Source organism: Streptomyces sp. NPDC090106 (assembly GCF_044747265.1).
Taxonomy (GTDB): domain Bacteria; phylum Actinomycetota; class Actinomycetes; order Streptomycetales; family Streptomycetaceae; genus Streptomyces.
The window spans coordinates 1-115343 of record NZ_JBIVDS010000018.1; the positions used below are offsets into that span (position 1 = coordinate 1).

The 115343-nt window shown below is 71.0% G+C and carries 96 protein-coding genes, 1 pseudogene and 1 riboswitch (1 of these 98 running past the window's edge); of the genes and pseudogenes, 33 read left to right on the forward strand and 64 right to left on the reverse strand.

The window, feature by feature from the left end:
* The 3 genes from ACIPSE_RS40855 to ACIPSE_RS40865 all read left to right on the forward strand — a co-directional run.
* The coding region (locus tag ACIPSE_RS40855; protein WP_401673600.1) for a methylmalonyl-CoA mutase family protein at positions 1-864 on the forward strand (864 nt) is incomplete at its 5' end.
* Positions 861-1856: a methylmalonyl Co-A mutase-associated GTPase MeaB gene (meaB, locus tag ACIPSE_RS40860; protein ID WP_401673603.1), complete on the forward strand. Its 996-nt coding sequence runs from the start codon at positions 861-863 to the stop codon at positions 1854-1856. The genes ACIPSE_RS40855 and meaB, both read left to right, overlap by 4 nt.
* Before the next feature lie 73 nt (positions 1857-1929).
* The gene (locus ACIPSE_RS40865; RefSeq protein WP_401673606.1) at positions 1930-2133 is read left to right on the forward strand and encodes a hypothetical protein; all 204 of its coding nucleotides are present in this window, start codon (positions 1930-1932) and stop codon (positions 2131-2133) included.
* Between the two features lie 66 nt (positions 2134-2199).
* On the opposite strand, the gene ACIPSE_RS40870 is transcribed toward ACIPSE_RS40865, so the two are convergent.
* Positions 2200-2859, reverse strand: coding sequence for a GntR family transcriptional regulator (locus ACIPSE_RS40870; RefSeq protein WP_401673608.1), 660 nt, complete (start codon positions 2857-2859; stop codon positions 2200-2202).
* Positions 2860-2948: 89 nt separating this feature from the next.
* Between ACIPSE_RS40870 and ACIPSE_RS40875 the strand changes: the two genes are divergently transcribed.
* The 5 genes from ACIPSE_RS40875 to purU are packed head-to-tail and all read left to right on the forward strand — an operon-like array spanning position 2949 to position 8812.
* Entirely contained in the window at positions 2949-4184 is a 1236-nt protein-coding gene (locus tag ACIPSE_RS40875; RefSeq protein ID WP_401673611.1) for a sarcosine oxidase subunit beta family protein, read from the forward strand.
* A gap of 33 nt (positions 4185-4217) precedes the next feature.
* Entirely contained in the window at positions 4218-4502 is a 285-nt protein-coding gene (locus ACIPSE_RS40880; protein WP_401673613.1) for a sarcosine oxidase subunit delta, read from the forward strand.
* On the forward strand, positions 4499-7378 hold the full coding sequence (locus ACIPSE_RS40885; protein ID WP_401673616.1) for a 2Fe-2S iron-sulfur cluster-binding protein: 2880 nt from the start codon (positions 4499-4501) through the stop codon (positions 7376-7378). Before ACIPSE_RS40880 ends, ACIPSE_RS40885 begins: the two co-directional genes overlap by 4 nt.
* Positions 7368-7964: a sarcosine oxidase subunit gamma gene (locus ACIPSE_RS40890; protein WP_401673618.1), complete on the forward strand. Its 597-nt coding sequence runs from the start codon at positions 7368-7370 to the stop codon at positions 7962-7964. Before ACIPSE_RS40885 ends, ACIPSE_RS40890 begins: the two co-directional genes overlap by 11 nt.
* Positions 7961-8812: a formyltetrahydrofolate deformylase gene (gene purU, locus ACIPSE_RS40895; RefSeq protein ID WP_401673620.1), complete on the forward strand. Its 852-nt coding sequence runs from the start codon at positions 7961-7963 to the stop codon at positions 8810-8812. The genes ACIPSE_RS40890 and purU overlap by 4 nt, the downstream gene beginning before the upstream one ends.
* Positions 8813-8866: 54 nt before the next feature.
* Here purU and ACIPSE_RS40900 read toward each other — a convergent pair whose 3' ends face one another.
* The 4 genes from ACIPSE_RS40900 to ACIPSE_RS40915 form a co-directional block, all read right to left on the reverse strand.
* Entirely contained in the window at positions 8867-9145 is a 279-nt protein-coding gene (locus tag ACIPSE_RS40900; protein WP_401673623.1) for a toxin, read from the reverse strand.
* Positions 9142-9336 (reverse strand): hypothetical protein, encoded by a 195-nt coding sequence (locus ACIPSE_RS40905; protein ID WP_401673624.1) that lies wholly within the window; start codon positions 9334-9336, stop codon positions 9142-9144. The genes ACIPSE_RS40900 and ACIPSE_RS40905 overlap by 4 nt, the downstream gene beginning before the upstream one ends.
* A gap of 76 nt (positions 9337-9412) precedes the next feature.
* A complete protein-coding gene (locus ACIPSE_RS40910; RefSeq protein ID WP_401673626.1) occupies positions 9413-10741 on the reverse strand; it encodes a class I SAM-dependent RNA methyltransferase in 1329 nt (442 codons plus the stop codon).
* Positions 10742-10898: 157 nt separating this feature from the next.
* Entirely contained in the window at positions 10899-12941 is a 2043-nt protein-coding gene (locus ACIPSE_RS40915) for an APC family permease (protein WP_401673629.1), read from the reverse strand.
* 404 nt (positions 12942-13345) lie between these two features.
* Between ACIPSE_RS40915 and ACIPSE_RS40920 the strand changes: the two genes are divergently transcribed.
* Both ACIPSE_RS40920 and ACIPSE_RS40925 read left to right on the forward strand, forming a co-directional pair.
* A complete protein-coding gene (locus ACIPSE_RS40920; RefSeq protein ID WP_401673631.1) occupies positions 13346-14017 on the forward strand; it encodes a potassium channel family protein in 672 nt (223 codons plus the stop codon).
* Complete coding sequence (locus ACIPSE_RS40925) at positions 14017-14691, forward strand: potassium channel family protein (RefSeq protein ID WP_401673633.1); 675 nt, start codon at positions 14017-14019, stop codon at positions 14689-14691. Before ACIPSE_RS40920 ends, ACIPSE_RS40925 begins: the two co-directional genes overlap by 1 nt.
* 73 nt (positions 14692-14764) lie before the next feature.
* On the opposite strand, the gene ACIPSE_RS40930 is transcribed toward ACIPSE_RS40925, so the two are convergent.
* The 9 genes and pseudogenes from ACIPSE_RS40930 to ACIPSE_RS40970 all read right to left on the reverse strand — a co-directional run bounded on the left by ACIPSE_RS40930 (position 14765) and on the right by ACIPSE_RS40970 (position 23170).
* Positions 14765-15544 (reverse strand): DUF3159 domain-containing protein, encoded by a 780-nt coding sequence (locus ACIPSE_RS40930; protein ID WP_401673636.1) that lies wholly within the window; start codon positions 15542-15544, stop codon positions 14765-14767.
* 3 nt (positions 15545-15547) lie between these two features.
* The gene (locus tag ACIPSE_RS40935) at positions 15548-15946 is read right to left on the reverse strand and encodes an OB-fold nucleic acid binding domain-containing protein (protein ID WP_401673639.1); all 399 of its coding nucleotides are present in this window, start codon (positions 15944-15946) and stop codon (positions 15548-15550) included.
* 45 nt (positions 15947-15991) lie between these two features.
* A complete protein-coding gene (locus ACIPSE_RS40940) occupies positions 15992-16711 on the reverse strand; it encodes a response regulator (protein WP_401673641.1) in 720 nt (239 codons plus the stop codon).
* Positions 16705-19245 (reverse strand): ATP-binding protein, encoded by a 2541-nt coding sequence (locus ACIPSE_RS40945; RefSeq protein ID WP_401673643.1) that lies wholly within the window; start codon positions 19243-19245, stop codon positions 16705-16707. The genes ACIPSE_RS40940 and ACIPSE_RS40945 overlap by 7 nt, the downstream gene beginning before the upstream one ends.
* A 181-nt stretch (positions 19246-19426) precedes the next feature.
* Positions 19427-19786 (reverse strand): annotated as a pseudogene (locus ACIPSE_RS40950) (ATP-binding cassette domain-containing protein); the annotation flags it as partial.
* A gap of 127 nt (positions 19787-19913) precedes the next feature.
* Positions 19914-21092, reverse strand: a complete 1179-nt coding sequence (locus ACIPSE_RS40955) for an alginate lyase family protein (protein ID WP_401673645.1) — start codon at positions 21090-21092, stop codon at positions 19914-19916.
* A gap of 185 nt (positions 21093-21277) precedes the next feature.
* Positions 21278-22036, reverse strand: a complete 759-nt coding sequence (locus ACIPSE_RS40960) for a DUF3710 domain-containing protein (protein ID WP_401673647.1) — start codon at positions 22034-22036, stop codon at positions 21278-21280.
* 1 nt (position 22037) lies between these two features.
* Positions 22038-22589 (reverse strand): dUTP diphosphatase, encoded by a 552-nt coding sequence (dut, locus tag ACIPSE_RS40965; RefSeq protein WP_401673649.1) that lies wholly within the window; start codon positions 22587-22589, stop codon positions 22038-22040.
* The gene (locus ACIPSE_RS40970; protein ID WP_401673652.1) at positions 22586-23170 is read right to left on the reverse strand and encodes a PaaI family thioesterase; all 585 of its coding nucleotides are present in this window, start codon (positions 23168-23170) and stop codon (positions 22586-22588) included. Before ACIPSE_RS40970 ends, dut begins: the two co-directional genes overlap by 4 nt.
* Positions 23171-23228: 58 nt before the next feature.
* On the opposite strand from ACIPSE_RS40970, the gene ACIPSE_RS40975 reads away from it, so the two are divergent.
* Entirely contained in the window at positions 23229-23702 is a 474-nt protein-coding gene (locus tag ACIPSE_RS40975; protein WP_401673655.1) for a DUF3093 domain-containing protein, read from the forward strand.
* A gap of 72 nt (positions 23703-23774) precedes the next feature.
* On the opposite strand, the gene ACIPSE_RS40980 is transcribed toward ACIPSE_RS40975, so the two are convergent.
* From ACIPSE_RS40980 to ACIPSE_RS40995, 4 genes are all read right to left on the reverse strand, one after another.
* The gene (locus ACIPSE_RS40980; protein WP_401673657.1) at positions 23775-24740 is read right to left on the reverse strand and encodes a hypothetical protein; all 966 of its coding nucleotides are present in this window, start codon (positions 24738-24740) and stop codon (positions 23775-23777) included.
* Between the two features lie 13 nt (positions 24741-24753).
* Positions 24754-25050, reverse strand: coding sequence for a DUF4193 domain-containing protein (locus ACIPSE_RS40985; RefSeq protein ID WP_401673659.1), 297 nt, complete (start codon positions 25048-25050; stop codon positions 24754-24756).
* 404 nt (positions 25051-25454) lie between these two features.
* Positions 25455-26690 (reverse strand): sensor histidine kinase, encoded by a 1236-nt coding sequence (locus ACIPSE_RS40990; protein ID WP_401673661.1) that lies wholly within the window; start codon positions 26688-26690, stop codon positions 25455-25457.
* Positions 26691-26698: 8 nt separating this feature from the next.
* A complete protein-coding gene (locus ACIPSE_RS40995) occupies positions 26699-27352 on the reverse strand; it encodes a response regulator transcription factor (protein ID WP_401673664.1) in 654 nt (217 codons plus the stop codon).
* A gap of 414 nt (positions 27353-27766) precedes the next feature.
* On the opposite strand from ACIPSE_RS40995, the gene ACIPSE_RS41000 reads away from it, so the two are divergent.
* Positions 27767-27931, forward strand: coding sequence for a hypothetical protein (locus tag ACIPSE_RS41000; RefSeq protein WP_235454975.1), 165 nt, complete (start codon positions 27767-27769; stop codon positions 27929-27931).
* Between the two features lie 103 nt (positions 27932-28034).
* Here ACIPSE_RS41000 and ACIPSE_RS41005 read toward each other — a convergent pair whose 3' ends face one another.
* On the reverse strand, positions 28035-28850 hold the full coding sequence (locus tag ACIPSE_RS41005) for an inositol monophosphatase family protein (RefSeq protein WP_401673666.1): 816 nt from the start codon (positions 28848-28850) through the stop codon (positions 28035-28037).
* Between the two features lie 8 nt (positions 28851-28858).
* A complete protein-coding gene (locus ACIPSE_RS41010) occupies positions 28859-29986 on the reverse strand; it encodes a ferrochelatase (protein ID WP_401673668.1) in 1128 nt (375 codons plus the stop codon).
* A 167-nt stretch (positions 29987-30153) separates the two neighbouring features.
* Between ACIPSE_RS41010 and ACIPSE_RS41015 the strand changes: the two genes are divergently transcribed.
* Positions 30154-31392: an MFS transporter gene (locus ACIPSE_RS41015; protein WP_401673671.1), complete on the forward strand. Its 1239-nt coding sequence runs from the start codon at positions 30154-30156 to the stop codon at positions 31390-31392.
* A complete protein-coding gene (locus tag ACIPSE_RS41020) occupies positions 31352-32671 on the forward strand; it encodes a D-arabinono-1,4-lactone oxidase (RefSeq protein WP_401673673.1) in 1320 nt (439 codons plus the stop codon). The genes ACIPSE_RS41015 and ACIPSE_RS41020 overlap by 41 nt, the downstream gene beginning before the upstream one ends.
* Here the strand turns inward: ACIPSE_RS41020 and ACIPSE_RS41025 are convergent.
* Positions 32604-33380, reverse strand: coding sequence for a hypothetical protein (locus ACIPSE_RS41025; protein ID WP_401673676.1), 777 nt, complete (start codon positions 33378-33380; stop codon positions 32604-32606). The genes ACIPSE_RS41020 and ACIPSE_RS41025 overlap by 68 nt on opposite strands.
* 472 nt (positions 33381-33852) lie before the next feature.
* Between ACIPSE_RS41025 and sepH the strand changes: the two genes are divergently transcribed.
* Positions 33853-34881, forward strand: coding sequence for a septation protein SepH (gene sepH / locus ACIPSE_RS41030; protein WP_401673677.1), 1029 nt, complete (start codon positions 33853-33855; stop codon positions 34879-34881).
* 106 nt (positions 34882-34987) lie between these two features.
* Here sepH and ACIPSE_RS41035 read toward each other — a convergent pair whose 3' ends face one another.
* Entirely contained in the window at positions 34988-35854 is an 867-nt protein-coding gene (locus tag ACIPSE_RS41035) for a sulfurtransferase (RefSeq protein WP_401673680.1), read from the reverse strand.
* A gap of 287 nt (positions 35855-36141) precedes the next feature.
* Here ACIPSE_RS41035 and ACIPSE_RS41040 point away from each other — a divergent pair, with 287 nt between their 5' ends.
* Positions 36142-36957 carry a VOC family protein gene (locus tag ACIPSE_RS41040; protein WP_401673682.1) on the forward strand — a complete coding sequence of 272 codons (816 nt, stop codon included), beginning with the start codon at positions 36142-36144 and terminating at the stop codon, positions 36955-36957.
* Here ACIPSE_RS41040 and ACIPSE_RS41045 read toward each other — a convergent pair.
* From ACIPSE_RS41045 to ACIPSE_RS41060, 4 genes are read right to left on the reverse strand one after another with little or no spacing between them, the layout of a single operon-like run.
* Positions 36944-37591, reverse strand: coding sequence for a thymidine kinase (locus ACIPSE_RS41045; protein ID WP_401673685.1), 648 nt, complete (start codon positions 37589-37591; stop codon positions 36944-36946). The genes ACIPSE_RS41040 and ACIPSE_RS41045 overlap by 14 nt on opposite strands.
* 45 nt (positions 37592-37636) lie before the next feature.
* Entirely contained in the window at positions 37637-38830 is a 1194-nt protein-coding gene (locus tag ACIPSE_RS41050) for an alkaline phosphatase family protein (protein ID WP_401673687.1), read from the reverse strand.
* Positions 38830-39417, reverse strand: coding sequence for a DUF5998 family protein (locus ACIPSE_RS41055; protein WP_401673690.1), 588 nt, complete (start codon positions 39415-39417; stop codon positions 38830-38832). Before ACIPSE_RS41055 ends, ACIPSE_RS41050 begins: the two co-directional genes overlap by 1 nt.
* 52 nt (positions 39418-39469) lie before the next feature.
* A complete protein-coding gene (locus tag ACIPSE_RS41060) occupies positions 39470-42283 on the reverse strand; it encodes a GNAT family N-acetyltransferase (RefSeq protein ID WP_401673693.1) in 2814 nt (937 codons plus the stop codon).
* Positions 42284-42480: 197 nt separating this feature from the next.
* Here ACIPSE_RS41060 and ACIPSE_RS41065 point away from each other — a divergent pair, with 197 nt between their 5' ends.
* Complete coding sequence (locus ACIPSE_RS41065; RefSeq protein ID WP_266685326.1) at positions 42481-42762, forward strand: HPr family phosphocarrier protein; 282 nt, start codon at positions 42481-42483, stop codon at positions 42760-42762.
* A gap of 136 nt (positions 42763-42898) precedes the next feature.
* On the opposite strand, the gene ACIPSE_RS41070 is transcribed toward ACIPSE_RS41065, so the two are convergent.
* From ACIPSE_RS41070 to ACIPSE_RS41085, 4 genes are all read right to left on the reverse strand, one after another.
* Positions 42899-43585, reverse strand: a complete 687-nt coding sequence (locus tag ACIPSE_RS41070; protein WP_401673696.1) for a GntR family transcriptional regulator — start codon at positions 43583-43585, stop codon at positions 42899-42901.
* 188 nt (positions 43586-43773) lie between these two features.
* On the reverse strand, positions 43774-44547 hold the full coding sequence (locus ACIPSE_RS41075; RefSeq protein ID WP_401673699.1) for a M23 family metallopeptidase: 774 nt from the start codon (positions 44545-44547) through the stop codon (positions 43774-43776).
* 12 nt (positions 44548-44559) lie between these two features.
* A riboswitch (cyclic di-AMP (ydaO/yuaA leader) is annotated at positions 44560-44723 on the reverse strand.
* Positions 44724-44943: 220 nt separating this feature from the next.
* On the reverse strand, positions 44944-46332 hold the full coding sequence (locus ACIPSE_RS41080) for a M16 family metallopeptidase (protein ID WP_401673701.1): 1389 nt from the start codon (positions 46330-46332) through the stop codon (positions 44944-44946).
* Positions 46329-47723: a M16 family metallopeptidase gene (locus ACIPSE_RS41085; protein WP_401673703.1), complete on the reverse strand. Its 1395-nt coding sequence runs from the start codon at positions 47721-47723 to the stop codon at positions 46329-46331. The genes ACIPSE_RS41080 and ACIPSE_RS41085 overlap by 4 nt, the downstream gene beginning before the upstream one ends.
* A 313-nt stretch (positions 47724-48036) precedes the next feature.
* Here ACIPSE_RS41085 and ACIPSE_RS41090 point away from each other — a divergent pair, with 313 nt between their 5' ends.
* A complete protein-coding gene (locus tag ACIPSE_RS41090; RefSeq protein WP_401673706.1) occupies positions 48037-50487 on the forward strand; it encodes a DNA topoisomerase (ATP-hydrolyzing) subunit A in 2451 nt (816 codons plus the stop codon).
* A gap of 6 nt (positions 50488-50493) precedes the next feature.
* On the opposite strand, the gene ACIPSE_RS41095 is transcribed toward ACIPSE_RS41090, so the two are convergent.
* Complete coding sequence (locus ACIPSE_RS41095; protein ID WP_401673708.1) at positions 50494-51579, reverse strand: CobW family GTP-binding protein; 1086 nt, start codon at positions 51577-51579, stop codon at positions 50494-50496.
* Between the two features lie 320 nt (positions 51580-51899).
* Between ACIPSE_RS41095 and ACIPSE_RS41100 the strand changes: the two genes are divergently transcribed.
* Together ACIPSE_RS41100 and ACIPSE_RS41105 are read left to right on the forward strand one after the other, a co-directional pair.
* Complete coding sequence (locus ACIPSE_RS41100; RefSeq protein WP_401673711.1) at positions 51900-52454, forward strand: DUF6082 family protein; 555 nt, start codon at positions 51900-51902, stop codon at positions 52452-52454.
* Positions 52455-52760: 306 nt separating this feature from the next.
* Positions 52761-53000 (forward strand): hypothetical protein, encoded by a 240-nt coding sequence (locus tag ACIPSE_RS41105; RefSeq protein ID WP_401673714.1) that lies wholly within the window; start codon positions 52761-52763, stop codon positions 52998-53000.
* 103 nt (positions 53001-53103) lie between these two features.
* On the opposite strand, the gene ACIPSE_RS41110 is transcribed toward ACIPSE_RS41105, so the two are convergent.
* Positions 53104-54267 (reverse strand): citrate synthase/methylcitrate synthase, encoded by a 1164-nt coding sequence (locus ACIPSE_RS41110; RefSeq protein WP_401673717.1) that lies wholly within the window; start codon positions 54265-54267, stop codon positions 53104-53106.
* A gap of 97 nt (positions 54268-54364) precedes the next feature.
* On the opposite strand from ACIPSE_RS41110, the gene ACIPSE_RS41115 reads away from it, so the two are divergent.
* From ACIPSE_RS41115 to ACIPSE_RS41130, 4 genes are all read left to right on the forward strand, one after another.
* Entirely contained in the window at positions 54365-55675 is a 1311-nt protein-coding gene (locus ACIPSE_RS41115; RefSeq protein ID WP_401673718.1) for a citrate synthase, read from the forward strand.
* Between the two features lie 108 nt (positions 55676-55783).
* Complete coding sequence (locus tag ACIPSE_RS41120; protein WP_401673720.1) at positions 55784-56728, forward strand: sucrase ferredoxin; 945 nt, start codon at positions 55784-55786, stop codon at positions 56726-56728.
* 125 nt (positions 56729-56853) lie between these two features.
* A complete protein-coding gene (locus tag ACIPSE_RS41125) occupies positions 56854-58575 on the forward strand; it encodes an ATP-binding protein (RefSeq protein ID WP_401673723.1) in 1722 nt (573 codons plus the stop codon).
* On the forward strand, positions 58575-59255 hold the full coding sequence (locus tag ACIPSE_RS41130) for a response regulator (RefSeq protein WP_401673934.1): 681 nt from the start codon (positions 58575-58577) through the stop codon (positions 59253-59255). Before ACIPSE_RS41125 ends, ACIPSE_RS41130 begins: the two co-directional genes overlap by 1 nt.
* 57 nt (positions 59256-59312) lie before the next feature.
* Here the strand turns inward: ACIPSE_RS41130 and ACIPSE_RS41135 are convergent, their stop codons facing one another.
* The 3 genes from ACIPSE_RS41135 to ACIPSE_RS41145 form a co-directional block, all read right to left on the reverse strand.
* Entirely contained in the window at positions 59313-60368 is a 1056-nt protein-coding gene (locus ACIPSE_RS41135) for an ABC transporter substrate-binding protein (RefSeq protein ID WP_401673724.1), read from the reverse strand.
* A 74-nt stretch (positions 60369-60442) separates the two neighbouring features.
* Positions 60443-61306, reverse strand: coding sequence for an ABC transporter permease (locus ACIPSE_RS41140; RefSeq protein WP_401673726.1), 864 nt, complete (start codon positions 61304-61306; stop codon positions 60443-60445).
* Positions 61296-62111: an ABC transporter ATP-binding protein gene (locus ACIPSE_RS41145; RefSeq protein ID WP_401673728.1), complete on the reverse strand. Its 816-nt coding sequence runs from the start codon at positions 62109-62111 to the stop codon at positions 61296-61298. Before ACIPSE_RS41145 ends, ACIPSE_RS41140 begins: the two co-directional genes overlap by 11 nt.
* A 161-nt stretch (positions 62112-62272) precedes the next feature.
* On the opposite strand from ACIPSE_RS41145, the gene ACIPSE_RS41150 reads away from it, so the two are divergent.
* Positions 62273-62965, forward strand: coding sequence for a response regulator (locus tag ACIPSE_RS41150; RefSeq protein ID WP_401673730.1), 693 nt, complete (start codon positions 62273-62275; stop codon positions 62963-62965).
* A gap of 19 nt (positions 62966-62984) precedes the next feature.
* Here ACIPSE_RS41150 and ACIPSE_RS41155 read toward each other — a convergent pair whose 3' ends face one another.
* The 6 genes from ACIPSE_RS41155 to ACIPSE_RS41180 form a co-directional block, all read right to left on the reverse strand.
* Positions 62985-64577 (reverse strand): cation acetate symporter, encoded by a 1593-nt coding sequence (locus ACIPSE_RS41155; RefSeq protein ID WP_401673733.1) that lies wholly within the window; start codon positions 64575-64577, stop codon positions 62985-62987.
* Positions 64574-65134 (reverse strand): DUF485 domain-containing protein, encoded by a 561-nt coding sequence (locus ACIPSE_RS41160; RefSeq protein ID WP_401673735.1) that lies wholly within the window; start codon positions 65132-65134, stop codon positions 64574-64576. Before ACIPSE_RS41160 ends, ACIPSE_RS41155 begins: the two co-directional genes overlap by 4 nt.
* 69 nt (positions 65135-65203) lie before the next feature.
* Positions 65204-65887, reverse strand: coding sequence for a response regulator (locus ACIPSE_RS41165; protein ID WP_401673738.1), 684 nt, complete (start codon positions 65885-65887; stop codon positions 65204-65206).
* Complete coding sequence (locus tag ACIPSE_RS41170; protein WP_401673740.1) at positions 65884-67035, reverse strand: sensor histidine kinase; 1152 nt, start codon at positions 67033-67035, stop codon at positions 65884-65886. The genes ACIPSE_RS41165 and ACIPSE_RS41170 overlap by 4 nt, the downstream gene beginning before the upstream one ends.
* A complete protein-coding gene (locus ACIPSE_RS41175; RefSeq protein WP_401673742.1) occupies positions 67032-67556 on the reverse strand; it encodes a DUF1453 domain-containing protein in 525 nt (174 codons plus the stop codon). Before ACIPSE_RS41175 ends, ACIPSE_RS41170 begins: the two co-directional genes overlap by 4 nt.
* Before the next feature lie 432 nt (positions 67557-67988).
* A complete protein-coding gene (locus tag ACIPSE_RS41180) occupies positions 67989-70112 on the reverse strand; it encodes a type IIA DNA topoisomerase subunit B (protein ID WP_401673744.1) in 2124 nt (707 codons plus the stop codon).
* Between the two features lie 444 nt (positions 70113-70556).
* Here ACIPSE_RS41180 and ACIPSE_RS41185 point away from each other — a divergent pair, with 444 nt between their 5' ends.
* Positions 70557-70787: a hypothetical protein gene (locus tag ACIPSE_RS41185; protein WP_401673746.1), complete on the forward strand. Its 231-nt coding sequence runs from the start codon at positions 70557-70559 to the stop codon at positions 70785-70787.
* A gap of 187 nt (positions 70788-70974) precedes the next feature.
* On the opposite strand, the gene ACIPSE_RS41190 is transcribed toward ACIPSE_RS41185, so the two are convergent.
* The 7 genes from ACIPSE_RS41190 to ACIPSE_RS41220 all read right to left on the reverse strand — a co-directional run bounded on the left by ACIPSE_RS41190 (position 70975) and on the right by ACIPSE_RS41220 (position 82491).
* Positions 70975-71832: a S1 family peptidase gene (locus tag ACIPSE_RS41190; RefSeq protein ID WP_401673748.1), complete on the reverse strand. Its 858-nt coding sequence runs from the start codon at positions 71830-71832 to the stop codon at positions 70975-70977.
* A 261-nt stretch (positions 71833-72093) separates the two neighbouring features.
* Entirely contained in the window at positions 72094-73626 is a 1533-nt protein-coding gene (locus ACIPSE_RS41195; RefSeq protein WP_401673750.1) for an RNA polymerase sigma factor, read from the reverse strand.
* A gap of 423 nt (positions 73627-74049) precedes the next feature.
* Entirely contained in the window at positions 74050-74937 is an 888-nt protein-coding gene (locus ACIPSE_RS41200; RefSeq protein WP_401673753.1) for a FadR/GntR family transcriptional regulator, read from the reverse strand.
* Positions 74938-75086: 149 nt separating this feature from the next.
* Complete coding sequence (locus ACIPSE_RS41205) at positions 75087-77321, reverse strand: ATP-binding cassette domain-containing protein (protein ID WP_401673755.1); 2235 nt, start codon at positions 77319-77321, stop codon at positions 75087-75089.
* Between the two features lie 129 nt (positions 77322-77450).
* Complete coding sequence (locus ACIPSE_RS41210; RefSeq protein ID WP_401673757.1) at positions 77451-78209, reverse strand: NUDIX domain-containing protein; 759 nt, start codon at positions 78207-78209, stop codon at positions 77451-77453.
* Between the two features lie 84 nt (positions 78210-78293).
* On the reverse strand, positions 78294-80204 hold the full coding sequence (locus tag ACIPSE_RS41215; RefSeq protein ID WP_401673759.1) for a glycogen debranching N-terminal domain-containing protein: 1911 nt from the start codon (positions 80202-80204) through the stop codon (positions 78294-78296).
* A 520-nt stretch (positions 80205-80724) separates the two neighbouring features.
* The gene (locus ACIPSE_RS41220) at positions 80725-82491 is read right to left on the reverse strand and encodes a DUF4192 domain-containing protein (RefSeq protein WP_401673762.1); all 1767 of its coding nucleotides are present in this window, start codon (positions 82489-82491) and stop codon (positions 80725-80727) included.
* A 160-nt stretch (positions 82492-82651) separates the two neighbouring features.
* Here ACIPSE_RS41220 and ACIPSE_RS41225 point away from each other — a divergent pair, with 160 nt between their 5' ends.
* Entirely contained in the window at positions 82652-84817 is a 2166-nt protein-coding gene (locus ACIPSE_RS41225; RefSeq protein WP_401673764.1) for a RecQ family ATP-dependent DNA helicase, read from the forward strand.
* 247 nt (positions 84818-85064) lie between these two features.
* Positions 85065-85691, forward strand: coding sequence for a hypothetical protein (locus ACIPSE_RS41230; protein ID WP_401673767.1), 627 nt, complete (start codon positions 85065-85067; stop codon positions 85689-85691).
* Positions 85692-86026: 335 nt separating this feature from the next.
* Here ACIPSE_RS41230 and ACIPSE_RS41235 read toward each other — a convergent pair whose 3' ends face one another.
* From ACIPSE_RS41235 to ACIPSE_RS41245, 3 genes are all read right to left on the reverse strand, one after another.
* Positions 86027-86656: a hypothetical protein gene (locus ACIPSE_RS41235; RefSeq protein ID WP_401673769.1), complete on the reverse strand. Its 630-nt coding sequence runs from the start codon at positions 86654-86656 to the stop codon at positions 86027-86029.
* A 69-nt stretch (positions 86657-86725) separates the two neighbouring features.
* Positions 86726-87427, reverse strand: coding sequence for a ribonuclease HII (locus tag ACIPSE_RS41240; protein WP_401673772.1), 702 nt, complete (start codon positions 87425-87427; stop codon positions 86726-86728).
* Positions 87428-87508: 81 nt separating this feature from the next.
* Entirely contained in the window at positions 87509-88132 is a 624-nt protein-coding gene (locus ACIPSE_RS41245; protein WP_401673775.1) for a TetR/AcrR family transcriptional regulator, read from the reverse strand.
* Between the two features lie 199 nt (positions 88133-88331).
* Here ACIPSE_RS41245 and ACIPSE_RS41250 point away from each other — a divergent pair, with 199 nt between their 5' ends.
* A complete protein-coding gene (locus ACIPSE_RS41250; protein WP_401673936.1) occupies positions 88332-89879 on the forward strand; it encodes an MFS transporter in 1548 nt (515 codons plus the stop codon).
* A gap of 374 nt (positions 89880-90253) precedes the next feature.
* Here ACIPSE_RS41250 and ACIPSE_RS41255 read toward each other — a convergent pair whose 3' ends face one another.
* From ACIPSE_RS41255 to ACIPSE_RS41265, 3 genes are all read right to left on the reverse strand, one after another.
* Positions 90254-91189 carry an ADP-ribosylglycohydrolase family protein gene (locus ACIPSE_RS41255; protein ID WP_401673777.1) on the reverse strand — a complete coding sequence of 312 codons (936 nt, stop codon included), beginning with the start codon at positions 91187-91189 and terminating at the stop codon, positions 90254-90256.
* A gap of 11 nt (positions 91190-91200) precedes the next feature.
* A complete protein-coding gene (locus tag ACIPSE_RS41260) occupies positions 91201-91860 on the reverse strand; it encodes a histidine phosphatase family protein (protein ID WP_401673779.1) in 660 nt (219 codons plus the stop codon).
* Between the two features lie 230 nt (positions 91861-92090).
* Positions 92091-92696 carry a YdbC family protein gene (locus ACIPSE_RS41265; protein WP_401673781.1) on the reverse strand — a complete coding sequence of 202 codons (606 nt, stop codon included), beginning with the start codon at positions 92694-92696 and terminating at the stop codon, positions 92091-92093.
* 147 nt (positions 92697-92843) lie between these two features.
* On the opposite strand from ACIPSE_RS41265, the gene ACIPSE_RS41270 reads away from it, so the two are divergent.
* Complete coding sequence (locus ACIPSE_RS41270) at positions 92844-93377, forward strand: TerD family protein (RefSeq protein ID WP_401673783.1); 534 nt, start codon at positions 92844-92846, stop codon at positions 93375-93377.
* 74 nt (positions 93378-93451) lie between these two features.
* Here the strand turns inward: ACIPSE_RS41270 and ACIPSE_RS41275 are convergent, their stop codons facing one another.
* Together ACIPSE_RS41275 and nrdR are read right to left on the reverse strand one after the other, a co-directional pair.
* A complete protein-coding gene (locus ACIPSE_RS41275; protein ID WP_401673786.1) occupies positions 93452-96352 on the reverse strand; it encodes a vitamin B12-dependent ribonucleotide reductase in 2901 nt (966 codons plus the stop codon).
* 162 nt (positions 96353-96514) lie between these two features.
* Positions 96515-97075, reverse strand: a complete 561-nt coding sequence (gene nrdR, locus ACIPSE_RS41280; protein WP_401673788.1) for a transcriptional regulator NrdR — start codon at positions 97073-97075, stop codon at positions 96515-96517.
* 519 nt (positions 97076-97594) lie between these two features.
* On the opposite strand from nrdR, the gene lexA reads away from it, so the two are divergent.
* Positions 97595-98371 carry a transcriptional repressor LexA gene (gene lexA / locus ACIPSE_RS41285; RefSeq protein WP_401673791.1) on the forward strand — a complete coding sequence of 259 codons (777 nt, stop codon included), beginning with the start codon at positions 97595-97597 and terminating at the stop codon, positions 98369-98371.
* A 183-nt stretch (positions 98372-98554) separates the two neighbouring features.
* Here lexA and ACIPSE_RS41290 read toward each other — a convergent pair whose 3' ends face one another.
* From ACIPSE_RS41290 to ACIPSE_RS41305, 4 genes are all read right to left on the reverse strand, one after another.
* Positions 98555-100528: an ATP-dependent DNA helicase gene (locus ACIPSE_RS41290; RefSeq protein ID WP_401673794.1), complete on the reverse strand. Its 1974-nt coding sequence runs from the start codon at positions 100526-100528 to the stop codon at positions 98555-98557.
* A gap of 309 nt (positions 100529-100837) precedes the next feature.
* A complete protein-coding gene (locus tag ACIPSE_RS41295; RefSeq protein WP_401673797.1) occupies positions 100838-101722 on the reverse strand; it encodes a GNAT family N-acetyltransferase in 885 nt (294 codons plus the stop codon).
* Between the two features lie 144 nt (positions 101723-101866).
* Positions 101867-103960, reverse strand: coding sequence for an IucA/IucC family protein (locus ACIPSE_RS41300; protein ID WP_401673939.1), 2094 nt, complete (start codon positions 103958-103960; stop codon positions 101867-101869).
* Positions 103961-104043: 83 nt separating this feature from the next.
* Complete coding sequence (locus tag ACIPSE_RS41305) at positions 104044-105615, reverse strand: aminotransferase class III-fold pyridoxal phosphate-dependent enzyme (protein ID WP_401673800.1); 1572 nt, start codon at positions 105613-105615, stop codon at positions 104044-104046.
* Between the two features lie 437 nt (positions 105616-106052).
* Between ACIPSE_RS41305 and ACIPSE_RS41310 the strand changes: the two genes are divergently transcribed.
* Together ACIPSE_RS41310 and ACIPSE_RS41315 are read left to right on the forward strand one after the other, a co-directional pair.
* Positions 106053-107276, forward strand: coding sequence for a trypsin-like serine peptidase (locus ACIPSE_RS41310; protein ID WP_401673802.1), 1224 nt, complete (start codon positions 106053-106055; stop codon positions 107274-107276).
* Between the two features lie 404 nt (positions 107277-107680).
* Positions 107681-108835, forward strand: coding sequence for a trypsin-like serine peptidase (locus ACIPSE_RS41315; RefSeq protein WP_401673805.1), 1155 nt, complete (start codon positions 107681-107683; stop codon positions 108833-108835).
* Between the two features lie 149 nt (positions 108836-108984).
* On the opposite strand, the gene hflX is transcribed toward ACIPSE_RS41315, so the two are convergent.
* From hflX to dapF, 4 genes are all read right to left on the reverse strand, one after another.
* The gene (gene hflX / locus ACIPSE_RS41320; RefSeq protein WP_401673807.1) at positions 108985-110478 is read right to left on the reverse strand and encodes a GTPase HflX; all 1494 of its coding nucleotides are present in this window, start codon (positions 110476-110478) and stop codon (positions 108985-108987) included.
* 200 nt (positions 110479-110678) lie between these two features.
* On the reverse strand, positions 110679-112166 hold the full coding sequence (locus tag ACIPSE_RS41325) for a M1 family metallopeptidase (RefSeq protein ID WP_401673809.1): 1488 nt from the start codon (positions 112164-112166) through the stop codon (positions 110679-110681).
* A gap of 144 nt (positions 112167-112310) precedes the next feature.
* The gene (locus ACIPSE_RS41330) at positions 112311-114425 is read right to left on the reverse strand and encodes a RelA/SpoT family protein (protein WP_401673811.1); all 2115 of its coding nucleotides are present in this window, start codon (positions 114423-114425) and stop codon (positions 112311-112313) included.
* Positions 114426-114713: 288 nt separating this feature from the next.
* A protein-coding gene (dapF, locus tag ACIPSE_RS41335) for a diaminopimelate epimerase (RefSeq protein ID WP_401673814.1) crosses the window boundary here: on the reverse strand, positions 114714-115343 show its 3' portion. It continues 240 nt past the right edge of the window; 630 of the gene's 870 nt are visible here — the last part of the coding sequence; its start codon lies off the right edge, out of view; it ends in the stop codon at positions 114714-114716.

The following is a 115343-nucleotide window of genomic DNA, read 5'->3' on the forward strand; positions in this document are numbered from 1 at the left end:
GACGCCGGTATCCCCAAACTGCGGGTGGAGGAGGCCGCCGCCCGCACCCAGGCCCGGATCGACTCCGGCCGCCAGCCCGTCATCGGCGTCAACAAGTACCGCGTCGAGAACGACGAGGCCATCGAGGTCCTCAAGGTCGACAACTCCTCGGTGCGCGCCCAGCAGATCGAGAAGCTGCGCCGGCTGCGCGCCGAACGCGACGAGGGCGCCTGCCAGGACGCCCTGGACGCGCTGACCCGGGCCGCCGGCGGCGAGGGCAACCTGCTGGAGCTGGCCGTGCGCGCGGCGCGCGCGAAGGCGACCGTGGGAGAGATCTCCTACGCGCTGGAGAAGGTGTACGGGCGGCACGCGAGCCAGATCCGTACGATCTCCGGCGTGTACCGCAACGAAGCAGGCGAGTCCCCCACCGTCGACCGCACCCGGGCGGTGGTGGAGGCGTTCGCGGAGGCGGAGGGGCGTCGGCCGAGGATCCTGGTGGCGAAGATGGGCCAGGACGGGCACGACCGCGGCCAGAAGGTCATCGCGACCGCCTTCGCCGACCTCGGTTTCGACGTCGACGTCGGCCCCCTGTTCCAGACCCCCGCCGAGGTCGCCCGCCAGGCCGTCGAGGCCGACGTCCACATCGTCGGGGTGTCCTCACTGGCCGCCGGACATCTGTCCCTGGTGCCCGCACTGCGCGAGGAACTCGCCGCCGAGGGCCGCGAGGACATCATGATCGTCGTCGGCGGGGTCATCCCGCCCCAGGACGTCCCCACCCTCCTGGAGATGGGCGCCGCCGCCGTCTTCCCGCCCGGCACCGTCATCCCCGACGCCGCCCACGACCTGCTCACCCGGCTCGCGGCCGACCTCGGGCACGACCTGTGACCGATGTCGACGCCTATGTGAAGGGTGTCCTCGACGGCAAGCGGGCGATCATCGCCCGCGCCATCACCCTGGTGGAATCCACCCGCCCCCAGCACCGGATCCTGGCCCAGGACCTGCTCACCCGCCTGCTCCCGCACAGCGGCCGGGCCCGCAGGATCGGGATCAGCGGGGTCCCCGGCGTCGGCAAGTCCACCTTCATCGACGCCTTCGGCACCCTGCTCACCGGCCGCGGCCACCGGGTCGCCGTCCTCGCCGTCGACCCCTCCTCCACCCGCACCGGCGGCTCCATCCTCGGCGACAAGACCCGCATGGAACGCCTCGCCGTCGACCCCAACGCCTACATCCGCCCCTCCCCCTCCGCCGGCACCCTGGGCGGCGTCACCAAAGCCACCCGCGAGTCGATGATCGTCATGGAAGCCGCCGGACACGACGTGATCCTCGTCGAGACCGTCGGCGTGGGACAGTCCGAGACCGCCGTCGCCGGCATGGTCGACACCTTCCTCTTCCTCACCCTCGCCCGCACCGGCGACCAGCTCCAGGGCATCAAGAAAGGCATCCTCGAACTCGCCGACGTCATCGCCGTCAACAAAGCCGACGGCCCCCACGAACGCGACGCCCGTTCCACCGCACGGGAGTTGGCGGGCGCCATCCGCCTGATGCACGGCAAGGACCCCTTCTGGCTGCCGCCCGTGCTCAGTTGCAGCGCCCGCGAGGCCACCGGACTCGACACCGTCTGGGACCGCCTCGAACAACACCGCACCCTCCTCGACACCACCGGACGCCTCCAAGCCAGACGCCGCGACCAACAAGTCGACTGGACCTGGACCATGGTCCACGACACACTCCTCACCCGCCTCCACGCCGACCCCGAGGTACGCGCCCTCACCCCTGGCCTCGAACAGCAGGTCAGAGCAGGCGAGTTGACGGCCACCCTCGCGGCAGAACGCATCCTGAATGCCTTCGGCGGCCAGGGGCACGGCGGGTCGCGCTGACGGGACGGCGGGAGTGCCGTACGCGTTGAGTGGACGCGGTCGGTCGCGCGTATCTATCGGCATGGTCCAGGACTTGGGTACCCGAGCACTGCCGCTGCCCCGCCGCGTCCCGCGGAAGCCCGAGGGCCACACGCTCTTCGACGCGGTCGAGACGGACATCGCGCCCGGGGGCGGCCCGTGGGCGGTGAACGACTGTCCGACGCAGGTCGACGTCGACCACGCGGTGTACGACGCAAGGGAGTCGGCCATCCGCAGACGGCTGAACATGCTGGACTGACCTGTCCGCCGTCGGTCGGGGGGTGCGGCTCAGACGACCGTCCGGGCGCCGGTCGGGGGGTGCGGCTCAGATGACCCCGCGGATGGCCGCCTCGAATCCCTCCACGTGCGCGGCGGCGAGCGCCTCGGCCTTCTCCGCGTCGGCGTCGATGACGGCGCGCAGCAGCGGCCCGTGCTCGTGCACATGGCCCGCGAGGCCGGGCAGCCGGTCGAGGAACAGGCACCAGATGCGGGTGGCCAGGTTGTCGTACCTGATCAGGGTGTCTTCGAGGTAGGGGTTGCGGGTCGCCGCGTAGAGGGCGCGGTGGACGGCCATGTCGAGGCGGATGAGGTCCGTCGTCCCGCTGTCGGAGACGTCCGCGAGGCGGGCCAGCAGCCGGTCCAGGGCGGCCCGGTCGTCCTTGCCGGCGCGCTGGGCGGCGATCCGTGCGGCGAGCGGCTCCAGTTCCTTGCGGACCTCCGAGATGTGCCCGAGGTCGGCGATCTGGACCTCGGTGGCGAAGGTGCCGCGCCGGGGGTAGGAGACGATGAGCCGCTCGTGCTCCAGCCGCTTGAGGGCCTCGCGGACCGGCGTGCGGCCGAAGCCGAGTTCGGCGGCGATCCGCTCGTCGTTGAGGGGCTCGCCGGGGCGGATCCGGAGGGTCACGAGGCGGTCCGAGACGGCGCGATAGGCCTGGTCGGCCAGTGTCCCACCGCTCTGACCAGTGTCGACGGGCGACGCGGTCACTCCATGTCCTCCCTTGACGCGAGCCGATCGGGGCTCTTAGCGTAGCGCAGCAGCAGGTTGATATATCAGTCGGCTTCCAGGGAGTTCCGATGACCGCCCCCACCCCCGATCCCGACGTCCTCCCCGACCACCCCGACTTCCTGTGGCGCAATCCCGCGCCGAAACGGTCGTACGACGTGGTGATCGTCGGCGGTGGCGGGCACGGTCTGGCCACCGCCTACTACCTGGCCAGGAACCACGGGATCACGAACATCGCCGTCCTGGAGAAGGGCTGGCTCGCGGGCGGCAACATGGCCCGCAACACCACGATCATCCGGTCCAACTACCTCTGGGACGAGAGCTCCGGGATCTACGAGCACTCCCTCAAGCTGTGGGAGACCCTCGAAGAGGACCTCGACTACCCGATCCTGTTCAGCCAGCGCGGGGTGCTCAACCTCGCCCACAGCCTCCAGGACGTCCGCGACAGCAAGCGCCGTGTCTACGCCAACCAGCTCAACGGCATCGACGCGGAGTGGCTGGAGCCGGACGAGGTCGCCAAGGTCTGCCCCATCGTCAACGTCTCGCCGGACGTGCGGTATCCGGTGCTCGGCGCCACCTACCAGCCGCGCGCGGGCATCGCCAAGCACGACTACGTGGCCTGGGGCTTCGCCCGCAGGGCGGACGCGTACGGCATCGACCTCATCCAGGACTGCGAGGTCACCGGGCTGGACGTGGAGCACGGGCGGGTGACGGGCGTGCGCACCACCCGCGGCCGGATCGCCGCCGGGAAGGTCGCCCTCGCGGCGGCCGGGCACTCCTCCGTGCTGGCCGCCATGGCCGGACTGCGGCTGCCGCTCCAGAGCCACCCTCTCCAGGCCCTGGTGTCCGAGCTGCTGGAGCCCGTGCACCCGACCGTGGTGATGTCGAACGCCGTCCATGTCTACGTGTCGCAGGCGCACAAGGGCGAGTTGGTGATGGGCGCGGGCATCGACAGCTACAACGGCTACGGCCAGCGCGGGTCGTTCCACATCCTGGAGCGGCAGATGGCCGCCGCGCTGGAGCTGTTCCCCGTCTTCGCCCGCGCCCACGTGCTGCGCACCTGGGCCGGCATCGTCGACACCACGCCGGACGCCTCCCCCGTCGTCGGCCTGACCCCGGTGGAGAACCTGTACCTCAACTGCGGCTGGGGAACGGGCGGTTTCAAGGCCACCCCGGGTGTCGGCTGGTGCTTCGCGCACACCGTCGCCACCGGTGAACCCCACCCGTACAACGCGCCGTTCACCCTGGACCGCTTCACCAGCGGCGCCCTCGTCGACGAGCACGGCGCCGCCGCCGTCGCGCACTGACCCCCCTCACCGACCCCCCTCTGGGAGCCCCGGATGCAACTCATCACCTGTCCCTGGTGCGGTGAGCGCGAGGAGATCGAGTTCCACTACGGCGGTCAGGCGCACGTCGCCCACCCCGCCGACCCGTACGCGCTCGACGACGAGCAGTGGGCCCGGTACGTCTTCTTCCGCGACAACCCCGAGGGTCCCTTCGCCGAGCGCTGGGTGCACTCGGCGGGCTGCCGCCGCTGGTTCGACGCGCTGCGCGACACCGCCACCCACGAGTTCCTCGGCACCCCCGACGCCGGTGCCGACCGCCCCCAGGAGGCCGGCCGATGACCGCCCCGTCCCGCGCCGCCGGTCACGGTCACGTCGACCGCGCGTCCACCCTGACCTTCACCTTCGACGGCGCCACACTCACCGGCCACCCCGGCGACACCCTCGCCTCCGCGCTGCTGGCGAACGGGGTGCACCACGTGGCCGACAGCGCCCAGCACGGCCGCCCGCGCGGCATCCTGTCCGCCGGCGCCGAGGAACCCAACGCCCTCGTCCAGATCGAGGCGCCTTTCCCGGAGCCCATGCTCACGGCCACCACCGTCGAGCTGTACGACGGTCTCGTCGCCCGGGGCCTGTCCGGCCGGGGCAGGCTGGGCACCGAGCCCGACACCGCCCGCTACGACACCGTGCACGCCCACTGCGACGTCCTCGTCGTGGGCGCGGGCCCGGCGGGCCTGGCCGCCGCCCTGACCGCGGGCCGGAACGGCGCCCGGGTCGTCCTCGTCGACGAACTCCCGCGCGCGGGCGGCTCGTTGCTCGGCACGGGGGAACTCCTCGACGGCCGCCCGGCGACCGAGTGGGTCGACGCGACGGTGGCGGAGCTCGACGCCCTGCCCGACGTACGGATCCTCCGGCGCACCACCGCCTTCGGCCACTACGACGACGGGCTCGTCCTGGCCCTGGAGAAGCGCACCGACCATCTCGGCGCCGCCGCTCCCGCCCATGTCTCCCGGCAGCGGATCTGGCGGGTGCGCGCCCGGCAGGTCGTGTACGCGACCGGCGCGTACGAGCGTCCCGTCGCCTTCGACGACAACGACCGCCCCGGGATCATGCTGGCCGGATCGGCCCGCGCCTACCTCAACCGCTTCGGCGTCCTGCCCGGCCGGCGCGCGGTCGTGTTCACCACGAACGACAGCGCCTACCCGGCCGCGCTCGAACTGGCCGACGCGGGCGTGGAGATCGCCGCGGTGGCCGACGTCCGCGAGGAGGTGCCGGAGCACTGGCGGGCCGCCTGCGCCGAGCGCGGCATCGCCCTGCGCGCGGGCCATGTCGTCACCGGGACCAGCGGCATCGGCCATGTCACCCGCGCCCATGTCGCGTCCTTCGGCGGCGGGCTGCTCGGCGAACGGCACGGCGTGGACTGCGATCTGCTGCTCGTCTCCGGCGGCTGGAACCCGGCGGTGGCCCTGTTCAGCCAGGCCCGCGGCACCCTGCGCTACGCCCCCGCGATCGGCGCGTTCGTCCCGGCGGGCGCGCTGCGCACGGTGCGGACGGCGGGTGCGGTGAGCGGCGAGTTCACCCTCGCCGGGTGTCTCGCCGGGGGTGTGGAGGCGGCCCGGCAGGCGTTGTCCGAGCTCGGCGGGACGGGCCCGGGGGCGGGTGAGGTCACCCTGCCGACGCCGCCGACTCCGTCCCCCCTCCCGGACGGGGCGCCGACCCGGGTGCTGTGGCGGGTACCGAGCCCCCAGGAGGACCAGGACGGCACCGTCCAGTTCGTCGACCTCCAGCGGGACGCGACCGTCTCCGACGTGCTGCGGGCGACCGGGGCGGGCCTGCGCTCGGTGGAGCACGTCAAGCGGTACACGACGATCGGCACCGCCCACGACCAGGGCCGCACCTCGGGCGTGATGACCTCCGGCATCGTCGCGGAGGCGCTCGGCGTGGACATCGCCGACCTGGGCACCATGCGGCTGCGCCCGCCCGCCGTACCGGTGTCCTTCGCCGCCCTCGCGGGCCGCAACCGAGGTGCCCTGTTCGACCCGGTGAGGGTGACCGCGCTGCACCCCTGGCATGTGGAACAGGGCGCCCGGTTCGAGAACGTGGGCCAGTGGAAGCGGCCCTGGTACTACCCGAGGCCGGGCGAGACGATGGAGGAGTCCGTGCTGCGCGAATGCCGGGCGGCCCGTACCGGCGTCGCGATGATGGACGGCTCCACGCTCGGCAAGATCGATGTGCGGGGCCCGGACGCCGGGGTGCTCCTGGACCGGCTCTACACGAACCTGATGAGCACGCTGAAGGTCGGCCGGGTCCGCTACGGTGTGATGTGCGGCGTGGACGGCATGGCCCTCGACGACGGCACCGTGATCCGGGTGGCCGAGCAGGAGTACCTGCTCACCACGACCACCGGCAACGCGGCCAAGGTCTTCGAGTGGATGGAGGAGTGGCTCCAGACGGAGTGGCCCGACCTGCGCGTCCATCTCACCTCCGTCACCGAGCACTGGGTGACGATCCCCCTGGTCGGCCCGCGCTCCCGGGACGTACTGGCCCTGGTGGCACCGGAGTCGGACGTCGACAACGACGCCTTCCCCTTCATGTCGTGGCAGGACGCGACCGTCGCCGGGGTGGCGGCCCGTGTGTGCCGGATCAGCTTCTCCGGTGAACTCGCCTACGAGATCAACGTGCCCGCCTGGTACGGCATCACCGTGTGGAAGGCCCTGTACGAGGCGGGCCGGCCCTTCGGCCTGACGCCGTACGGCACCGAGACCATGCACGTGCTGCGCGCCGAGAAGGCGTATCCGATCATCGGGCAGGACACGGACGGCACCGTCACCCCGCAGGACCTGGGCATGGCGTGGGTGGTGTCGAAGAAGAAGCCGGACTTCGTGGGCAAGCGGTCCTTCGCCCGGAGCGAGAACCGACGGGAGGACCGCAAACAGCTGGTGGGACTCCTGCCCGTCGACGAGGGGTTCCTGCTCCCCGAGGGCGCACAGCTCATCGCCACGCCCGACGTCCCCGCCCCACCGGTCCCGATGCTCGGCCATGTCACCTCCAGCTACCGCAGCGACGCCCTCGGCCGCACCTTCGCCCTGGCTCTCGTGCGCTCCGGGACACGGCGCGTCGGCGAGACGCTGTACGTGCCGCTGGACGGCCGGACGATCCCGGTGACCGTGACCGAACCCGTGCTCTTCGACAAGGAGGGAGCTCGCCGTGACGGTTGAGACGCCGACCAGGTTCAGCCCGCTGTCCGAGTGGCAGGCGGCCTTCACCGCACTGCCGACCGGCATCACCATCGAGGAAGTCCCCTACCTCACCCAGCTCACCCTGCGGATGCCCCCCGGCGGCACCGCCGCACGCGCCGTGGAGTCCGTCCTGGGGATCGCCGCCCTGCCCGGCCCGCTGCGCGCCGAACGCGCCGGTGACGTCGAGGTGTTGTGGCTGGGCCCGGACGAATGGCTCCTGGTGGCACCCGACGGCCACCGGGACGACCTGCTCCCCCGGCTCCGCTCCGCCATCGGCGACGAGTTCGCCACGGTCACGGACGTCTCCGCCCAGCGCACGGCCCTGTCCCTGGCCGGCCCCCTGGTCCGCGAGGTCCTGGCGCAGGGCTGCGCGATCGACCTGGACGCCCGGGTGACGCCCGTCGGCGCCTGCCTCACGACCCTGCTGGCCCAGGCCCCGGTCACGCTCGTGGTGCACGGCGAGGGGGCGACGGCCGTACGCCTCCTGGTCCGCGCGTCGTTCTCCGCCTACCTGGCCACGTGGCTGGTGGACGCGTGCACGGAGTACGGGGGCGGCACCACGTGACCGACTTCGTCCTGACCCTCAGCTGCCCCGGACGCCCCGGCATCCTGCACGCCGTGACGTCCTTCCTCCTCGGCCACGGCTGCGACATCACCGAGCACCAGCAGTTCGACGACACCGACCAGGGCACCGTGTTCCTGCGCACGGGCTTCACCACGGCGGCCCCGGAATCGACGGTGGACAGCCTGCGCGAGGCGTTCACGCCGGTCGCGGCGTCGTTCGCGATGGACTGGCGGCTGCGGAACACGGCGGTCCGCCCCCGGATCCTGGTGATGGTGTCGAAGTTCGACCACTGCCTGGCCGAACTGCTCTACCAGTGGCGCAGCGCCGCCCTGGACGCCGAGATCGTCCTCGTCGTCTCCAACCACCCCGACCTCCGGCCCCTGGCGACGGCGGAGGGCGTGCCCTACGTACACATCCCGGTGACCGCCGGCACCAAGCCGCAGGCGGAGTCCCGGCTCCTGTCCCTGGTGGACGAACACCGCATCGACCTCGTCGTCCTCGCCCGCTACATGCAGGTCCTCTCCGACGACCTGTGCAAGCGGCTCGAAGGCCGGGCGATCAACATCCACCACTCCTTCCTCCCGAGCTTCGCCGGCGCCAAGCCCTACCACCAGGCCCACCGGCGCGGCGTGAAACTGGTCGGCGCGACCGCCCACTACGTCACGGCCGACCTCGACGAGGGCCCGATCATCGAGCAGGAGATCATCCGCGTCGACCACCGCGCCGCCCCCACCCGCCTCGTCACCGTAGGCCGCGACGCCGAACGCCTCGCCCTGACCCGAGCGGTCAACTGGCACTGCCAGGACCGCGTACTTCTGGACGGGAACCGGACGGTGGTGTTCGACTAGCCCACGTCCGGGACTGCGGGCCGGGAGTCAGCACCTAGAGCGGAACTCCGAACGTCAGGAAACGGGGAACCAGGCCGACAGTCGCTTGGCGATGACGGGCACGTCGACATGGTCCTGCGCGACGTCCTCCACGAACGGACCGGCGACGGAGTGCAGCAGTGCCGCCGCCTTCTCGTGCAGGGTGGGATACAGCTCGGCCCCGAACACATGGGTCCGGGGCCGTTCGACGGCTGACACGAGCAGCCCCATGTCACGCACGCTGTGCTCGGTGCCGTTGACCGCGCGGGCGATGGCCAGGATCTCGTCGATCTGGACACAGCGGACGTCGGTCACTTCAGGTGGTCCAGGATCTCCGCGTCACTGTCCATGAACTCCGCCAAGACGTCGTCGACCTTCAGCTCGGCCCGGTCCTGGGCGTCACGGATGGCCTCGATGGCGAGCTCCTGCTTGCTGCGACCCTCCCGACGAGCGCGCTCGGTGAGCTTCACGTCGAGGTCGTCGGGGAGTCGAGGTGTCATGGCCATACAGCGATGATGCCTGACTGGTATCTGTCGGGCGAGGGGATACCCGCCCCGACTGCCCGAGGCACGAAGCCGCAGCTCAGCTCCCCTTCCCCACCGGCTCCAGCACCGCCACGCACTCCACATGATGCGTCATCGGGAACAGATCGAACACCCGCAGCATCCGCACCCGGTACCCCCCGTCCCGGAAGTACCCGAGGTCCCGAGCCAGCGCGGCCGGATCGCAGGCCACGTAGGCGATCCGCCGCGCGCCCAGGCCCGCGAGGTGCTGGACCGTCTTGCGGCCGGCGCCCGCGCGGGGCGGGTCGAGGACGATGAGGTCGACCTCGGTGATCCCCGTGCGCGGGAGCACCGTCTCGACCTTGCCCTGTTCGATGCGGACCCGGTCGAAGGAGGCGAGGTTGTGCCGGGCGTCCTCGACGGCCCGCTTGCCGGACTCGATGCCGAGCACCGCGCCCTTCTCGCCGAGCCGGTCGGCGAGGGCGCCCGCGAAGAGGCCCACCCCGCAGTACAGGTCGAGCGCCATCTCGCCCTTGCGCGGCAGCAGGCCCTGCATGACCGCCTTGACGAGGGTGTCGGCGGCCATCGGGTGGACCTGCCAGAAGCCGCCGCTGCCCACCCGGTGGGTCCGGCCGTCCGCGCGCTCCCGCACGAAGCCGCGGCCGTGGACGCGGTGGATGCCGCCGTCGTTCTCGTCGACACGCATCACGGAGACGGGCCTGTCGAGTTCGACGAGCGGGAGGCGGGCGCCCGGCCGGGGTTCCAGGATGACCATGCGGTCCTGCGAGCCCGTCGCCGCGATGGCCTCCACGGACGCCATCCCGGCCCAGTCGCGGTCCTCGACGCCCAGTTCGCTGACACCCGGCGCGGCGATCATGCAGTGGTCGATCGGCTCGACCTCGTGGGAGCGGTGGCGGCGCAGACCGGCGTTGCCGTCGGCGTCGACCGCGTACTGCACGCGCGTGCGCCACTGCGGGACCTGGCCGGGGGGCAGCTTGTCGCCCTCGGCCGGCATGACCGTGCCGTCCCAGCCGGCCTCCTCGGGCGTGAGCCCGGCGAGCCGCTGCAACTGCTCGGCGACGACCTCGCCCTTGAGCCGCCGCTGGGCCCCCGGCTTGGCGTGCTGCCAGTCGCAGCCGCCGCAGCGGCCGGGCCCGGCGAAGGGACAGGGCGCCTCCACCCGGTCCTTGGACGCGTCGAGGATCTCCACGGCGTCCGCGCGCAGGAACCGGGCCCCCTCCTCACCGTCCGTGACCCGCGCGACGACCCGCTCGCCGGGCAGCGCGTGCCGGACGAACAGGACCTGGCCGTCGACCGTGCGGGCGATGCAGTGCCCGCCATGGGCGACGGGCCCGACCTCGACCTCGAAGTCCGTCCCCACCAGCGATTTCTTCGGTTCTGCCTGCATGGCGGGATGACTCCACAACGTCAAGGGGAAAGGGGGATGGGGATGGAGAACGGACGGGAAGGCCCGGGACAAGGAACAGCAGCCCACCAGTCTACTTCGGCGGCACCGCCCGATTCGCCGCGTACTTCACCGCGTACTTCGCCGCCCGATTCGCCGCCTACTTCGCCGTCTCCTTCGTCCGGTCCTCGGCCGGTCCACGCCGCACCGCGCCCGGCGCGCTCCAGTCCTGCCGCTTGCGGGCCCGGTTGCGGGCCGCCTCGGAGGACTCCAGCTGGTACGGCACCGAGGTGACCATGACACCCGGTGTGAACAGCAGCCGTCCCTTGAGCCGCAGCGCGCTCTGGTTGTGCAGCAGGTGCTCGTACCAGTGTCCGACCACGTACTCGGGGATGATCACGGAGACGACGTCCCGCGGCGACTCCTTGCGCAGCCCCTTCACGTACTCGATGACCGGCCGGGTGATCTCCCGGTACGGCGAGTCGAGCACCTTCAGCGGGACGCTGATCCCGCGCCGCTCCCACTCGTCGCGCAGCGCCTTCGTCTCCGCCGGGTCGACGTTGACGCTCAGCGCCTCCAGGGTGTCCGAGCGCAGCAGCTTGGCGTAGGCCAGGGCCCGCAGCGTCGGACGGTGGATGCGGGAGATGAGGACGACGGAGTGGACCCGGGAGGGGCGGACGCTGTCGTCGCTGGGGCCCTCGGGCGCCGCGATCTCCTCGGCGACCCGGTCGTAGTGCTTACGGATCGCGGTCATCGTCGCGTAGAAGATGCACATGCCGAGGAGGGCGACCCACGCGCCGTGCGTGAACTTCGTGACGAGGACGACGACCAGCACCAGGCCGGTGAAGAACGCGCCGAACGCGTTGATCGCGCGCGAGCGGACCATGTGGCGGCGCTTGGCCTGGTCCCGTTCCGTGGCCAGGTGGCGGTTCCAGTGCCGGACCATGCCGGTCTGGCTGAGCGTGAAGGACACGAACACGCCGACGATGTAGAGCTGGATGAGGCGGGTCGAGTCGGCGCCGTAGATCCACACCAGCAGTCCGGCGGCGCTCGCGAGGAGCACGATGCCGTTGGAGAAGGCCAGCCGGTCGCCGCGGGTGTGCAGCTGACGGGGCAGGTAGCGGTCCTGGGCGAGGATCGCGCCGAGCAGCGGGAAGCCGTTGTAGGCGGTGTTGGCCGCCAGGAACAGCACGAGTGCCGTCGCCGCCGCCAGCACGATGAACAGGAGGCTGCCCTTGCCGAAGACGGCCTCGGCGACCTGCGAGATCACCGGGTTCTGGACGTAGCCCGAACCGACCGCGGCACCGTCCTTGATCAGGTCCTCCGCCGGGTTCTCGGCCATCCGGACCTTGGTGACCATGGCGAGGGCGATGATGCCGCAGAACATGGTGACGGCCAGCAGGCCCATCATCGCGAGCGTGGTCGCCGCGTTCTTCGACTTGGGCTTGCGGAACGCCGGGACACCGTTGGAGATGGCCTCGACGCCGGTCAGCGCGGCACAGCCGGAGGAGAAGGCCCGCAGCAGCAGGAAGACCAGCGCGAATCCGGCCAGCCCCTGGTGCTCGGCCTTGATCTCGTACGACGCGGTCGGCGCCAGCATGGTGTCGTCGAGGACCAGTCCGCGGAACGCGCCCCACGCGATCATGATGAAGACGCCGGCGACGAAGACGTACGTCGGGATCGCGAACAGCGAGCCGGACTCCTTCACGCCGCGCAGGTTCATCAGGGTGAGCAGCACGATCACCGCGATGGCGCAGAGCACCTTGTGCTCCACGACGAAGGGCACCGCGGAGCCGAGGTTCTCGATGCCGGAGGCGATCGACACGGCGACGGTCAGGACGTAGTCGACGAGCAGGGCGCTGGCGACGGTCAGGCCCGCCTTGGGGCCGAGGTTGGTGTTGGCGACCTCGTAGTCGCCGCCGCCGCTCGGATACGCGTGCACGTTCTGCCGGTAGGAGGCGACCACCGTGAACATCAGCACGACGACCGCGACCGCGATCCAGGGGCTGAAGTGGTAGGCCGACACGCCCGCGATGGACAGGACCAGCAGCACCTCGCCGGGCGCGTACGCGACGGAGGAGAGCGGGTCGGAGGCGAAGACTGGGAGGGCGATGCGCTTCGGCAGGAGCGTTTCCCCGAGCCGGTCACTGCGCAGTGCGCGCCCGATCAGGATCCGTTTGGGCACGTCGGTCAGTTTGGACACAACAGAGAATCGTAGGCGTTCGAACGGGTGCCCAACCACCCTCCCCCACTCTCGACACGCGCCGGCCGCGCCACCCCCGTCCCGACGTCGGCCGTTCGTCTGCCCTACGGGTGAAATCGGCGGGCTCCCGGCACCGGCTTGCCCGGTCGCCCCGGTCCCCATGCCTATATGACAAGACACCCACCCCCGGAGGTCCCATGGAGTTCGTCGGCGCCGTCGTCACCCTGCTCGGCCTCGCGGTCCTCGCGGCCGCCAGCCTGCGCAGCATCAGCCGCCGCTGATCGCACCGGGCCCTGCACGGGGGTGCCCGGCGCGGACCGCGCGTGTGTAGCTTGGTGGCCGGTCTGAGACCCTGGTGGAGCCAAGTCAACGACTCTTGACATTCGTCATTCGGAAGGACGGTCGTGCACATCGTCATCATGGGCTGCGGGCGAGTGGGTTCCGCTCTCGCCCAGACCCTGGAGCAACAGGGGCACACGGTCGCCGTGATCGACCAGGACCCCACCGCCTTCCGTCGACTGGGCTCCGGATTCGGGGGCCGCCGGGTCACCGGGGTCGGCTTCGACCAGGACACCCTGCGTGAAGCGGGCATCGAGGAGGCCGGCGCGTTCGCCGCCGTCTCCAGCGGCGACAACTCCAACATCATCGCCGCCCGGGTGGCCCGCGAGATGTTCGGCATCGAGAACGTCGCGGCCCGGATCTACGACCCCCGGCGTGCCGAGGTCTACCAGCGCCTCGGCATCCCGACGGTGGCCACGGTCCGCTGGACCGCCGACCAGATGCTGCGCCGGCTGCTGCCCTCCGGTGCCGAGCCGCTGTGGCGCGATCCCACCGGTGGCGTCCAGCTCGCCGAGGTGCACACCTCGCCGTCCTGGGTGGGCCAGCGCATCAGCAGGCTCCAGGAGGAGACGGGCGTCAGGGTGGCGTTCCTCACCCGGCTCGGCGAGGCGATCCTGCCCACGTCGCAGACGGTGCTCCAGGAGGGCGACCTGGTGCACGTGATGATGCGCACCGACGAGGTCGACAAGGTCGAGGCGTCCTTCGCCAAGGGCCCCGAGGACGAGGGTGGTCACTGATGAGGGTCGCCATTGCCGGTGCCGGCGCGGTGGGCCGCTCGATCGCGGGCGAACTGCTGGAGAACGGCCACGAGGTCCTTCTCGTCGACAAGGCGCCGACCGCCATCTCGGTCGAGCGCGTCCCGCAGGCGGAGTGGCTGCTCGCCGACGCCTGTGAGATCACCTCCCTGGACGAGGCGGCGCTCCAGCGCTGCAACGTGGTGATCGCCGCGACCGGCGACGACAAGGTGAATCTCGTCGTCTCCCTGCTCGCGAAGACGGAGTACGGCGTTCCGCGTGTCGTCGCCCGGGTGAACAACCCGAAGAACGAGTGGCTGTTCAACGAGTCGTGGGGCGTGGACGTCGCCGTCTCGACGCCGCGCCTGATGTCCGCCCTGGTCGAGGAGGCGGTGAGCGTCGGCGACCTGGTCCGGCTGCTGCGCTTCAGCCACGGCGACGCCAACCTCGTCGAGCTGACCCTGCCCGAGGAGTCGGCCCTGGCCGGCACCCAGGTCGGCGACGTGGAGTGGCCCGAGGACACCTCCCTGGTGACGATCATCCGCGGCACCCGCGTCCTGACCCCCACCCGGGAGGACTCCCTGGAGGCCGGTGACGAGCTCCTCTTCGTGGCCGCCCAGGCCCGCGAGGAGCAGCTGGAGGACCTGCTGTCGGTGCGCCGCGAGGACGCGAGCTGACGCCGCCGGACGGTACGACGACGAGGGGCGCCCCGGATGTCCGGGGCGCCCCTCGTCGTCGTACGGGTGGGAGCTACGACTCGCGGCGGTGGCGGGCGCCCGCGGTCTCGCCGTGCTCCGCGGCGGTCTCCCCGCGTTCGGCGGCGCGGGCGGCCTTGCGCTCCTCCTCCGCCTTCTCGGCGGCCTCCATCTCGGCGAACACGTCGATGGGGGCGGGCGCCTTGGCGAGGAAGACCCAGGTCAGCCAGACGGCGAGCAGGAACGGCGGGATCTTCAGGGCGACCAGGACCCAGCCGAACTGGGTGGTGTCGGCCCACCAGTAGAGCGGGAAGAGGATCGCGCACTTGGCGAGCAGGATCAGGCCCCAGGCCCAGCTGGCCTTCGCGTACGCCTTCTTCCGGCCGGGGTTGCGGGTGCGCCAGGAGAGGTTCTCCTTGAACACCGGGCCGAGCATCAGGCCGATCAGCGGGACACCGCACAGCGTGGTGACGATGTAGGCGATGGCCAGGCCCAGCGTGTAGAGCATGCCGGGCAGGTAGAAGTCCTTGGCGTTGCCGGTCATCATCGCGAAGACGACGCCGAAGGCGACACCGAAGACACCGCTGAAGGCGTGCTTGACGGTGTCCTTCGTCACGAGCCGGACCACGACCAGGACGATCGACACCGCGAGGGCGGCGATCGCGGACATGTGGAGGTCCTTGTTGATCGTGAAGATCGTGACGAAGAGGAGGCCGGGCAGCACCGTCTCGATCATGCCCCGCAGGCCTCCGAAGGCCTCGAACAGCGCGGCCTCGGTCACCGCCCGGGCGTCCTGCTGATCGGTCTCTTCGGTCGGCTTGTCGAGCGACGTCACCGGCTACTCCCTACCGAGGGGTCTCAGTTCGTACTTCGGGTTGAACAGCACCCGGCGGCCCCGGCTCATCGAGATCCGGCCCGATGCGATCAGCCTGCGCCCCGGTTCGATTCCCACGATGGAGCGTCTGCCGAGCCACACCACGTCGAGTGCGGCGGAGCCGTCGAACAGCTCGGCCTCCAGCGCCGGGACACCGGCTCTGGGGCGCAGCGTGACCGTGCGCAAGGTACCAGTAACGGTCACGATCTGTCGGTCGTGGCAGTCACCGATCCTGGTGCATCCGGCGGTCTCGGCGTCCTCCCGCAGCTCCTCCGACTCCAGGTCCTCCTGGGACGAGGAGAGCCGGTCGAGCATGCGCCGGAAGCGGCCCGCCGGCTTCTCGGAACGCGGAACAGCACTCATATGTGAAGCGTACCGGGGTGCGCTGACACCTTCGTACCCGCCGCCCTACCGCTCGAACCGGTATCCCATGCCGGGCTCGGTGATGAAGTGCCGCGGATGCGAGGGGTCCGTCTCCAGCTTCCGTCTGAGCTGGGCCATGTACACCCGCAGGTAGTTCGTCTCGGTGCCGTACGAGGGTCCCCAGACCTCCTGGAGGAGCTGGCGCTGGCTGACCAGACGGCCGGTGTTGCGCACCAGCACCTCCAGCAGGTGCCACTCGGTGGGGGTGAGCCGTACGTCCCGGCCGTCGCGGTGGACCTTCTTGGCGGCGAGGTCGACGGTGAACCCCTCGGTCTCGACGGTCGTGACGTCGTCGTCGCCGGGGCCGACCGGTTCGGCGCGGCGCACGGCGGCCCGCAGCCGGGCGAGGAGTTCGTCCATGCCGAAGGGCTTGGTGACGTAGTCGTCGGCGCCCGCGTCGAGCGCCTCGACCTTCTCGTCGGAGGAGTGCCGGGCGGACAGCACCAGGATCGGCACCCGGGTCCAGCCGCGCAGCCCCCGGATGACCTCGACGCCGTCCATGTCGGGCAGGCCCAGGTCCAGCACGACGACGTCCGGGTGGCGGGCGGCGGCGAGCTGGAGGGCGGTGGCACCGTCGTGGGCCGCGTCGACCTCGTACTTGCGGGCCTTGAGGTTGATCACGAGGGCACGCACGATCTGCGGCTCGTCGTCGACCACCAGCACCCTGGTGGGGGTCTGGGGGGTGCCCGCGGTCGGGCTCAGCATGGGGCCTGCCTTTCGGTGGTGCGTCGTTCCGCGGAGCCCGGCGGGGCCGCTCGCAGGGTGAGGACCATGGTGAGCCCTCCCCCGGGTGTGTCCTCGGCGTTCAGGGTGCCGCCCATCGACTCGACGAAGCCGCGTGCGACGGCGAGGCCGAGCCCGACGCCCGCCCCGCGCGGGGCGTCGCCGTAGCGCTGGAAGGGCTCGAAGATGCGTTCCTTGGCGTCGTCGGGGACGCCGGGCCCCCGGTCGGCCACCCGGACCTCCACGCGGTCGGCGAGGGCGCTGGCGGCCACCAGGACGCGCCGGCCGTCGGGGCTGTACTTGACGGCGTTCTCGACGAGGTTGGCCACGGCCCGCTCCAGCAGCCCGGCGTCGACGGCGACCATGGGCAGCGTCTCCGGGATGTCGAGGTCGGCGCTGTCCTCCGGGACGCCGCCGAGCGCCATCGGGACGACCTCGTCCAGGTCGATCTCCCGGATGAGCGGGGTGACGGTGCCGGTCTGGAGGCGGGACATGTCGAGGAGGTTGCCCACGAGGTGGTCGAGGCGGTCCGCGCCCTCCTCGATGCCCGCGAGCAGCTCGGCCCGGTCCTCCTCGGACCAGGCCACGTCGTCGGAGCGGAGGGAGGAGACGGACGCCTTGATCCCGGCGAGGGGGGTGCGCAGGTCGTGGCTGACGGCGGCCAGCAGGGCGGTGCGGATGCGGTTGCCCTCGGCGAGGGCGCGGGACCGGTCGGCCTCCTCCTGGAGGCGGCGCCGGTCCAGGACGACCGCGGCCTGGGCGGCGAAGGCGGCCAGCACGCGCCGGTCCTCGGCGGGCAGCACCCGGCCGGTCAGGGCGAGCGCCATGTGGTCGCCGACGGGGACGTCCACGTCGGCGTCCTCGGGCCGTTCCAGCGGGCGGTCCGCCCCGGCGCGGCCCGCGCAGGTCCAGGGCGCGACGTCGCTCTCCCGCTCCAGCAGGGCCGCCGTCTCCATCCCGAAGGTCTCGCGGACGCGTTCGAGGAGTTCCTCCAGGCCGGTCTCGCCGCGCAGCACGTTGCCGGCGAGGAAGGACAGGATCTCCGACTCGGCCCGCAGCCGGGCGGCCTGGTGGGTGCGGCGGGCGGCGAGGTCGACGACGGAGGCCACGGACACCCCGACCCCGACGAAGATCAGGATGGCGACGATGTTCTTCGGGTCGGCGATGGTCCAGTGGTGCAGGGGCGGTGTGTAGAAGTAGTTCAGCAGCAGCGAGCCGACCGCCGCCGAGGCCAGCGCGGGCAGCAGTCCGCCGAGCAGGGCGGCGGCGACGGTCGCGGCCAGGAACAGCAGCATGTCGTTGGCGAGGCCGAGGTCCACGATGTTCAGCAGCAGGGCCATGAGGACGGGGCCGACGACGCCGACGAGCCAGCCCCACACGATCCGGCCCCGCCCGAGCCGGGCCCCGCGCGCGACGGGCAGTCCGCGGCCCTTGGCGACCTCGTCGTGGGTGACGATGTGGACGTCGAGGTCGGATCCCGACTCCCGGGCGACGGTGGCTCCGACGCCGGGCCCGAAGACGTACTGCCAGGCCTTGCGACGGGAGGAGCCGAGGACGATCTGGGTGGCGTTGGCTCCGCGCGCGAAGTCCAGGAGGGCGGCGGGGATGTCATCGCCGACGACGTGGTGGAAGGTGCCGCCGAGGTCCTCGACGAGGGTGCGCTGGTCGGCGAGTTCCTTCGGGGAGGCGGAGGTCAGGCCGTCGCTGCGGGCGATGTACACGGCGAGCACCTCGCCGCCGGCGCCCTTCTCGGCGAGCCGTGACGCGCGGCGGATCAGGGTCCGCCCCTCGGGGCCGCCGGTGAGTCCGACGACGATCCGCTCGCGCGATCCCCAGATCCGGGAGACCCGGTGGTCGCTGCGGTACTGCTTCAGGTACTCGTCGACCCGGTCGGCGACCCAGAGCAGGGCCAGCTCGCGCAGGGCGGTGAGGTTCCCGGGCCGGAAGTAGTTGGACAGGGCCGCGTCGACCTTGTCGGGCTGGTAGACGTTGCCGTGGGCCATGCGGCGGCGCAGCGCCTGCGGCGACATGTCGACGAGTTCGATCTGGTCGGCGCGGCGGACGATCTCGTCGGGCACGGTCTCGCGCTGGCGCACCCCCGTGATGGACTCGACGACGTCGCCGAGGGACTCCAGGTGCTGGATGTTGACGGTCGACACGACGTCGATCCCGGCGGCGAGCAGTTCCTCGACGTCCTGCCAGCGCTTGGCGTTGCGGGAGCCGGGGACGTTGGTGTGGGCGAGTTCGTCGACGAGCGCGACGGCGGGGGCGCGGCGCAGCACGGCGTCCACGTCCATCTCCTCGAAGGTGCCGCCCCGGTACTCCAGCTCGCGGCGCGGCACCTGCTCCAGGCCGTGCAGCATCACCTCGGTGCGGGGCCTGCCGTGGTGCTCCACGAAGGCCACCGCGCAGTCGGTGCCGCGTTCGACGCGCCGGTGCGCCTCGGCGAGCATGGCGTACGTCTTGCCGACGCCCGGTGCCGCACCGAGGTAGATCCGAAGCTTGCCGCGTCCCATGGCCTCATTGTCTTCCAGGTCACCGCTGTGTACGCAGCGTCGACCCTACGTCCAGCAATCTCGACAATTGGGGCGGAGTCGGGGGCGGGGCACGTCTTTGACACAACCCTGACGGCCCGGCGCCCGACCCGGCACCCGGCGCCCTGCCTGATACCGGCTCGGCGCCGGCCCCGTGCGCGCCTCAAGGCTCGACGATCTCCGCGTCGCCGAGTTCCAGCACCCGGTCGGCCAGGTCCGGCAGGGTCGTGCCGTGGGTGGCGACGAGCGCGGATGGGGGTCCCCCCGGTCGAGCGAAGCCGAGAGCCGGGCTGTTGGCGAGGGTGCGGGCGATGGCCACGCGCTGCTGCCGACCGCCGGAGAGTTCCCCGGGCCCCTGTCCCGCGCGGTCGGCGAGCCCCACCAGGGACGGCAGCGGCTCGACGCGCTCCTCACGCGCGCGTGCCTCGACGCGGCGCAGCCGCAGGGGGACGCCGACGTTCTCGGCGGCGGTGAGGATCGGGATCAGCCCGAAGGACTGGAACACGAACCCGACCCGGTCCCGGCCAGGACTCGTGGACGTTCTCCACCCCCACCATGGCCGCGCCGACCACCTGGTTCATCCGCCGATCCCCCGTACGACCGCCGGCCGGGCGCCGGTCCCTCATCCGGCGCCCGGCCCTTCGACGGTGTCAGCTGAGGTTGTCCCCGTGGGTGAGGGTCTCCCAGGCGACGAAGAGGTTGTTGCTGCCCGCCGGGCGGTTGTTCTGGGTGAGGGTCTGGGTGTTGGTCATGGCGATGCCCAGCCGGTTGTGGAGGGCGTTGTAGCCGACCTCGGTGACCGGTCCGAGCCCCAGGTTCAGCGAGCCGCCGCACAGCCAGCTGGGTACGGCGGTGCCGAGCTGGTACTTGGACTGGAACCCGAGGGCCTGCCGGAGCCGTTCGCCGACGTCGGTGCCGTAGAGATCCTGGCCCTGGATGCGGCTGGTCTCGGCGACGTGCGAGATGGCGGAGATGCCGTAGCCGGTGTGCGTGAGGTCGCGGCAGGTCTCCTGGGTGAGGCCGGTGACGAAGGTGGACTGGCCCTGCCAGTAGGAGACGATCTTGGCGGTGGTGTTCAGGTTCTGGCTCGGCACGGTCTTCGGCACGTCGCCGTCGGAGGCGAGGTAGACGTAGGCGGCGGTGCGGGTGCGGAACCTGGCCATGGCCGAGTCCCAGACGCCCTTGTCCTCCAGGAAGACGGAGATGCCGATGGCGGCCTCCGTCATCGACAGCTCCCAGTTCCCGTTGGAGTTGGAGCCGTTGACGATCTCCGGCAGATAGACGTTGCGGAGCATGGTCCCGAAGCGCCCGGAGTTGGACCAGCCGCCGGTGTACGTGTACTTGATGATCTCGGCGGCCCTGGGCCAGGTGGAGCCCGCCCAGCCGGTCTGGAGCGGCGCGTTGCTGTTGGTGTGGTCCGTGATGACGGCGGACCAGGCGTCCATGAGCTGGATGGACTTCTGCGCGTACCGGGCGTCGCGCGTGATGTACCAGGCGAGGGCGTTGGTGTACGCGGCTATGGCGTCCTCGCGCTCGTCGGTGCAGCCGTAGTTGGGGTTGGAGTAGGAGCCGCACTCGACGACCGAGCGGGGCGCCGGGGTGCGGTTCTGGTCGGCGTACTTGCTCGCCATCATCTGGTCGAAGGCGCCCTTCCAGGGCTGGGCGCCGGCGTTGACCTTGGTCCGGGCGAAGTCCAACTGCGCCTGGGAGACGGTGACTCCGGGGTGCACGAAGGTGGTGGGGGCGGCCTCGGCGGAGGGCGGCGCGGCGACGACGACTCCGGCGACGAGCGCCGCGACGGCGACGAGGAGTCCGGTTGTTCTGCGCATACGTGGGGGGCCTTCCGTTCTCGTATGTGAACGTGAAGCGCCTTTATGAACAGACGCGTTGGCCCGAGAAGATAGGTACAGACCATTTCCGCGTCAAGGGTCCGGGCACGGAAAAGGGCCGCACCCGCGATGGGGTACGGCCCTCTTCGTGAACCTGGTGGACCCGGTGGAGCTCCGGCAGGTCTCTAGCGGACCTCGGTGATCTCCGGGCCGCGCTGGAGCTGGCCCATGCCGCCGGAGAAGCGGGAGCCCTCCTCCTGCTGCTGGACGCCCTCGGGGACCATCTGCGCGTCGTTCGGCAGCTTGAGGACGATCGGGTCGCGAGGCGCCATCGGGCCCTCGCCGCGGACCACGACCGTGTCCCGGAAGATCTGCTCCAGGAGCCCGGCGGCCTGCGGCTGCACCGCGCCCTGGCCCGAGATCACCCCGCGCAGGAACCAGCGGGGACCGTCCACACCGACGAACCGCACGACCTGGAAGCCGCCCGTGCCGTCCGGCAGCTGCACCGGCACCTGGGCGCGCAGCTCCCAGCCGAGGGAACCCTCGACCTCGTCGACGATGCCGCCCTGCTGGGTGATGCCGGAGCCGATCTCCTCGCGCACCTCGCCCCAGATGCCCTCGCGCTTGGGGGCGGCGAAGGCCTGGAGCTGGACCGCGCTGTCGCGCAGCACGACGGTCGCCGCGACGATCGCGTCACCCGCGACCTCGACCCGCAGCTCCATCCCGTCGACACCCGGGACGAACAGTCCTCCGAGGTCCACACGGCCCTCGGAGGGGTCGCTCACCTCGGTGCTGTCCCAGGGGCCCTCGGGACGCGGCGCGGGCTCCAGCCGTACGCGCTCGCGCTCTTCGTCGTCCGCCTCAGCGCCGACACTGTCGACGACCTGCTCGGCCTCGCCGGCCGCGCCCTCGGCGGCATCCTTCTTCTTGCGACGTCCGAACACGTCACTGTCCTTCCCGGTCGGATACGACCGAAGCGTATCGATTCCCACCCGCCCGGCCGCCGACGGCGGCCTGACCGCTTGTGCTGTTCGCCCCGGTCACCGCGGCATGGCCTCCGGTGGACCCGAAGCCCCCTTCGGCCCGCGCCGAGTCGGGCAGCTCCGCGACCTCCCGGAAGCTCACCCGCTCGACCTGCTGGACGACCAGTTGGGCGATCCGGTCGAAGCGCTCGAACCGTACGCTGTCGTGCGGGTCGAGATTCACCACGATCACCTTGATCTCCCCACGGTACCCGGCATCAACCGTCCCCGGGGCATTCACGAGAGCGACACCGCAGCGGGCGGCGAGACCGGATCGCGGGTGCACGAAGGCCGCGTACCCCTCCGGGAGCGCCACGGACACCCCCGTGGGCAGCACGGCCCGCTCCCCGGGCTTCAGTTCGCGGCCCTCGGTGGTGCGCAGATCGGCCCCCGCGTCACCGGGGTGCTCGTACGACGGAAGCGGTACGTCGGGGTCGACGCGCCGGATCAGCACGTCCAGGGGCTCACGGCTCACGGGTTCACCTCGAAGGCACGGGCACGCCGGATCCGGTCCGGGTCGCTCATGGCGGCCTGGATCTCCTCCGGACGGCCGTTGTCGATGAAGTGGTCGACCTTCACCTCGACGAAGAGCGCGTCCGCGCGGACCGCGACGGGCCCTTCGGGACCACCGATCCGCCCGGTGGCGGTCGAGTAGATCTTGCGTCCGGCGACGGCCGTGACCCGGGCCTCCAGGTGCAGCACCGTGTCCACGGGCACCGGCCGCACGAAGTCCGTCTCCAGCCGTCCGGTCACCGCGATCGTGCGCAGCAGCCAGTTCAGCGAGCCGAGCGTCTCGTCGAGGGCGGTCGCGAGGACGCCGCCGTGCGCGAGGCCGGGGGCTCCCTGGTGGGCGGGGCGCACGGTGAACTCGGCGGTCACCGAGACCCCCTCGCCCGCGCGCGCCTCCAGGTGCAGTCCGTGGGCCTGTTCGCCGCCGCAGCCGAAGCACTGGCCGTAGTGCGCGCCGAGCGGCTCGCCGGGCGCGGGCGCGTCGGGGTGACGTACCGGCGGTGCGGCGTCGGCGGGAGGCTCGAGAGCTGCGGAAGTACCACTCACAGGCGCAGACCTTACCCGCGAGTCCCCCCACTTCTAACACCGTGCCAAGCTTGGGTTCATGCAGCTCTCCGCGACCCCGTACGAAGAACGCCTCACCGCCCCCCGTTCCTGGTGGCTGATCTCGTTCCTGGTCGGGGTCTCCTTCGCCCTGATCCTGCTGCCGTTCGGCACCCTGCCGCTGCTCGGCGGGCTGGTCGGCGGCACCGCGGCGGCGGCCGTGGTCGCCAGCTCCTACGGCTCCCAGCGCATCCGGGTCGTGGGCGGCTCGCTGATCGCAGGGGAGGCGAAGATCCCGGTCACGGCCCTGGGCGAGGCGGAGATCCTGGACCCGGAGGAGGCGCGCGCCTGGCGCACGTACAAGGCCGACACCCGCGCCTTCCTGCTGCTGCGCGCCTACATCCCGAGGGCGCTGAAGGTGACGGTCACCGACCCCGAGGACCCGACGCCGTACCTGTACCTGTCGACGCGTGAGCCGGAGCGGCTGGCCGAGGCGCTGCGGGAGGCCCGTGAGGCGGCGCGGGAAGCCGCGTAGAACATTCGCGCGAGGGGTCGCCCGGGAGGGCTTCGGCGCCGCTCGGCGGCCCCCGGGAATCTCACCGAACTCTTACCGGTCGTGGTCGCCGCGGCCCAGTTCCCTCGCGATGTCGCCGATCTCCAGCGGATCGGCCGGGGCCTCCAGGGGCGGAAGCGCGTCGAGGGCGTCCCACGGCACCTGTGTCCTGCGGAGGTCCGCGCGGATGCGGGAGGCGAGCTTCCTGGTGTCACGGCGGTTCATGACCGCGCCCACGGCCGCGCCGATCATGAACGGCAGCAGATTGGGCAGGTCCCTGATCATGCGTTTCATGATCTGCTGGCGCAGCTGCTGTCTCATCTGGCCACCGAGGGCCGAGTTGAACGACGACGGTTTCCTCACGTCGATGCCGCGCTCCCCCGACCAGGAGTTCAGGTAGGCGGTGCTGCGTTCCTTGAGGTTGCCGGACGGACGTACGCCGTAGACCTCGTGGAGCTCGGCGATGAGCTTCAGCTCGATCGCGGCGACTCCGGTGATCTCCGCCGCGAGCTCCGTGGGCATCGCGGGCGGGACGGGCAGCATGGCCGCCGCGCCGACGCCGGCTCCCACGGTCGCGGAGGCCGCCGAGGCGCCCGCCACGAGCTTGTCGGCGAGCTCTTCGGGCCCCAGGCCCGGGAACTGCCTGCGCAGCGTCCCGAGGTCGCGTACGGGGATCCGCGGGGCGTTGTCGATGATGCGGTCGGCGAGGTACGCGAGGCCCGCGCGAGCGCGGCTGCCGCCCTTGCGGACGCCTTCGTTGACCTTGTCGCGGATGACCGCCGCCCGCCGCCTCGCGACGGGCGCGGGATTTCCTGCTGCGGTCGCCGGGAGGTCACCCCGGTCGGCCACCGGTTCGAGCGAGGCCGATCCCGTACCGGACGCTTCCGTGCCGGATGCGTCCGTACCGGATGAGCCTCGCCCGTCTTCACGTCCACGCGCGCCGTGAGGGCCGTCGGGCAGCCCTTGGTCCGCTCCCGGCAGGGGGGAGCGGCGCTTCCAGGGAGGGGTCGAGCCAGTCATGCCCGACCCGTCCTCAGTCGCAGTCGCGGCAGATCGGCTGACCGTTCTTCTCCCGGGCCAGCTGGCTGCGGTGGTGCACCAGGAAGCAGCTCATGCAGGTGAACTCGTCCGCCTGCTTGGGCATGACCCTGACGGCCAGCTCTTCGTTCGAAAGGTCGGCGCCGGGCAGTTCGAGGCCTTCGGCGGCCTCGAACTCGTCGACGTCCACGGCGGAGGTCGACTTGTCGTTCCTCCGGGCCTTCAGTTCTTCAAGGCTGTCCGAGTCGACGTCGTCGTCGGTCTTGCGTGGGGTGTCGTAATCCGTTGCCATGTCGCTCTCCCCCTCTGGGTGTCTGCGGTGTCTCCAGCGCACGTAACGCGTGAGAGGCCGGACTTGTGCCCGACCTGAGGCGGAGATTTTGCCTCACATCAAGGTCTGTTACTCAATCGACACCCAACCGGACTCCTCACGAGTGATCGGTTGGGATGGCGAGGAGGACCGTACACGGTCCGATTACCGCACTTCAAAGGCGTCTCACCGTGTACTTCCCGTGATCTGGACCCCCGAAAACCCGGATTTTCCCGACTTTCCGACGCCTTTCTTGATCACTGAGAGTAGATGGCCGGAAATTCGCCCATGTGATCGATCACACACGGTACCTCGGGAGAGGTGTCCCGAAAATTCCGCGCAAAGCGAACAAGCCAAGGAATGGTGATCGCCGAAATGCCCGGCGATCAGACCGGAAGTATCACCCGCATCACGAGTCCTCCCCCCTCGCGCGGCTGCGCGTAGATGTGCCCGCCGTGCGCCCGGGCGACCGAGCGGACGATCGACAGACCGAGCCCGACGCCCTTGTCGCTGCCGGTGCGATCGGCGCCCCGCAGCCGCTTGAACGGCTCGAAGAGGTTGTCCACCTCGTACGCCGGGACGACGGGGCCGGTGTTCGTGACGACCAGGACGGCCTGGCCGTGCTGGATCTCGGTGGTGACCTCGACCCAGCCGTCCTCCGGAACGTTGTACCGCACGGCGTTCTGGACGAGGTTCAGCGCGATGCGCTCCAGCAGCACGCCGTTGCCCTGCACGACAGCGGGTTGACGCTCGCCGCGGATCACGACCCCCTTGGCGTCCGCCTCCGCGTGCACCTGGTCGACGGCCTGCTCGGCGACCTCGGCGAGGTCTACCGGCTTGCGCTCGACGATCTGGTTGTCGCTGCGGGCGAGCAGCAGCAGGCCCTCCACGAGCTGCTCGCTGCGCTCGTTGGTGGCCAGCAGCGTCTTGCCGAGCTGCTGGAGCTCGACCGGCGCGTTCGGGTCGGAGAGGTGCACTTCGAGGAGCGTGCGGTTGATCGCGAGGGGTGTTCTCAGTTCGTGGGAGGCGTTGCCGACGAAGCGCTGCTGGGCCGTGAAGGCCCGCTGGAGGCGCTCCAGCATGTCGTCGAAGGTGTCCGCCAGTTCCTTCAGCTCGTCGTCCGGCCCGTCCAGCTCGATCCGCCGCGAGAGGTCCGACCCGGCCACCGCGCGGGCGGTACGGGTGATCCGGCCCAGCGGCGACAGGACCCGGCCGGCCATCGCGTACCCGAAGGCGAAGGCGATGATCGCGAGGCCGAGAAGGGCGAGGAGGGAACGGCTGAGGAGGTTGTCGAGGGCGTGCTGCCGCTGCTCGTTGACGCACTCGTTGAGCGCGTGGTTCAGCTCGGAGGCGGGCAGCTGGGTGGAGCCGATGTTGCAGCTCTCGCTGGAGACCGTGCCGGTGACGACCTTGAAGGGCAGGTCGCTGCCGACGTTCAGGGCGTTGGCGGCGAGCAGGTAGATGATTGACAGCAGCATGATGCCGGCGATCAGGAACATGCCGCCGTACAGCAGCGTCAGCCGTATGCGGATGGTCGGGCGCAGCCAGGGGAACGGCTCCGTCCGGCGGGGGTCCCAGGTGGGCTTCGGGGGCGCCTGGGGAGGCGCGGGAGCGGCGGCCACGACCGGCCTCAGATCCGGTAGCCGGAGCCGGGCACGGTGACGATGACGGGCGGCTCGCCCAGCTTGCGGCGCAGGGTCATGACCGTGACGCGGACGACGTTGGTGAACGGGTCCGTGTTCTCGTCCCAGGCCTTCTCCAGGAGCTGCTCGGCGGAGACGACGGCGCCCTCGGAGCGCATCAGCACCTCCAGGACGGCGAACTCCTTGGGCGCGAGCTGCACCTCCTTGCCGTCGCGGAAGATCTCGCGGCGGTTCGGGTCCAGCTTGATGCCGGCGCGCTCCAGGACGGGCGGCAGCGGCACGCTGGTGCGCCGGCCGAGGGCACGCACGCGTGCGGTGAGCTCGCTGAACGCGAAGGGCTTGGGCAGGTAGTCGTCGGCGCCGATCTCCAGGCCCTCGACACGGTCGCTGACGTCGCCGGACGCCGTGAGCATCAGCACGCGGGTGGGCATGCCGAGTTCGACGATCTTGCGGCAGACGTCGTCGCCGTGGACCAGCGGGAGGTCACGGTCGAGGACGACCACGTCGTAGTCGTTGACGCCGATGCGCTCCAGGGCCGCCGCACCGTCGTACACGACGTCGACGGCCATGGCCTCCCGGCGCAGTCCGGTGGCCACCGCATCGGCGAGCAGTTGCTCGTCCTCGACGACGAGTACGCGCACGTCGCTTGTCCTTCCTGTGTCCACCCGCGTAGCGCCGCAGGGGCGCGCGGGCAGGGGGTTCATGAGTGTGTTGACCTCCATCCTGCCCTTTTCGGCCATAAGTCGGCTGTAAGGCGGGTGAGCGCCGTCTGAATGCCGGGTGTGAGGCGCGGGAATGCCAGATTTTCTCGTCGGGTTGAGGTTTCCGTGGAAGAGAGCAGGGGGAGGACGGCTTTACACCCCGCGATCACGCTCTGCATGTGCCGCACCACCATGCGGTACACCGCAATCCGCTTTCCGCAGAGCGGGCGTGGGTGTCCGGCGCCGTTGCCGCCCAGCAGGGCAGCGCTGGACATCTGCTTCCAGCGTGATCGCCCCTTCCGAACGGCACACCCCCGTGCCATCGACCCACGACCCAGGACGAGGGGGCGCAGCATGGACGCTTTCACCGCAGGACTTCTGCAGCGCATAAGGGCAACCGAGTCCGACCTGACGCGAGCCCGTGACGAGGGCGACGACTTCCTCGTCGAGGTGGAACAGGCCGAACTCGACGACCTGCGCCGCCTCGCCGCCGAGCACGGCGTAGAGGTCAGCGCGTAATCCCTGATCGGTTGTCATGACGGAGGGCCCCGGCGAATCCAGCGCCGGGGCCCTCCGTCATGTCGGCTGCCCGCCCAGTCGTGCAGTCATGTCGGCTGCCCGCTCAGTCGTGCCAGGCGCCGAAGTCCTCCAGGAGGCCCTGGAGGGGCTCGAAGACGCCCGGGGTGGCCGCGATGGCCAGGGCGTGCGCGGGGCGTTCTCCGGGGCGTCCGCCGGTCAGGGCGCCCGCTTCCCGGGCGATCAGGTCGCCCGCGGCGAGGTCCCACGGGTGCAGGCCGCGCTCGTAGTAGCCGTCGAGGCGGCCGGCCGCCAGGTCGCACAGGTCCACGGCCGCCGAACCGCCGCGGCGGATGTCCCGCAGCAGGGGGATCAGCCGGTGGGCCACCTCCGCCTGGTGCGAACGGGTCGCCAGGACGTAGTTGAAGCCCGTGGAGACCAACGCCTCGGACAGCGGCGGCGCCGGGCGGCAGGCCAGTTCCCGCTCTCCCTCCCAGGCGCCGGTGGCGCGGGCGCCCCCGCCGCGGACCGCGTGGAACGTCTCGCCGCGCATCGGGATCGCGACGACGCCCACGACCGTCTCGCCGTCCTGTTCGGCGGCGATGGACACGGACCAAGTGGGCAGCCCGTAGAGGTAGTTGACCGTGCCGTCCAGAGGGTCGATCACCCAGCGGACACCGGTGGTGCCCTCGGTGGAGGCGCCCTCCTCGCCGAGGAAGCCGTCGTCGGGACGCTCGCCGGCGATGAGGTCGGTGATCAGCTTCTCGGCGGCGATGTCCATCTCGGTGACCACGTCGATCGGGCTCGACTTCGTCCTGGCCACCGCGAGGTCGGCCGGACGGCCGTCGCGGAGCAGCTCGCCGGCGCGGCGGGCGGCCTCCAGGGCCAGTGCGAGCAGGTCGGTGTGCAGCGGGTCGATCACGTGGCTCCTCACGCGTAGGGGCTGTCGGCACCCGCGGCGGCGGGGCGGGGTGCGCGGGCCGGGCAGCAGCCCGCCGGGCAGAGGTGGTGGCTCGCTCCCAGCGCGCCGAGGGCGCAGGGGGTGACGGACTCGCCGCGCTCGACGGCCGCGCGCTCCAGGACCAGGTCGCGGACGGCGGCGGCGAACCGCGGGTCGGCGCCGACCGTGGCCGAGCGGCGCATGGGCAGGCCCAGCTCCTCGGCCTTGGCCCTGGCCTCCGTGTCGAGGTCGTAGAGGACCTCCATGTGGTCGGAGACGAAGCCGATGGGGGCGATCACGACCGCCGGGACCCCGGCCTCGTGGCGCTCCTCCAGGTGGTCGCAGATGTCGGGCTCCAGCCAGGGGATGTGCGGGGCGCCGGAGCGGGACTGGTAGACCAGCCGCCAGGGGTGGTCGACGCCGGTGCGCTCGCGGACCGCGTCGGCGATCAGGCGGGCCACCTCCAGGTGCTGGCGGACGTACGCGCCGCCCTCGCCGTGGCCCTCCACCGGGCCCGAGGTGTCCGCCGAGGCGTCGGGGATCGAGTGGGTCGAGAAGGCGATGTGCGCGCCGTCCCGGACGTCGTCGGGGAGGTCGGCGAGGGCGTTCAGGACGCCCTCGGTCATCGGCTCGACGAAGCCCTCGTGGTTGAAGTAGTGCCGCAGCTTGTCGATCCTCGGCGGCTCCAGGCCCTCGGCCTCCAGGGCGGCCAGCGAGTCGGCGAGGTTCTCGCGGTACTGGCGGCAGCCCGAGTACGAGGCGTACGCGCTCGTCGCGAGGACCAGGATGCGGCGGCGGCCGTCGGCGGTCATCTCGCGCAGGGTGTCCGTCAGGTACGGCGCCCAGTTGCGGTTGCCCCAGTAGACCGGCAGGTCCAGGCCGTGGCCGGCGAAGTCCTTGCGCAGCGCGTCGAGCAGCGCGCGGTTCTGCTCGTTGATGGGGCTGACGCCGCCGAAGCCGAAGTAGTGCTGCCCGACCTCCTTCAGGCGTTCCCTGGGGATGCCGCGCCCGCGCGTCACGTTCTCCAGGAACGGAACCACGTCGTCCGGGCCCTCTGGGCCGCCGAAGGAGAGCAGGAGAAGGGCGTCGTAGGGAGTGGAAGCGCGCACGTCTGGCATGGCTCCGATCCTGCCACCCTGCACTGACACCCGGGAAACGGCGGGGTGGCCACCCGGGGGCCCGGCTGCTCCGGGCGGGTGCGTTAGGGTCGCCTTACTCGTAAGCTGTATCAGCCACGTTCACGCCTTACGCGCCCCGTACCGCACCGTCCCGACCGGAGCTCTTCGTGCCCAGCCCCTACCGCGCTCTGTTCGCCGCTCCCGGCACCAAGAGCTTCTCCGCCGCGGGGTTCCTCGGCCGGATGCCGCTGTCCATGATGGGCATCGGCGTGGTCACGATGATTTCCCAGATCACGGGCCGGTACGGCCTCGCCGGGAGCCTGTCAGCCACCCTGGCGCTCGCCGCCGCCGCGATCGGTCCGCAGATCTCGCGCCTGGTCGACCGGCACGGGCAGCGGCGGGTGCTGCGCCCGGCGACGCTGGTGGCCCTGGTGGCGGCGGCCGGGCTGCTGCTCGCCGCGCACTACGGCTGGCCCGACTGGGTGCTGTTCGTGTGCGCGGTCGGCATCGGCGCGGTGCCGAGCCTCGGGGCGATGATCCGCGCGCGGTGGGCCGCCCTGTACCGCGACACCCCTCGGCTGCACACCGCGTACTCCTTCGAGTCGGTGGTCGACGAGGTCTGCTTCATCTTCGGGCCGATCCTGTCCATCGGGCTGTCCACGGCCTGGTTCCCGGAGGCCGGGCCGCTGCTCGCCGCCTGCTTCCTGGCGGCCGGTGTCTTCTGGCTGACCGCGCAGCGGGCCACCGAACCGGCCCCGCACCCGCGCGCGCAGCGCGGCGGCGGGTCGGCGCTGCGCGCGCCCGGACTCCAGGTCCTGGTCAGTACGTTCGTGGCGACCGGCGCGATCTTCGGTGCGGTCGACGTGGTCACCGTGGCCTTCGCCGACGAGCAGGGGCACAAGGGTGCCGCGAGCGTCGTCCTGGCCGTGTACGCGGCCGGGTCGTGCGCCGCGGGGCTCGTCTTCGGGCTGCTGCACTTCAAGGGAGCGCCCGAACCTCGCTGGCTGCTGGGCATATGCGCGATGGCCGTGAGTATGATCCCCCTCCTACTGGTCGGAAACTTGCCGTTCCTGGCCGTGGCGCTGTTCGTTGCGGGTCTGTCCATCGCGCCGACGATGATCACGACGATGTCCCTCATCGAGCAGCACGTACCTCGTGCGCAACTGACCGAGGGCATGACCTGGATCAGCACCGGGCTCGCCGTCGGCGTCGCGCTCGGTTCGTCCGTCGCCGGGTGGGTCATCGACGCGGCCGGGGCGCGGGCGGGGTACGGGGTTCCGGCGGTGTCCGGGGCCGTCGCGGTCGCGGTCGGTTTCCTGGGGTACCGCCGGCTCAAGCGGCCGGTTCCGCGTCGGGAGGGCACCGTTGAGCAGCACAGCGAGCGGCAAGAACGGCACGTGGCGTAACTGGGGCGGCACCGTCGCGGCACGCCCCGCGCGAGAGGTCACACCTGCCTCCGTGGAGGAGCTCGCGGACGCCGTGCGCCGGGCCGCCGAGGACGGTTTGAAAGTCAAACCCGTCGGTACGGGCCACTCCTTCACGTCCATCGCGGCCACCGATGGTGTGTTGATCCGCCCTCAACTGTTGAGCGGCATCCGCACCATCGACCGCGACGCCATGACCGTCACGGTCGGGGCGGGCACCCAGCTCAAGAGGCTCAACCTGGCGCTCGCGCGTGAAGGGCTCTCGCTCAGGAACATGGGCGACATCATGGAGCAGACCGTCTCGGGCGCCACGAGCACCGGCACCCACGGCACCGGCCGCGAGTCCGGCTCGATCGCCGCCCAGATCCGGGGCCTCGAACTGGTCACCGCCGACGGCTCGGTGCTCACCTGCTCCGAGAAGGAGAACCCCGACGTCTTCGCCGCGGCCCGCATAGGTCTCGGCGCGCTGGGCGTCGTCACCGCGATCACCTTCGCCGTGGAGCCGCTCTTCCTGCTCACCGCGCGCGAGGAGCCGATGCCCTTCGACCGGGTGCTCGCGGAGTTCGACGAACTGTGGGCCGAGAACGAGCACTTCGAGTTCTACTGGTTCCCGCACACCGGCAACACCAACACCAAGCGCAACAACCGCAGCGCCGGCCCCGAGAAGCCGGTGCCCCGGCTCCAGAGCCTGTTCGAGGACGAGTTCCTCTCCAACGGCGTCTTCCAGGTCGCCCAGTGGGTCGGCCGCGCGGCCCCCGCGACCATCCCCGCCATCGCCCAGGTGTCCAGCAAGGCCCTGTCCGCGCGGACGTACACCGACATCCCCTACAAGGTCTTCACCTCGCCCCGCCGGGTGCGCTTCGTGGAGATGGAGTACGCCGTTCCGCGGGCTGCCGTGGCGGACGTGCTGCGCGAGCTGCGGACGGCGGTCGACCGCTCCGGGATGCGGATCAGCTTCCCGGTCGAGGTGCGCACCGCGCCCTCCGACGACATCGCGCTGTCCACCGCGTCCGGCCGGGACAGCGCGTACATCGCCGTCCACATGGTCAAGGGCACGCCGTACCAGGCGTACTTCACCACCGCCGAGCGCATCTTCACCGCGCACGAGGGCCGGCCGCACTGGGGCAAGGTGCACACGCGCGACGCCGAGTACTTCGCCGGGGTCTACCCCCGCTTCGGTGAGTTCACCGCGCTCAGGGACCGGCTCGATCCTGACCGGCTGTTCCAGAACGACTACTTGCGGCGGGTGCTGGGGAAGTAGCGGACGCGTCGGGGACGGCGGTCTCCGACGGGGTCGCGCCGGCCGTCGTACCGCTGTCGCCGCCCGTCCCCTGCTCCTCCGTCGCGGTGGAGGCGCTCGTGGACGGTGAGGGTGCGGCGGCGGACGCGGAGGGGGTCGGTTCGCCGCCTGGATCGGCCGATTCCGTCGCCCCGCCCGTCCCGGTCGTCGTGTCGGCCCCGTCCGTGCCGTCCGTCCCGGCCGTCTCCGTGGTCCCGGTCGTTCCGGTCTTCGAGGACGAACCGCCCCCGGAGAGCGCGTCGCTGACCGATGTGCCCCGGTTCCCGTCGAGGGTCCGGCCTGACGCCAGTTCGTACGCGGTGACGCCGGTCATGGTGATCCCGAAGACGAGCGCGGCGGCGACCAAGGGGCGCTTCCAGCTCTTCACCCGCGCGCGGTAGACCGTCCCTTCGGTGAACTCCCCCGGCGCGACGGCCTCCTGAGCCGGCCGGCCCGCGGTGACCGTCACGGTCGCGTCGCGGAACTGTTCGCCGGTGCGCCGGAAGAAGTGCTGGAACAGCGAGCCGCCGCAGGTCGCGACGACGCTGACGACCCCGGCACCGAGGATCGTGCCGTAGACCCCGAACTCGGAGGCCAGTTTGGCCGCCGCCACGGCCGCCACCGCACTGCCCGCGACTTGAGGGACGCTCAGATCGATCCGCTTCTGCCTGCCCTCGTCCCGCTCACTCATCCCGGGGTCCTGCCTGCCTCTCCCGCACTTGACCGACCATCTGCACGAGAAAGGGACGTTTGGCCGAAATCCAATAGTTCCGTTTTCGGTGATTCCGTGAAGTACGCCACGTCGAAGATCCACGAATCCGCGCGACGGGCGGCCAAGTCCCGCTTCTTGAACGAAGTTGGGTGGCGCGCCAATCCACGCACGTGGTCCAAATGGAGTACTGTTGCGAGCCCTGGGTCAGGTCTCCCGCCTGGGCGTCCGCGACCTTCAAGGACCGCCGAGAAGGGGCTAGTTGCACAGGGTGACGGAGTTGGTCACTTAGCGTTGCGAATAGGTAACCGTGCCATAACGGCGATCCAGGGCCCGTGCCCGACACGCCGGGCAACTCGGCAAGGTTGTGGCAGGCTGCACCCGGGCAGGCCACACTCGACTAGCGGAAGCAGCGACGCACGTGACGTCGGCAGGCACCACCCGGGAGGTCCCCATGCCCGAACTGCGTGTCGTGGCCGTCTCGAATGACGGCACACGGCTGGTGCTGAAGGCTGCGGACAGCACGGAGTACACGCTTCCGATTGACGAGCGTCTGCGCGCCGCTGTACGCGGCGACCGTCCCCGCCTCGGCCAGATCGAGATCGAGGTGGAGAGTCATCTCCGCCCCCGCGACATTCAGGCCCGTATACGTGCCGGTGCGACGGCCGAAGAGGTCGCGCAGATGGCCGGCATCCCCGTCGACCGTGTCCGCCGCTTCGAGGGCCCCGTGCTCGCGGAGCGCGCCTTCATGGCCGAGCGGGCTCGCAAGACCCCGGTCCGCAGACCCGGCGAGAACGCCGGGCCCCAGCTCGGCGAGGCCGTCCAGGAGCGACTGCTGCTGCGCGGCGCCGACAAGGACACCGTCCAGTGGGACTCCTGGCGCCGCGACGACGGCACCTGGGAAGTCATGCTGGTCTACTTGGTCGCGGGCGAACCCCACTCGGCGAGCTGGACGTACGACCCGCCGCGGCGGCTCGTCCAGGCCGTCGACGACGAGGCGCGCTCGCTCATCGGCGAGTCCGACGACCTCGCCGCGCCGGAGCCCAGCTTTCCGTTCGTGCCGCGTATCGCCCGGCTGCCGCGCGACCGGCCGCTGGACCGCGCCCTCGACCGCCCGAGCCTGCCGGCGGCGCCCGAACCGGTCGCCGAGGAGAGCGAACGCGACTCGCTGACCAGCCTGTTGGAGGCGGTTCCGAGCTTCCGGGGTGACCTGGTCGTCCCGGAGCGTCCCGCCGAGACACCCGTCCCGGTGGAGGAGCCGACCGACGAACCCGAGGCGGAGGAGCCTCCGGCGCCCGCGGCCTCGGCCGGTTCGGCGTACGCGGACGTCCTCATGCCGCGTTCCGTCACCGCTCACCGTGACCGTCTCATCGGCGCGACCGACCGTCAGGCCGAGGCCGACGGCGTCCGGCCGGGCCGCCGCGCGGCGGTCCCGAGCTGGGACGAGATCGTGTTCGGGACCCGGCGCAAGAAGCAGGAGTGACCTGACCGACGGGCCCGCTCCGCCGTACGCGGGACCCGTCGGCCGTACGAGGGTGAGGGCCACGCCGTTCGAGGCGTGGCCCTTTTTCCGTGCAGCGCCTGCGCGGCTACTGCGGGTCCGGGCCCGTCGCGACCGGGCGGGACGGGTCCGAGGACCACTCCGACCACGAGCCGACGTACAGCGCGGCCGGGATGCCCGCGACCGCGAGCGCCAGCACCTCGTGCGCGCCCGAGACACCCGAGCCGCAGTACACGCCGACCTCGGAGCCGTCGGCCGCGCCCAGCGTCTTGAACCGCGCGTTCAGCTCGTCGGCGGGCAGGAACCGGCCGTCCGCCCCGACGTTGTCGTTCGTCGGCGCGGAGACGGCCCCCGGGATGTGCCCGCCGACCCGGTCGATCGGCTCCACCTCGCCGCGGTACCGCTCCCCCGCGCGCGCGTCGAGCAGGACGCCGGTGCGGGCGAGGGACGCGGCCCCGTCGGCGTCGAGGAGACCCACGGCGCCCGGGGCCGGTTCGAAGTCGCCCTCGGCGGGGGCCGGGGCGGGCGACGAGGAGCGGAGGGGACCCTTCCAGGTCGGCAACCCGCCGTCGAGGACCCGCACGTCCGGGTGACCTGTCCAGCGCAGCAGCCACCACGCGCGGGCGGCTGCCCAGCCCTGTCCGCCGTCGTAGACGACGACGGGCCGGGTGGCCGACACACCGGCACGGCGCATCGCCGCGCCGAACGCGGCGACGTCCGGGAGAGGATGCCGACCGCGGTCACCGGCGGCGCCGGCGAGTTCCCTGTCCAGGTCGACGAAGGCGGCACCGGGGAGATGCCCGGCCGCGTACGCGGCGCGGCCGTCGAAGGGGGGCTCCCCCGCCGCCTTCGACACGCTCAGCTGCCAGCGGACGTCGAGCAGGACCGGCGGGTTCTTTCCGGCCAGTTCGCTCGCCAGTTCGGATGCGGAGATGATGGCGTTCATGGCCACCATCCTCGCGCACGGGGTGGCCGTGACGGCCGTGTCCGGCTACTCTGCTCGGCCGGACAGCCTCGATCACCAGGAGTACGGGATCGGGCACATGCTGTACAGCCGATCGACATCCGTCGGCAATCATGCAGAAACGGACGAGAAACCGCAGACCGGGCATTCTGCGAACGCGGCCCCAAGGCGGCGGCGCGCCCGGAGAGCGGCGCACCGCAGGTGGTGCGAGCATCGGCACGGGGTTCCGGAGAGCGGCGGCGACACGGCTGGCGCAAGGGGTCGAGGAGAGAACGACGATGACCGAGGCACGGGGGTCGACCGGCCCGAACGGCGAGACGCACGCCCGGCACACGCCCGGCACGCCCTGCTGGGTGAGTCTGATGGTGCACGGCCTGACCACGACCCAGGAGTTCTACGGCGAATTGTTCGGTTGGGAATTCCAACCCGGTCCCCACCAGCTCGGCCCCTACGTCCGAGCCATGCTCAAGGGTCAGGAGGTGGCGGGAATCGGTCAGCTCCCGCCCGACCGCCACCTTCCCGTCGCCTGGACGCCCTATCTGGCCTCCGACGACGTGGACCTGACCGCCGAGACGGTACGGCTGTGCGGCGGCACGATCGGCGTCGGCCCCCTCGACGCGGGCGACGCGGGGCGCCTCGCGCTCGGCTCGGACCCCTCGGGCGCGGTCTTCGGCATCTGGCAGGCGGGCGACCACAGCGGCACGAACCTGTCCGGCGTCCCCGGCACCCCCACCTGGCACGAACTGATCACCTTCGAGACGGCGAGCGTCGTCAAGTTCTACGAGACGGTCTTCTCCTACGACGAGGAACCGGCCCCCGCCCCCGACCTCGACCAGATCGCCCTCCGGGTCGACGGCCACCCCGTCGCCGGCATCCACGGCGTCGGCACCGCCCTGCCGCGCGACCGGGGCCCGCACTGGATGACCTACTTCGAGGTGGCGGACACGGACAGCACCCTCGCCCTCCTCACCACCCTCGGCGGCCACATCCTCACCCCACCCCACACCTCCCCCCACGGCCACGTCACCACGGTGACGGACCCGGAGGGGGCGCGGTTCGCGTTGGTGCAGAGGACCTCGGCTACGCCGACGTGACCGGCAGTACGTCCGGGGACAGGGCTGCCGCTCGGGAGGTCGCCGCCGTCATTCTGCGGCGGTGGTGGCGGCGGCACAGGACCTCGTAGCCGATGTCGTCGGCCTGGTCGACGTCGCCGACGACGACCTGGGCGCCCTCGACGACCATCTCGCCGTTTATGGTCCGGGCGTTGTGGGTGGCGCGGGCTCCGCACCAGCACAGGGCCTCGACCTGGAGGACCTCGACCCGGTCGGCGAGTTCGACCAGGCGCTGGGAGCCGGGGAAGAGCTTGGAGCGGAAGTCGGTCGTGATGCCGAAGGCGTAGACGTCGAGGCCGAGGTCGTCGACCACGCGGGCGAGCTGGTCGATCTGGACCGGCGCGAGGAACTGGGCCTCGTCGGCGATGACGTAGTCCGCGCGGCCACCCCGGGAGAGATGGTCGACGAGATAGGCGTACAGGTCCTGTGCGTCCTCGACCTCCACGGCGTCCGTGACCAGGCCGAGGCGGGAGGAGAGCTTGCCCTCGCCGGCCCGGTCGTCACGGGTGAAGATCATGCCCGCCAGGCCTCGGGCCGAGCGGTTGTGCTCGATCTGGAGAGCCAGCGTCGACTTCCCGCAGTCCATCGTTCCGGAGAAGAACACCAGCTCGGACATGGAGGGTTGAGCACCTTTCGGCAAGGGAGGGAAGGCGGTTCGGCTTCAGGAGCGTACTTGCAGCAGGGGGACGAACTGCTCCGCGGGGGTCATGGAACCGTGGTTGCCGACCATCGCCGACTCCTTCGGTTCCCGCTCGGAGGCGATGATCAGGACGTCGTCGCGCGCGGCGGCGATCACGTCACCCAGCCGGCCGTGCACCCGGTCGTCGACCTGGGGGCCGAACCAGCCCGCCTCGATCGCCTCGTCGCGAGAGGCGACCCAGAACTGCTCGCCGAGCACCTCGCGCCAGCAGGTCAGGACGTCGGCGGCGGCACCGGGGACGGCGTAGACATGGCGGGCGCGGCCCTCGCCGCCCAGCAGCGCGACGCCCGCGCGCAGCTCCCAGTCCTCGTCGAAGTCGACGCGGTGCTGCTCGTCGAAGGGGATGTCGACCATGCCGTGGTCGGCGGTGACGTACAGCGCGCTGTGCGGCGGGAGCTGCTCGGCGAGGCGCTGGACCAGGCGGTCCACGTGCATGAGCTGGCCGCGCCAGTTGTCGGAGTCGACGCCGAAGCGGTGTCCGGCGCCGTCGAGTTCGGCGTAGTACGTGTAGACGAGCGCGCGGTCGGCGGCGGCGAGCTGGCGGGCCGCGAGGTCCATGCGCTCCTCGCTGGCGAGACGTCCGTGGAAGGTGCCGCCGCTCAGCGCGACCTTGGTCAGGGGCGTGTTCTCGAAGGCGGGCGAGGAGACCTGCGCCGCGTGCACCCCCGCCGCGTGGGCGAGCTGGAAGACCGTCGGGTACGGCTGCCACACGCGCGGCGAGGTCCACGGCTGCCAGCGCAGCTGGTTCATCAGCGCGCCGGTGGCGGGGTCGCGGACGGTGTAGCCGGGCAGGCCGTGCGCGCCGGGCGGGAGTCCCGTGCCGACGGAGGCGAGGGAGGTCGCGGTGGTCGCCGGGTAGCCGGTGGTGAGCGGGCGTCCGGTGCCGCCGCGGGAGCTGCCGAGCAGGGAGGTCAGGAAGGGCGCCTCGTCGGGGTGCGCCCTGAGCTGCTCCCAGCCGAGCCCGTCGATGAGGAACACGCAGTTGCGGTCGGCGGGGGTGAGCTCGGTGATCGCGGCGGTCGTGCCGGGGACGCCCATGCCCGCGGCCAGCGTGGGCAGCAGGTCGGCGAGGGAGCCGCTGCCGTACTCGGGCAGCGGGGCGGACGACACGGCGAGGGGTTCCGGGTGGGGCTCCCAGGTGGTGGGCTGGGACATCAGGGCGCGATGTCCGCGGTCGCCTCGGAGAGGGCCTGCGCGAAGGTCAGCGCCTGGCGCACCGTCTCGGGTCCGTCGCCGGCCTCGCTGACGCGCAGGCTGAGGTCGTCGGCGGTGGAGTTGCCCGTGTAGCCGTGGTCCGCCTCGCAGTTGGGGTCGCCGCAGGCCGCGGGCTCCAGGTCGATGCGGGAGACGGCGCCCCAGCCGATCGTCAGCACGATCTCGCGGGGCAGCGTGCCCGGCTGGTACTGCTCCGGGTTGGCGACGACGCGGCTGACCACGACGGACGAGATCCGGCCGAGCTTCACGGACTCGGTGGACGTCGTCGCGTACGGCGTCGGGGACGTGCTGTCGGCGGCCTGCTCGTCGGTGTGGCTGACGATGAAACGGTTGCCCGTGAGGACGAGGACGGTCACATGGCGCCGCACCTCGTTCTGGTCGAACGTCGTCTCCTGATGGACCAGGTACGACCGGATGGGCTCGCCGCCCACGGCGGACTCCACCGCCTCGGCCACGAGGGCCGGGTAGTAGCCGCTGCGCTCGATCGCCGCTCGCAGCCCCTGGGTCGTCGTACTGGTCTTGGCCATGAACCCCATCCTACGGGGGTGCACTGACTGCGAGGCACCGCTCACGGCCGACTCAGTACGCGGGCAGCGTCCTCGGGCCGAGGTCGTCGCGGGCGGGCGGGGGCGCGAGGCGCACGGAGGCGCCGAGGACGCTCAGACCGTGCGGGGCGACGACGACCGGCTCCAGGGTCACCGCGACGACCTCGGGGTGGTCGTCGACGAGACGCGACACCCTCAGCAGCAGTTCCTCCAGGGCCGCCGTGTCGACCGGGGCCGAGCCGCGCCAGCCGAACAGGAGGGGCGCCGTGCGGATGGACCGGACCAGGGAGGCCGCCTCCCGGTCGGTGACCGGGATCAGGCGGTGCGCGGTGTCCCCGAGCAGCTGGGACGCGGCCCCGGCGAGCCCGAAGGACAGCACCGCTCCGGCGGCCGGGTCGATGACGGCCCGTACGACGGTGTCCACCCCGCGCGGTGCCATGCGCTGCACGACGGGGCGCAGCTCCTCGGGCGTGCCGAACAGCTCGGTCAGCTCGGCGTACGCGCGGCGCAGTTGCTCCTCGTCGGCGAGGTCGAGGCGTACGCCGCCGAGGTCGGCGCGGTGGCGCAGATGCGGGGCGGTGGCCTTCAGCGCGACGGGGTAGGCGAGGACCTCGGCCGCCGCCGCCGCGTCGTCCGCGCTGGGGGCGGGCAGGGAACGGTGGACCTCGATGCCGTACCGGCCGAGCAGCCCGAAGGTCTCCTCGGTGCCGAGCGTGAGGCCCTGCCCGCGCGTGAGGAGGCCGTCGATGAGCCGGGCGGCGCCCTTCTCGTCGATGTCCTCGTACTCGGGGACCTTGCCCGGGTCGGCGGCGTCGCGCCGCCACTGGGCGTACTTCACGGCCTCGCCCAGCGCGCGGACGGCCCGTTCGGCGGCGGGGTAGGCGGGGATGAGGCGGGAGTCGGAGCGGGGCACCGACTCGGGTTCCCGGACGGCGAGGCGGTCCAGGGCTCGGAAGGGGTGCTCGGCGCCGGGGCCGGACGGCTGGGGTGCCGTGCTGGTGGCGGCCGACAGGGCGCCGGCGAGTCCGCCCAGCTCGACGTGGACGACGAGCACGGGCTTGCCCGGCACACGCGCGGCGGCCGAGCGCAGCGCCTGGGCGAGGGCGGCGTCCCCGGCGCTGCCCTCGCCCACGGTCGGGATCGCGGTGACGACGACGGCGTCGCAGGTGTCGTCGGCGAGGGCGCGCGCGAGCGCCCTGTGGAAGTCCTCCGGGGTCGCGGCGGTGGTCAGGTCGAGCGGCGGCAGCGGCCTGAGTCCTTCGGACAGGCAGGCGTCGTAGCTGAGCAGGCCGAGCGACTCGGAGTTGCCGAGGATCGCCACGCGCGGTCCGGTGGGCAGCGGCTGGCGGGCGAGGAGCAGTCCGGTGTCGACGAGTTCGGTGATGGTGTCCACGCGGATCACGCCGGCCTGCCTCAGCAGCGCGGACACCGTGGCGTGCGGCAGCCGGGTGGCCCGTACGGCGTGCCCCTGGGGGGCCTTGCCCACGCCCTGGACGACGACGAGGGGCTTGGCCGCGGCCGTGCGGCGGGCGAGGCGGGTGAACTTGCGCGGGTTGCCGATGGATTCGAGGTACATGAGGGCGACGTCGGTGTCCGGGTCGTCGTACCAGTACTGGAGGACGTCGTTGCCGGAGACGTCCGCGCGGTTGCCGGAGGAGACGAACGTCGAGACGCCGGTGACTCCGGTGACGCCGCCGCCGCGCCGGTGCAGACGGGAGAGCAGGGCGATGCCGATGGCGCCGGACTGGGCGAACAGGCCCATGCGGCCGGGGCGGGGCGTCTCGTTGGCGAGGGAGGCGTTGAGGCGGACGTCCGGGGAGGTGTTGATGATCCCGAAGGCGTTGGGGCCGATGATCCGCATGCCGTACGCGCGCGCGTGCCGGACGAGTTCGCGCTGTCGTTCGCGCCCTTCGGGGCCGCTCTCGGCGTATCCGGCGGAGATCACGACGAGTCCCTGGACGCCGTGCTCGCCGCACTCGGTGACGACCTCGGGGACGTGCGCGGCGGGTACGGCGACGACCGCGAGGTCGACGGGGCCCTCGATGTCGCGCACGGAGCGGTGGGCGGGGACGCCGTCGATCTCGCCGGTGTCCTCGGCGAAGGCCTTGTTCACGGCGTGCAGGCGGCCGGTGAAGCCGGCGTCGCGGATGTTGTCGAGGATGCTGCGGCCCACTCCTCCGGGGGAGCGGCCGACGCCGACGACGGCGACCGAGCCGGGCTTGAGGAGCCGCTGCACGGACCGCCCCTCGGCGCGCTGTTCGCGCGCGTACTGGACCGCGAGGGAACGGTCGGTGGGTTCGAGGCCGAACTCCAGGCGGACCACGCCGTCCTCGAAGCTGCGCTTCTGGGTGTACCCGGCGTCCGTGAAGACCTTGATCATCTTGCTGTTGGCGGGCAGCACCTCGGCGGCGAAACGGCGGATGCCGCGCTCGCGCGCGACGGCACCGATGTGTTCGAGGAGGGCGGAGGCGACACCGCGCCCTTGGTGCGCGTCCTGGACGAGGAAGGCCACCTCGGCCTCGTCGGACCCGGACGCGGGCAGGCCGTCCTTGCCGATGCGGTCGTAGCGTACGGTGGCGATGAACTCGCCGCCGATGGTGGCGGCGAGCCCCACCCGGTCCACGAAGTCGTGGTGCGTGAAGCGGTGGACGTCCTTGGCGGACAGACGCGGGTAGGGCGCGAAGAAGCGGTAGTACTTCGACTCGTCCGAGACCTGCTCGTAGAAGCTGACCAGGCGATCGGCGTCATCGACGGTGATGGGGCGGATCCGCGCGGTGCCGCCGTCGCGCAGCACCACGTCGGCTTCCCAGTGGGCGGGGTACTCGTGCCGGTCCGACGCGGTCTGCATGCGCCCCAGCGTACGGCTCGCGTACGACAGTGGCGCGAGGCAGTCTGTGGAGAAACACAGCGCAGCACCGAGGACGGAAGCCGGACCGAGGCCGCGGTCCGGCGACTCACCCCGGAGGGACGTACGTCGCCCTCCGGAGACACTTCACGTGTGGGAAACTGGTCTAGACAACCCTGAACACCGAAGGGCAGCATCACATGGCTGAGCGCCGCGTCAACGTCGGCTGGGCCGAGGGCCTCCACGCCCGCCCCGCTTCCATCTTCGTCCGGGCCACCACGGCCACCGGTATCCCCGTGACGATCGCCAAGGCCGACGGCAACCCCGTCAACGCGGCCTCCATGCTGGCGGTCCTGGGCCTGGGCGCCCAGGGCGGCGAGGAGATCGTCCTCGCGTCGGACGCCGAGGGCGCGGACGCCGCTCTCGACCGTCTGGCGAAGCTGGTCTCCGAAGGGCTCGAGGAGCTTCCCGAGACCGTCTGAGTACCGCTCGGATAAATCAGCGGAATCAACACCGAGAGGCTCGCCCGAATTATCGGGCGAGCCTCTCGCTTTTCAGCTCCAGGGCAGCAGAAATAATCCCCCGCGAATTATCTCCTCTTTGTATACGGTGCCTGTGTTAATGCCGCAGGCTCGACATGTTTACGGGATGTTGCGAGTTCCTCACACGCTCGCCTCCCGGCGGGAAACGGAGTCGGTGCGTCCCTGCCGAGCGCTCGTTGTGCAGGGCCGTGACCGACCGGGCCCGCTCACTGTCGCCGCGCGCCACGGCGTCGACGATCGCGCCGTGCTCGGCCCAGGACTCCACCGGGTCGGCGGGGGCGTCCACGGCGTACATCCAGGAGATCTTGTGCCGCAGCTGGGTCAGCATCGAGGTCAGGGCGGGGCTGCCGGAGGCCTGGGCGAGCGTCTCGTGGAACCAGCCGCCCAGCGAGCGCAGATCGTCGCTGTTGCCCCTCCTGGCCCGCTCCTGACCCAGTCTGACCAGGCCGCGCAGGACCTTCAGATGGGCTTCGGTGCGGCGCTGGGCGGCCCGCGCGGCACCCAGCGGTTCGAGGAGCTGGCGCATCTCCAGGAGGTCGGCGGCCTCCAGCTCGGTCGGTTCGGCGACGCACGCGCCCGCGTGCCTGCGCGTCACGACGAACCCCTCGGCCTCCAGGGTCCGCAGGGCCTCCCGCACGGGGACACGGGAGACGCCGTAGCGGCGGGCGAGGAGTTCCTCGGTGAGCCGGCTGCCGCGCTCGTGGACCCCGGCGACGATGTCGTCCCGGATCGCGGTGCATACCGAGTGCGCCGGAATACGCATGACCGACCTCCGCCTTAATCCCCGTGAAACGTCGATGATTGACGTGTGTTCAGTGACTCTATGGCAATGAGCGGGAATTTCCGACGGGGGGCCGGAATCCATGGATATTTTTTGGACACCGGGGTGACGAAAACGACGAAACCCCGGCTCGGTGGAGCCGGGGTTCCGTGCGGTCGGGCAGCGCTTTCTCAGACGTTCACGCCGTGCGAGCGCAGGTAGGAGACGGGGTCGATGTCCGAGCCGTACTCGGCGGTCGTCCGGGCCTCGAAGTGCAGGTGCGGTCCGGTGACGTTGCCGGTCGCGCCGGACAGGCCGATCTGCTGGCCAGGAGTGACCGTCTGGCCGACCGAGACACCGATGGACGACAGATGCCCGTACTGGGTGTACGTGCCGTCGTTCATCCTGATCACGATGTTGTTGCCGTACGACCCGCCCCAGCCGGCCTCGACGACCGTGCCGGAGCCGACCGCGCGCACGGAGGTGCCGCTGGCCGCGTGGAAGTCGACGCCGGTGTGGCTGCCGGAGGACCAGACGGCGCCGCCCGCCTTGTAGCCGGTCGAGATGTACGAGCCGGCGATCGGGGCGACGAAGGAGTTCAGGCGCTTGCGCTCGGCCGCGCGCGCGGCGCGCTCCTTGGCCTCGCGCTCCTTCTTGGCCGCGGCGGCGGCCTTCTTCCGCGCCTCGGCGGCGGCCTGGGCGCGGGCGGCCTGCTCGGCCTTCTCCTCGGCGGCCTGCTTCTGGGCGGCGGCCTGGGCGCCTATCTGGTCGGCGACGTCGTCGCCGATGCTGACGACCGGGATGATGCCGGTCTGCTCGACCGCGGGCTCCGCGGCGAGGGCCGGGGCGGCGAGGGTGCCGATGACGCCGGTGGTGGCGAGAGCCGCGACACCCGCCGCGCGAACGGTGGTGCGCTGCATCCGGCTCGGGGCACGGTGCTTCCCGGTGGGGCGCGTGAACGCCATGTAAGGGCTGGTCCTTTCCTTCCCTCTCGCCTACCGGGTTAGCTGACGGGTTCGGAGCAGGAAGGTCTCCTACGGACCCCCTCGCGGCTCGCGCGGGCGTCCGATTCACCCCAGGGACTGCGTGGGTCCCCGGCTCCCCTGGCTCGCGCCGTACGGGGACTCGGCGATGACTGTCCGGTGCCGCGGGCGCGGCGCACTGCTCTGACGGACAGCCCGGAAGACGCTAAGCGGGGCGACTTTCGATCCTCAAACGGATCAGGCCGTTTGTCATTCATCCCACAGGGCAAACAGGCGACGGACGTTCAATTCGGACATTTCCAAGGACGGCAAGGAGAGAGGGGCCCTGGTGACCGTCGCGTCACCAGAGCCCCTCCACGCGCGCGTGCCGGTGCGGTGCTACTCCGCCGGCACGACCTTGACCGCGCCGATGCCGAGGGCTTCGACGGGCTCCTTGATGGCCGCCGCGTCGCCGACGAGGATCGTCACGAGACGGTCCACCGGGAACGCGTTGACGGCCGCCGCGGTGGCCTCCACGGTGCCGGTCGCGGCGAGCTGGCGGTACAGGGTGGCCTGGTAGTCGTCGGGCAGGTACTGCTCGACCTGGTCGGCCAGGGTGCTCGCCACGGCCGCCGCCGTCTCGTACTTCAGCGGGGCCACGCCGACGAGGTTCTGCACGGCGACGTCCCGCTCGGCGTCGGTCAGCCCCTCGGCGGCCAGCGTGCGCAGGACCTTCCACAGGTCGTCCAGGGCCGGACCCGTGTTCGGGGTGTCGACGGAGCCGCTGATGGCGAGCATCGCGGCGCCGCTGCCGTCGGGCGCGGAGCGCAGCACCTGGCCGAACGACCGCACGCCGTAGGTGTAGCCCTTCTCCTCGCGCAGGACGCGGTCCAGACGGGAGGTGAGGGTGCCGCCGAGGCAGTACGTGCCGAGGACCTGCGCGGCCCACACGCGATCGTGCCGGTCGGCGCCGATACGGCCGATCAGCACCTGCGTCTGGACGGCGCCGGGCCGGTCCACGATCACGACGCGGCCGGTGTCGTCGGCGGTGACCGGCGGGACCGGGCGGAGCTCGGCGCTGGAGCCCGTCCAGGCGCCCAGGGTGTCGCCGAGCAGCGCGTCGAGGTCGATGCCGGTGAGGTCGCCGACGACCACGGCGGTCGCCGTCGCGGGGCGTACGTGGCGCTCGTAGAAGGCGCGGACCGCGGCGGCGTCGATCTTCTCGACGGTGTCCTCGGTGCCCTGGCGGGGGCGGGACATGCGCGCGGTCGCCGGGAACAGCTCCCGGGAGAGCTCCTTGGCGGCCCGCCGGGACGGGTTCGCCGTCTCGTGCGGGATCTCGTCGAGGCGGTTGCGGACCAGCCGCTCGATCTCGCCGTCGGCGAACGCGGGCGCGCGCAGGGCGTCGGCGAGCAGACCGAGCGCCTTGGCTAGGCGGGAGGCGGGGACCTCCAGACTGAGGCGGACGCCGGAGTGGTCGGCGTGCGCGTCGAGCGTGGCGCCGCAGCGCTCCAGCTCGGCGGCGAACTCCTCGGCGGAGTGCTTGTCGGTGCCCTCGGAGAAGGCCCGCGCCATGATCGTGGCGACACCGTCGAAGCCGGCCGGTTCGGCGTCCAGGGGCGCGTCGAGGAGCACCTCGACGGCGACGACCTGCTGGCCGGGGCGGTGGCAGCGCAGCAGGGTCAGGCCGTTGCCGAGCGCGCCGCGCTCGGGCGCCGGGAACGCCCACACCTTGGGCTCGCCCGCCTGGGGCCGGGGGTGGAACTCCATCGCGGCGAGCTCGGTCACTTGGCCGCCTCCTCGTTGTCGTCGCCGGCTTCGACCGTGGCCTCGGCCGCGGGGTCTTCGGGGGGATCGGCGTCCTCGGAGGTCTGTCCGGGGACCGGCTCGTAGACGAGCACCGCGCGGTTGTCGGGACGCAGGCGGGCCGCCGCGACCTCCTGGACCTCCTGCGCGGTGACGTCCAGGACGCGGTTCACGGCCGTCAGGGCGAGCTGCGGGTCGCCGAACAGGACGGCGTAGCGGCACAGTTCGTCGGCGCGGCCCGCCACGGTGCCGAGCCGGTCCAGCCACTCGCGCTCCAACTGGGCCTGGGCGCGCTCCATTTCCTCGGCCGTGGGGCCCTGCTCGGCGAACCGGGCGAGCTCCTCGTCGATGGCGGCCTCGATGACCGGCACCTCGACGTCACCGGACGTCTTGACGTCCAGCCAGCCCAGCGACGGCGCCCCGGCGAGCCGCAGCAGGCCGAAGCCGGCCGCCACCGCCGTACGGTCGCGCCGCACCAGCCGGTTGTAGAGCCGCGAGGACTCGCCGCCGCCGAGGACGGTGAGCGCCAGGTCGGTGGCGTCGGCCTCGCGCGTGCCGTCGTGCGGGAGCCGGTAGGCGGCCATCAACGCGCGCGCGGGGACCTCCTCTTCGACGACCTCCCGCAGCTGCGCGCCCATCACGTCGGGCAGCGAGCCGTCGCGCGGGGCGGGCTTGCCGTCGTGCGACGGGATGGAGCCGAAGTACTTCTCGACCCAGGCGAGCGTCTGCTCGGGGTCGATGTCGCCGACCACGGACAGCACCGCGTTGTTGGGCGCGTAGTAGGTGCGGAAGAACGCGCGCGCGTCCTCCAGCGTCGCCGCGTCCAGGTCGGCCATGGAGCCGATCGGCGTGTGGTGGTAGGGGTGGCCCTCCGGGTAGGCGAGGGCGGTCAGCTTCTCGAAGGCGGTGCCGTACGGGACGTTGTCGTACCGCTGGCGGCGCTCGTTCTTGACGACGTCGCGCTGGTTTTCCATCGACTCGTCGTCCAGGGCGGCGAGCAGGGAGCCCATGCGGTCCGCCTCCAGCCAGAGCGCGAGCTCCAACTGGTGGGTGGGCATGGTCTCGAAGTAGTTGGTGCGCTCGAAGCTGGTGGTGCCGTTGAGCGAGCCGCCCGCGCCCTGCACGAGTTCGAAGTGACCGTTGCCCTTGACCTGCGCGGAGCCCTGGAACATCAGATGCTCGAAGAGGTGAGCCAGGCCGGTGCGCCCCTTGACTTCGTGGCGCGAGCCGACGTCGTACCAGAGGCACACCGCGGCGACCGGGGTCAGATGGTCCTCGGAGAGCACCACGCGCAGCCCGTTGGCCAGGCGGTGCTCGGTCGCTGTCAGGCCCCCGGAGCCTGCCTGGTCTGTGGCCGTGTGACCCATGGGCATGTACGTCCCTTCGATCGCGGTGCGGTTGTTCAGCCGCGTTTTTTGTGCCGGTCCTGCCACTGTATGCAAGCGTGCGGAGCACCGGTGGAGTTCCCGGTGGTCGTACGCCGACAGCGAGATCCCGTAGATTGCGACGCACCGCCGTGGACATCAGCGGACACCTGTCGGGACGGCTGACGCCGGGTCGTCGTCCGCGTTGTCAGTGCCACGGTCCACAATGGTGCGCGTCAGATCTCCCGTTCACGCTTCAGCAAGAGTGAGCCGAAGGGGCGCGACCCGAAGGCGAGCGACCAGAAAAGAGGAGCCGGCAGCGATGGCCCGCCGCACCACGAAGACCCCGCCGCCCGACGACTCGTACGAGGAGAAGATCCTCGACATCGACGTCGTGGACGAGATGCAGGGCTCCTTCCTCGAGTACGCGTACTCGGTCATCTACTCCCGTGCCCTGCCGGACGCCCGCGACGGCCTCAAGCCGGTGCACCGCAGGATCGTCTACCAGATGAACGAGATGGGCCTGCGCCCCGACCGGGGCTACGTGAAGTGCGCCCGCGTGGTGGGCGAGGTCATGGGCAAGCTGCACCCGCACGGCGACGCGTCGATCTACGACGCGCTGGTGCGCATGGCGCAGCCGTTCTCCATGCGCGTGCCGCTCGTCGACGGCCACGGCAACTTCGGTTCCCTGGGCAACGACGACCCGCCGGCCGCCATGCGGTACACCGAGTGCCGGCAGGCCGAGGCGACGAGCCTGATGACCGAGTCGATCGACGAGGACACGGTCGACTTCGCCCCGAACTACGACGGCCAGGAGCAGGAGCCGGTGGCCCTGCCCGCCGCGTTCCCGAACCTGCTGGTGAACGGCGCGTCGGGCATCGCGGTCGGCATGGCCACGAACATGGCGCCGCACAACCTCTCCGAGGTCATCGCGGCGGCCCGTCATCTGATCCGCTACCCGAACGCGGATCTGGACGCCCTGATGAAGTTCGTCCCGGGCCCCGACCTGCCCACCGGCGGCCGGATCGTCGGCCTCTCGGGCATCCGGGACGCCTACGAGACGGGCCGCGGCACCTTCAAGATCCGTGCCACGGTGGCGGTGGAGACCGTCACGGCCCGCCGCAAGGGCCTGGTCATCACCGAGCTGCCCTTCACGGTCGGCCCGGAGAAGGTCATCGCCAAGATCAAGGACCTGGTCGGCGCCAAGAAGATCCAGGGCATCGCCGACGTCAAGGACCTCACCGACCGCGCGCACGGTCTGCGTCTGGTCATTGAGATCAAGAACGGCTTCGTGCCCGAGGCGGTCCTGGAACAGCTCTACAAGCTGACGCCGATGGAGGAGTCCTTCGGCATCAACAACGTCGCCCTGGTCGACGGCCAGCCGCTGACGCTCGGCCTCAAGGAGCTCCTGGAGGTCTACCTCGACCACCGGTTCGAGGTCGTCCGGCGCCGCAGCGAGTTCCGCCGCACCAAGCGCCGCGACCGGCTGCACCTGGTGGAGGGCCTGCTGACCGCCCTCGTCGACATCGACGAGGTCATCCGCCTCATCCGCTCCAGCGACAACAGCGCGCAGGCCAAGCAGCGGCTGATGGAGCGCTTCTCGCTGAGCGAGATCCAGACGCAGTACATCCTCGACACCCCGCTGCGCCGGCTGACGAAGTTCGACCGGATCGAGCTGGAGTCGGAGAAGGAGAAGCTCAACGCGGAGATCGCGGAGCTGACCCGGATCCTCGACTCGGACACCGAGCTGCGCAAGCTCGTCTCCACCGAACTGGCCGCGGTCGCCAAGAAGTTCGGTACCGACCGGCGCACGGTCCTGCTGGAGGCGGGCGCGGTCGTCCCGGCCGCCGCCGTTCCGCTCCAGGTGGCGGACGACCCGTGCCGGGTGCTGCTGTCCTCGACGGGGCTGCTGGCCCGTACGGCGAACGGCGAGGCGCTGCCCGAGGGCGGCGGCAAGCGCGCCGTGCACGACGTGATCATCTCGGCGGTGCCCGCCACCGCGCGCGGGGAGATCGGCGCGGTGACGTCCGAGGGGCGCCTGCTGCGGGTCAACGTCATCGACCTGCCCCAGTTGCCGGAAGGCGCGTCGAACCTCGCCGGGGGCGCGCCCCTGACGGAGTTCGTGCCGCTGACGGACGGCGAGACACTGGTCTGCCTGATCACCCTGGACGAGTCCTCGCCCGGTCTGGCGCTCGGCACCGAACAGGGTGTCGTGAAGCGTGTGGTGCCCGACTACCCCACCAACAAGGAGGAGTTGGAGGTCATCACCCTCAAGGACGGTGACCGGATCGTCGGCGCGGTCGAACTGCGTACCGGCGAGGAGGACCTGGTCTTCATCACGGACGACGCGCAACTGCTGCGCTACCAGGCCTCGCAGGTCCGTCCCCAGGGCCGTCCGGCGGGCGGTATGGCGGGCATCAAGCTCGCGGACGGGGCGAAGGTCATCTCCTTCACGGCCGTGGACCCTGCGGCCGACGCGGTCGTCCTCACGGTCGCCGGCTCGCGCGGCACGCTGGACGACTCCGTCCAGACGACCGCCAAGCTGACCCCGTTCGACCAGTACCCGCGCAAGGGCCGCGCGACCGGCGGAGTCCGCTGCCAGCGCTTCCTGCGCGGGGAAGATTGCCTGTCCCTGGCCTGGGCGGGTGTGTCCCCCGCGCGGGCCGCGCAGAAGAACGGCACACCGGCGGACCTGCCGGAGATCGACCCGCGACGCGACGGCTCGGGCGTGTCGCTGCCGAAGACGGTCTCGGTGGTGGCGGGGCCCGTGTAGGACGCCTCAGAACTCCGGGTCGGGTTCCTGGCTGTCGTCGGGGCCCTGTACGTAGCGCAGGACGCCCCACATGCCGTGCTCGTCGGCGGTGTGTGGGGCGTCGTCGTTCCCGCACGCCTCCAGTTCCTTGCGGAGGGCGGGGGTGTCGATGCCGGAGCCGATGAGGACGAGCTGGGTGAGGCGCGGCGCGCCCTGGCCGGGCCAGGGTTCCGGATAGAAGCGCAGGAACCGTCCGACGGCGTGTACGGCGTACCGGTTGCGGGTGTCGTACGCGCCGAAATCGACGTACCCCTTGATGCGGTAGAGCCCCTCGGGCCGGCTGTCGAGGAAGGCCATCAGACGACGGGGGTCGAGCGGCACCTCGGAGACGAAGGAGAGGCTTTCGTAAGAGGTGTGCAGATGACCGGCGTGCACGTCGTCGTTCTCGTCGCGATCGTGTTCGTGCAGGTCGTCGAAGGACAGCTGGCCGATGCGCTCCTCGCTGGGACGGCAGTCGAAGAGGAACTCGGGGTCGATACGGCCGTAGGTGGCGGGGACGACGGCCGCGCGGTCGACGAGCGACTGGACGAGCGCGCGGACGCGGCCTGGGTCGGCGGCCCGGTCGAGCTTGTTGACGACGACGAGGTCGGCGAGGCCGAGATGCCGGTCGATCTCGGGGTGCTTGCCGCGGGTGTCGTCGAACTCGGCGGCGTCGACGACCTCGACGAGCCCGCCGTAGACGATTCCCGGATGCTCGCTGGCGAGGAGCATACGGACGATTTCCTCGGGTTCGGCGAGCCCGCTGGCCTCGATGACGATGACGTCGATGCCGGCGTCGGGTCGGGCGAGGCGTTCCAGGTAGGTGTCCAGTTCGCCGGCGTCGACGGCACAGCACAGGCAGCCGTTGCCGAGCGAGACGGTGGAGTCACCGAGGGCGCCGGCCACGGCCATGGCGTCGATCTCGATGGCGCCGAAGTCGTTGACGATGGCCCCGATACGGCTGCCTCCGCTGCGGTGGAGGAGGTGGTTGAGAAGCGTGGTCTTGCCGGAACCGAGGAATCCGGCGAGGACGACGACCGGAATCTGCCGGTGGCCGGGGCTCGGTTCGCTCAACGTGCGACCTCTCTGACACCGACGCGCGCCGGATCGCGGGCCGGGCGCACGTACGCGGATGGACTCTCCGACCAGGATACGAGCCGGAACAATCACCGCGAAGTGAACGATTGTTAGCTGCACTTGTGGGGCAGACGTCTGGCATGGCGCCGGATCGTGCGACCCTCGCTTCCTTCCGTGCGCCTCCTCTCCGCCTCCCCCGCCGATCAGAGCCGCTCGGCACCCTGGGAGACGGCAAGCGCCGCCCATCGCTCGCCGGTCCCCCGCAGTCGACCCGCACCCCGACGACCGGCGGACGGCCGCCTGATCCGGGGGTTGACATGGCCACACAGAACTTTGGGAAACGCGGACTGAGCTACGCCATGACCGCCGGTCTCGGCGCGGTCGCCGGGGCTCTCGCCACCCTGGCCGTCCAGCGGCACGCGCTCGAATCATTACGGATACGTCTGGAATACCTGGAACAGCACGCCCACAGCCAGCAGCACACCGACCTGGCGAACCAGCAGCGGCAGCACTGGGAGTTGCTGAGCAAGGCGATCGACGATCCCGACCTCGCCGAAGTGCTGGACCTCTACGAGGAGTCCGTCTCCCCCAAACGACGCCGGCAGTATCTGTTCGCCAACGTGCTCTACACGAATCTTCTCTTCTATTACCGCATCGGGAACATAAGCCGCGAAGAATTCTTCGGGCTGGCTCGCGGCATGTTCCAGAACCCGATCGTGCGCGAGTACTGGTATGCCACTCAGCCGCACCGGGCGAGCATCGCCGACTCCGAGGAAGCGGAAATCGGACTGATGGTCGACGATCTGCTGCGCCAACTCGAAGAGGCCGACACGGAGCAGTGGTGGGTGGTCGGAGAACCGCCGGACCAGTAGCCGACCGCGGACCGCGACGGGAAATGTGCACCCTCAGCCCTTTTCTCCGCTCCTGGGAGGGCGCGCACCGACCCGCTCCGACATACATCACGCCAACGGGCGATAACGGATCAATAAAACGGCGCGTTCTTCGGAGGGAATGAGGTTGACTACTGCGCGACCGCGCAAGGAGTCCGCCACCACAAGCATTAGTCGCTCCACGCCGCCCGGTGGTCGAGACCCAGCCCTACAGGGATGCAATCACGCCGCGTGCTGCAACCGTGCGCAGGCACCTTTGCTGCCTTTGAGACCAGTAGGGAAACAACAGTGAGTCAGATCGTCCGCCGCCTCGGCGCGTCCCCGCGAGAACGAGGAAGCGCGACCGGCGCAACTTGCCCGGATATCTTCGAATTGGCGGACGGGAATTTCGCCATCATTGGCACGGACGTGACCAACTCGCTCGATTCCCAGCTTCCGCCGGACGCCGCCCGTGCCGACTATGAACGCATCGTCGTGATCACACGCGAAACTCTCGTCAGAGCCAAAGCTGACATTCCTGACGCATAACGCCGGACAACCGCACCACGGTCCGGTCATGAGTTCCTGATTCCGGCCCGGATGCGAGACCGAGGGCTCGGCGCCGCTCCTGGCGCCGGGCCCTCGCCCGTGTTCACGCGGCCGGTACCGGAACCGGCGCCCCCGGTCCCACATACCGCGCCACCGGTCGGATGATCTTCGAATCCTCCGCCTGTTCCAGGATGTTGGCGCTCCAGCCGATCACGCGGCCCGCCGCGAAGGTCGGAGTGAACATCTCACGGGGCAGACCGCAGAGTTCCATGACGACCCCGGCGTAGAACTCGACGTTGGTGTGGAGTTCCCGGCCGGGCTTCAGCTCGGCGAGGATGGCCTCGACCTGGCGTTCGACCTCGACGGCGAAGGCGACGCGAGGGCCGCCGAAGCCTTCGGCGATCTCGCGCAGCATGCGCGAACGAGGGTCCTCGGTGCGGTAGATCGCGTGGCCGAAGCCCATGATCCGCTCACCGGCGAGAACACGTGCACGGATCCACGGGTCGATGCGGTCGGGCGTACCGATGGCGTCGAGCGTGTCTAGCGCCCGGCTCGGCGCACCCCCGTGCAGCGGCCCCGACAGCGCACCCACGGCACCCACGAGACAGGCGGCTACGTCCGCGCCGGTCGACGTGATGACCCGTGCCGTGAAGGTTGACGCGTTGAATCCGTGGTCAATGGTCGAGATCAAGTATTGCTCGACCGCCCTCGCCTGCCGCGGATCGGGTTCCGAACCCGTCAGCATGTAGAGGTAGTTGGCCGCGTAGGACAGATCCGCCCGGGGCTCCACGGGCTCCAGGCCCCGCCCCAGCCGGTGCAGCGCGGCGAGCAGCGTCGGCACCGCGGCGGACGCCGCGATCGTGTCCCGGCGCCGCCTCTCCGCGTCGATGTCGTACACGGGCCGGAATCCGCGCGCCGCGCCCAGCAGCGACAGCGCCGTACGCATGCCGGCGAGCGGCCCGGAGTCCGCGCCCGCCGCGGCGATGGCGGGCAGCGCCGCCCGGACCCCGTCGGGCAGGGCGCGCAGGGCGGCGGCCTCGGCGGCGAAGGCGGCCCCGCGCTCGGCGTCCGGCAGCTCGCCGTGGACCAGGAGATGCCAGACGTCCTCGAACCCGCGGGTCCGCGCGAGTTCGACGGCCGAGTACTGGCGGTAGTGGTAGAAGCCCTCGATCCCTCGGACGTCACCGATCTCGGTGTCGGTGACGACGACGCCCGCGAGCCCTCGCGGCACGTCGACAAGGGTGGCTGCGGCCCTGTTGACGGACATGTTTCCTCCCTGGACTTGATTTGACTGTCCATGGTTGACTCAATGCCTGTCAATATTGATTGAATCAATACAACCTCCCCGCGGATACGGTGAGCCCATGCGCGATCACGAACCCGTCCACGACCACGAGGGCCGGCGCCTGACCACGAAAGAGGCCGCCGAACTCCTGGGGGTGAAGCCCGAGACCGTCTACGCCTACGTGAGCCGTGGCCAGCTCGGCAGCCGCCGGGTGCCCGGCGGCCGGGGCAGCACCTTCGACGCCACGGAGGTGGAGGCCCTCGCCCGGCGCAACCGGCGCGAGAGCGGCGGGAGTCCGGCGTCCGGCGGCGAGCTGTCGGTACGGACCCGCATCACGCTCATCGAGTCCGACCGGTACTACTTCCGGGGCGTCGACGCGACCGCGCTGGCCGCGCGCCACTCCTACGAGGAGATCGCCGAATGGCTGTGGACCGGGCGGATGCGGCCCGGGATGACGTTCACGGCGCCGGAGACCTCCGCGGCCGTCGCCCGGCGCGCGGTCGACTCACTGCCCGAACACACCTCCCCCACCGACCGGTTGAGGGTCGCCGCGATCGCCGCCGCGGCGGCCGACCCGCTGCGCTTCGACCTGTCCGAGGACGCCGTGCTGGGCACCGCGCGCATCCTGATCCCCACACTGGTCGCCGCCCTGCCGCGCACCCGGCTCAACCAGCCGGACGAGGGCCCGCTGGCCAGGCGCCTGTGGACACGGCTCAGCGCCCGTACCCCGGACGAGGCGTCCCTGCGTGCCCTGGACACCGCCCTGGGCCTGCTCGTCGACCATGACCTCGCCGCCTCCACCCTCGCGGTGCGGGTCGCCGCCTCGGCGCGCGCCAACGCCTACGCGTCCGTCTCGGCCGGCCTGGGCGTGCTCGAAGGGCCCCTGCACGGCGCGGCCAGCGGGCTCGCCCACCGGCTGCTCCAGGACGTCCTCGAACTGGGCGACGCCGGCCCCGTCATCGCGAACGAACTGCGGGCCGGACGCCGCATCCCCGGACTCGGGCACCGGCTCTACCGCGGGGAGGATCCCCGCGCGCGAGCCCTGTTCGACCTGCTGGAGCGGATCCCGCGCGCGGAAACGGCCCTGGCCGCGGCCCGGGACGTCGTGGCCACCACCGCCCGGCACACCCCGCTGCACGCCAACGTCGACCTCGCGCTCGCCGTGCTCACGGCGTCCTCCGGCATGCTCCCCACGGCAGGCGAGACGATCTTCGCCGTCGCCCGTACGGCGGGCTGGGTCGCCCACGCCCTGGAGGAGTACGGCGAGCGCCCCCTGCGCATGCGCCCGAGCGGGCTCTACGTGGGCGCGAAGCCTCCGCAGTCGCTGCCGCTGCCGCTGCCGCTGCCGCTGCCGGAAGAGACGGCTGCGGAAGCCTTGCCCGAGGTGTAAAGAACGCCAGGTGTCCCCAAGGGCGTCAAATTCTCTCAAGTGAGGCCACACCAGGACACCAGCGCGCCTGGAAGTCGCCACACGGCAAGTCAGGTTAGGCTCACCTCTGTGAGTACGTGCGCATCCGTCTCCAGCGACCTCGGCGAGCCCATCGCGGGGACCGCGGCCACCGCGAAGACCTGGCTGCTCGTCGAACAGCCCGGCCCCTGGGGCGCCCACGCGCTCACGTCGAGCCACCTGGACCCGGCGCTCGGCCGCGGCCTGGAGAGGCTCGCGAAGGGCACCGGCGTGCGCATCGCCCTCATCCGCCGCCCCGGACGCCACGCCGACTGCGGCACGGCCACCGCGCGCCGCGTGTACGTCGCGCACACCTCGCCCGGAAACGCGTGGCTGCACACCACCACGCTCCACGACCCGCGACGGCTGCTCGACCTCGACTTCGCCGCGCTCGGCAGAGGCGACCACCGCAGCTTCGGGGCGGCGCTCGACGGACGCCCCCACACCGGGGCCCCGCTCGCGCTCGTCTGCACCAACGGCAAGCGGGACCGCTGCTGCGCCCTCCTGGGCCGCCCCCTCGCCGCCGAGCTGGCCGCGTCGGGCGCCGAGGGCGTCTGGGAGGTCACCCATCTGGGTGGACATCGCTTCTCGCCGACACTCCTCGTCCTGCCGTACGGCTACGCGTACGGCCGGGTCGACGCCCCCGCCGTCGAGGAGATCCTGCGCGCCGTCCAGCACGGGCGCGTGGTCGTCGACGGCTGCCGCGGCGGCTCGGCCTGGGAGCGGCCCGGGCAGGCGGCGGAACTGGCGGTGCGCTCGGCGGCGCACGAGGACGCGGCGGACGTCCTGAGCGTCGTCCGCACGACCGGGGCGGCTCCCCACTGGGAGGTGACCGTCGCGCACGTCGACGGGCGGCACTGGCGGGTCACCGTCGCCCAGAGCGCCTCCCTGCCGCCGCGCGCGGAGAGCTGCGGGACCTCGGTGCTCGGGGCGCCCGCGCGAATGGACGTCGTGGCGGTCCGCGAACTGCAACCGGCGTCGGCGCTGGCGAGCTGAACCGGCCGTTCAACCAGGTCAGCCCCTCTTCCCAGCGACGGCCGTCCACCTCGTCCATGCATTGATCAAGAGATCCATGCCACACCCCTACGGCACGTCCCACCCCTCCGCGTACCGTCATGGGTATGAGCCCCACTCCCCCCGCACGACGCCTCCGCCTCGGCCTGCCGCGGCGGATGTTCTCGCAGGTGCTGCTGATGCAGCTCGCGATCGCCGCGGGAGTCACGGTGCTCGCGACGGGCCTGTTCCTCGCACCGCTCAGTGCCCAACTGGACGACCAGGCGATGCGCCGGGCCCTCGCGATCGCGCAGACGACCGCGCAGGAGCCCCAGCTCGCCCAGGACCTCCGGACGACGCCCCACTCCGTCGACGGGCCGGTCCAGAAGGAGGCCGAGCGGATCCGGAAGGCCACGCAGGCCGAGTACGTCGTGGTGATGGACACCGAGGGCGTCCGCTGGTCGCACACCGACCCCGCGGAGATCGGCGGGAAGGTGTCGACGGACCCCACGCGGGCGCTGTCCGGCGAGGAGGTCATGGAGATCGACGAGGGCACCCTGGGGCGCTCCGCGCGCGGCAAGGTGCCTCTGCACGACAGTGACGGCGACATCATCGGGGCGGTCTCGGTCGGCATCGCGTACGACAGTGTCCGGGCGCGGCTGATCCACGCGATCCCGGGGCTGCTCGCGTACGCGGGCGGCGCGCTGGCCGTGGGCGCCCTGGCCGCCTGGCTGATCTCCCGCAGAGTCCAGCGGCAGACCCGTGACCTGGCCTTCTCCGACATCTCGGCGCTGCTCTCGGAGCGCGAGGCGATGCTGCACGGCATCCGGGAGGGTGTCGTCGCCCTGGACCGCAGCGGCCGGGTGCGTCTGCTGAACGACGAGGCGCAGCGGCTCCTCGGCATCGGCGACGAGGCGGTGGGGCACTCCCCCGACGAGGCGCTCGGGGAAGGCCGTACGGCCGATGTGCTGGCGGGCCGGGTCACCGGCACCGATCTGCTGACCGTGCGCGGCCAGCGCGTGCTGGTCGCCAACCGGATGCCGACGGACGACGGCGGTGCGGTCGCCACCCTGCGCGACCGGACCGAGCTGGAGCAGCTCGGCCGCGAGCTGGACTCCACGCGCGGGCTCATCGACGCCCTGCGCGCCCAGGACCACGAGCACGCCAACCGGATGCACACACTGCTGGGGCTGCTCGAACTGGAGATGTACGACGACGCCGTGGAGTTCGTCGGGGAGGTGGTCGGTGATCACCGGGCCACCGCGGAGCAGGTCACCGAGAAGATCGAGGACCCGCTGCTGGCGGCCCTGTTGGTCGGCAAGGCGACCGTGGCGGCGGAGCGCGGCGTCGCCCTGTGGATCTCCGACCGGACCCGGCTCCCCGACCGGCTGATCGACCCGCGGGGCATCGTCACGGTGGTCGGGAACCTCGTGGACAACGCCCTGGACGCGGTCGCCGGCAAGCCGCACGCGCGCGTGGAGGTCGAGCTGCGCGCGCAGGGGCGCACGGTCGTGCTCCGGGTGCGGGACACGGGCCCCGGGGTCCCGGCGGACCACCGGGAGCTGGTCTTCACCGAGGGCTGGTCCACGAAGAAGCCGCCCGCGCACGGCAAGCGGGGCATCGGGCTCTCCCTGGTGCGGCGGCTCGCCGAGCGCCAGGGCGGCAGCGCGACCGTCACCGAGGCCGACGGCGGGGGCGCCGCGTTCACGGTCGTCCTGCCCGAGGCACTGTCCGGGAGCGGCCTGGAACCAGGCGGCCCGAAACCGGACGGCGTGGAGCCGGACGGTCTGGAGCCCGACGGCTGGAAACCGGCGCTCACCGTGCCGTCGACGACCGAGGAGGAGTCGTGATGATCGAGGTCCTGGTCGTGGACGACGACACGCGCGTCGCCCGGGTCAACGCCGCGTACGTCGAGAAGGTGCCCGGCTTCCATGTGGCGGGCGAGGCGCACAGCGCGGCGGAGGCGCTGCGTCAGGTGGAGTCGCTGCCCCGGCTCGACCTGGTCCTCATGGACCACTACCTGCCCGACGAGACGGGTCTGTCGGTCGTCCGCGAGATGCGGCGCCGCGGCCACCAGACCGACGTGATCATGGTGACGGCCGCGCGGGACATCACGACCGTGCAGGCGGCGATGCGACACGGCGCGCTCCAGTACCTGGTCAAGCCGTTCGCCTTCGCGGGCCTGCGCGCCAAGCTGGAGGCGTACGCGGACCTGCGCCGCACGCTGGACGGGGGCGGCGAGGCCGAACAGGCGGAGGTGGACCGCATCTTCGGCGCGCTGTCCGCGTCCTCGGAGCCCGATCTGCCCAAGGGGCACTCCCCCACGACGGCGGAGCTGGTGCGCCAGTCCCTGATCAGCGCCGAAGGCCCTCTGTCGGCCCAGGAGATCGCCGAGCGGACGGGGGTGAGCCGGCAGACGGCCCAGCGCTATCTGAAGCTCCTGGAGCGCACGGGACGGGCCCGGCTCACGCTCAAGTACGGCGACGCGGGCCGCCCGGAACACCGCTACGTGTGGGCGACCCGCGCCTGAGGGCACGGCCCGTGGTGGGGGCGGGGGGAAGGGACCGTGCCCTCCTTGCCTACGGATTCAGCGCGCCGCCTTCTCCACGAACTCGGTCGTGTACGTCTTGGCGAGGTCGACGTCGGCGTTCTGGATCGTCGGGTTGAACGCCTTGAGCACCTTCTCGACGGTCTCCGGGCCGTTCTGCGGCATCACTCCGTCGTCCGTGAACATCGGCAGGGTGCTGTCGATGGCGGAGGCGTAGAGGATCTTGTTGCCCTGGGAGTAGTCGGCGGGCATCTTCTGGGCGATCTCGTGGGCGCTGTGGGTGGACATCCACTTGAGTGTCTTGACGAATGCATTGACCAGCTTCTGGACGGTGTCCTTGTGTCCGTTCACCCAGTCCGTCTGCATGTACAGACTTGACGACGGGTACGGCCCGCCGAGCGCCTCCTGGGAGCCCTCGGGGGTGCGCATGTCGAGGAGGATCCTGCCCGCCTTCTTGTCCAGGATCGTGGCCACGGTCGGGTCGGTCGTCATCCCGCCGTCGATGGCTCCCTGTTCCAGCGCCGAGATGAATGTCGGTCCCGCGCCCACGGCGACCGGTGTGAACTCACTGACCTTCACCCCGTTCTTGACGGCCAGGTACTTGGTGAGGAAGTCGGTGGACGAGCCGAGCCCGGTGACGCCGAGCTTCTTGCCCTTGAAGTCCTTGGGCGAGGTGATGTCCCCCTCGGCCTTCGTGGAGACGATCTCGACTTCGCCGGGAGCGTGCGAGAACTGCACGACGGACTCGACGTCCTTGCCCTTCACCTGGAGGTCGAGCGTGTGGTCGTAGAAGCCGACGGCCCCCTGGACCTGCCCGGACACGAGCGCGGTCTCGGCCTGCACACCGGCCGGTTCGCTCAGCAGTTCCACGTCGAGGCCCTCGGCGTCGAAGTAGCCGAGCCGCTGGGTGAGCATCGCGGGCAGATAGATGACCTTGTCCAGGCCGCCGACCATGATCTTGACCTTCGTGCCCTTGCCGTCGCCCTGGCTGCCGGAAGAAGCGGTGGTGGCGGCGTCGTTGGCGCAGGCGGTGAGCGAGGAGAGGGCGAGGAGGCCGACGGCGGCCAGGGCGAGGTGTCTGGCGGTACTGCGCATGCGGGTTCACGTCCTTGTGAGAGGCAGTGCGGTGAGGTGGTGCGAGCGGGTGGCGGAGGGAGCCGAGGGCGCGCTCAGGCGTCCGGACCCGACGGCTTCCAGCGGAAGATGCGGCGCTCCGCGAAGGTGAGCAGCCCCTCGGCGACGAGTGCGACGACGGCGAGGATGACCATCGCGGCGTACACACCGGCGGCGTTGAACGTCCCCTGCGACTGGGCGACGAGCAGCCCGATGCCCTTGGTCGCGCCGATGTACTCGCCAACGATGGCGCCGATGAGGGCGAAGCCGAAGCTCACATGGAGGCTGGTGAAGATCCATGAGGTGGCCGACGGGATGACCACCTGAAGGGTGACCCTGCGGTCGCTCGCCCCGAGGATGCGGGCGTTGGCGACCAGATTGCGGTCGACCTCGCGGGCGCCCTGGAAGGCGTTGAAGAACACGGGGAAGAAGACGAGGACGACGGCCGAGGCGACCTTGGAGGCGGGCCCGAGCCCGAACCAGATCACGAAGATGGGCGCGAGGACGATCCTGGGGATCGAATTGAGCACCTTGATGTAGGGACCAAGGATGTCGGCGAGGAAGGTGATCCGCCCCAGAGCGATACCGAACACGACACCCGCGACGACACCGATGACCCAGCCGAGCAGCGCCTCATGGAGCGTGTACCAGATCTGCTCACCCAGCGAACCGAGCGCTGTCCCGTGCGTGATCCAGGTCCATATCTGGTCCCAGACCTTGGAGGGCATCGAGAAGTTGAACGGATCGATGACCTCCGCGCGGGCCAGGACCTCCCACAGCCCGAGCCCGGCGATCAGGAGCACCACACGCGAGACCCCGACGATGGCCTTGCGCCGGCGGGCGGCACGCGCGCGTGAATGGGCGCGGTCCGGCGTCTTGACCGTGTTGACCACAGGTTGACTGAGCACCTCAGGCGGCATCGGCGGCACCTCTTTCCCGGGTGATGCGGACCTCTTCGCCCAGGGACTCCCAGATCTCGCGGTAGATCTCGATGAACCGCGCCTCCAGACGCACCGATTCGACCTTGCGCGGACGCGGCAGATCGATGTCGAAGATGTGCTTGACGGTGGCGGGCCCGGCCGTCATGACGACGACCTTGTCCGCCAGCGCGATGGACTCCTCCAGGTCGTGGGTGACGAACACGACGGACGCCCCCGTGCCCTCCCACAGCTCCAGCAGTTCGTCGGACATGAGGGCACGGGTCTGGACGTCGAGTGCGGAGAACGGCTCGTCCATGAGGAGGATCTCGGGGTCGTTGACGAAGGTCGCGGCGAGCGCGACGCGCTTGCGCTGCCCGCCGGACAGCTGGTGCGGATAGCGGTCCTCGAACGCCGACAGCCCCACTCGGGCCAGCCATTCGCGGGCCTTGCGCTTCGCCTCGGCCTTGGGGACCCCGCGGAAGCGCGGGCCCGCCATCACGTTGGACAGGACGGTGCGCCAGGGGAAGGTGGCGTCCTGCTGGAAGACGAACCCGACCTTGTCCCCGACCCCGCGGACCGGCTGCCCCGCGACCACGACCTCGCCCTCACTGGGCTCCTCAAGGCCGCTGACCAGCGTCAGGGTCGTCGACTTGCCGCACCCGGTGGGGCCGACGACCGCCACGAACTCACCCCGCCCGACGGTGAGATCGAGCCCGCTGACGGCGGTGTGCAGACCTCCCGAGGGGGTCCTGAACGTCTTGCTCGCGCCCCGCAGCTCGATGGCGGGGCTGGTGTCTGCGCTCATGGCCGGGGACGGTAGGCGCGCCCCGCGCCCGCACATCAGCCTTCTCCGCACATGCGGTTCTTTTGCTTGCAACAGCCTGTTGTGCTCGTTTTGCTCGCGCTACAACAACGGAGCCGAAACACTGGTGCAACACACGCCCGGCCTCCACGGAGAGAGACCCGATGATTGACGTCCTGGTCGTGGACGACGACTTCCGTGTCGCCGAGATCAACGCCAAGTACGTGGGAAAGGTTCCCGGTTTCCGGGTCGCCGCCCGCGCCCACACCGCCGCCCAGGCGCTGGCCGCCGTGCAGCGCGGGCCCATCGACCTGGTCCTGCTCGACCACTACCTGCCCGACCAGACGGGTCTCGAACTCGTCCACCGGATGCGGGAGCAGGGCCACGGCACCGACGTCATCATGATCACGGCCGCCGGTGACGTGACCACCGTCCAGACCGCGATGCGGCTCGGCGCGCTGCACTACCTGGTCAAGCCGTTCACCTTCGCGGCGCTGCGCACCCGGCTCGACTCCTACGCCGCCCTGCGCCGCACCGTCGACCGTGTCGGGGGCCGCGGCGTCGCCGGTCAGGAGCAGGTCGACCGGATCTTCGGCGCCCTGCGCACGACGCCGCTGCCCTCGTCACCGGGCCTGCCCTCGGGCCACTCCGAGCCGACGACCGACCTCATCTGCAGCGTCCTGCACGAGGCCGACCACCCGCTCTCCGCGCACGAGGTCGCCGCCGAGACCGGCCTGAGCCGCTCCACCGCCCAGCGCTACCTGCGCCACCTGGAACAGGCCGGCCGCCTGCGCCTGACCCTGCGCTACGGCGACACGGGCCGCCCTGAACACCGCTACGCCTGGGTCGCGCCGTGACGTCATGACCGTACGACGGTCAGGCGGCCCCCGCTCCCGTGAGTGACCGCACCTCGGTCTCCGCGTGCTTGGCCTCGTCGGCGACCTCGGCCGAGGTGACCGTGCCGAGCCAGCCGGCGACGAAGCCGAGCGGGATCGAGACCAGGCCGGGGTTCTGCAGCGGGAAGAACTGGAAGTCGACGCCCGGGAACAGGGATTCGGGGCTGCCGGAGACGACCGGCGACAGCAGTACGAGGAGCACGGCCGGGATGAGCCCGCCGTACACCGACCAGACCGCGCCGCGGGTGGTGAAGGCGCGCCAGAAGAGCGAGTAGAGCAGCACCGGAAGGTTTGCGGACGCGGCGACCGCGAAGGCGAGCCCCACCAGGAACGCGACGTTGAGGTCGCGGGCCAGCAACCCGAGTCCGATCGCGACCACGCCGATACCGACGGCGGCGACGCGCGCCACGGCGACCTCGCTGTGCGGCTTGGAACGCTTGCGCCGCAGGGACGCGTACAGGTCGTGGGCGACGGAGGCGGAGGAGGCGAGCGTGATGCCGGCGACCACCGCGAGGATCGTTGCGAACGCGATGGCCGCGACGACGGCGAACAGGACCGTTCCGCCCGCGGAGTTCACGCCGCCGCCGAGGTCGAGGGCGAGCAGCGGGACCGCCGTGTTGCCCGCCGCGTTGGAGCCGCGCACGGCGTCCGGCCCGACGATCGCCGCCGCGCCGAAGCCCAGCACGATCGTCATCAGGTAGAAGCCGCCGATCAGCCCGATCGACCAGACGACCGACCGGCGGGCGGCCCGCGCGGTCGGCACGGTGTAGAAGCGCGAAAGGATGTGCGGCAGCCCGGCCGTGCCGAGGACCAGGGCGAGTCCCAGGCTGATGAAGTCGAAGCGCGCGGTCCAGTCCGCCCCGTAGCGCAGGCCGGGGGCCAGGAACTTGTCGCCGTGACCGCTGCGTTCGGCCGCGGTGAGCAGCAACTGGTCGAAGTTTCCGTGGAAACGCACGAGGACGAGCACGGTCAGCACGATCGTCCCGCCGAGGAGCAGGACCGCCTTCACGATCTGGATCCAGGTGGTGGCCCGCATCCCTCCCAGCGACACGTAGATCACCATGAGCGCGCCGACGCCGATGACCGTCCAGGTCTGTGCCGCCTGGCCGGTCCCGCCGAGCAGCAGCGCCACCAGGCTTCCCGCGCCCACCATCTGCGCCACCAGGTACAGAACGGACACGGTGACCGAGGAGGTTCCCGCCGCGATCCGCACGGGCCGCTCGCTCATCCGCGCCGCGACCACGTCGGCCAGGGTGAACCGACCGCAGTTGCGCACCAGTTCGGCGACCAGGAACAACACGACCAGCCAGGCCACCAGGAAGCCGACCGAGTACAGCATCCCGTCGTAGCCGTACAGCGCGATGAGCCCGGAGATCCCGAGGAACGACGCGGCCGACATGTAGTCGCCCGCGATGGCAAAACCATTCTCCATCGGCGAGAACAACCGGCCGCCCGCGTAGAACTCCTCCGCCGAGCCGTGCCGGTTGCGGCTCACCCAGGTCGTGATCCCCAGGGTGACCGCGACGAACGCGCTGAACAGCAGCAGCGCCAGCGTCTGGTGATTGTCCGTCACAGAGCACCGCCCCGGACGCCCCGTGTCAGCTCCTGGGTGTCCCAGCGCAGTTCCAGCGCCGCGCGGTCCCTGCGCAGGCGCGCGTGCCGTGCGTAGGCCCAGGTCAGCACGAACGTGGTGAGGAACTGCCCCAGTCCCGCGATCATCGCCACGTTCACCGCGCCCGCCACCGGCCGGGCCATCAGCCCCGGCGCGGTCGTCGCGGCCACCACGTACCCGACGTACCAGGCGAAGAACGCCACGCACGCCGGCACGACGAACCTCCGGTACCGGCTGCGCACCTCCTGGAAGGCCGCGCTGCGCTGCACTTGGAGGTACACATCGGCCGTCGCGGCGTCGGTGTCTTTGCGTCGGTCGCGCCCGGTCCCGTCCGTGGGCAGCGGCACGGGCGCGCCGGCCGACTCGCCCCAGCCGGAGGCCAGCGCGTCGTACCAGGGGTCGTCGTACCGTACGGCCGCGGGGGCGTCGGTGAGATCGGGGTCGTGCCCGTCGTGGTGTTCGGCCGGGCTTTCGGGACCGCCCCCGCCGCCGCTGGGACGACCGTTGCTTGACTGCATGCCCAAGGATGGACAGAACGGGAAGATCCCCGACTCTTCTTCCCCTGGGTCTTCACCCCATCAGGTGACTCAACCCGCCGGAGGCCGTGCGAGTCCCTTGGCATAGGCGTAACGGACCGCCTGCGCGCGATCCTTGAGGCCGGTCTTGGCGAACATGTTGTTGATGTGGGTCTTCACGGTGGCCGTCGAGACATGCAGCTTGCGGGCGATCTCCGTGTTGCTGAGCCCGTCGGCGATCAGCACCAGCACCTCGGTCTCCCGCCCGGTCAGTCCGTCCGGCGGCTCGACGGGCGGCGCCGGTTCGGCCTCCGGTTCCGACAGCCTCTCCAGCAGCCGTCGTTGGACGCTCGGCGACAGACCCGCGTCGCCGTCCAGGACGCTGAGCACGGCCCGGCCGATCTCCTCGCCTCCCGCGTCCTTGGTCAGATACCCGCGCGCTCCCGCTCTCAGCGCCGGGAACAGCGAGTCGTCGTCCGCGAACGTCGTGAGCACCACGACCTGGGTCCCGGGATGCTCGGCCCTGATCCGCCGGGTGGCCTCCACGCCGTCGCAGCGGGGCATCCGCAGGTCCATCAGCACGACGTCCGGGGCGAGTTCGGCGACCTGCCGCACGGCCTCGTCGCCGTCCCTGGCGGTGCCGACGACCTCGATCCCGGGCAGCAGCCCGAGCAGCAGCACGATCCCCTCACGGATCATCGCCTGGTCGTCCGCGACCACCACCCGCGCGGTCCGCTCCCCGGTCCCCTCGGTCATACCGGCACCTGCAGCGTCACCACGAACCCCTCCTCGTCCGGTCCTGCCCGCAGCGAACCGCCGAGCAACTCGGCACGCTCGCGCATGCCCAGCAGACCGTACCCGCCGCCCGTGGCGGTCAGTTCACCCGGCGATCCGCCCGAGTCACGCACGTCCAGGGTCACTTGCTGCTCGCCGTAGTCCAGCCGCAGCCGCACCTTCGCGCCCGGGGCGTGCTTGCGGACGTTGGTCAGGGCTTCCTGGGCGACCCTGCGCACGGCCTGCGAGGCTTCCGCCGGCAGGGGTCTGCGCTCACCCGTAATGGTGACCTCGGCCCCGGCGCTCCCCCGCACGAGCTGGGCCAGGAAGTCCTCCAAGGGCGTCAGTTCACCGCGCAGCGCCGAGAGAGCCTGCCGGGTCTCGGAGAGTCCGTCCCGGGCCATCCCGCGCGCGGCCACCACCCGCTCCAGGATCTGTTCCCGGTCTGCGCCCCGCTCGATCAACAGGCGGGCGGCCTCCAGGTGCACGAGCTGCGCCGAGAGGCTGTGCGCGAGCACGTCGTGGATCTCGCGTGCGATCCGGGACCGCTCGGCGAGCGCAGACGTCTCCGCCTCCGCCGCGCGGGCGGCCCGCTCCTGGACCAGCAGCCGCTGGGTGTTGCCGCGGGCCTCCGCGTCCAGCCGCAGGGTGTACCCGGCGAGGGCCAGCCCGAGGCAGGTGACCACGGTCGTCAGCGGGTCGTCGTTGTTGAGCGCCCCGTACGCACTGAGCGCCGCCACCATGGCGGGGACCGCGGCGGCCAGGGGAAGCCGCTCCAGCGCCGCGACGGCCGACGCGCACCAGATCACGAGGGCGGGCACCTGGAACCCGGAGAGCTGGGCCGCGACGGCGACGCCCTGCATGGCGGCCCAGGAGAGCGACGCCGGCCGGAGCCGGTGCTGGAGTGTGGCGCGGTAGAACGTCCAGGCAAGGAGCCCGGTCAGGAGGAACCCGGCGGCGCCCGCGACGATCCACCAGCCGTGAACGGAGTCCGCCGTCAGAGCCCCCCACACCAGCAGGGAGAGCAGGAGCGCCCGCACCGCCCAGGCGAGCAGACGCCGGGGACGTGAGATCCCCTCGCGCCCGAGCGCCTCCCGCGAGGGCCAGCGTGTCCAGACCTGGTCCGTCACACGTGCTCCTTCCGGGCCGACAGGGGCATGCCCGCACCGTACGCCGCGTCCGGTCCGGGAGCAGGGCGAAGGGCCTGGGCCCGCCAGGTGAGGATGCCGGCGCGCAGCAGCAGGGTGGCCGCAAGGGCCAGGAGCAGGGCCGAGGACCCCTGGTTGACGCCGAAGACGGCACCGAGCCCGTACAGACCGGCGCGCAGGGCTATGCCGGTCAGCCACACCGCTCCGCTCGCCTTGGTGCTCTTGCTCCAGACCGAGCCATCGGACTCCACCCAGGTGCGGGAGGTCCAGGCCCAGGCGGCGCCCATGGCGATCCCTATCAGCAGTTCCGCCGCGAGCAGCGTGATCGCCATGGTGGGGTGCCGGTCGTCGACGAGTCCGGGTTCACGCAGGGCGACGACGGCGAGGACGACCGGCAACAGCCACCAGCGCCGTCCCGTGTCGACGCGCTGCGCGCGGAACTGGCGCGCGATCACCACCACGACGACCACCACGATCAGGAAAGCGTCGAGCAGCCCGGACATCAGAGCCTCCGTGAGCGAAGAGGGGCGATGCCGGCAGCGAGCGCTGCCGACGCCTTCGACGCTACGGAAATGCGCAGGTCAGTGGATCGGCGCAGGGGTGGAAAGCGGGTGGAACCGCGCACCGCCCACCGTCCACCCGAGGGTGGAGAACCGGCCTGCGGAGAACCAGCCCGAGTGGAACCGGGCTGTGAAGAACCGGGTTAGGGAGAACCGGGCCGAGGAACACCAGGCCGAGCAGCACCGGGCCGCGGAAGCCCACCTGTGGAAAACCGGGCCGCGAGGAGCTGGATCGCTGAGGGCCGGACCGCAAGAAGCCGGACCATCGGCCCGGCTCCCGCCACCGTCCGGCCCGGTCACCCGTCCGGCCCTGTCATCCGTCCGACCCCGCCGCCCACTCGATCCCGCGAGCACCCACCCGAGCCCGGCGCCGGGTCAGGCGTCGATGCGCGACCGGTCCAGCGTCGCCGCCGAGCTGGAGATGAACTCCTTGCGCGGGGCCACGTCATTGCCCATGAGGAGGTCGAAGACCTGCTCGGCGGCCTCCAGGTCGGAGAGGTTGACCCGGCGCAGGGTGCGGTGGCGCGGGTCCATCGTCGTCTCGGCCAGCTGGTCGGCGTCCATCTCGCCGAGACCCTTGTAGCGCTGGATGGAGTCCTTGTAGCGCACGCCCTTGCTCTGGAACTCCACGAGCTTGTCGCGCAGCTCCCGGTCCGAGTACGTGTAGACGTACTTGTCCTGGCCCTTCTTGGGCTGGACCAGCTCGATGCGGTGCAGTGGCGGCACCGCCGCGAACACGCGCCCGGCCTCGATCATCGGCCGCATGTAGCGCTGGAACAGGGTCAGCAGCAGGGTGCGGATGTGGGAGCCGTCGACATCGGCGTCCGTCATCATGATGATCTTGCCGTAGCGGGCAGCGTCCAGGTCGAAGGTCCGGCCCGAGCCGGCTCCTATGACCTGGATGATCGCACCGCACTCGGCGTTCTTGAGCATGTCGGTGACGGACGACTTCTGGACGTTGAGGATCTTGCCGCGGATCGGCAGCAGCGCCTGGAACTCGGAGTTCCGGGCGAGCTTGGCGGTGCCGAGCGCGGAGTCTCCCTCGACGATGAACAGCTCGCTGCGGTCGACGTCGTCGCTGCGGCAGTCGGCGAGCTTCGCGGGCAGCGAGGAGGACTCCAGGGCCGTCTTGCGACGCTGGGCGTCCTTGTGCTGACGGGCCGCGATCCGCGTGCGGGCCGCGGCGACGGCCTTCTCCATGACGACCCGGGCCTGGGCCGCTGCGTCGCGCTTGGTGGAGGTCAGGAACGCCTTCAGCTCCTTGGCGATCACCGTGTTCACGATGCGCCGGGCCGCCGAGGTGCCGAGCACCTCTTTGGTCTGACCTTCGAACTGAGGTTCGGCCAGTCGTACGGTGACGACGGCGGTGAGGCCCTCCAGGGCGTCGTCCTTGACGACGTCGTCCTCGGCGACACGCAGCATCTTCTTGGCGCGCAGCACCTCGTTCATCGTGGCGGCCACGGCCGTCTCGAAGCCCGCCACGTGGGTGCCGCCCTTGGGCGTGGCGATGATGTTCACGAACGACTTCAGGTTCGTGTCGTACCCGGTGCCCCAGCGCATGGCGACGTCGACGCCGAGTTCCCGGGTGACCTGGGTCGGGGTCATCTGGCCGTGCTCGTCGAGGACGGGGACGGTCTCCTTGAAGGTGCCCTGACCGGTGAAGCGGAGGACGTCGCAGACCGGCCTGTCGCTGGCCAGGTACTCGCAGAACTCGCTGATGCCGCCGTCGAAGCGGAAGGACTCCTCGCCCTTGCTGCCGCCCTCGCCGAGGCCGATCTCGTCACGGACGACGATGGTCAGGCCGGGCACCAGGAAGGCCGTCTGGCGAGCCCGCTGGTGCAGGTTCTCCAGGGAGAGCTTGGCGTCTTTGAGGAAGATCTGCCGGTCGGCCCAGTAGCGCACGCGCGTGCCGGAGCGGGTCTTGGGGATCCGCTTGGTCTTGCGCAGTCCGCTGTCGGCGTCGAACTTGGCACTCTCGCCGTTCCCGGCGAACGCGCCCGGGACACCACGACGGAAGCTGATCGCGTGCGTGTTCCCGTCGCGGTCGACCTCGACGTCGAGCCGCGCGGACAGGGCGTTCACCACGGAGGCACCGACACCGTGCAGACCGCCGGAGGCGGCGTAGGAGCCGCCGCCGAACTTGCCGCCGGCGTGCAGCTTGGTCATGACGACCTCGACGCCGGACAGGCCGGTCTTGGGCTCGACGTCGACCGGGATGCCCCGGCCGTTGTCGCGGACCTCGACCGAACCGTCGTCATGGAGGATGACGTCGATGTGGTCGCAGTAGCCCCCGAGAGCCTCGTCGACGGAGTTGTCGATGATCTCCCACAGGCAGTGCATCAGGCCTCGACTGTCCGTCGAGCCGATGTACATGCCGGGGCGCTTGCGCACGGCCTCGAGTCCTTCGAGGACGAGCAGGTGCCGCGCGGTGTAGTTGGAACCGTCCCGGTCTGCTCCTGCCAGCAGCGCTGTGGACGGCACGGACGTATCGGCGGTCACGCGGTTCGCTCCTCGCTGAATTTCAGGTGGGGCCCTTTTGGGTAAGGGCGCGGCTTGGTTCGCCGCCAAGAGGGTACCGAGGCCTGGTAGAGCCGTTGTAACGCCACCCTCGTCTGAGCGCAGACTAGTCCAGCGTCGCATGCGTGTTCGATCCCTCGTTGGAGTGAAGCACACATCACGTTCCCTTCGAGGCATGAACCATTTAGGCTCCGGGCACGTCCTCAAGAACAAACACCGGCAAGCCAGCCGGGAGGACGGACATTGACAGCAAGAGCGAACCCGTAAGACACGAAGACACGCAATACGGCACATTCGCCGCCAACCGGCAGCAGTCAGCCGGCCTCGAAAGATTTTTTTCGAGGGAAAGCCCCGAGCGGGAACGTTTTCGGGCTGGTTGGATGTTGACCCTGGTACGACAGCTCGTCGAGCTAGAGAAGAGGCGACGTGACTACTGTTCTGACCCCCGCGAGCCCGCTGACGGCCGCTGATCGCTGCGACCGGTGCGGCGCCCAGGCATACGTACGCGTTGTCCTGCTCAGCGGCGGTGAACTGCTCTTCTGCGCCCACCACGGACGCAAGTTCGAGCCGGAACTCAAGAAGATCGCCGCTGAGATACAGGACGAGACGGAGCGGCTGACGACCATTCCGGCATCCGCTTCAGACGAAGAGCGCTGACACCTCGCATCCACGACGAGCCGAGATCGGCACAGGCCGACACACGGGCGGCCGCTCCTGGAGACAGGAGCGGCCGCCCGCGCTCGTAAGCGATGCGATCCCGAACCAAGGGCCCTTCAAGGCTCCCCACGGCTCCCCACCCCACGGGAAGCCCCCGGAAACCGCCCTCAGGGCCCGTCAGCGCCTCTCAGAGGACCGCTGGCGCCATTCCCCTCCCGACGTCCCATCCGAGCTTCCGCAGGACGTCGGAGACGCGCGTGTACACGCCGGGACTGCCCGGCAGCGCACAGCCGCTCCCCCAGGACACCAGTCCGACGAGCTTCCCCTGGGCGACGAGCGGCCCGCCGCTGTCCCCCTGACAGGCGTCACGGCCACCCCGCTCCTCACCGGCGCACAGCATGCTGTCGGCGAGATACGTGCCGTCGGCGGTGCCCGGGTAGGCCTTCTCGCACAGCGAGTCGGCCAGTACGTGCACGGGCGCCGCACGCAGGCTGTGCGCGTAGTCACCGCTGCCGGAGACATCCCCCCAGCCGTAGACCGTGGCGTCCGTGCCCGGCGCGTAGGCGGCGTCCCCTGAGGGCGCCATCGCGACGACCGCGCCTTGACTCAGCGGCTCGTCCAGCTTGATCACCGCGAAGTCCCCGGCGTTGGTTCCGCTGTCGTAGTCGGGGTTCACCCAGGTGTCCCGCACCCGGATCTCACGACCCTGGTCGGTGAGCAGGTCGGTACGGCCCGTGATGACCTTGAGGTCGCGGACCTGGTCCGGCGGCGACCCGAGGACGTCCTCCCGGAGGCAGTGCGCGGCGGTGAGCACAGTGGTGCGGCCGACGGCCACGCCGCCGCAGAACTGTCCGGCGCGCGTACCTCCGAACCGGTCACGGCTGGACAGGGCCACGGTCCAGGGGCCCTCGGAGATGTCCACGGGGAAGCCCCCGACGACGATGCTGTCGGCCGCGACGGGGGCCGCCGAGGCCAGCGGTATGGCACCGGCCGCGACCGCCAGGACCAGCGACCGGGTCAGCACCCGGGCAAAGGGACGACGCATGCACGCTCCTCACTCTGGGGTGGTCATGAGACACCCAGAGTGATCCAGCGGGCGGCGTCGCGCACCCGCGCGCGTAGCAGGCGAAGGCTCCGTGAACGCACGCCACGGCTCCACGGGTGCGCCGGGCCTTCGCGCGTACGAGCGAAGGCCCGGTTCCCGCGGAGGGAACCGGGCCTTGCTCGTCGTACGACTACGACCTGGCCGGCGGACAGACGGCCTGGCCGAACGGGTCCGCCTGGTCGAACGGTCGAAACGGTCGGCCTAGTCGAGGTAGTCGCGCAGGACCTGCGACCGCGACGGGTGGCGCAGCTTCGACATGGTCTTGGACTCGATCTGGCGGATGCGCTCACGCGTGACGCCGTAGACCTTGCCGATCTCGTCGAGGGTCTTCGGCTGACCGTCGGTGAGACCGAACCGCATGGAGACGACACCCGCCTCGCGCTCGGACAGGGTGTCCAGGACGGAGTGCAGCTGCTCCTGGAGGAGCGTGAAGCTGACCGCGTCGGCCGGGACGACGGCCTCGGAGTCCTCGATGAGGTCACCGAACTCGCTGTCGCCGTCCTCGCCCAGCGGGGTGTGCAGGGAGATGGGCTCGCGGCCGTACTTCTGGACCTCGATGACCTTCTCGGGGGTCATGTCGAGTTCCTTGGCCAGCTCCTCCGGGGTGGGCTCGCGGCCCAGGTCCTGGAGCATCTGGCGCTGCACACGCGCGAGCTTGTTGATGACCTCGACCATGTGCACCGGGATACGGATGGTGCGGGCCTGGTCGGCCATGGCGCGGGTGATGGCCTGACGGATCCACCAGGTGGCGTACGTGGAGAACTTGTAGCCCTTGGTGTAGTCGAACTTCTCGACCGCGCGGATCAGACCGAGGTTGCCCTCCTGGATGAGGTCCAGGAAGAGCATGCCGCGGCCGGTGTAGCGCTTGGCCAGGGAGACCACCAGACGGAGGTTGGCCTCCAGGAGGTGGTTCTTGGCGCGGCGGCCGTCCTCGGCGATGATCTCCAGCTCGCGCTTGAGCTTCGGGGCGAGCTTGTCGGCGTTGGACAGCTTGTCCTCGGCGAACAGGCCGGCCTCGATGCGCTTGGCGAGCTCGACCTCCTGCTCGGCGTTGAGGAGCGGGACCTTGCCGATCTGCTTGAGGTAGTCCTTGACGGGGTCGGCGGTGGCGCCGGCCACGGCGACCTGCTGGGCAGGCGCGTCGTCCTCGTCGTCGTCGGAGAGGACGAAGCCCTTGCTCTCGCCGCCCTCCTCTTCCTCTTCGCCGGGCTTGATGTCCTCGAGAACCTCGTCCTCGACGACTTCGGCATCGTCCTTGCCAGTGGTCTTCTTGGCCGCCGTCTTCTTGGCGACGGCCTTCTTGGCGGTCGCCTTCTTGGCGACGGTCTTCTTTGCGGCGGCCTTCTTGGCGGGCGCCTCGCCCTCGGCGGAGGCCTCGGCCGCGGGTGCCGCGGGCGTGGCGGTGGCGGTGGCGGCCTTCTTGGTGGTCACCGTCTTCGCCGCGACCGTCTTGGTGGCGGTGCGCTTGGCCGGACTCTTCGCTGCGACGCTCTTTCGGGTGCGCTTGGGCTCCGCGGCACTGACCATCAGCGTCACACCCTCTTCCTCGAGGATCTGGTTGAGGCTGCGCAGTACGTTCTTCCACTGAGTGGCCGGAATCTGGTCAGCTTCGAAGGCCCGACGCACGTCATCGCCGGCGATCTGCCCCTCAGCCTTTCCCCGCTCAATGAGAGCCATGACAGAGACGGACTCGGCGATCTCCGGCGGGAGCGTACGGGATGTGCTGGCCGACACGAACAACCTCTCGGAACGTTGGAAAACGGCTTCCGGCCCCGTCCACGGCGGACAGGAGCCGACCACCGACCTGGGAATGGGCCGACGGTGCGGGCGGGGGCCGGGAAGATGCACAACGCCTGAACCGGCGTCCGTGTTCCCTCCGCGGCTGTCACCTCTTAGGTCATCGCGTTGTTCCCACGAGCGTTACGCCCAATCTGCGTGGCCCGAGTCACACCCCGTAAGCGCTCAAAAACGGTCAGACATGGGCAGAGGTGGTCGCCTGGGAGAGTGGCGAGGGACGGAGCGGGACCGTCGCGCCGTCGGACCCCGCAGGATCCCAGTCCTCAGGAATCCTGCGGGGTCCGGCGAGGGACGGTCCGTCGGCCGGACGATGCCCAGGAGGGGGAGGCACCCTTCGGCCGCGCCGCCCGCGGTGCGTGGTCAGTGTTCGCGCGGCGCCGGCACCACACGCTCCACCTCGGGGTGGATGGTGAGCAGCTGCCGCACGGCCGCCTCGGCCGCCGATCCGTCACCCGCGCCGAGGGCATCGACGATCCTGGCGTGCTGCACCAGAGAGGCCTCATTCGGACGGTCGCAACCGGTGACAGGACCACCGGACACCTGGAGGGCCGCGGACACGATCCCCGACAGGTGCTCCAGCATGCGGTTGCCCGCGAGCTGGATGAGCAGGGAGTGGAATTCGGCGTCCGCGCGGGAGAACGTGAGCGCGTCGCCCTGTCCCATCGCGTGCCCCATGATCTCCACCATGTCGGAGAGCCGCTGCTGGACGTCCTCACGTCCGCGACCGGCGGCCAGGCGCGCGGCGAGGGGCTCGATCGTCCAGCGCAGCTCGCTCAGCTCGCGACGCTGGTCGTCGCGCTGCGGTCCGAAGGCCCGCCACTCGATGATGTCGGGGTCCAGCAGGTTCCAGTCACTGACGGGGCGCACGCGCGTGCCCACGTTCGGCCGGGCGCTGACCAGGCCCTTGGCCTCCAGGACCCGGAGGGACTCACGGACAACGGTGCGGGAGACCTCGAAACGCTGGCCGATCTCCTCGGGGACCAGCGGGCGGTCGGCGCCCAGGTCACCCGAGACGATCATCTGCCCGAGCTGCTGGACGAGTTGGCCGTGCAGCCCGCGCCCACGGCTGCCCGCGGTACGCCTGCCCACGCGGCCCAGCTCGGGGTCCACGGCGTCCCAGGCGGGGACTCCCACACGGTCGGAGGCGGGCGCCTCGGCGTAGGGGTAGCGGTCGAGTTCGCCCGGGCCGGCCAGACCGGAGTCGGCGGAGCGGGCGGCGGTCATCATGGTGTGCGCAAGGGTACTCACGGATCATTTGTCGGCGTCGTCTCCAACTGCCTTGAGGTCTTTGGTGAAAAGCACACGAAAGGGTGATCGCTCACCCCGTCGCAATTGACGCCTTATCGGAAAGAAATGGGCGTTCCCAGGGGAGTTGTGCGCACGCCGCGACCTGAAGGTCACGGACAGTCGTCACGGACCCTGCTTCGCAGGGTCGTGAGCAGGTAGCTGCAGAGCAGCGCCGTCAACGACAACGCCAGTGCCCCGCCCATGGGTTGGGCGAGCACGCGCGCGGCGGCCACCAGATAGCGCTCGCCGCCGAAAGGCCACTGCGACAGCAGCGACGCACGCACCTGCAGAAGGGTTTCTGCGGCATCTCGCACAGCCGGACTCCCCAAGACCCTTTGTACGACAGGTACGAGAGGGACGGCGACGGCGGGTACGACGATCACGGCGGCCAGTCCCGCTGACGTGGACCGGAAGACGCCCGCGGCCAGCACACCCGCCCAGGCGCATCCGACCACGAGCCCGATCCAACTCGCGCCGAGCGACAGCCAGTCGGTGGGAACCTTCGCGAGGTCCGGGCCGTATACGAGGTAGAGCACCTCGGCGTCGCAGCCCACTGTGAGGAAGGCCAGCAGCAGCGCGGTGGCGGTGGAGACGGCGAGTTTGGCCGCGAGCAGCCCCAGCCGACGGGGGACGGCGCGGCGATCCGCCGCGAGAGCGGGGTGACGGAACTCGTCCCCGAAGGCGAGCGCCCCGAGCAGCCCGGCGCCGAGCGCAGCGGGCGGCAGTGGCAGCTCACGCGGCCAGGCAGCGAGCAGCCGGTGCTGCGGGACATGCCCGAACCGGGCGAGCAGTACGGCGATCAGGGCGGAGCCGATGAGGACCGCGGCTCCGACGAGGAACCCGGCACCGATCCCGGCGGCACGGCGCAGCTCGTAGCGGAGGGGGCGGCGAGGGCTGGGGGCTGTGCGGACCGAGATGGCGGGCGGGAGCACGGACGGGGTGGCACGCTGCAGGAGCGTGGCCTGCGCGGCCAAGGGCTGGAGTGGAGACGGGGGTGGCGTCGCGGGCGAGGGCAGGACCGAGAACGGGGTCGTCTGAGTGACTGGGAGCGCCGACGGCTCCGGAGCTGTTTGTTCGAGTGATGCACCTGAGTGCGATTCTGCCTCGCGAGGCGGCGGTGGGGTGACGGTGTCACTCTGCGGGACGGTGTCGCCCTGCGGAGTGGCGTCGCTCTGCGGGCCGGCTTCGGGGGTGTGCGGCTCGGCGGCGAGGGTCGGGACGCACTCCGAGCTGGTCAGACTGGTCGGCTCGGTTGCTTCAGGCGCGGCCATCACGGGGTCAGGGGCCACGGGCGGCACTGGCGTGGGCAGGCGTGGGGGCAGCAGGAGGGGTGGTGCGTCAGCGTCCCGCGGCACGAGCGGCAGAGGCAAGGGCCGGGGCAGGGGCAGCTCGGGGGCGGGGTCCATGTCGCCTGGATCGGCCGAGAGTTGATGGACGACGACTCCATGGCGGAACGCGGCCTCGCCGATGTCGGCGCAGGTACTGCCGTACACATGCAGGTGATTGCCGCCCTCCAGGACGACCTCGACCCCAGTCCGGGTCTCAGCCTGGACCTGGACCTCGGCCCCAGCCCGAGCGTCGGCCTGGACCTCCGCCTCGGTGGCGCGCCGAACCGAGCGGGCCTCGTGGGTGAGGAGGGCGGCGAGGCGGGCGGCGTGCGGGGTCCGGACGGTGATGCGGGGCCGGAGGCGGGTGCGGGAGAACTCGGCGCTCGTCTGCTGGGCGACGAGCCTGCCCTGCTCCAGGCTGAGGACGCGGTCGGCGGCGCGGGCCGCCTCTTCGGGGGTGGCCGTGGCGATCAGGACGGTGCCGCCCTGGGCGGCGTGGGCGCGCAGCATGCCGTGCAACCAGCGGCGTTCGACGGCCGTGAGGCTGTCCGCCGGGTCGTCGAGGACGAGGGTGTGCGGGTCGGCGAGCAGGGCGCAGGCGAGGCCGAGGCGCCGATTGGCGCCGGGTTCGAGGGCGCCGAGGCGTTCGCCGCGCAGATCGGCGAGGCCGACGACCTCCAGCACCTGGTTCGCGCGGCGCGCCGGAACGCCTGCGGCGGCGCAGAGCATGCGCAGATGACCTCGGACCGTGCGGGCCGGGTGTCCCGCCACCTCCCCGAGGAGGACGCCGACTTCGCGCGCGGGTTGCGCGATGCGGTGCAGTGGTCGGCCCTTGAAGTGGGTTGCTCCGCGGCCCTGTTGGAGTTCGAGCATGAGGCGGAGGAGCGTCGACTTACCCGCGCCCGGTGCGCCGAGCAGCGCGGTGACATGGCCCGCGCGCGCTTCGAAGGAGACGTCGTCGACGACGGGCGGACGCAGTTTGCGAGGGCTGCTGGTCAGTGCGAAGGCCTGGATCACCGCAGCAAGATAGCGCGGTATGTCCGTTTTTTCGGGTACCGGAAGAGCCCGGCCGGGCGAAGCAGCCGCGGCATCTCGGGTCGCCTTGAAGGGGGTTGGGGCGGTGGCCGGGCCGAGGCCCGGCCACCGTCACACCTCGGGGCGCAGCATCGGCGGGTTGAGCAGGGTGGCGCCACCGGCCCGGAAGAGCTGAGCGGGACGACCGCCCTGGCGTGTGGTCGTCCCGCCGGTGGGGACGAGGAAGCCGGGTGTGCCCGTCACCTTGCGGTGGAAGTTGCGCGGGTCCAGGGCCACTCCCCACACCGCCTCGTAGACGCGGCGCAGCTCTCCGACGGTGAACTCGGTGGTGCAGAACGCCGTGGCCAGCGACGAGTACTCGATCTTGGAACGGGCACGCTCCACTCCGTCGGCCAGGATCTGGGCATGGTCGAAGGCCAGGGGAGCCAACGGTTCGCCGTCGCGGCCGTAACCGCCGTGCTGGAGCAGTTCGTCGACCGGCGCCCAGCGCGCGTTGCTGGCGTCACCGCCCGCCCGGGGTGCGGGCAGGTCGGGAGCGAGGGCGAGGTGGGCGACGCTGACGACCCGCATCCGGGGATCGCGCTTGGGGTCGCCGTAGGTGGCGAGCTGCTCCAGGTGCGCGCCGTTGTCCTGGGCGGGCGCGGTGGGTTCGTGGGCGCGCAGCCCTGTCTCCTCCGCCAGTTCGCGGGCCGCGGCCTGCGACAGATCCTCGTCGGCCCGGACGAAACCGCCCGGGAGCGCCCAGCGGCCCTGGAAGGGCGCCTCACCCCTGCGCACCGCCAGCGCACACAAGGCGTGGCGGCGCACGGTCAGCACAACCAGGTCCACGGTGACGGCGAAGGGCGGAAAGGCTGACGGGTCGTAGGACATGCGGCGATCATAGTCGTCTGCCTGACGATAAACACTCCCTTCGCCGGCTCCATCGATGGTTGATCCACTTCGATCACCAGGTGCTCACACACCCAGCTGAAGTCCGTCGGCGGCCTCCTCGACCATCGCCAGGCCGAGCCGGCTGACCCGCACGGCGAAGGGCGCTCCCGCGATCCGCAGACCGGTCAGGACGATCTCGCCCAGCGGGGCACTGCGCATCGGGCGCAAGGTGACCGTCCCCGCGGGGGCGTCGGGGCGGATGCCCGCGAGAGACGTCAGCAGCAGCACCCCGGCGGCTGCCGCCGTGGCGGCGGGACGGCAGGCCGCCGGATGCGGAAGGGGAGCGCTCCCGTCGGTGCGCTGCTCCCCCGCGTACATCTCGGGCAGCCTGTGTCCGAAGTGCTCGGCCGCCGCGAGGGTGCCCTTCAGCAGCGAGGCCGCCTCCTTCTCGTAGCCGGCGGCGGCCAGGCCGGACACGGCGATCGCGGTCTCGTAGGGTCTGACGGCCCCGCCGCGATGGCCGAACGGGTTGTGTCCCGGGTCCTTCGCGCCCAGTCCTCGCAGGCCCCAGCCGGAGTCCATGACCGGACTGCCGAGCAGCCGCGCGAGTTGCTCGGTCTGCACCCTGTCCAGCAGCCCGGCCGCCTGTGCTCCGCCGCTCAGCAGACCCGTGTCGAGGAGGTGGACTGCGGTCGCGCCGAGCAGGGGCACGGGACGGCCGTCCGGGGTCAGGGCCGCGGCGGGTCGGCCGCCGCCCAGGTCGTCGATCCAGAAGGAATCGCGGAACGCGGCGCGCAGTTCCTGTGCCCATTGGCGCAGGGCGGGACCTCCGGGTCTGCCGCAGGTGTCGAGGAGGTCGGCGCCGAGCAGTGCGGCCCGATGCGCGTGGGCCTGTGTCTCGCAGCGGACGGGGCCACCGGGCTGCGGGTCGCGGAGGAACGGGGTGTCGGCCGCGGCGGCCAGGAGCCAGGTGAGGCAGCGCTCGGCCGTCGGCAGCAGTTCCTCCGTCTCCGCGTCGGGCAGTCCCCACCGGCGCGCTTCCGCGAGGAGTACCGGGAAGAGCAGGGTGGCCTCGGTGCCGGTGCAGCTCGGCGGCAGATGGGGACCCGCGTCGCGTCTCGGGCCGGGGATCATCCCGGACTGCCTGCCCTGCGCCGGGAGTTGCGCGCGGGCGAGTGTCCGCAGGGTGCCGGCGGCGAGCCGGGTCCCCAGGGGGAGGGTCATCCGAGCCGCGGCCAGCGCCTCGGCCGGAGCCAGACCGCACCGCCAGGGCGCACCGGCGGCGAGGTGGATGTCGGTCGGATGCGCGGGGTCGCGGATCAGCAGAGCCTGGAGGTCCTCGACGCCCGCCCGCAGGAGGTGCTCCGCCCGAGGATCGTCGCCCGCCGCGTGTGCCCGGGCGATCGGACTCGTCGCCGCCCGGCCCACGGGTCGGACCGGACCCGCTCCCTCCGGACGTACCCGGAGTTCCACGCTCGCGCTGCCTCCCGGGGGAAGGACCAACTCCCAGCGCAGCAGCCCCGCAGAGGCGATCGCGTCGACAGGTGGCGGGTCGGCGGTCACGGAGACCTGCGCCGTGGGGGACGACCAGCGCAGCCCGGAATCGTGAACGCTCGCGGGCAGTTCGGCGCCCTGCATGCCGTTCGCGATGGCCCCCAGGTCGGCCAGGTCCGTACCGAGCGCCACCTCGACGGGCAGGCGCAAGGGGCGAACGGACGCGCTGTGCAGGGTGATCCGCTCGGTGCCGTCCGCGTTCCGCACCCGCTCGACGACGACGTCCGGATCCGGTCCCGCGTGCGGGGAGGCGCGGACCGTCGCCATGAAGCGGACGGTGTCGGTCGCGGTCATCCGCGCCTGGACGGTGAGCGGTTCCCGTCCGGCCACGCTGAGCCGACAGCGGGACAGCAGACGCCGGCCGGCCCGGTAGAACCCGTCCAGTCCGTCACCGGTGAGCTGCGCCTGCTCGGTGGAGATGGCGAGGCCGGGGAGGGCCACGCAGATCAGGGCGTTGTGTGTGGGCGGGAGGTCACGGACACGACGAGGTGTGGGGGCGGGGACACCGCCCTGGCCGGAGGGTAAGGGTGATCGGACCGTCGTGGCCTGAGGACGCTTGGGAGCCCCTGTGGTGCCCGACGGCACGGAAATCGGTCCTGCGTCGGGCACGGGGCGGCCCGCGGCGGAGTGGTTGTCGTCGGCGGCGGAGGGCGGAGTCGGCTGGTACATGGGCGGCTTCTTCTGCGCTCGGTGCGCCTCGGGCAGGCAGGAGTGGGGGGAGTCCTGGACGATCGGTGCGGTGCGGTCGCCGCGTCGGGTCGGGTCGGGTCGGGCGATGGTGCGCGGTGCTGGGTGTTGGGGCGCGGCGCGACGACCGGACTCGTCCAGGCGTTCCGCCACTCAGGTGAACGGGGCAAAGCTCTCCGGGGTCACGCCTGTGACCGGCAGAGCCGACCGAATGGCGGCGTGGGAGAGGGCGGCCGAGTCCGCCCACCCCGGATCGGCTGATCAGCCCTTCGGTTCAGCCCTTCCCCTGCTCCCCCGGCCGAGCGTTCCCCTCGCGCGCCTCGTCACCGTGCACGCCTGTCCGGTACGGACGCCCCGCGCGCGGTGATCCGGTGCGCGCACCGCCTGTCACCGGCGCCCCACCGGGTCGGCTGCCTCCCTGCGCCGGAATTCCGGGACGCACCCCGCTCGCCGCCCGTCCCTTCCCCGCCGGGTGCGCGGCCTTGGAGGCGGCCCGCGAGCGGCGTCGGTGGCCGGTGCTCCGGGTTCGTGCCGCGGTGCTGGACGCCGATTCTTCGAGGCCGCTGAAGTCGTGGGTGCCTTCGGCACTCGACCTCGTATCGGTACTCGACCTCGCATCGGCACCGGCCCTCGTGTCGACGTCACCACAGCCGTCGGCATCGGCGGCGGCCCGAAGATCGGGCCCGGCCGGACCGACATGGCCGGCCTGCTCCCCCACCCCACGTTCCGCGCGCAGGCACCGTCGGATGGACTCGGGGTCCAGTCCCTCGTTGCAGGCCTGGTGGAGGAGGCGGGCGAAGAGGTATTCGGGGTCCGCGCCGAGTGCCATGGCCAGCGCCTCCCGAGCCTCGAGTTCGTCACCCGTGGACCATGCGACCCAGCCCGCGAGGGTGAGCGGGGCCGCGGCGTGCTCGCCGTAGGGGCCGACGCAGCGACGGGCGAGGGCGCGCCAGAGGCGCAAGGCGTGGGGTGCCTCGTCGCCTTCCATCCACTGGGCGGCCCGGTCGCGGGTCGTGCGGTCCTGGAGTCCGAGGATCAGGGTCGCGGCCTCGTCATGGCTGAGCAGCTGGTCGTCCTGGAGATCGGCGGTGAGGATGCCGGAGACCCGCGGTGCATGAGCGAAGCGCAGCATCAGCATCTCGGCGAGTTCGAGCGTCTCTTCGGCGACACCCGTGCGGTAGGACGCGTCGAGAATCCTGGGGACGATCGCCATGCCCGCCGCGTCCAGGGCGACTTCCTGGGCGAGGGCCGAGGCGTTCTCCCAGGGCAGCAGCCTGGCCCGGAGTTCCTTCAGCGTGCCGCGCACCTGGAGGCCTGCGTAGGTGGCGGCCGCGGCCAGTACGGAGGTGCCGGGCAGGCCCATGGCGTGGCCTTCGAGCGGGCAGCAGTACTCACTCGCGCAGCAGTAGGACCAGAAGCGGCCGTCGGAGATGCACAGCGCCTCGATCACGGGTACTTCGAGGCGACCGCACTCGACGCGCAGGAATTGGGCCAGGGCGCGGAGCCGCTCCATGACCTGTCGGCCGGACTCGCCCGTGCCCGGTTCCTGGCACAGGTAGGCGACCATCTGGTCGGGCCGGGCGTTCCTGCGCTCGCTGCCCGCGACCAGGCCCTGTGCCAACTGCTTGGCCACGGCGGGCCAGTCCTCCGCGTTCGCGGGGATGCCGAGGCGGGCCCGGCCGCCGAACGTGCCTCGCCCCTCTTTGTCGCGGAGGGCGACCAGGACGATGCTGTCCTCGGGCCGGTACCCCAGCAGATAGGGCAGGGCGTCGGCGAGTTCGGCCGGGCTGCGCAAGGTCAGGCGCTGGGTGCCGTGACCGTCGTAGGAGGTGCACTCCAAGGGGTCGGTGCGCCCCGCGAGCGCGGCGAGTCCGGTGGGCCGTGGCTCGAGGGAGTCAGGGAACTCGGCCGGGTCGTCGCAGGGCTCGTCGTCGAACTCGTCGTAGGGCTCGTCGTGAGGCGTGTCGCCGAACGGACGCTCGTCACATCCGTCGATGTCGTCGTTTCCAGGGATTCCAGCGTTTTCGCCGTGGTTCGTCATGCCCAGACGATCTCGCGGTTCACGAAATCCCGCTGGCCCCTGTGGATAACTCCCATCAGGGACACGCCAATCCCGTCGGCTCCGCCCCGATGCCGTCATGCGGCGCGAGCCATTTCCACAGCCTGAGCGGAGTGTCGGTGGCGTCCTGTTGTATGGAGTCATGGAGCACACGAACAACGCGGATCTCCGATCGGCCGCCGACGCGGTCCTGGCCCGTCTCGTCGGGGACGCCACGGGCGCCGCCCGGCTGCGCGAAGACCAGTGGCGGGCCATCGAGGCGCTGGTCGCCGAGGGGCGGCGGGCCCTCGTCGTGCAGCGCACGGGGTGGGGCAAGTCCGCGGTGTACTTCGTGGCGACGTCGCTGCTGCGGGCCCGGGGCAGCGGACCCACCGTGATCGTCTCCCCGCTGCTCGCGCTGATGCGCAACCAGGTGGACGCGGCGGCCCGGGCGGGGATTCACGCGCGGACGATCAACTCCTCCAACACCGAGGAGTGGGAGACCGTCCAGGCCGAGATCGCGTCCGGCGAGGTGGACGTCCTGCTGGTGAGCCCGGAGCGTCTCAACAACCCGGACTTCCGTGACCAGGTGCTGCCGAAGCTGGCCTCGGCGACCGGCCTGCTCGTCGTGGACGAGGCGCACTGCATCTCGGACTGGGGCCATGACTTCCGCCCTGACTACCGCCGGCTGCGGACGATGCTCGCCGATCTCCCGCCGGGCGTCCCCGTCCTGGCCACCACCGCGACGGCCAACGCGCGGGTCACCGCGGACGTGGCCGAACAGCTCGGCACCGGGGGCACGTCGGACGCCCTCGTCCTGCGCGGCCCGCTGGACCGGGAGAGCCTGAGCCTCAACGTGCTGTCGCTGCCGGACGCCGCGCACCGGATGGCATGGCTCGCCGATCACCTGGACGAGCTGCCGGGCTCGGGCATCATCTACACGCTCACGGTGGCCGCCGCCGAGGAGGTCACCGCCTTCCTGCGGCATCGGGGCCACACCGTCGCCTCGTACACGGGCAAGACGGAGAACGCGGACCGGCAGCAGGCGGAGGACGATCTGCTCGCCAACCGGGTCAAGGCCCTGGTGGCGACCTCCGCGCTGGGCATGGGTTTCGACAAACCGGACCTCGGGTTCGTGATCCACCTGGGCTCGCCTTCCTCCCCCATCGCCTACTACCAGCAGGTGGGGCGTGCCGGACGTGGTGTCGAGCATGCCGAGGTGCTGCTCCTGCCTGGCAGGGAGGACGAGGCGATCTGGGAGTACTTCGCCTCGCTCGCCTTCCCTTCGGAGGATCTCGTGCGCCGCACGCTCGACGTCCTCGCCCGCTCGGAGCGGCCGGTGTCGCTGCCGGCCCTGGAACCGCTGGTGGAGCTGCGCCGCTCCCGCCTGGAGGCCATGCTCAAGGTGCTCGACGTGGACGGCGCCGTGACCCGGGTCAAGGGCGGCTGGATCGCTACGGGTGAGCCGTGGACGTACGACGCCGGGCGGTACGAGTGGGTGGCCCGGCAGCGCAAGGCGGAGCAGCAGGCGATGCGCGAGTACGCGTCGACGACGGGCTGCCGGATGGAGTTCCTGCGCCGTCAGCTCGACGACGAGGGCGCGGAGCCCTGCGGGCGGTGCGACACCTGCGCGGGGACGCGGTTCACGGCGGACATGTCGTCGGGCGCGCTGGACGCCGCGCGGGTCGATCTGGGCCGGGCGGGCGTCGAGGTGGAGTCGCGCCGTATGTGGCCGACGGGCCTGCCCGCGGTCGGCGTGGACCTGAAGGGGCGGATCCCGACCGGTGAGCAGGCCGCGCCGGGGCGGGCGTTGGGCCGTCTCTCGGACATCGGCTGGGGCAACCGGCTGCGGCCGATGTTCGCGCCGCAGGCCGCCGACGGCCCGGTGCCGGACGATGTCGCGCAGGCCGTCGTGGGGGTGCTCGCCGACTGGGCCAAGGGGCCGGGCGGCTGGGCACCGGGAGTGGCGGACGCCCAGGCGCGGCCGGTCGGGGTCGTCACCGTGCCCTCCCGCACCCGGCCGCAGCTCATCGGCTCGCTCGCCGCTCGTATCGCGGAGGTGGGCAGGCTGCCCCTGCTGGGGTCACTGGAGTACGCGGGCTCGGCCGCGGCACCGACCCGGAGCAACAGCGCCCAGCGGCTCAAGGCGCTGGACGGGGCGCTGACGGTGCCGCCGGAGCTTTCCTCGGTGCTGGCCGGGGCCGAGGGTCCCGTGCTCCTCGTCGACGACTTCACGGAGACCGGCTGGACGCTCGCGATGGCGGCGCGACTGCTCCGAAGGAACGGCGCACGGGGGGTGTTGCCACTCGTCCTGGCCGTGCAAGCCTGACGGTCGCGAGGTGCGGCAGACGTCTCAGGCATCGTGTGGCATCTCACCGGGTAGGGATATAACTCCCACTCCACCAGATATCGGTCGGTGGCCCCAATTGCTCGTTGCCGCATCCCAGTTCGACAGGAAGAATTGAAGTCCGCTCCCCGCACGGCTCGTCCGTGATCCGGCAGGGCTCTGCTGCGGCGTGCGTTCCCCCGAATCCGACCCCGCCCCCATGTCTGGGCGCGTAGCCGAAGGGAGGACCGTGACCTTCGGATTCGCTCCGTCCTCCGCGGCATCCACGTCGACGTCTGCCGACCTGTCCGCCGCGACCGCCAACCGTCTGCTGGAACCCTCGGAGTGGGCCGCGGCCGGGATTCCCCTGCTGCGCAACCCGAGAGAAGTCGTCAGCGGACTCCACTCCCGCCATCGCCCGAAACCCGCCACGGCCGTCGTGGCCGTCCTCGACGCCGAGGAACGCCTGCGGGCGAGCGCGTCCTTCGTACGCCGCCAGGCCCCGGCCGACGGCTGGATGTTCCGCAACGCGCTCCTCGCGCAGTTGCGCCGGGTGATTCCGCACGACCTGCGTCGTCGCACCCCGGTGCGCACCGCCGTCCTGCTGTACTGCCGTGACGGGGACGCTCGGTGGACCGAGGAGGACGGCGCGTGGATGTGGGGCCTGCGGGACGCGTGCACACTGCACGGGCTGCGCTGCGGCGCGTACATCACGCTGACACGTGACGGCTGGCAGGTTCTCGGTGAGGGGCGCGGCGGGCGCCGCCCCAACTCCACCTCGCCACCGGAGCCGTTCGCCCTGTCCGAGGCACCGCCCCCGCCACCTCGCACCGGGGGTGCCGCCTCGGAGGTGCTGCGCCGCGCGGCGGCGCGCTAGCGGCGAACGGACAGCTGTCGGCGACAGCGGGGCCGATGGGTGGCCGGATCGGCGATCAACGGCCGATAGGGCGCCCGGATGACCGGACATCGAGAGCCGCCCCGTCGCCAGGGAGCACGCAGAAGGCCACCCCGGGTCAGGGGTGGCCTTGCGGAATCCGCTCACCGGCATCGCGCCCTGAACCGGCGATCCCGCCTTCCGGGCACCATCACGTGAGCGTTCGGGTACGTCGGTGAGGGCACGCACGCAGACCGTCCCCCGGTCATCCGCGCACGACAGACCCCCCACCGTGCCAGTACCGCTTCAGCCGTCCCCCCGGACGGACCGTGACGGGCTCAGACGCCCGTGCCGAGCACCGAGTTGATCTGCTGCGAGTCACCGCAGACGATCAGCAGCGCACCTGCCCGGCTGTGGGCCAGGGGAAGCGCGGTGGTGACGGCGCCGTCGGAACCGCCGTTGACGGCGACCACGACGACAGGGCGGGTGACAGCACGCTCGGCGACGGTGGCGTCCGTGTAGAAGACGTCGTCGCCCGCGTCGTGCTGCGCCCAGTAGGCGGTTTCGCCGAAGGACAGCTCGTGGGCGGCCCACGGGTGCTGCTCGCCGGTGGTGATCACCAGGATGTCGCCGGGAGCGCGCCCCGACTCCAGCAGCATGTCGACGGCTTCCTCGGCGGCGTCGAGCGCGCCTTCGACGGTGGCCGGGACGAGCTGGAGCTGCGGGGACGCCGCGGCGGCTGCCGGGCGGGGAGCCGGGACCGGGGGTCCGGGCTTCGCGGCCACGTCCCGCGGCGCGCGCTGCGCCGGAGCCGTGGGCCTGGGACCGGGACGACCGGGACGCGGGTGGGCCGCGGGCCGGGGGCCGGGTACGGGACGAGGGGTCGACGCGGTGCCGGCACTGGCCGAAGTCGCGCGGGGACCCTGGGCGCTCTCGTGAATCTGAGGCTCCTCGGGAATGAGAGGCATGGGCTGATGTTTATCAAACGTTGGTGCGGCTCACGTGAACGGGTGGCACATGAGTGCGAACAGAAGCGGTCAGAAGTCGAAGCCGAGTTGCCCCTCGATCTCCGGAACGTTTCGTTCCCCCCAGCTGCGGACCTTCTTGAGATGCCGCCACTGGGGCAGCGCATCAAGATACGCCCACGACAACCGGTGGTACGGGGTGGGCCCCCGCTCCTCCAGCGCGGCCTTGTGTACGGGCGACGGATACCCGGCGTTGGCCGCAAAACCGAAGTCTGCATGGTCGATACCCAGTTCGGCCATCATTTTGTCGCGCTGGACCTTGGCGATCACCGAGGCCGCCGCGACCGCCACACACGACTGGTCGCCCTTGATGACGGTACGCACCTGCCAGGGCGCGCCGAGGTAGTCGTGCTTGCCGTCGAGGATGACCGCCTCGGGCCGGACCGGCAGGGCCTCCAGGGCCCGCACCGCCGCCAGCCGCAGCGCGGCCGTCATCCCCAGTTCGTCGATCTCCTCCGGGGACGAGTGCCCGAGGGCGTACGACGTCACCCACTTCCGCAGCTCCGCGTCGAGTTCGTTGCGGCGCTTGACGGTGAGGAGCTTGGAGTCGGTGAGGCCCTCGGGAGGCCGGCGCAGTCCGGTGACCGCCGCGCAGACGGTGACCGGGCCGGCCCACGCACCGCGTCCGACTTCGTCGACACCGGCGACGATCTTCGCTCCGGTCGTGGCGCGGAGGGAGCGCTCGACGGCGTGGGTTGGTGGTTCGTACGGCATGGCGCCCTTAGCCTACGCCGCCTGGATCACCGCGCGACACCCTGGTTGCCCGAGTGGCCCCGGACGGGGTGCGTGACGCGCTCAGACGGCGTCCGGCCGGAGCAGCGGGACCATCAACTGGTCGATCATGTCCTCCAGCTCCCGATCACTCCATTCACTCGCGCACATCTTCGAGCGGTACATCATCATGGCCGGGATGGCGTCGAAGACGTAGCCGTTGGCAGCGTCCGAGCGCACCTCCCGTCGCTCAATTCCTCGAGTGATGACCTGGGCGAGCAGCTTGAGCGTGGGCTCGACGACCCCCTTGAAGATCACCCCGTGGAAGCGTTCGGCCTGGATCTCATCGCATTCGTGAATGACTGCACGAAGAGCGAACCCGGGACGGGAGTACATCGCGTCGCGCGCCTGGAGGCACAGCGCGAGAAGGTCCTCGCGCACACTGCCACGATCGGGCGCCGCGTCGATGAGAGGCAGTCCGGCCTCCAGCGCGTCCGCGACGAGGTCCTCCTTGGAGGACCAGCGCCGGTAGACGGCGGCTTTGCCGGTCTGGGCGCCCGCGGCGACGCCTTCCATGGTCAGACCCCTCCAGCCGACCGTACTGAGCTGCTCCAGCGCGGCATCGAGAATCGCGCGTTCGAGCACGGCGCCGCGCCGACGCGGGGAGGCCGCCTGAGCGGGGGCGGCCGTCCAGCGCGAGGTAACCATCTGTGTGTCTCCAGCGAGCAGAGGGAGCGGAAATTCCGGGGATACGGGGACGACGCACGGCAGACAAGGGGGAGAGCGCCGCGCGACAGGCCTTGCGACAAGAAGGTAAGTGAACGCTTGCGTTCACTACAGAGGACTCACTACCGTTGACGCGACAGTGAACGCGAGCGTTCACTAACGCACTTGTGGGGGACCCATGGTGACAACCTCTCAGTTGACCGAAAACCAGAAACCAGGTGCGGCACGCCGGGAAGGACGTCCCGGCATCGCCCTCACCGTCATCGCGGCCTGCCAACTCATGGTGGTCCTGGACGCGACGATTGTGAACATCGCGCTGCCGCACATTCAAGACGCTCTCAAGTTCAGCACCACCGACCTCACTTGGGTCGTCAGCGCCTACACCCTGACCTTCGGCGGGCTGCTGCTCCTCGGCGGCCGGGCCGGGGACATCCTCGGCCGACGCCGGGTCTTCACGGCCGGCATCCTGCTGTTCACCGTCGCCTCGCTGCTCGGCGGACTGGCCCAGGAGCCCTGGCAGCTGCTGGCGGCCCGCGTGCTGCAGGGCGTGGGCGGCGCGATCGCCTCGCCCACCTCGCTGGCCCTCATCACCACCACGTTCCCCGAAGGGCCGGAGCGGAACCGGGCGTTCGGGGTCTTCGCCGCGGTCTCCGCGGGCGGCGGCGCCATCGGCCTGCTCGCGGGCGGCATGCTCACCGAGTGGCTCGACTGGCGCTGGGTGCTCTTCGTGAACGTGCCGATCGGCATCCTGATCGCCGTGCTCACCCCGATGTACATCAGCGAGTCCGAACGGCACACCGGGCGCTTCGACTTCGCGGGCGCGCTGACCTCGACGGCGGGCATGGCCGCCCTGGTCTACGGCTTCATCCGGGCCGCGGACGAGGGCTGGCGGGACAGTCTGACCATCGGATCCTTCGCCGCCGCCGTCGTTCTGCTGATGTCCTTCGCGTTCGTCGAACGGCGGGCCAAGGAACCGATCACCCCGCTGAGGATGTTCGCCGACCGCAACCGCTCCGGCACGTACGTGATCATGCTGAGCCTGGCCGCGGCGATGTTCGGCATGTTCTTCTACATCGTGCTCTTCGTGCAGAACGTGCTGGGGTACACGCCGATCGAGGCAGGTCTCGCCTTCCTGCCGGTGACCGTGGTGATCGCGCTCGGCGCGGGGCTGTCGCAGCGGTTCCTGCCGGTGTTCGGACCCAAGCCGTTCATGATCGCCGGTTCGGCGCTCGCGGTGGCGGGCTTGTTCTGGCAGACGCTGATCAGCTCCGACAGCACGTACGCGGGCGGAGTTCTCGGTCCGATGCTGGTCTTCGGCTTCGGCATGGGCCTGAACTTCGTCACCCTGACGATCACCGCGGTCTCCGGAGTCGCCCAGCACGAGGCGGGTGCGGCCTCCGGGCTGCTCAACACCACGCAGCAGGTGGGCGGTTCGCTCGGGTTGTCCATCCTGACCACGGTGTTCGGCTCGGCCAGCAAGGACGAGGCGGAGAAGCAACTGCCCCAGTTCATGGCCGACGGCACGGCGGAGCAGAAGGCCGAGTTCGCCAAGACCCATCAGCTGCCCGCCCCCTGGGGTCACGAGGTGCTCGCCCAGGGCATCTCGACGGGCTTCGTCGCGGCGGCCTCCATGGCCGTGCTCGCCCTGGTGACCGCGTGGCTGGTCATCCGGGTGCGCAAGAGCGACCTGGAGGCCCTGGCGGGCACAGCGGGCCCCGGGATCGGCTGAGTCCGGACGCCGACGGCACCGGAAGCGGCGCGCATGGCCCGACCTCCTCCCTGTCCCGGACCCGGTCCGGGACAGGGACGGCGAGGACGACGGCCCGGCCGTCCGCCCACCGCACCTCACAACGGCAACGCACCGCATGACCAACGCAACACCCCCCCGCATTCCCCGCCCTCGGCCTCCCGCGTGCCGCACAGGCTCACGGCCCATGCGTCGCGCGGTTGATGTCACGACAACGAGCCGACGGTCACGCAGAGTTCCCAATATGCACAGAGAGTTTCCGTACTCGCGGAGAGTTTCCGAATCCGCCGAGTCCGCCGAGTCCGCCGAGCCCGCCGAGCCCGCCGAGCCCGCCGACGATCCGCTGCCCCGCCCGCTCAGGCAGCGACCGGAACCCACTCCGGCAGACTTTCGGTCCGCTCCAGCCACCCGGCCGGCGGCGCGCCCGCCGCGCCGGCCGCGAGGACGCCGCCCACGATCGCGCAGGTCGTGTCGACGTCGCCGCCGACCTGCGCGGTCGACCAGAACGCCGTCTCGTAGTCCCCCAGCGACCGGGCCGCCGACCAGAGCGCGAAGGGCACCGTGTCATGGGCCGTGGTGCGCCGTCCGCAGCCCAGCACGGCGGCGACGGTGCCCGCGTCGGCGTAGTCGAGCATGTCCCGCGCACGGCGCAGGCCCGCTCCGACGGCGCTCTTCGGGATGAGCCCGATGACACCGTCAAGGAGCTTCTCGGGGGTGGGCGGGCCGTCCGGTGCCGCGACGAAGGAGGCGGCAGCGGCGACGGCCATGGCGCCCACCACGGCCTCACGGTGCTGATGCGTGGGGTAGGCGGAGATCTCCGCCTGGTGGGTCGCCTGTTCGGGGTCGTCGGCGTACCAAGCGCCCAGCGGGGCGATCCTCATCGCGGCGCCGTTGCCCCAGGACCCCTGTCCGTTGAAGAGCCCGGCGGCCAGCTCACGCCAGTCGCCGCCCTCCCGCACGAGCCGCAGGAGGCGGTTGACGGCGGGGCCGTAGCCGCGGTCGAAGTCGTGATGGTGGGCGAAGGAGCGGGCCAGCGCGTCCTGGTCGACGCGATGGTGGGCGGCGAGGACGGCGACGACGGAACTGGCCATCTCCGTGTCGTCCGTCCACTGCCACAGGCCGGGCGGCAGCTCGCGGCGCTTGAGCAGCGGGTAGTTCTCGGGCACGAAGAACTGCGAGCCCAGCGCGTCGCCCACAGCGAGTCCACGCAGGCTGGCCAGGGCGCGTCCCAGGCGCCCGTCAGGAGAGGGGGCGACCGACGCGGAGTCGATCGGAGAGGAGTCAGAGGTCATTTCCGGCCACTCTATCCGGTGATCCCGTACGGCTCCGGATCACGCCAGCGCTCGAAAGGCCTGTCGAGCGCGTACTTGCCGTCGTCCCCGAGAACGAGCATCCGCATCTCGGCGTTCCCCGGATTGGACAGCGACTCGAAGTCGTCGACGGTCCAGTGGAACCAGCGCATGCAGAACAGGCGCATGGCCAGGCCATGGGTCACCAGCAGCACGTTCGTCGGATGATCGGGGTCCTCGAAGCTGCGGTAGAGGCTCTCCAGGAAGCCGCCGACCCGGTCGTACACGTCGGCCCCGGACTCGCCCTGGGCGAAGCGGTAGAAGAAGTGACCGTAGGCGTCCCGGTAGGCCTTCTGGAGCTTCACGTCGTCACGGTCCTGCCAGTTCCCCCAGTCCTGTTCGCGCAGCCGGGGTTCCTCGCGCACCCTGATGAGATCGGGGTCGAGGTGGAAGGCCCTGAGGGTCTCGTGGGTGCGCCGGTAGGGCGAGACGTACACGCTGACGCGCTCGCGGCCGAAGACCTCGCGGAGCCGTTTGCCGGTCTCCTCGGCCTGCTGCCAGCCGCGCTCGGTGAGCGCCAGTGCGTGGTCGGGTTCGCGTTCATACACGGTGTCATCAACATTGCCCGTTGACTCGCCGTGCCGGACAAGGACGATGCGCCGTGGTCGTGCCATGCCAAAACCCTAGATCGGGTGAGGGCCGAGAGAGCACCCGTACGGCGCCCATACGGCGTATGTCACACAGTTCCCGCACCTCGAACCACACGGGCCCCACCCGTAACAGTGCGGACAGCACGCCCTTCGACGGCCTCAAGAGAGTGGAGAGCCGGCCTGCGAAAGCCTGACCGCAGGAGCTGATCTGCGGGAGCCGGTCCACAGGAATCGATCTCTAGTGAGTCCGGATTTCAAACCGTCCAGGTGGGTTCCAGCTGGACGATGTCACCCGTCAGGGAGGCCACGTCCGCCTCGATCTGGGCCCTGAGGGCGAGGCGCTCGACGCGTTCGGTGCGGTACTTGCCGTGCTCGGCGGCCGACTGCCACATGGACAGCACCAGGAACTCATGGCCGGGCGCCTCGCCGAACAGACCACGGATCATGCCGGGCGAACCGGCCATCGCCGGGTTCCAGACCTTCTCCTGCATCAGCGTGAAGTGCTCGGCGCGCTCCTCGTGGACACGGCAGTGGGCGACGCGCACCAGATCGGCGTCCGTGAAGCGCGGCTCGAAGCCGGTCTTCACGTCGAAGCGGTAGTCGAAGAGCTTCACCTGCGCGTCCTTGAACGTGCCCGACTGGGTCGACGCCAGACGGTCGTGGGAACGAGCCATGAAGGAGTCGTAGAAGGAACGGCTCTCCCAGAAGGAGAAGACGTGCGCCACCCCGGTCCGCCCCCGGCTCCAGCCTCCGCCCTGTCCCCGAAACCCCGGCTCACCCAGTAGCCCCGCCCACTTTCGCTGCCCCCGCTCGAAGCCGCGGCGGTCCACCACGGTGCAGCGAATCCACTTGACCAGCACCGCGCCATCGTAAGGCCAGGCGGCGTGGCGTCGGTCACGCTCTGCCGGAGTTCTGCCCGGCGAGCGACCACGCGCGCGTGGCAGGATGGACAACCGGCCCTGTACACAAGGCAGTTAGGGCCGAGGGAAAAGGGGAAGGGAAGCCTGGTGAACGGCATCAGCAAGGGGATCCGCAAGGTCGAGGTCGCACTGAAGTGGGACCCGAGCCCGGTCGGCAGCACGCCGACCGATCTGGACATCGTCGCCGCGACCTATCTCGCGTCCGATCCGTACGGTGAGCCCGGCTACGTGGTGCACTTCGACAGCCGCTCCCCCGACGGCACCATCACCCTCAACCGGGACAGCAAGGACGGCAAGGGCTTCGGCTGGGACGAGGTCATGACGCTGGAGCTGGAACGGCTCAATCCGAAGTACGCGCGCGTGGTCGTCGGCGTCGTCATCCAGCAGCGCACCGCCGAGCGGACCTTCGTCAAGGTGCTCAACCCGGGCCTGCGCATCCGCGAGGGCTACACCGATCTGTCGCAGGAGGACTTCGGCGGCGTCCTCGGCAACACGGCGGCCACGGTCGCGGAGTTCGTCCGCGACGGGTCGGGCACCTGGGAGTTCCGCCCGGGCACCCAGGGCTTCGACGAGGACCCCGCCGGGTTCACCCGGGTCATGGGCCAGGCACACCGCCCCTGACCCCGTACAGGACCCCGTACACGCCGAAGGGCGGCGGAGCCGGTTCCGGCTCCGCCGCCCTCGTGCGTCACTGACTAGCTGCAACCGCTGGTCGAGCCGCAGCCCTCGCAGATGTAGCAGGAGCCGGCGCGCTGCATCTTCGTCCCGCAGGAGAAGCAGAGCGGGGCGTCGGCCTGGATGCCGAGCTGCATCTCCACCAGTTCGGCGCTGGTGTGGGCCTGCTTCAGCGCGGGCTTGGGCGCCTCGGCCTCGACCTTCGGAGCGGCGACGGCGCGCAGTTCCTGCGCGCGGGGCGCCGACTGGGCCAGGCCCTCGACGTCGACCTCGTCCTCCTCGATGGCCTGCTCGTACGAGCCGGTCTCCAGGTGACGCTGACGCTCCTCGGCGGAGTGGATGCCGAGCGCGGAGCGCGTCTCGAAGGGCAGGAAGTCGAGCGCCAGGCGGCGGAAGATGTAGTCGACGATCGACTGCGCCATCCGCACGTCCGGGTCGTCCGTCATACCGGCCGGCTCGAAGCGCATGTTGGTGAACTTCGAGACGTACGTCTCCAGCGGCACGCCGTACTGGAGGCCGACGGAGACCGCGATGGAGAAGGCGTCCATCATGCCCGCGAGCGTCGAGCCCTGCTTGGACATCTTCAGGAAGACCTCGCCGAGACCGTCGTCCGGGTAGGAGTTGGCGGTCATGTAGCCCTCGGCGCCGCCGACCGTGAAGGACGTGGTGATGCCGGGACGGCCCTTGGGCAGGCGCTTGCGGACCGGGCGGTACTCGACGACCTTCTCGACCGTCTCACGGATGGCGGCCTCGGCCTTCTCCGTGATCTCGGTCTTCTCCTTCTCCTTGGTCTTCGCGGAGAGGGGCTGGCCGACCTTGCAGTTGTCGCGGTAGATCGCGAGCGCCTTGACGCCCATCTTCCAGGCCTCGAAGTAGATCTCCTCGACCTCCTCGACGGTCGCCGTCTCCGGCATGTTGACCGTCTTGGACAGGGCGCCGGAGATCCACGGCTGGATCGCGGCCATCATGCGGACGTGGCCCATCGCGGAGATGGAACGCTCGCCCATGGCGCAGTCGAACACCTCGTAGTGCTCGTGCTTGAGGCCGGGGGCGTCGACGACGTTCCCGTTCTCGCCGATGTGGGCGACGATCGCCTCGATCTGCTCCTCCTGGTAACCCAGGCGGCGCAGGGCCTGCGGGACGGTGCCGTTGACGATCTGCATCGAGCCGCCGCCGACGAGCTTCTTGAACTTGACCAGCGCGAGGTCGGGCTCAAGGCCGGTGGTGTCGCAGGACATCGCGAGACCGATGGTGCCGGTCGGGGCGATGACGGACGCCTGGGAGTTACGGAAACCGTTCTTCTCACCGAGGTGCAGGACGTCCTGCCAGGCCTCCGTGGCGGCGGCCCAGATCGGCGTGTCCAGGTCGTCCATGCGGACGGCCTTGGTGTTCTCGTCGGCGTGCTGCTTCATGACGCGCAGGTGCGGCTGCGCGTTGCGGGCGTAGCCGTCGTAGGCGCCGACGACGGCAGCGAGCTCGGCGGAACGCCTGTACGACGTGCCCGTCATCAGGGAGGTGATGGCGCCGGCGAGGGCGCGACCGCCGTCGGAGTCGTAGGCGTGGCCGGTCGCCATCAGCAGGGCGCCGAGGTTGGCGTAGCCGATGCCGAGCTGGCGGAACGCGCGCGTGTTCTCGCCGATCTTCTGCGTCGGGAAGTCCGCGAAGCAGATGGAGATGTCCATCGCGGTGATGACGAGCTCGACGACCTTCGCGAAGCGCTCGACGTCGAAGGACTGGCTGCCCTTGCCGTCGTCCTTGAGGAACTTCATGAGGTTCAGCGAGGCGAGGTTGCAGGACGTGTTGTCCAGGTGCATGTACTCGCTGCACGGGTTCGAGCCGTTGATCCGGCCGGACTCGGGGCAGGTGTGCCACTGGTTGATGGTGTCGTCGTACTGGATGCCCGGGTCGGCGCAGGCCCAGGCGGCCTCGGCCATCTTGCGGAACAGGGCCTTGGCGTCGACCTCCTCGATGACCTCGCCGGTCATGCGGGACGTGAGGCCGAACTTGCCGCCCGACTCGACGGCCTTCATGAACGTGTCGTTCACGCGGACCGAGTTGTTGGCGTTCTGGTACTGGACGGACGTGATGTCGTCGCCGCCCAGGTCCATGTCGAAGCCCGCGTCGCGCAGGGCGCGGATCTTCTCCTCTTCCTTCACCTTGGTCTCGATGAAGTCCTCGATGTCGGGGTGGTTGACGTCGAGGATGACCATCTTGGCCGCACGGCGGGTGGCGCCGCCCGACTTGATCGTTCCGGCGGAGGCGTCGGCGCCGCGCATGAAGGAGACCGGACCCGAGGCGTTGCCGCCGGAGGACAGCAGTTCCTTGGAGGAACGGATGCGGGAGAGGTTCAGGCCGGCACCGGAGCCGCCCTTGAAGATCATGCCCTCCTCCTTGTACCAGTCGAGGATCGACTCCATGGAGTCGTCGACGGCCAGGATGAAGCAGGCCGAGACCTGCTGCGGCTGGGGCGTACCGACGTTGAACCACACAGGGCTGTTGAAGCTGAAGATCTGGTGCAGGAGGGCGTACGCCAGCTCGTGCTCGAAGATCTCGGCGTCCGCGGGCGAGGCGAAGTACTTGTAGTCCTCGCCGGCCTTCCGGTACGTCTTCACGATCCGGTCGATGAGCTGCTTGAGACCGGTCTCCCGCTGCGGGGTGCCGACGGCACCGCGGAAGTACTTGCTGGTGACGATGTTGACCGCGTTCACCGACCAGAAGTCGGGGAACTCGACGCCACGCTGCTCGAAGTTGACCGAGCCGTCGCGCCAGTTGGTCATGACGACGTCACGGCGCTCCCACTGGACCTCGTCGTACGGATGCACGCCGGGGGTGGTGTGGATGCGCTCGATACGCAGTCCCTTGGTGGCCTTGGTCCCCTTGGCGCGGGAACCTCGTGCCGGACCGCTCGCCGTCTCTGTCATGCCGCCTCCCTGTACGGGCGAAAACGCCCTGAAGTGCCCCGATGTTCCCGTGGCACGGTGTGCTGTCCGATGCTGCGGGCACCGCTCACTACGACCCGCAACAGGTCTTCGATCGCCGTCCGCCGACCGGTCCCGGTGTCTCCGCCCGGGCCGGTCCGATGGTCAGTCGGCGGCGCCTGCGGGTTCGGGGACCTGTGCGGCCTCGCCCGACCCGTTCTTCTCGTCTTGCCGGCTCCCCGTGCCTGCGCCTTCGCGGTCCTCGTCGTCCGCGTCGGTGCGACCTGCCCGCCTGAGTTCCACGACAGCCGCCTCGAAGTCCTCGAGCGAGTCGAACGCCCGGTAGACGGAGGCGAATCGCAGATAGGCGACCAGGTCGAGCTCCTGCAACGGGCCGAGTATGGCCAGCCCGACGTCGTGGGTGGTCAGCTCGGCGCTTCCGGTGGCCCGCACCGCTTCCTCGACCCGTTGGCCGAGCTGGGCGAGCGCGTCCTCGGTGACAGGCCGCCCCTGGCATGCCTTGCGCACGCCGTTGATGACCTTGCTGCGACTGAACGGCTCGGTGACTCCGGACCGCTTGACCACCATGAGCGAACACGTCTCCACGGTGGTGAACCGACGGGAGCAGTCCGGACACTGGCGGCGCCTGCGGATCGACGTGCCGTCATCCGTCGTACGACTGTCGACGACGCGGCTGTCGGGGTGCCTGCAGAAGGGGCAGTGCATGAGATCCCAACCCTCCTCACAGCAGACCAAATAGCCTCACGGGGCCTCACGAGCCCCTCGAAGCAGCCCCAAGCATAGGCGATCGCCGAGGGCCCGAAGACCCGGGGGACCACAACTTCTGGGCCGCTGCTGCAATCCAACCACTACATGTGGGGATTGGCCCATACATACACGCCGTACCCGCGCGTGTCGTGGTTGCACGGGTGTACCGCCCGGCGGCTTACGGAGATACCGTGAGCGCCACACGGAGGTGGCGTGGGACTCCCGCGCAGATGACGGCCGGTCCCGGGTGGGCGGGACCGTGGATGGCAGACTGGGTCGGCGGCCCACAAGGGCGCCACCCCGGCGGTGAAGAGTACAACAATGAGGCTTTTTGTCCGCCAGGTATCGCGTTAGCCATACACCCAGAGACATGATCAAGTCCGGCTATCCGCACTTTTTCACTCGAACGTGTGTTTGGCGCAACCTTTCGAAAGCTACTACCGTTGGCTAGCAGGGAGACCATCGAGAGGGGCCGACGTGACCACCACCGCAGACAGTGCCACCATCACTGCCCAGGACCGCTCCCAGGGCCGACTCGAGCCGGTGCATGCGATGAACGAAACGACGAATCCCGAGCACAAGCGCTCCTTGCCCGGACGACCTCCAGGCATCAGGGCGGACAGCTCGGGACTCACCGACCGACAGCGCCGGGTGATCGAGGTCATCAGGGACTCCGTGCAGCGGCGCGGCTACCCGCCGTCGATGCGGGAGATCGGACAGGCGGTCGGCCTCTCCAGCACCTCCTCGGTCGCACACCAGCTCATGGCGCTGGAGCGCAAGGGCTTCCTGCGCCGCGACCCGCACCGCCCGCGCGCGTACGAGGTGCGCGGCTCCGACCAGGCCGCCTCCGTGCAGCCCACGGACACCGCCGGCAAGCCCGCCGCGTCCTACGTGCCGCTCGTCGGGCGGATCGCGGCCGGTGGCCCGATCCTCGCGGAGGAGTCCGTCGAGGACGTCTTCCCGCTCCCGCGCCAGCTCGTCGGTGACGGTGAGCTGTTCGTCCTGAAGGTCGTCGGCGACTCGATGATCGAGGCCGCGATCTGTGACGGCGACTGGGTCACGGTCCGCCGTCAGCCCGTCGCCGAGAACGGCGACATCGTCGCCGCCATGCTCGACGGCGAAGCCACCGTCAAGCGCTTCAAGCGCGAGGACGGCCATGTCTGGCTCCTCCCCCACAACGCCGCGTACGAGCCGATCCCCGGCGACGACGCGACGATCCTCGGCAAGGTGGTGGCGGTCCTGCGGCGCGTCTGAGCGCCGCGCACCGGCCTCGCCGATCTGACCGGGCCCCGGGACCCCTGCGCCGGTTCCGGGGCCCAGCGCTGTCCGACGCCCGTCGCCGGGCGCGACATGGCGCGTGGAGCACGGCTGAGGGGGCCTGACCGGAAGTCGGTCAGGCCCCCTCAGCCGTGCTCCTCATCGCCGCGCTCTCCTCGGCTATGCCTCCGCCTGCTTCGCCTTCGCGTCGATCGCGGCCAGCGACTTGCGGACCTGGTTGCGGTCCGTCGTGTACCAGAAGTCGGGCAGCGACGCCTTCAGATAGCTCCCGTACCGGGCCGTCGCCAACCGCTGGTCGAGTACGGCGACCACGCCCCGGTCCCCCGAAGCCCGGACGAGACGGCCGGCTCCCTGGGCCATGAGCAGGGCGGCGTGCGTCGCGGCCACCGCCATGAAGCCGTTGCCGCCGTTGTCCTCCACCGCTTTCTGGCGGGCGCTCATCAACGGGTCGTCCGGGCGCGGGAACGGGATCTTGTCCATCACGACGAGCTGGCAGCTCGGGCCGGGCACGTCCACGCCCTGCCAGAGCGAGAGCGTGCCGAACAGACACGTCTCCGGGTCGGCCGCGAAGTTCTTGATCAGCTCACCGAGGGTCTCCTCGCCCTGGAGGAGGATCGGGAACTCAGGGATGCGCGAGCGCAGTTCCTCCGCGGCGAGCTGGGCCGCCCGCATCGAGGAGAACAGCCCCAGGGTGCGTCCACCGGCCGCCTGGATCAGTTCCGTCAGCTCGTCGAGCATGTCCGCCCGGTCGCCGTCGCGCGCGGGGCGCGCCAGGTGCTTGGCGACGTAGAGGATGCCCTGTCGCGGGTAGTCGAACGGGGAGCCGACGTCGACGCCCTTCCACTGCGGCAGGTCGTCACCCTCCGTCCCCTCGGGGGCGAGCCCCAGGGAGGCGCCGACGCCATTGAAGTCGCCGCCCAACTTCAAGGTCGCCGAGGTGAGGACGACGGAGCGGTCCGCAAAGAGCTTCTCGCGCAGCAGCCCGGAAACGGACATGGGGGCGACCCGCAGGGAGGCGCCGAAGCGGTCGTGCCGCTCGTACCAGACGACGTCCCACTCGGAGCCGTTCGTGATCCGCTCCGCCACGTCGTGCACGCTCTCCACGGAGGCCAGCGCCTGCTTGCGGACGGCGTCCTCGTCCTGGACGGACTTGTCGCGCGTGGCGCCGATCGCGGAGATGACCGTGCGGGCGGCGTCACGCAGGGCCATGAGGGCGTAGCCGAGATCCTCGGGGATCTCCTCCAGGCGGCCCGGCAGGGCGAGCTCCATCAGCCGCTCGAAGCCCTCGGCGGCGGTCTGGAGCTGGTCGGCGGCCTTCTCGTTGACGAGCTTCGCGGCCCGGCGCACCGCGCGGTTCACCTGACCCGGGGTGAGTTCGCCGGTGGCGACCCCGGTGACCCGCGAGACCAGTTCGTGCGCCTCGTCGACGATCAGCACCTCGTGCTGGGGAAGGACCGGGGCGCCCTCGATGGCGTCGATGGCGAGCAGCGCGTGGTTGGTGACGACGACCTCGGCGAGCTTCGCGCGCTCGCGGGCCGTCTCGGCGAAGCACTCGGCGCCGTACGCGCATTTCGTGGCGCCCACGCACTCGCGTGAGGAGACGGAGACCTGGGCCCAGGCTCGGTCGGAGACGCCCGGGGTGAGGTCGTCCCGGTCGCCGTTCTCGGTCTCGTCGGCCCAGTCGCGCAGCCTCAGCAGGTCCTGGCCGAGCTTGCTCGTGGGGGCAGCGGCCTCGAACTGGTCGAAGAGGCCTTCCTCCTCGTCCTGCGGCACCCCCTCGTGCAGGCGGTGCAGGCACAGGTAGTTGGAGCGGCCCTTCAGCATCGCGTACTCGGGGCGGCGCCGCAGCAAAGGGTGCAGGGCGTCCACCGTGCGCGGCAGGTCCCGCTCCACGAGCTGACGTTGGAGGGCCAGGGTGGCGGTCGCGATGACGACCCTCTCCCCGTGCGCGATCGCGGGGACCAGATAGCCGAGCGACTTTCCGGTGCCGGTGCCGGCCTGGACCAGCAGATGGGAGCTGTCGTCGATCGCGTCCGCGACGGCTTCGGCCATGGTCACCTGACCGGGGCGCTCCGTGCCGCCGACGGCAGTGACGGCAGCATGCAGGAGTTCGGGGAGTGAGGGCTTCGTCATAGCGCGACCACCCTACGGCCAGCCACTGACAAACGAGAGGTCAAGACGGATCGGAGGGAGGGGAGAGGGACTGGATCAGGCCCGGGTCGGGGGTGGCGGGAGATCAGGTCGGTTCGCTTGGGGTCGGGTGGGATCGAGTGGAATCGCGGTGGGGTCGAAGGGCGACCGAAGCGGGATCGGAGATGGGTGCGAGGTGCGGTCGAAGGGGAACCGAAGCGGGGTTGTTGATTGGTGCGAGGTGAGGCGGGACGAGTGGGAACCGGATCGGCGTGAGCGGTGTACCAAAAGTGATGATGCCGCGACGCGTCGTTACAGCACATCGCGGAACGACCGCTCCCGGACCATGAGGGCGGCCCGCTTGTCGGGCAGGTCGATCTCCGCGGCGAACCGGAAACCGGCGCTCAGGAAGGAGGAGACGGATGGGGTGTTGCGAAGGTCGGGTTCCGCGATGACACGTGCGCAGGCGGGCCGCTTGTCGAGGATCAGGTCCGCGACGGCTCTGAGAAGTGCGCTGCCGATCCCTCGGCCACGGTTCTCGGCGGCGCCGATGAGGAGGTGGACGCCGGTGTCGTGAGGCCGGGCCGGGTAGTGGCGGGCCAACGGGTCGAGGTCGGCCCGGTAGATCTCCCAGTAGCTCATCGGAGTGCCGTCCAGCACGCCGAGGCAGGGGACGCTCCTTCCGTCTCCGGCGAGTTGGGTCCGCAGATGATCCGCGGTACGGCCCGGGGCACCGGACAGTTCCCAGAAACGCGCGACAGCGGGGTCGTTCATCCAGGCGCCGATGAGCGGCAGGTCGCGTTCGCCGTGGACGGGGATCAGCTGGAACTTGCCCACGGGGGTGGTCACGGGGCCCCAGTCGGCCACGTGGTCCAGGAGGTCATCGGTGGTGCGGTGACCGTTCGAGGCTGCCGATGCCGCTACGGGTGGGGATGCGGAGGCCGTTTGGGCTGTGGGTGGGGATGGGGGTGCGGAGGTCGTTGGGCCTGTGGTCACGGCCACGGCCGGGGCCGGGGCCGGGGTTGCGGTCGTGCTCGGGGGTGCCTCGGAGACGGCTTCCTGGGCGATGAGGGCGAGGAACTCGTCGGGGAGACGCAGGTCGAGGGTGTCCTCGCCGCACTCGCTGTCCTCGTCGGCTGCGGTGGGCAGGGTTGCGGGGCCGGTTACGGCATCGGCGCTCGTGTCACGGGGATCCACGGCGTCGCTCCTCTCAGGAGACGGGTCGGGTCATGTTCCTCGGGGATCGAGTGATCAGGGGTGCAAAGGAGACGGGGAGCGAGGGAGTAGGAGGCACGGGGGTAGAGGGGTGCGGGAGTTGAGGAGTGGGGCGTTGGCGGGCGGTCAGGTGTGGAGGGGGTTGGCGATGGTGACGTAGACGGACTGGGTGTCGACCGGGCCGACGAGTTCGTCGAGGCCGTGCAGGCGGGTAAGGAGGTTGGCCTTGCAGCTCAGGACGGGTGAGTCCAGCAAGCGGGCCGGGAGGGAGGTACGCAGAGGGGCCGGGCCAGAGGCGACACCGTTCAGGAACCGTCGGAAGGCTGCGAGCAACACCTGTTCGTCTGCAAGCCGTTGGGAGCCGAAAGCGCCGATGAGGCCGAGCACGTTGTTGATGGCGAGGTAGTAGGCGAACCGTTCGTCGGTCACCTCGTCGGAGACGAACGTGTCGCTGTGCTCGCCGATGCCGGGCAGCCGGGCGTCGAGTCGGGCGCGGTGGGACTCGCGGAAGTAGTAGCCCTGGTTGTCCCGGTAGCGTCCACCGGCGGGCCAGCCCTCAGCGTCCAGGAGCAGCAGCGTGTTCTGCTGATGGGCTTCGAGTGCGATGCCGGCCTCCGCGTCGAACCAGAGCACGGGGCGGACGACGTGCTCCAGGTAGCGCAGGAACCACTCGGTGGCGACCGCGCCCAGGGGCCGGCCGGTCCGGGCGGCGAGGTGGCTGACGAGATCGGCGAGCCGGGACCGCATGACCGTAGTGCCCTGCGCCAAAGCGGCCTCGGGTACGTCACCTTGGGACGCGCCGGGCTGGATCTGCGGCCTGGGCGCGACAAGTCCGGCGACGCAGGTGACGTCGTCGGCGGGGGTGAACGGGTTGTGCCGAATCATCACGTCGAGTCCTGGCATCGGCTCACCGTCGGGCCCGTCGACGGCGAGCCAGGCCGGGTCGCGCACGATGTCGAAGCCGGGGTGGACGGACTGCCACTGCTGCGCCAGGCCGCTGCGCAGCAGTCGGTGGACCTCGACACCGCGATGGAGTTCTTTGCGGAGGTTCTCGCGACGGGAGTTGGTGATGCGCAGGGCGAGAGACAGCTTGAGCATGGCGGGGGCGCCGGAGCTGTACACGGTGCGTACGGAGGAGGTCGGGTGCCAGAGGGGTCCGTGCGCTCCGAGGTCCCGCAGGTGTCCGGTGTCGAAGAGGGCGGCGGCTGCGGGTTGGTGACGGATCTCCCTGAACTGCCAGGGGTGCAGCGGTAGGGCCGCATAGCCCTCGGGGAGTCGGAGTTGGGTGTCTGCCAGGCGTGCCGTGAGGTGGGCTGCGGGGAGATGGCGTCCGCGCTCGGTCCAGGCCGAGTCGGCGGCGAGGAGGGAGGGTGCGACCGCGATCCAGTGCAGGGGGAAGGAGCCGCGCGACTCGGGTGAGTACCGGAGCGCTTCGGTGTCGGAGAGTCCCTCGCGGCTCTTCGGAGTCGGGTGCAGTGGGTGGCCGAGGAGCAGGGCCTGTTCGGCGGCGAGGAACAGGTCGGGGTGGTCCTCGGGCTGCCGTCTGCGCTCGCTGATGAAGGTGGCCGTGCGGCGGGTGGAGTCGGCCACGCGGGCCAGGAGATCGGTCACGTCCGGGGAAACAGGTGAGGAGACAGGCGAGGGGACGGGTGAAGGGACAGGCGGGGGGACGGCCGCGGAGTCAGCGGGGGTGCTCGCCGGCGAGGTGAGTGAGGTGGCGCGCAAGGACTCCCGGGTCAGTAGTGCCACGACCGTGACGGCGTCGCAGGGCGGGGACTGCTCAGGGGTGCCGGCGAAACGGGCGGGGCCGAAGCGGTGCCAGCCCGTCGGGGACCAGTAGCGGACCGGGACGCGCAGCGCGGTGCCGCTGGCGGGAAGGGCGATGCGGAGGGTGCCGTCGGCGGGGGCGGGGAGGTCCGCTTCGCGCACCCAGCAACGGAGCAGGTTCTCGACGGCCGCGGACTGGGCCGCGGTGTGGGGAGAGGCGTGGTCGAGAGGGTCGGGGAGAGGAGCCGAGGGGGAGAAAGGTACGGGGGTAGGGAGCGGGGCGCGCAGTCGGGCGGCGTGGGGACTGTCGTCCGGGACGGTGTCCGCCGCCTTGCTGCCACGGTCGCCGGGCCGGTCCTGCTCCGGTACTCGTCCCTGTGGGCGGAGGGATGGTGTGCCCGCCGGTTCCGGACCCGGTCGCGAGACCGATTGTGGGGCCGAAGTCGGGGCCATGCCGGGCCCGCGGGGAGGGACCGTGGCGGTGACGCCTAGGGCGGGGGTGGGGTGGAGCGGGTCGGCGGGATTGGGGGTGGTGTTCAAGGCTGGTCCTCGTGGGCGGGTTCGGGGACGTGCGGCCGAGGGATGTCAGGGGACGTGCCGAGGGGTTGGGCGGCGGGGTGGGTACGGGCGACCGACTCGACCGCGTCCGAGAGACGGTCGAGTACCGCGTCCGCCTGCTCGTCCGTGATGGTGAGGGGAGGGAGCAGGCGGATGACGTCCGAGTAGGGGCCGCTGAGGTCGACGATCAGGCCGCGCCGCAGGCACTCCTGTTGGACGGCGAGGGCGAGCCGGCTCCCCGCCGGGCGGCGCTCCACCGGGCGGCGCTCCGGGGCTACCGAGGCCAGCAGGCTTGCCCCACCTCGCGGGTCCGCCCCATCCAAGAGGTTCGCCCCAGCCAAGGGCCCCGTCCCACCCAGGTCCGTCCCAGCCAGGGCCGTCCCAGCCAAGGGGTCCGCCCCGCCCGACAGGTCCGCCCTGCCCGAGGGGTCCCTCAAACCCAACGGCTCGGTCAACCACACGAGTTCCCCCGGCCCCGTCAACTCGCCCGGCGCCCTTGACTCTCCCGGCGCCCTCGACTCCCCCGGCTCTGTCAACTGCCTCGGCTCCCCCGGTCCCACCAGCTCCAGCCCAAGCAGCAGGCCCCGGCCGCTCGCGGCGCCGACGCAGGGGAACCGTCGTGCGAGTTCGCGGAGTCGGGTGAGCATGCGGGCGCCCAGGCGGGTGGCGTGGTCGGCGAGGTGGTGTTCGCGGACGTGGGCGAGGGTGGCGGTGCCTGCGGCCATGGCGAGTTGGTTGGCGCGGAACGGGCCGGTGGCGGTGGCGGGGTGACGGACGGAGAGGTCGTCGTGGTGGACGAGCACGGAGAGCGGGAGGCTCCCGCCGATGGCCTTGGAGAGGATCATGACGTCGGGGGTGACGCCGCTGTGCTCGACGGCCCAGAAGGCACCGGTGCGGCCGACGCCCGTCTCGATCTCGTCGGCGACGAGGGGCACGGAGCGGGCGGTGGTGAGGTGTCGGACGCGTCGCAGCCAGGCGTCCGGTGCCGGGGCGACTCCGCCATCGCACCGGACGGGTTGGACGAACACACCGGCGGGTGCCCCGGCATCCGGCCCGGGGTCGTCGAGGCCGGGGCCGAAGCCGTGGGGCCAGGTGGCGTGGTGGGCACCGGTGAGCGTGAGTGTCTCGGTGCGGCCGGTCGCGGCGCGGACGAGGTGGGCGGCGGCCTCCAGTGCGTCCGTGTCGGAAGGTCCGCAGAATCGCACGCGCGCGTGGCCGGCGAGGCCGGGCGGCAGGGTGCGGAGGAGTTCGGTGACGAAGGCGTCCTCGACGGGGGTGACGAGGTCGAGGGCGTGCACGGGGGCACCGGAGTCGAGGACCTTGCGGATCGCCTCCAGGACGACGGGGTGGTTGTGGCCGAGGGCCAGCGTGCCCTCGCCGGAGAGGCAGTCCAGGTAACGGCGGCCGTCCGCACCCTCGATGGTCAGCCCGCGGGCCCGCACGGGCACGATCGGCAGGGCTCGCGCGTAGGTGCGTGCAGCCGCCTCCCGGGCCGGCTGGCTCCATGGGCCTTCTTCGGTCAGGCACCCGCCGTGCGAACGATCGGCCAACTCCCCCGCCCCTCCCCTGGTTGTCGCGCGCCCGGGGCAGGTCGTCGTCGCGCCACGAGCAAGGGGGACCGCACGCGGACAGCAGACCCCCCGCCGCTACCAACCCCGAACAGGTCACCGGGTTACGGGTTTCCGCAAGATCCTTGCCGAGCCGAGCCGAGCCGAGCCGATCCCAGCCCAGCCCAGCCCAGCCGATCTCATCCCCTCCGAGCCGACGCCAGGCAGACACCGGACGGCAGACACCGGGCGCCGCGCGCCGGGCGACCGTGGCGGACCACACACGTCCGGCTGACCACTGTGGATACGGCCAGGTCAGACAGCTCGTAGCGAAACCGTTGCCGTTCCGTCGGTACTCCCCCACAGCGAGCGCATAGTGTGTGTTGCCGTTCCAACAGGCCGTCCGGGCCAGTGTCGTTCACCCCAGGGGGAGTCAGATCATGCGATCCACAAGGCCGTTGCTCAGCGTCCGCCGGGGAAGGGGCGCGCGTCGCAGAAACTCCCCCGTGCTGGCCGCCGTCGCCCTCGCCTCGACGCTGGCACTGACCGCCACCGCCTGCGACTCGGGGGACGCGGAGGCGGGCGGTGACGCGAGCGCCTCGGCCTCGGCCGCGTCGGACGGGAAGATCACGATCCCGGACGACATCAAGGACCGGCTCAAGGAGCACGGGATCGATGTCGACAAGTGGAAGGACGGGGCCTGGAAGGACTGGAGCAAGGACGACTGGCTCCGCGAGGCCCAGGACTACATCAACCCGATCATCGAGGGCCTGTGGGACACGGACCGGATGCGGGACGCCGAGGAGCCGGACAAGAGTGTCGACGACAGTGACCTCTCCGACGACCAGGGCGTGACCGACCCGGAGCCGGCGCCGGTGGACGCGAAGGCCGTGCCGACCACGTACCACGCCAACGCCCCCGCCTCGGGCAAGGTGTTCTTCGACTCCCCCGAAGGCACGATGGTCTGCTCGGCGACGGTCGTACAGGACCCTGCGCACCCCGGTAAGTCCAACATGGTCTGGACGGCGGGTCATTGCGTCCACGCGGGCAAGGAGGGCGGCTGGTACCGGAACATCGCCTTCGTGCCGTCGTACAACGACAAGGGTCTGTCGCAGGCCGAGTTGGGGAGCGCGGCCCGCGAGGAGGTCGCTCCGTACGGTGTCTGGTGGGGTGACTGGGCGCAGACCTCCGACCAGTGGATCGAGCAGGGTGGCGCGACCGGCGGTGACGGGGCGTCGTACGACTTCGCGGTGATCCATGTGACGCCGGAGAAGGGCGGATCGGGCAAGTCTCTTGAGGAGACGGTCGGTTCGGCACTGCCGGTGGACTTCAACGCCCCGGCGGCGGGGAAGATCCAGACGATGACGGCGACCGGTTACCCGGCGGCGGCCCCGTTCGACGGGGAGACGATGTACCAGTGCGCGGACAAGCCGGGGCGGCTGTCGCTGAACACCGCTGACCCGACGATGTACCGCATCGGCTGCACCATGACCGGCGGTTCCTCCGGCGGCGGCTGGGTGGCCAAGGGCTCCGACGGCAAGCCGGCGCTGGTGTCCAACACCTCGATCGGCCCGGTGACGGCGGGCTGGCTGGCCGGACCGCGGCTGGGCGAGGTCGCCAAGGGCGTGTACGACTCGGTGAGCGGGAAGTACGCCGGTCAGTGACGGACCCGGCGGCGAGGCGGTACGGGAAACCTTCACCGCCTCGCCGCCGTTCGCCCTCGGCTCGACGGGCATAGTGGGGTGTCGCGCGGGGAGTCCGGGGACGCGTCTCCGTCCAGGGTGACACGCGCATGACACAAGCGGGCAAGCGCCCGAACGACGACAGCCCATACGACGGCTGCCCATACGACGGCTGCCCGAGCGATGGCAGCTCAGGCAATGACAGCTCAGGTGATGACTACTCAAGCCATGACAACACGAGCCATGACGGCTCAAGCCATCACGCACGCACGCTTCTGAAGCACTCCGACGGGGGTCGACGCACCATGCGTTCCACACGCACGTCCGGCACAGCCACACACACATCCCGCCCAGCCACCCGCAGGTCCCGCAGGTCCCGCACCGCGATGGCCGCCACCGCCCTGGCCGCCGCCCTCGCCCTCACGGCGACCGCCTGCAACGGCGCGGACGAGGCGAGCGACAAGGCCGTCGGCACCGCCTCCCCGTCGGAGGACGGCGGCGGCAACGGCGACCTCCAGATCCCCGCCGACCTCGCCGACCGGCTCAAGGAGCACGGCATCGACGTCGACGACTGGAAGGACGGCGGCTGGAAGAACTGGGACAAGGACCAGTGGCTCAGTGAGGCCAAGGACTTCGTCAACCCGGTCATCGAAGGGCTCTGGAAGCCGGAGCGGATGAAGTCCGCGAAGGCGGCCGAGAAGACGTACTCGACGAAGGACGCGGCGGCCGACCAGGGCGTCAGCGACCCGGACCCGGCGCCGGTCGAGGCGACCGCCGAGAAGACGCCGTACCACGCCAACGCGGCGCCCGTCGGGAAGATCTTCTTCGACACCCCCGAGGGTGCGGCCGTCTGCTCCGGCACGGTCGTCACGGACGTCAACCACCCCGGCAAGTCCAACCTGGTGTGGACGGCCGGTCACTGTGTCCACGCGGGCAGCGGTGGCGGCTGGTACCGCAACATCATGTTCGTGCCCGCCTACAACGACTACGGCAGGTCCGAGGCGGAGCTGACGAATGCGAACGCCACGCAGATCGCCCCGTACGGCCAGTGGTGGGCGGACTGGGCCTCCACCTCCAGCCAGTGGATCGAGGGCGGCTCGGAGACCGGCGGCGCGGGCGCGGCGTACGACTACTCGGTGCTGCACGTGAAGCCGGAGTCCGGTGCGAAGTCCCTCGAGGAGACCGTCGGGGCCGCGCTCGACATCGACTTCAGCGCGCCCTCGGCGACCGAGTCGGGCCGGATGGGCGCCTGGGGCTACCCGCAGGCGGCGCCGTACAACGGGCTGAAGATGTTCAAGTGCCTGGACCAGCCGGGCCGGTTGTCGTTGAGCGCTGCCCTGCCGACGATGTACCGCATCGGCTGCACCATGACCGGCGGCTCCTCCGGCGGCGGCTGGTTCCGGGTGGTCGACGGCGAGACCAAGCTGGTCTCCAACACCTCGATCGGCCCGGCCGACAACACCTGGCTGGCGGGCCCGCAGCTGGGCGCGACCGCCGAGGCGCTCTACGAGAACATGAGCAACACGTACGGCGGCCGGTAGACCACCGGGCCCGGCCGCTGGCCACCAGGCGCCCGGCCGGTGGACCACCGGCCGGTAGGCGACCGGCAATCAAACGACGGAGGCCCGCCCCTCGCGCTGAGGGGCGGGCCTCCGTCGTACGACGTGCCGGTGCGGCCGGCGCTACGCGGTTACGCGGTCGCCGCCGGAACGTACGGCGCCAGATCGGCCGCCAGTTCCTCGTGCACCCGCACCTTGAGCAGCGTGCCCTCCGCGGTGTGCTCCTCGGAGATCACCTCGCCCTCGGTGTGGGCGCGGGCGACGAGCTTGCCGTGCGTGTACGGCACGAGCGCCTCGATCTCGACCGAGGGCCGCGGCAGCTCGTTGTCGATGAGTGCGAGCAGCTCGTCGATGCCCTGACCGGTGCGGGCGGAGACGGCGATCGAGCGCTGCTCGATGCGCGTCAGCCGCTGAAGGGTCAGCGGGTCGGCCGCGTCGGCCTTGTTGATCACGACGATCTCGGGTACGCCGGTGGCGCCGACCTCCCGGATCACCTCGCGCACGGCGAGGAGCTGCTCCTCCGGGTTCGGGTGCGAACCGTCGACCACGTGCAGGATCAGGTCGGACTGGCCGACCTCCTCCATCGTGGAGCGGAACGCCTCGACCAGGTGGTGAGGCAGATGCCGGACGAAGCCGACGGTGTCCGCCAGGGTGTAGAGGCGCCCGCTGGGCGTCTCGGCCCGCCGGACGGTCGGGTCCAGGGTCGCGAACAGGGAGTTCTCGACCAGGACACCGGCGCCGGTGAGGCGGTTGAGCAGGGAGGACTTGCCGGCGTTGGTGTAGCCAGCGATGGCGACGGACGGCACCTTGTTGCGCTTGCGCTCCTGGCGCTTGATCTCGCGGCCGGTCTTCATCTCCGCGATCTCCCGGCGCATCTTCGCCATCTTCTCGCGGATCCGCCGCCGGTCCGTCTCGATCTTGGTCTCACCGGGGCCACGGGTGGCGAGGCCGCCGCCCTTGCCGCCGCCCATCTGACGGGACAGCGACTGACCCCAGCCACGGAGCCTCGGCAGCATGTACTGCATCTGCGCGAGCGCGACCTGCGCCTTGCCCTCACGGGACTTGGCGTGCTGGGCGAAGATGTCGAGGATCAGGGCCGTACGGTCGATGACCTTGACCTTGACGACGTCTTCGAGCTGGATGAGCTGGCCGGGGCTCAGCTCACCGTCGCAGATGACGGTGTCGGCGCCGGACTCGACGACCAGGTCCCGCAGCTCCAGGGCCTTGCCGGAGCCGATGTAGGTGGCCGCGTCGGGCTTGTCGCGGCGCTGGATCACGCCGTCGAGCACGAGCGCGCCCGCGGTCTCCGCGAGGGCGGCGAGCTCCGCGAGGGAGTTGTCCGCGTCCTGCGCGGTCCCCGTGGTCCAGACGCCGACGAGCACGACCCGCTCCAGGCGGAGCTGGCGGTACTCGACCTCGGTGACGTCCTCGAGCTCGGTGGAGAGGCCCGCCACGCGGCGCAGAGCCGCGCGCTCGGAGCGGTCGAGCTGATCGCCGTCCCGCTCTCCGTCGATCTCGTGGCTCCAGGCGACGTCCTCTTCCATCAGGGCATCGGCCCGAAGACCTTCGGAGTAGCTGTGCGCGAGGCGCTGAGTGTCCTGGGAAGAAGATGAAGAGGAGGTCATTGGGTCCTTACGTCGTTACGTCGTCGGATATGCGACGCCGTGTCGGCAATGTCACGGCCGTCACACTGCTCAACGCACGGGTACCCCGGGAGATTCCCGCGCCCCGTGCCGCGCCGTCCGGGGACAGCGCCGCGCCGCCTGAAGATGGTCGCACGGGACGGTACGTCTCGTCACCGGCTTATCGGCCCGCCCCGCACGGGTCATCTGCCCGTCGCGACGCTCTTCCACTCCGGGTGCCCGGGCATCGGCGGGGTCTTCTCGCCGTACAGCCAGTCCTGGAAGAAGGCGCCGAGGTCGCGTCCGGACAGCTCCGAGGCGAGGCGGACGAAGTCGGCGGTGGAGGCGACGCCGTCCCGGTGGCGCTGGACCCAGACCTTCTCCAGCCGTTCGAAGGCCGTGCGGCCGATCTCCTCGCGCAGCGCGTACAGGACGAGTGCGGCGCCGTCGTAGACGTTGGGGCGGAAGATGCTGATCTTCTGGCCGGCGTCGGGTGCCTTGGGCGCCGCGGGCGGGCCGCCGGCCTCGCGCCAGCGGTCGGAGGCGCTGTAGGCGGCCTTCATACGGGCTTCGAGCGTGCGGCCCGCCTTCTCCTCGGCGTACAGGGCCTCGTACCAGGTGGCGTGCCCCTCGTTGAGCCAGAGGTCGGACCACGTGGCGGGGCTGACGCTGTCGCCGAACCACTGGTGGGCCAGCTCGTGCACCATGATCGACTCCACGTACCACTGGGGGTAGGCGGGCTCGGTGAAGAGCTCCCGTTCGAAGAGGGAGAGCGTCTGGGTCTCCAGCTCGAAGCCGGTGTCGGCGTCGGCCATGAGCAGCCCGTACGTCTCGAAGGGGTAGCGGCCGACCTTCCCCTCCATCCAGGAGATCTGGTCCGGGGTCTTCTCCAGCCAGGGTTCGAGGGCCGCGCGGTGCTCGGTGGGCACGACGTCCCGGACGGGCAGCCCGTGCGGCCCGCTGCGGCGCAGCACGGTGGAGCGGCCGATGGAGACCTGGGCGAGCTCGGTCGCCATGGGGTGCTGGGTGCGGTACGTCCAGGTCGTGGCCCCGGCGGCGCGGTCCACGCCGGCCGGGAGCCCGTTGGCGACGGCCGTGTAGCCGTCGGGCGCGGTCACGTGGATGGTGAACATCGCCTTGTCGGAGGGGTGGTCGTTGCACGGGAAGACGAGGTGGGCGACGTCGGCCTGGTTGGCCATGGCGAGCCCGTCCTTGGTGCGCACCCAGCCGCCGTCGCGGTCGTCGGGGGGCGTGGGGTCGCTGGTGTGGCGCACGGTGATCCGTGTCCAGCTCCCCCGGGGCAGGGCGTCCTGCGGGGTCACGACGAGGTCCTCGTCGGCCTCGGTGAACGCGGCGGGCTCACCGTCGACCTCGACCGACTCGACCTCGCCGTGCGCGAAGTCCAGGTTGAGCCGGTCAAGGCGCGTCGTCGTCCAGGCGTCGATCGTGGTGACGGCCTTCAGCGGCTTGTTGTGGGAGCCGCTGTAGGTGAAGGCCAGGTCGTACGACGCGACGTCGTACCCGGGGTTGCCCAGGTGCGGGAAGAGGCGGTCGCCGACGCCCAGCGGGGCGGCCGGGGCGCTCGCGGCGACGAGGCAGACGGAGACGGCGGAGGCGAGCAGCGCGGCGGCCTTGAACCGGCGGCGCGGGGTCCGCGCGGCGGGCGCCTTGGCGTGGGGGGTGAGCAGCATGCACCACGGCTACCAGCGCGCGCGTGTGCCGCGGCGACGACTCGCGACCGGCCCACCCGAACGAGTAGGCCGCCGGTGGACGCCACGCGGGCGTCGTGGACGGCGCCGGGACCGTGAACGCCGCCCTCCCGGCGCGCAGGAGGGTCAGGCGCCCGTCGTCTGCGCGCGGGTCACGTCGTACACCCCGGGGACGTTCCGCATCGCCCGCATGAGGGCGGGCAGGAGGGCCGCGTCGGGGAGCTGGACGGTGTAGGTGTGGCGGACGCGCTGCTGGCTGGGCGGTTCGACGGTCGCGGAGACGATCTCGGCGCCCTCGGTGGCCATGGCCTCGGTGAGGTCCGCGAGGAGATGGGGGCGGCCGAACGATTCGGCGTGCAGGGTGACCCGGCACTCGGCGGTGTCCCCCCAGCGCACGTCGACCTCCGCGCGCCCCCCGCCGCGCAGTCGCGCCACCGCCGGGCACTGGTCGCGGTGCACGGTGACGACGCCGCCGCGGACGACGAAGCCGGTGATCGTGTCGGGCGGTACGGGCGTACAGCAGCCGGCGAGGCGGACGGTCGCGCCGGGCGGGTCGACGAGGACGTCCGGGGGGCGGACGCCGAGGGCGGGCGCGGGCTCGGGCCTGCCCGTGGCGGCCTCGGCGGCGGGAGAGGCGTCGGCGGGGGTCTCGGTGCGGTCCGCGACCGGGTGGGTCGCCAGCCAGCGCTGGATGGCGATCCGCGCGGCCGGGGTGTGCGCGTGCTCCAGCCACTCCCTGGAGGGCTCGGAGGCCGGGTCCTGGCCCATGAGGAGCTGGACGGTGTCGCCGTCCTTCAGCACCGTGCTCAGGGTCGCCAGGCGGCCGTTGACGCGGGCGCCGATACACGCGTGCGCGTCCTCGCCGTACTGGGCGTAGGCCGCGTCGACGCAGGTGGCCCCTTCGGGGAGGCCGAGGGTGCCGCCGTCGGGGCGGTAGACGGTGATCTCGCGGTCCTGGGCGAGGTCCTCGCGCAGGGTGGACCAGAACGTGTCGGGGTCGGGCGCGGCCTCCTGCCAGTCGAGCAGGCGCGAGAGCCAGCCGGGCCGGGTGGGGTCGACGCGCTCGCCGTCGGCGGGGAGGTCGGTGACCGGGGTGTACGGGTTGCCGAGGGCGATGACGCCCGCCTCGGCGACCTTGTGCATCTGGTGGGTGCGGATGAGGACTTCGGCGACCTGGCCGTCCTCGCGGGCGACCGCGGTGTGCAGCGACTGGTAGAGGTTGAACTTCGGTACGGCGATGAAGTCCTTGAACTCCGAGACGACGGGCGTCATACAGGTGTGCAGCTCGCCGAGCACGCCGTAGCAGTCCGCGTCCTCGCCGACGAGCACCAGCAGGCGTCCGAAGTCCGCGCCGCGCATCTGGCCGCGCTTGCGGGCGACGCGGTGCACGGAGACGAAGTGCCGCGGCCGGATGACGACTTCGGCCTGGATGTCGGCCTCGCGCAGATGGCCGCGCACCTCGTCGGCGATCTCGGCGAGGGGGTCGTCCGCGCGGGAGGCGTTGTCGACGATCAGCTCGCGGGTGTGCTCGTACTCCTCGGGGTGGAGGATCGCGAAGACCAGGTCCTCCAGCTCGGTCTTCAGGGCCTGTACGCCGAGGCGCTCGGCGAGCGGGATGAGGACGTCTCGGGTGACCTTGGCGATGCGGGCCTGCTTCTCGGGCCGCATCACGCCGAGGGTGCGCATGTTGTGCAGCCGGTCGGCGAGTTTGATCGACATCACGCGGACGTCGTTGCCGGTGGCGACGAGCATCTTGCGGAAGGTCTCGGGCTCGGCGGCGGCGCCGTAGTCGACCTTCTCCAGCTTGGTGACGCCGTCCACGATGTAGCGGACCTCGGCGCCGAACTCCTCGCCGACCTGGTCGAGCGTCACATCGGTGTCCTCGACGGTGTCGTGGAGCAGCGAGGCCGTCAAGGTCGTGGTCTCCGCGCCGAGTTCGGCGAGGATCAGGGTGACCGCGAGCGGGTGGGTGATGTACGGCTCGCCGCTCTTGCGCATCTGGCCGCGGTGCGAGGACTCGGCGAGGACCCAGGCGCGGCGCAGGGGTTCGAGGTCGGCGTCGGGATGGTGGGCGCGATGCGCCTCGGCGACATGGCCGATGGCGTCGGGCAGCCGGTCTCGGGCGGCGGGGCCGAGCAGGGCGGCACGGCCCAGTCGGCGCAGGTCGATGCGCGCCCGCCAGCGCGCCGCAGGTCCTGTTACCGGACCTGGGGTCGCGGGGTTCGTCGCCTCCGCACTCATGGGCACCTCCGGCTGTGTCAACCGGCGGACGGGGTGCCCCAGGGCGGACACGGCACAGGGGGCGGCTTAGGACCCCCGTCCGGGCCGGTGCTTGATGCTACCGAGCCCATCACGTGCGGCTGACCGCCTCTCGTCGAGCGTGAAACGGATCACCCATTCGAGCGATGGTTCGGAGGTTTACGTTTTCGAGCCACCCGACCTGCGGGTCTCCGTGGTTTCGGAGCGCCCGGGGTCTTCGTGGCTGCGAATCCCGGCGACCGGAGCCGTCGGGACCCGCGTTTCACCATGTCAACGTCTGACGCTTTCCAGCCATTCCGCGTCGATCTCGCCCTCGGCGACGATCACGGCGGGTCCGGTCATGTCGATCTCTCCGTCGGGGCGTTCGGTGATCACGAGGGTGCCGCCGGGGAGGTCGACGGTGTAGGTGGCCGGGGCTCCGGTCACGGAAGGGTCGATTCCGTCCCGGCGGGCGGCGGCCACGGCGACCGCGCAGGCGCCCGTGCCGCAGGAGCGGGTCTCGCCGGAGCCGCGCTCGTGCACGCGCATCGCGACGTGGCGCGGGCCGCGGTCTACCACGAACTCCACGTTGACCCCGTCGGGGTAGGCGGCGGCCGGGCTGAAGGGCGGCGCCTCGAAAAGGCTGCCGGCCTGGTCGAGGTCGTCCACGAAGGCCACGGCGTGCGGGTTGCCCATGTTCACGTTCCGCGCGGGCCAGCTGCGCTCGCCGACACTCACGCTGACGTCGCCCTCGGGCAGCCGGGCCGGGCCCATGCCGACGGTGACGTCCCCGTTCTTGGCGAGGTGCACCGCCTTCACGCCGCCCCGGGTGGCCACGGTCAGGTCGCCCTCGGTAACGTGCCCGGCGCGCTGGAGGTAGCGGGCGAAGACGCGGACGCCGTTGCCGCACATCTCGGCGAC

Excerpts from the sequence above, each read along its gene's own strand:
- ACIPSE_RS40875 (WP_401673611.1), top strand. The coding sequence starts at position 2,949 with ATGACCGCCCCCACCCCCGATCCCGACGTCCTCCCCGACCACCCCGAC.
- ACIPSE_RS40880 (WP_401673613.1), top strand. The coding sequence starts at position 4,218 with ATGCAACTCATCACCTGTCCCTGGTGCGGTGAGCGCGAGGAGATCGAG.
- ACIPSE_RS40885 (WP_401673616.1), top strand. The coding sequence starts at position 4,499 with ATGACCGCCCCGTCCCGCGCCGCCGGTCACGGTCACGTCGACCGCGCG.
- ACIPSE_RS40905 (WP_401673624.1), bottom strand. The coding sequence starts at position 9,336 with ATGGCCATGACACCTCGACTCCCCGACGACCTCGACGTGAAGCTCACC.
- ACIPSE_RS40910 (WP_401673626.1), bottom strand. The coding sequence starts at position 10,741 with ATGCAGGCAGAACCGAAGAAATCGCTGGTGGGGACGGACTTCGAGGTC.
- ACIPSE_RS40925 (WP_401673633.1), top strand. The coding sequence starts at position 14,017 with ATGAGGGTCGCCATTGCCGGTGCCGGCGCGGTGGGCCGCTCGATCGCG.
- ACIPSE_RS40935 (WP_401673639.1), bottom strand. The coding sequence starts at position 15,946 with ATGAGTGCTGTTCCGCGTTCCGAGAAGCCGGCGGGCCGCTTCCGGCGC.
- ACIPSE_RS40940 (WP_401673641.1), bottom strand. The coding sequence starts at position 16,711 with ATGCTGAGCCCGACCGCGGGCACCCCCCAGACCCCCACCAGGGTGCTG.
- ACIPSE_RS40945 (WP_401673643.1), bottom strand. The coding sequence starts at position 19,245 with ATGGGACGCGGCAAGCTTCGGATCTACCTCGGTGCGGCACCGGGCGTC.
- ACIPSE_RS40955 (WP_401673645.1), bottom strand. The coding sequence starts at position 21,092 with ATGCGCAGAACAACCGGACTCCTCGTCGCCGTCGCGGCGCTCGTCGCC.
- ACIPSE_RS40975 (WP_401673655.1), top strand. The coding sequence starts at position 23,229 with ATGCAGCTCTCCGCGACCCCGTACGAAGAACGCCTCACCGCCCCCCGT.
- ACIPSE_RS40980 (WP_401673657.1), bottom strand. The coding sequence starts at position 24,740 with ATGACTGGCTCGACCCCTCCCTGGAAGCGCCGCTCCCCCCTGCCGGGA.
- ACIPSE_RS40985 (WP_401673659.1), bottom strand. The coding sequence starts at position 25,050 with ATGGCAACGGATTACGACACCCCACGCAAGACCGACGACGACGTCGAC.
- ACIPSE_RS41000 (WP_235454975.1), top strand. The coding sequence starts at position 27,767 with ATGGACGCTTTCACCGCAGGACTTCTGCAGCGCATAAGGGCAACCGAG.
- ACIPSE_RS41010 (WP_401673668.1), bottom strand. The coding sequence starts at position 29,986 with ATGCCAGACGTGCGCGCTTCCACTCCCTACGACGCCCTTCTCCTGCTC.
- ACIPSE_RS41025 (WP_401673676.1), bottom strand. The coding sequence starts at position 33,380 with ATGAGTGAGCGGGACGAGGGCAGGCAGAAGCGGATCGATCTGAGCGTC.
- sepH (WP_401673677.1), top strand. The coding sequence starts at position 33,853 with ATGCCCGAACTGCGTGTCGTGGCCGTCTCGAATGACGGCACACGGCTG.
- ACIPSE_RS41035 (WP_401673680.1), bottom strand. The coding sequence starts at position 35,854 with ATGGTGGCCATGAACGCCATCATCTCCGCATCCGAACTGGCGAGCGAA.
- ACIPSE_RS41040 (WP_401673682.1), top strand. The coding sequence starts at position 36,142 with ATGACCGAGGCACGGGGGTCGACCGGCCCGAACGGCGAGACGCACGCC.
- ACIPSE_RS41045 (WP_401673685.1), bottom strand. The coding sequence starts at position 37,591 with ATGTCCGAGCTGGTGTTCTTCTCCGGAACGATGGACTGCGGGAAGTCG.
- ACIPSE_RS41050 (WP_401673687.1), bottom strand. The coding sequence starts at position 38,830 with ATGTCCCAGCCCACCACCTGGGAGCCCCACCCGGAACCCCTCGCCGTG.
- ACIPSE_RS41055 (WP_401673690.1), bottom strand. The coding sequence starts at position 39,417 with ATGGCCAAGACCAGTACGACGACCCAGGGGCTGCGAGCGGCGATCGAG.
- ACIPSE_RS41060 (WP_401673693.1), bottom strand. The coding sequence starts at position 42,283 with ATGCAGACCGCGTCGGACCGGCACGAGTACCCCGCCCACTGGGAAGCC.
- ACIPSE_RS41065 (WP_266685326.1), top strand. The coding sequence starts at position 42,481 with ATGGCTGAGCGCCGCGTCAACGTCGGCTGGGCCGAGGGCCTCCACGCC.
- ACIPSE_RS41070 (WP_401673696.1), bottom strand. The coding sequence starts at position 43,585 with ATGCGTATTCCGGCGCACTCGGTATGCACCGCGATCCGGGACGACATC.
- ACIPSE_RS41075 (WP_401673699.1), bottom strand. The coding sequence starts at position 44,547 with ATGGCGTTCACGCGCCCCACCGGGAAGCACCGTGCCCCGAGCCGGATG.
- ACIPSE_RS41085 (WP_401673703.1), bottom strand. The coding sequence starts at position 47,723 with ATGCCCATGGGTCACACGGCCACAGACCAGGCAGGCTCCGGGGGCCTG.
- ACIPSE_RS41090 (WP_401673706.1), top strand. The coding sequence starts at position 48,037 with ATGGCCCGCCGCACCACGAAGACCCCGCCGCCCGACGACTCGTACGAG.
- ACIPSE_RS41100 (WP_401673711.1), top strand. The coding sequence starts at position 51,900 with ATGGCCACACAGAACTTTGGGAAACGCGGACTGAGCTACGCCATGACC.
- ACIPSE_RS41110 (WP_401673717.1), bottom strand. The coding sequence starts at position 54,267 with ATGTCCGTCAACAGGGCCGCAGCCACCCTTGTCGACGTGCCGCGAGGG.
- ACIPSE_RS41115 (WP_401673718.1), top strand. The coding sequence starts at position 54,365 with ATGCGCGATCACGAACCCGTCCACGACCACGAGGGCCGGCGCCTGACC.
- ACIPSE_RS41125 (WP_401673723.1), top strand. The coding sequence starts at position 56,854 with ATGAGCCCCACTCCCCCCGCACGACGCCTCCGCCTCGGCCTGCCGCGG.
- ACIPSE_RS41130 (WP_401673934.1), top strand. The coding sequence starts at position 58,575 with ATGATCGAGGTCCTGGTCGTGGACGACGACACGCGCGTCGCCCGGGTC.
- ACIPSE_RS41135 (WP_401673724.1), bottom strand. The coding sequence starts at position 60,368 with ATGCGCAGTACCGCCAGACACCTCGCCCTGGCCGCCGTCGGCCTCCTC.
- ACIPSE_RS41140 (WP_401673726.1), bottom strand. The coding sequence starts at position 61,306 with ATGCCGCCTGAGGTGCTCAGTCAACCTGTGGTCAACACGGTCAAGACG.
- ACIPSE_RS41145 (WP_401673728.1), bottom strand. The coding sequence starts at position 62,111 with ATGAGCGCAGACACCAGCCCCGCCATCGAGCTGCGGGGCGCGAGCAAG.
- ACIPSE_RS41150 (WP_401673730.1), top strand. The coding sequence starts at position 62,273 with ATGATTGACGTCCTGGTCGTGGACGACGACTTCCGTGTCGCCGAGATC.
- ACIPSE_RS41160 (WP_401673735.1), bottom strand. The coding sequence starts at position 65,134 with ATGCAGTCAAGCAACGGTCGTCCCAGCGGCGGCGGGGGCGGTCCCGAA.
- ACIPSE_RS41165 (WP_401673738.1), bottom strand. The coding sequence starts at position 65,887 with ATGACCGAGGGGACCGGGGAGCGGACCGCGCGGGTGGTGGTCGCGGAC.
- ACIPSE_RS41175 (WP_401673742.1), bottom strand. The coding sequence starts at position 67,556 with ATGTCCGGGCTGCTCGACGCTTTCCTGATCGTGGTGGTCGTCGTGGTG.
- ACIPSE_RS41190 (WP_401673748.1), bottom strand. The coding sequence starts at position 71,832 with ATGCGTCGTCCCTTTGCCCGGGTGCTGACCCGGTCGCTGGTCCTGGCG.
- ACIPSE_RS41210 (WP_401673757.1), bottom strand. The coding sequence starts at position 78,209 with ATGTCCTACGACCCGTCAGCCTTTCCGCCCTTCGCCGTCACCGTGGAC.
- ACIPSE_RS41220 (WP_401673762.1), bottom strand. The coding sequence starts at position 82,491 with ATGACGAACCACGGCGAAAACGCTGGAATCCCTGGAAACGACGACATC.
- ACIPSE_RS41225 (WP_401673764.1), top strand. The coding sequence starts at position 82,652 with ATGGAGCACACGAACAACGCGGATCTCCGATCGGCCGCCGACGCGGTC.
- ACIPSE_RS41235 (WP_401673769.1), bottom strand. The coding sequence starts at position 86,656 with ATGCCTCTCATTCCCGAGGAGCCTCAGATTCACGAGAGCGCCCAGGGT.
- ACIPSE_RS41240 (WP_401673772.1), bottom strand. The coding sequence starts at position 87,427 with ATGCCGTACGAACCACCAACCCACGCCGTCGAGCGCTCCCTCCGCGCC.
- ACIPSE_RS41245 (WP_401673775.1), bottom strand. The coding sequence starts at position 88,132 with ATGGTTACCTCGCGCTGGACGGCCGCCCCCGCTCAGGCGGCCTCCCCG.
- ACIPSE_RS41255 (WP_401673777.1), bottom strand. The coding sequence starts at position 91,189 with ATGACCTCTGACTCCTCTCCGATCGACTCCGCGTCGGTCGCCCCCTCT.
- ACIPSE_RS41260 (WP_401673779.1), bottom strand. The coding sequence starts at position 91,860 with ATGGCACGACCACGGCGCATCGTCCTTGTCCGGCACGGCGAGTCAACG.
- ACIPSE_RS41275 (WP_401673786.1), bottom strand. The coding sequence starts at position 96,352 with ATGACAGAGACGGCGAGCGGTCCGGCACGAGGTTCCCGCGCCAAGGGG.
- nrdR (WP_401673788.1), bottom strand. The coding sequence starts at position 97,075 with ATGCACTGCCCCTTCTGCAGGCACCCCGACAGCCGCGTCGTCGACAGT.
- ACIPSE_RS41290 (WP_401673794.1), bottom strand. The coding sequence starts at position 100,528 with ATGACGAAGCCCTCACTCCCCGAACTCCTGCATGCTGCCGTCACTGCC.
- ACIPSE_RS41300 (WP_401673939.1), bottom strand. The coding sequence starts at position 103,960 with ATGGCCCCGACTTCGGCCCCACAATCGGTCTCGCGACCGGGTCCGGAA.
- ACIPSE_RS41310 (WP_401673802.1), top strand. The coding sequence starts at position 106,053 with ATGCGATCCACAAGGCCGTTGCTCAGCGTCCGCCGGGGAAGGGGCGCG.
- ACIPSE_RS41315 (WP_401673805.1), top strand. The coding sequence starts at position 107,681 with ATGGCCGCCACCGCCCTGGCCGCCGCCCTCGCCCTCACGGCGACCGCC.
- hflX (WP_401673807.1), bottom strand. The coding sequence starts at position 110,478 with ATGACCTCCTCTTCATCTTCTTCCCAGGACACTCAGCGCCTCGCGCAC.
- ACIPSE_RS41325 (WP_401673809.1), bottom strand. The coding sequence starts at position 112,166 with ATGCTGCTCACCCCCCACGCCAAGGCGCCCGCCGCGCGGACCCCGCGC.
- ACIPSE_RS41330 (WP_401673811.1), bottom strand. The coding sequence starts at position 114,425 with ATGAGTGCGGAGGCGACGAACCCCGCGACCCCAGGTCCGGTAACAGGA.